This is a genomic window from Rhizobium sp. BR 315, assembly GCF_050577975.1.
Lineage (GTDB): Bacteria > Pseudomonadota > Alphaproteobacteria > Rhizobiales > Rhizobiaceae > Rhizobium > Rhizobium miluonense.
In genome coordinates this window covers 113,830-208,613 of sequence record NZ_JARWKZ010000006.1, presented here as the reverse complement: position 1 = coordinate 208,613, position 94,784 = coordinate 113,830, and the positions used below count along the sequence as shown (strand labels likewise).

Genomic DNA, 94,784 nt, shown 5'->3' with positions numbered 1-94,784 from the left:
TCTCCAATGAAAGAACACAAGGGGTAAAACACCTTCAAGTGGCGGCTTTTCCTTGGGTTCGGTTATGGTTTGATCGGCATTGGCGCCGATCGGCTAACTCTCTTCCTTCCGCTGGACAGCGTGTTGCCGTCCTGCGGTTCTCGAACCAATCTCCAATACGTGACCTAATGCGTTAGCTTCGGTCACAGAGTGACGTTCGGCTCCCGGCTTCCCATTCTCCTTGATGAGCGCAGCCCAGTCCTGCCGGGCTCGCTAGACGACAGTCAGGACAGCCGGGATATCGTCGACGCGCCTTCCATGGTGCTGGTGTCGCGCGGCTCATAGGCGCGCTGGTCACGCAGGATCTGGAAGGCGATCGTCAAAAGTTTGCGTGCAATGGCCACGCGCGCCTTGTTTACTCCTCTGATCTTCAGGTGTTCGTATTGGGTGCGCAGCTGCGCATCGCTGGCGATAGCCGGGGCGACCGCTTCCACGAAGGCCCAGCGCAGCCACTTGTTGCCCTGCTTGATGATCTTGCCGTGATAGGTCTTACCGCCACTCGAATAGGTCGAGGGCACAAGCCCGGTATAGGCGGCGAGCTTCTTGGCATTGCGAAACCGCGATATGTCATCGATTTCCGCGTCGATCAGCCGGGCGAAGAACTCGCCGATGCCGGGGATCGTCTTCAACAGCTTCACATTGCCATTGGTTTTAGTCATCGCCCGGATCGTTGCTTCCGACTGCTTGATGCGCACGTCGATGTCGGCGATGAAGTCGAGGCCACGGTCGATCTGGATGCGGTCGATCTCTGAGACCTTCACCTGAGCCAATTGGACGCGGCCGGCCTTTCCGAACAGATCACTGAGCTTCTTCAACTGTGCCGTCTGCTCCGGATAGCGATCAAACACCGTGACGATCCGGTTTTTCGTCATCGTGCGCAGCCGCACGTAAAACATCCGCTCGCGCAGCGCGACACGCAGCTCGCGGGCCTTGTCGCTGGGTGCCCAGGCCTCCGGCACCAGGTCGGCTCGCAGCAGATGCGCCAGCACCGTCGCATCGATCTTGTCGGTCTTGATCTTGGCGTCGGCAATCGCCTTCACCTTCAAAGGATGGGCGAGAACGACATCGTCACAAATGTCGTCGAGCCAGTCATACATCACCATCCAGTTGCGCGTGGCCTCGACAACCGCGTGGCTGTTCTCGCGGTAGCGTTCGAGAAACCCGCCGAGCGACTGGCGATCGTTCATTACCCGGCCAGAGCGCAACGTCTTGCCGCTACTGTCCTGCACCACCAGATGGCTGTAGGATTTGTGGTAGTCGACACCGATATGGTAATCATAAGAGGCAGTCATGCTTCCAACTCCCTTGTTGAGATCTTCAAAACCCCAATAAGGTAAGCCGAAAGGCTGGAGGTGTGACTGTCCCTCGATCATCATCTGCATCTCAGTGATCCGTTCTATCCGTGGAGGCCGCCTCTTTCATGTCACCTCCCTTGCGAAGCGTCTTAGGCGGCCAGCATCGGATCGAGCTTGCCGGCCCGATCGAGCGCATGGATATCGTCGCAACCGCCGACATGCTCGTCATTGATGAAGATCTGCGGGAAGGTCGAGGCGCCGTTCGCCTTTGCAATCATCTGCTGCCGCATTTCGGGCGCATAGGTCGCATTGTGCTCGACATAGTCGACGCCCTTGGATTCGAGCAGGGACTTCGCGCGAGCGCAATAGCCGCAGAACTCACGCGTATAGATAACGACGGATGCCATAATCCACTCCAAAAAAACTCAGATTTATTGTCATATAAGATGGCCGACGACCCTTGCAAAGGTCAAAACAGTCACATCTGCCGCGCCGGCTTTCTTCAATGCGCGCGTCGCCGCGGCCACCGTCGCGCCCGTGGTATAGACGTCATCGACCAGCACGATACGCCGGCCGAACACATCGGCGGCCCGATGTTCGGAGACGGCGAATGCGCCCCGCACATTGTCCTGCCGCGCCTTGGCGCCGAGACCGACCTGCTGGCTCGTGCGCTTGACGCGCAACAGCGTCGCGGCAAGCAACGGCTTTCCAGAGAGGCGGGCAACATGGCGCGCCAGTTCGGCCGCCTGATTGTACTTGCGCGAAAACAAGCGGGCGCGATGCAAGGGCACCGGGACGATCGCGTCGCAGGCGGCGACCATGCCATCGCTGGCGCGCAGCATCCAGCCGGCCATCATCGGCGCCAGATCGGTGCGATCGCGATATTTCAGGCTGAGAATGAGATCACGCACGATGCCGTCGTGAACGGCGGCGGAGCGCAACCGGTCGAAGACAGGCGGATCGGCGATCGCCTCAGCACTGAGAATGCCTGCGCCGAGATCATGGGAAAACGGGCTGCCCAGAATTTCGCAATAGGGGCGCTCGATGAAACGGATGCCGGACCAGCAGGCAGGGCAAAGACCGCGATGCGCTCCGACCGCAACACCGCAACCGGAGCAAGCAGGCGGATAGAGCAGATCCGCCAGCACCTGCCAGGGCCTCGCCAGCCCGACCCGCAGCGTTGATAACGTGATTTCTCGCCCCATCATCCCCATATGATTGACACTAGCTTTTTCCCGCAGGCTTTGCGAAGGAAAACGCTAGTGCCCGGCACGCCCCGCCGAAATGACCATATTGCAGGAAAACGCCATGGAAATCGTGTTCGACCAAGCGCTGCTCGCGGCCCGCAAACAACGGGCGCTGAGACAAGGCGACCCGAAGGCGGCATTTCTACTCGATATTGCAGCAAGCGAACTGGCGGAACGGCTTTCCGTCATCGAACGGCGCTTCGATGAAGCAGTGGAGCTTCACGGAACGACCGGCGTCGCGGCACGCCTGGCATTGGCAACCGGCAAGATCGGCCATTTGCGCAGGATCGAAAACGTGGCAGATTTTGCGGCACCCGGCGAGGATGTCACCGAGGCGCCCCTTGAGGAATTGCCGCTGGAGGCCGATTCAGTCAACCTCGTCCTCTCCCCGCTCAACCTGCATGTCACCAACGACACGCCCGGCGTTTTCATCCAGATCCGCCGCGCTTTGAAGGCCGACGGCCTTTTCCTGGCGGCAATCCCGGGCTTGGGCACCCTGCAGGAGCTGCGCGAGGTACTGCTCGCGACCGAAATCGAACTCACGAGCGGCGCCAGCCCGCGCGTCATCCCTTTTGCCGATGTCCGCGATGTTGGCGGTCTGCTACAGCGAGCCGGCTTTACTCTTCCCGTGATAGACGCCGAAACCTACACGGTGCGTTACGACAATCTCTTTGCCTTGATGCGCGACCTGCGCGCCATGGGAATGACCAATCCGCTTGCCGAACGCAGCCGCGCGCCGCTGACACGCGCCTTTTTCCTGCGCGCGGCCGAACTCTATGCCGAACGCTATTCCGATGCCGATGGCAGGATCAGGGCGACTTTCTCGATCATCTATGTATCCGGATGGACCCCGCATGAGAGCCAGCAGAAGCCGTTGAAGCCGGGCTCGGCCAAGGCGCGGCTCGCCGATGCGCTCAAGGTCGAAGAGCACAAGCTGAAGCAATAAGGCGGGTCGCGCAAGAGCCGGAAACCCAAAGCGCAACCCCACGCCCCTGAAAGTTCGCGAGGCGCTTCAGGCAAACGCGATCGCCTCAATTCGAGGCGGTGGACGAGTCCTGAACCGTATTGGACAATAGGCTGAACGTGTTCGAAAGGCTGCCGCCAAAGGCGCCGACGCCGCTGATGATCGCAGCCGACATGAGGGCAGCGATGAGGCCGTACTCAATGACCGTGGCACCGGTCTTGTCATTGAAAAAACGCCGTACGGAACGCATAGGCTCAAAGCTCCCCAGCCGCAGCATTGGACATCAACATCTCGTGAATCCGATGCTCGTCATGGCATCTGGCAAGCTATGCTCATGCAACCGTCAGCAGCCGCTATCGGCTCCGTAACCTTGAACGATGCAGACCGAACCGGGCTCTTGCTGCAGCACGCTGCGGCGGATCGTGTAACGCTTGCCGTTTTCAGTCTGAGGAATTGAACCCGTCGTAATATTGTCGAGATCCGGCGCACTTGCAAGCACGCGCGACTTGGATTTGTCGGAGAGCATCGGCGTCAGGATAAGCGAAAGCGCGACCGCCGCCGTACCGAACAGCAGAGCGATATTCAACGCGCCCGTCTTGCGCGACGTGGAATAGGACTGCTCTTTTTCCTGAACAGCTTTCCAGAAATCGTCGTCCATTATGTCAAGCCTTCTTTAACGCACCCAACAATCGCTTGATTGAGAGAATTGAATGCCAGAAGGTCATAAACGATCCCTTAATATCCACATGCAAATTAATGAGACGTAAAATTCCGGGACAGTGCCTGATTCGAGTTATGGGCCTGATTTCAAATGGCTAATTTTTGTTAACCATACTTGCTATGAGCCGTCCTCGAATGCGCCAAATGTACGTGCCGCTAACTCATAAAAGATCCAGCGCATCATCAGGCGCCAGACCTTCCCTATAACGGCACGCATAAGAATAATCCCAGCTTCAATGCACCAATAAATTGATATTGACATTTACTCGCTCTGATGTGCGTTATGAGGTACATATCATTATCATAAGTTGTGTCTGAGCTAATATATGGCGGGGKTGTTTAAAGCCGTCGGCGGCCTCGTTGTCGCCCTCGCGATCGTGTTGGCCGTCTCGATGCTTTTCATCGGGGCATCGGCGGCCTTGTCGCGGGGCTGGTCGCGGCGCTCTTATATGCATTGTGTGGCGCCGTGATTTTTACCTTTGGATTGATGCTCGAGCATCTGGAGGCAATCCGCCGGGATTCAACCAGACAGTCGGAAATGCTGACGGAGTTGCTCCGGAGAACATCGAAGACAGAGCCTTCCCATCGAGAGGCTATGGCGAACAATCTCGACCAGCTCACCAAGTCGAACTTCCGCTTCAAAGAAATCTAACCCCAGGGCAATTCCAGCAGGGCAAATAGCGGAAGCACCTGAATTAGCTCTTAGAGCAGATCCTGTAGGAACGGGATCAGCGGCTCGTCGGCCGGCGGCATCGGGTAGTCGCGCAGGGCCTGCGGCCGCACCCATTTGAGCGCCTGCCCTTCCCGGCCATGCGGGATGCCTTCGTAACGCCGGCAGATATAAAGCGGCATCAGCAGATGGAAGGTTTCGTAGGTGTGGCTGGCAAAGGTCAGCGGCGCCAGGCAGGCAATTTTCGTCTGGATGCCGAGCTCTTCCTGCAGCTCGCGCACCAACGTCTCCTCAGGCGTCTCGCCGACCTCGACCTTGCCGCCGGGGAACTCCCAGAGGCCGGCCAGCGACTTGCCCTCAGGGCGTTGCGCCAGAAGAATGCGGCCATCCGTATCGATGAGCGCGCAGGCGGCAACGAGGACGATCTTGCGGCCAGTCTCGCTCATACGTCCTCCGGGGGGCGCCAATAGCAGTAGCGATAAGCCTCGCGGAACCCGAAACGGGTATAAAGCGCCAGTGCCGGCTCGTTGGTGGCGCCCACCTGCAGCCAGGCGGTCTTGGCGCTGCGCATCCGCGCCCAGCGCAGTGCGGACGTCAGGATCTCCGCGCCCAGGCCCTTGCGCCGATGCTGCGGCGAAACCGCAACCGACATCACGCCGGCAAGATCATTGTCCTGCACGCAAAGCGTCGTGGCCACAGGCCCGGCGTCGTCATTCTCGATGACGAAAAGACCCGAGGGCGGCTTGATGCTGCTCACCACCTCCGCCAGCGCAGGCTTCATGGCCGGATCGACCCCGTCAACCATCAGGCTGGCATCGACATAACGGCCGACATCATGGCTCGGCAGGTGATCCAGCATGTCAGGCAGCTCGAGATCAACGAGGTCGGCGATCATGACTATCGTCTCCTCAAACCGCGTCCAGCCGCGATCCCGCAGAAGATCGATGAGCTGCGGTGAGGCCAGCGGCGTCTCGCGCACCACCATCAGCCTGCCATAGGCTTCAAACTTTCGCTGCGCCTTCGCCAGCCGAATTTCGAGATCGCGATGATCAGAAGGATCGAGCGGCACGACCGAGTTGAGCCGCTTCGAGGGATGACCAGCTGTCAGCCGAACCTGCCAGCTGCCATCATACTGCACGGAAGAGGCAGGCCAGGCCCGGAAGCCGACGGCTTCGAGCCTGCGCACCAAGGGCAGTTTGTTTATCGTGGACTGCGCATGCATCAGCGAGGTATCAGCTCCGGTAGTCGCCATTGATGGCAACATATTCCTTGGTGAGGTCGCAGGTCCAGACCGTCGCGCGACCATTACCGAGGCCGAGATCGACCTTCACGGGAATATCCTGCTGCTTCATGACATTCGAGGCCGCTTCCTCGGAATAGGAAGCATCGCGCTCGCCGTTGACGGCAACGCGAACGTCGCCGAACCAGATGGCGAGCTTGTCGCGATCCGCCATCTCGCCGGCCTTGCCGACCGCCATGACGACGCGGCCCCAATTGGCGTCCTCGCCGGCAGCCGCGGTCTTGACCAGCGGCGAATTGGCGATTGAAAGCGCGATACGCTTGGCGGCAGCATCGTTTTCGGCGCCTGTTACAGTGATTTCGAGCATCTTGGTCGCGCCTTCGCCGTCGCGAACGACCTGAATGGCGAGATCCTTGAGCAGCTCGTTGAGTGCCGTGCGGAAGCCGGCAAGCTGCGGATCGTCCGCGCGATCTATATGCGCCTGCCCATCAGCTGCGGCAGCACCGGTGGCAAACAGCATCAGCGTATCGGAGGTCGAGGTATCGCTATCAACGGTCATGGAGTTGAAGCTCGGGCCAACACCATCGGAAAGCAGCACCTGCAGCGCGGAAGAGGAAATATCGGCATCCGTAACGACGAAAGAAAGCATCGTCGCCATGTCGGGCGCGATCATGCCGGCGCCCTTGGCAATGCCGTTGATGGTGACCTTGACGCCGCCGATGTCGGCGCTGCGCGTCGCGACCTTCGGATAGGTATCCGTGGTCATGATCGCCTTGGCGGCCTCGAACCAGAAATCGTTGACGGCATCCTTGGCCATGGTGTCGAGCACGCCGGCAAACTTGGTGGCATCAAGTGGCTCGCCGATGACGCCGGTGGAGGCGAGATAGACTTCGTTTTCACCGCAGCCAACGGCAGCAGCCGCAGACTTGGCGGTCAGCTCGGTCGCTTGGCGACCCTTGAGGCCGGTAAAGGCATTGGCATTGCCGGAATTGACGACGACGGCGCGCGCGCTGCCAAGGGCTAGGTTCTGCCGGCAGAAATCTACCGGAGCCGAAGGGCACTTCGATCGGGTGAAAACGCCGGCGACGGCTGCGGGCTTGTCGAAGACCATCAGCAGAACGTCGGTGCGGTTCTTGTACTTGATGCCGGCGGATGCGGTGGTCATCCGCACGCCGCGAAGCGCGGGCATGGAAACGAAAGATTTGGGAGCGAGCGGGGAAACGGAACCGGACATGAGAGCCACCTAATAGTGAAGAGCCCGGAAAATCCGGGCCCTGATGATCCTGTTTGCGATTGCTTACTGCTGCGGCTGAACGCCAGGCGCAACGGCGTCGTCCGCCGGAGCCGCGTCCTGCTGCTTCTGCGCATCCTCATAGGCCTTGCTGAGCGCCGGGTCGCTGATGGCGACCTTGCTGTCCTGCTTGGCCTTATTCAGAAGCTCAAGATACTTGTCGCGCATGACGAGCTGACGAACCTGGTCCTTGACCTGCTCGAACGGCGGAGGAGGAGCATTGCGCTTGTCCTCGACCTTGATGACGTGCCAGCCGAAATCGGTCTTGACCGGCGTCTTGGTGTAGGTACCAACAGGCAGAGCGAATGCGGCGTCTTCGAATTCCTTGACCATGCGGCCGTGGCCGAAATAGCCGAGATCACCGCCATCAGCCTTGTTCGGATCCGTGGACTTTTCCTTGGCGAGCGCTGCGAAATCCTTGCCGCCATCGAGTTCCTTGATGATTGCCTTGGCTTCGTCCTCGGTCTTCACCAGGATGTGGCGGGCATGCACTTCTTCCTGCTTCGGCAGGGCAGCGACTTCCTTGTCGTAGCGAGCCTTGACTTCGTCATCCTTGATGGCGTCGGCAACATGCGCCTTGAAATAGGAGTTGTGCAGCTCGCGATCACGCAGATAGGCCATGTGCGCCTGGAAATCCGGCGTCTGGTCGAGCTTTTCGGCAGCAGCCTTCTGGGACAGCAGCTTCACGTCGATCGAAGCGGAAAGCGCGGCGACCTTCTTCTGGTCGTCCGGAAGCTGGCCGAGCTGCGGATCGAGGTTGGCAATCGCCAGATCGAGCTCGGACTGGTGGATTTCGACATCGCCGACCTTGGCGACAACGGGATCCTTGGCGTCAGCAGCAAAAGCCGGCGCCTGGAAGGTAATGATCGTTGCGAAAGCAACCGCGGCAAGTTTGTTGTACTTCAACATAAGATAACCCTTCGGTGGTCTCGACCGGCTCGACAGATGGGAATCCGGCGTGAAAAAGCCTTCAGCAGGAGAATGTGGCCTTTGTGTATCGGCCAAATCCCGTTGACATCAATCGACCCCCCTCTTATCTGTCACGCAACCTCGCGTCCAGAACAGTTTCCGGCCGTTTTGTGCTATACTCCCGTTTTTTTGGGAGTGGATAAAGCAGAGAACGGCCGGATGAAATCTCAGAAAGGACCAGTCACATGGTCAGCCTAGGTGGAATTGCCCGCAAGTTGTTCGGCTCGTCCAACGACCGCCGGGTTAAGTCGTTCCAGCCGAATGTCGTTGCCATCAATGCACTCGAACAGCAGATGCGTGCGCTGTCCGATGAGGCTTTGGCCGCCAAGACGGTTGAGTTCCGCCAGCAGCTTGCCGACGGCAAGACGCTCGACGACCTCCTCGTCCCCGCCTTTGCGGTGGCACGCGAGGCGTCGCGCCGCGTTCTCGGCATGCGACCTTTTGACGTACAGCTCGTCGGCGGCATGATCCTTCATTCCAACGCCATCGCCGAAATGAAGACCGGCGAAGGCAAGACGCTCGTGGCGACCCTGCCGGTCTATTTGAACGCGCTCGCCGGCAAGGGCGTGCATGTAGTCACGGTCAACGACTACCTGGCACAGCGCGACAGCGCCACCATGGGCCGCCTCTACAGCTTCCTCGGGCTGACCACGGGCGTCATCATCCATGGCCTGTCCGACGAAGAGCGGCGCGACGCCTATGCCTGCGACATCACCTACGGCACCAACAACGAGCTCGGCTTCGACTATCTGCGCGACAATATGAAGTATGATCGCGGACAGATGGTCCAGCGCGGCCACAGCTTCGCCATCGTCGACGAAGTGGACTCCATTCTGGTCGACGAAGCACGCACGCCGCTGATCATTTCAGGCCCGCTTGACGACCGCTCCGATCTTTACACGACGATCGACGCCTTTATCCCGCGCCTTTCGAAGGAAGATTACGAAATCGACGAAAAGCAGCGCTCGGCCAATTTCTCGGAAGAAGGCACCGAGAAGCTGGAAAATATGCTGAACGCAGCCGGTCTGCTGAAGGGTGAATCGCTGTACGACGTCGAGAATGTCGCGATCGTCCACCACATCAACAATGCGCTCAAGGCCCACAAGCTCTTCCAGCGCGACAAGGACTATATCGTTCGCAACGACGAAGTCGTCATCATCGACGAATTCACCGGCCGAATGATGCCGGGCCGCCGCTATTCGGACGGCCAGCACCAGGCCCTGGAAGCCAAGGAACGGGTGCAGATCCAGCCGGAAAACCAGACGCTGGCGCAGATCACCTTCCAGAACTACTTCCGCATGTACGGCAAGCTCGCCGGCATGACCGGTACGGCGTCGACGGAAGCGGAAGAATTCGGCAACATCTACGGCCTCGACGTGATCGAGGTGCCGACCAACCTGCCGATCCAGCGTATCGACGAGGATGACGAAGTCTATCGGACGCATGAAGAGAAATACAAGGCGATCATCGCGGAAATTCTGGACGCGCATAAGCGTGGCCAGCCGGTGCTCGTCGGCACCACATCGATCGAAAAGTCGGAACTTCTCGCCGACCTCATGCGCAAGCAGGGCTTCAACAATTTTCAGGTTCTGAACGCCCGCTACCATGAACAGGAAGCCTATATCGTTGCCCAGGCCGGCGTTCCCGGCGCAGTGACGATCGCTACCAACATGGCTGGCCGCGGTACCGACATCCAGCTCGGCGGCAACCTCGAAATGCGTGTCGAGCGCGACCTGCACGAAGTCGAGCCCGGTCCGGAGCGCGACGCCGCGATCGCCAGGATCGCCGAGGAGATCAAGGAGCTCAAGCAGAAGTCGCTTGCCGCCGGCGGTCTCTACGTCATCGCCAGCGAACGCCATGAAAGCCGCCGTATCGACAACCAGCTCCGCGGCCGTTCCGGCCGTCAGGGCGACCCCGGCCGCTCGAAGTTCTATCTGTCGCTTCAGGACGACCTGATGCGCATCTTCGGCTCCGACCGCATGGATGGCATGCTGCAGAAGCTCGGTCTCAAGGAAGGCGAGGCCATCGTCCATCCCTGGATCAACAAGGCTCTGGAACGCGCCCAGAAGAAGGTCGAAGCCCGCAACTTCGATATCCGCAAGAACGTCCTGAAGTACGACGACGTGCTGAACGACCAGCGCAAGGTCATCTTCGAACAGCGCGTCGAACTGATGGATGCCACCGATCTCTCCGAAACCGTCGGCGACATGCGCCACGAGGTCATCGAGGATCTGGTTTCCAAGCATATCCCCGAACGCGCCTATGCCGAACAGTGGGACGCCGACGGCCTGAAGGCTGGCGTTGCCAACTTCTTCGACCTCGACATGCCGGTCCACGACTGGGTCAAGGAAGAAGGCATCGCCGAAGACGATATCCGCACCCGCCTGACCGAAGCAGCCGACAAGGCCGCAAATGAGAAGGCCGAGCGCTTCGGCCCCGAGATCATGACCTATGTCGAGCGCTCTATCGTGCTGCAGACCCTGGACAATCTCTGGCGCGAGCACATCGTCAACCTCGACCATCTGCGTTCGGTCATCGGCTTCCGTGGCTATGCGCAGCGCGACCCGCTGCAGGAATACAAGGCTGAAGCTTTCGAGCTGTTCCAGTCCCTGTTGAACAATCTGCGCCAGGCCGTCACCGGCCAGCTTTCGCGCGTCGAACTCGTGCAGCAGCCGGCCGAGCCGGAAACCCCGCCGATGCAGGGCCGTCACATCGACGCATCTACCGGCGAAGACGAATTCGCCCCGTTCAACCTGGCGAGCGAAAGCTTCGTGCCTCCGGAAAGCCGCGACCCGCGCAACCCAGCAACCTGGGGTCGCATCGGCCGCAATGAGGCCTGCCCCTGCGGCTCCGGCAAGAAATACAAGCATTGCCACGGCGCCTTCGAAAGCACCGAAGTCGTCTGACGTTTCGCAAGCCGGTAGCAATGACCAGAATGCCGCCCGTTGGGCGGCATTTTAGTTTGCAGTGAACTATGATCCGACATGGCGACTGACGAACGTCGTGCTCAGACGGCGGAATGCGGATCGTCGCCGTATAGGTAGACCGGATAGCCAGGGCCGATAACCTCCGAAACGCGATCGAACCAAGCGATGAGCGTCGGATAGCCGGAGAGGATAAAGCCGCAGTCCGCCGCTCTATGTGCGTAGGCGTAGACCGCTATATCCGCGATCGAAAACTCCTTACCGGCGAGAAACGGCGCACTCTTCAGCCCACGCTCGAGCGCGGCAAGAGCACGCAAGGCGCCCGCGCGTTTGACTTCAACTAGAGCTGAATTGAGTTCCAGCCGCTCCGTCAGCGTCCAGAAGCGCAGCGTGCCGATAACCGGTTCGACGTGATACTGCTCGAAAAACAACCACTGCATGACCTTGGCGCGCTGATATTGGTCCGCCGGAAGAAACTGCGTGCCTTCGGCGACATAGCTGAGGATAGCGTTCGATTCAGCGATTGTGCGCCCATCCTCCAGTTCGAGAACGGGGATGCCGCCTGCCGGATTGAGATCGAGAAAAGCATCTGTGCGCCCCTCACCTTCGAAAATCGATACCAAACGGGTGCGGTATGGAATATCCAGCAATCCGAACAGAACCCTGGCCTTCCAGCCGTTCTGCGACGGCAAATAGTCGTAAAGCGTGAGCATGCGACTCTCCTCTGGTGGTCCATCGATTCTGCATGACGACTTGGTCTCCGCCACCCGTTTCCTGCGTCGGCTTCCTGCTCAGATCGGCGGTAAGCCCATGGCATCCAACGGTTGCTTTTTGGCCGGTCGACAGACAACCGGCCCCATCGGCAAACGTCGCTTTTAGGTATAGAACGAACCTATTCTTAACCCTCCTCTGCCAAGACTAGGGCGAGTTCGGGATCATATTTAAAGTATTGCGTGTTGATTATGGCGGTCTTTCAAACAGCGGAGAGAATGCTGCCGCCCGCAGTGCGGGCTGTGCTGGCACCGTATCTGCGCAAGCTCGCCACTCTCCTTGTCAGCCGTGACGAAAAGGCCGTTTCACAGCGGATGGCGCTGATTGCCTTCGCCATTCGGATCGTCGGTGCAGCCCTCGCCTTCCTGTCGCAGATCATCCTCGCCCGCCTGATGGGTACGTTTGAATACGGCGTCTTCGTCTTCGTCTGGGTGCTGATGATCCTGTTCGGCAACCTTGCCTGTCTCGGCTTCCCGACCGCCATCATCCGCTTCCTGCCGCAATATGACGCGAGCGGCGATCATAGTGCCCTTCGCGGCCTCAATGCCACGGCCCGGCTGTTCGTCGTCGCGCTTTCCGGCACGCTTGCCTTGCTCGCGGCCATCCTGGTCTATGCCTTGCGTGGCGCCATCGAGCATTATTACGTCATGCCGATCCTGCTCGGCCTGATCGCTGTGCCGATGATCGCGCTGGGTGACGTTCTCGACGGCACGGCCCGCGCCAAGCACTGGCCGATCATGGCATTGAGCCCAACTTTCCTGATCCGCCCGACGCTGATCCTTCTCTTCATGGTCGCTGCCGTTCTTGCCGGCGCGCCGCGCGATGCGATCACAGCCATGTCAGCGGCGCTGGCTGGCGCGTTTACGAGCGTCCTGCTCCAGTATCTGGTCGTGTCGCTCCGTCTGCGCCGCCACTATCCAAGCGGCGCGAAAACCATCGAGTTCAAAACCTGGCTGACCGTCGCCTTTCCGATTTTTCTGGTGGAGGGCGTCGGATATCTCTTCACCAATTCCGACGTCATCGTGGTCGGGATCTTCCTCGATCCGGAGGAAGTTGCCGTCTATTTCGCCGCCGCCAAGACCATGGCTCTGGTTCATTTCATCTATTTCGCCGTCAAAGCGGCCATCGGCCCCCGCTTCGCAACCATCATCGCCGAAAACGACCAAGCCAAGCTCGCAGCCTTCGCCATCGAAGCGACCCGCTGGACCTTCTTTCCCGCGCTCGCCCTCGGCCTTGCCGTTCTGGCCGCCGGGCAGCTTCTGCTGTCACTCTTCGGCTCTGCTTTCATCGAAGGCCAGATCGTGATGGCGATCCTTTTCTGCGGCATCCTCGCCAAGGCATTGGTCGGTCCGGCCGAAGTACTGCTGACCATGGCGGATAAACAAACGATCTGCGTCTATCTCTATGCCGTCGCGCTTGTTGCCAATATCGGCCTGAACATCATCTTCATCCCGCGTTTCGGTATCGAGGGTGCGGCCATGGCTGGTGCCGCCGCCATGGCGCTCGAAGCCTTGCTCCTGCACATTGCCGTGCGCAAATCGCTCGGCATCACACTTTTCGCCCTCATCCGCCGCCCAACGGCGTCAACGACAACAAGCGGGCTCTCTAGACCATGACGCGCCCTCCCTATACCCAAACCACCGACAGCCAGGTCAATGCCCTGACGCATACGCTCGCAGCGCTGCACTTCGAAACGCCGAAGGCGGAAGCTCGGGTCGAGGTCGGCAGGTCCGGTCGCGAGCTCTGCCTTTATCCCGGCAAGCTCGGCTATGAGCTGCAGGACGAGTTGGATTTTCTGTCCAATCGCGCCATGGAGCCCAACGTCTTCTTTTCCGGCCGCTTCCTGGCGCCCGCCATGCCGCGCCTTGAAGATCGGCAAGTCCGTCTTGCATTGATGCGCGATAATAACAGCACGCGCAGCCGCATACGTCTGCTGATGCCCTTCACGGTTGACAAGCCGGGCTTTGCGATCGGCCCCTCGATCATCCGCGTCTGGTCGAACTCCTTCGGCCCGCTCGGCACACCGCTGGTCGATGCCGAGGATGCTGGCGAAACGCTCGACAACCTCTTCGAAGCACTTGCGCGACCTGAGCTGCGCCTGCCGACGGCGCTCGTGCTGCCGGACCTGCGCCTCAACGGCCGTTTCGCCCAGATGGCCAAGGTCGTCGCCATAGGCCGCAATCTGCCCATCACCGTGGCAAACGCCTTCCAGCGCCCCATGCTCGACAGCAATGAGGATGCTATCGCCTATCTCAAGCGAACGATTTCCAACGCCCATCTGCGCGAGATGCGCCGCCAATGGCGGCTGCTGGAGAGCCAGGGCGAGGTCGCCTATCACGTCGCGCGTCAACCCCGCGACATTCACCTGCGCATGGAAGAATTCCTGGCGCTGGAGGCAAGCGGCTGGAAAGGCAAGAAGCGCACTGCGCTGGTCACCGACCGCCATCATGCCGCCTTCGCCCGCGAAGCGATCTCCAACCTCGCAGCCATCGACGCCGTCCGTATTCACACCATCGATCTCAACGGCAAGGCCATCGCCTCGATGATCGTGCTGATCATGGGCGGTGAGGCCTATACCTGGAAAACGGCCTATGACGAGGCCTATGCTCGCTATTCGCCTGGCAAGCTGCTGATGGGCGAGCTGACGGAGTGGCATCTCGACGACGCCAACGTCGTTCGCTCCGATTCCTGCGCCATCTCTGATCATCCGATCATGAGCCGCTTCTGGCACGAGCGCGAGGACATGGGCACGCTGATCATCGGTCTGACACCGAATGGTGACCGCGACGTCCGGCAGATCGCCACCCAACTGCATATGTATCGCAGCACCCGTAACATGGCGAAGCTGCTGCGCGAAAAGATCCTGTCGCTTACCAAGCGCTAAAGCAATTCCTGCAGAAGTGCGCGGCGGCTCTGCGTCCCGAACTGCGTGAAAACAAAGAGATAGAGCATTTCCGTGACTCCGTTTAAGACGGAAATACTCTATCTTCGGCGACTGCCCGCTCGCGCAGCAAGCGGCGGATCACCTTGCCCGAAGTGGTCAATGGCAGCGCATCGACGAATTCGATCTCGCGCGGATATTCGTGCATGGAAAGCCGGGTCTTCACCCATTCGCGGATTTCGGCCGCCAATGCCTCGCTCGGCTCGCGACCGGGCACGAGAACGACATAAGCCTTGACGATTTCCGTTCGCACCGCATCCGGCTTGCCCACTGCCGCGGCGAGCTGCACGGCGGGATGGCCGCCGAGACAATCCTCGATTTCGCTCGGACCGATGCGATAGCCCGACGAGGTGATGACGTCGTCGTCGCGGCCGATGAAGGAAATATAGCCATCCGCATCCTGTCGGCCGATATCGCCGGTTAACAGCCAGTCGTTGGCGAATTTCGCCTCCGTCGCCTTCTCGTTTTGCCAATAGCCGAGGAACATCACCGGATCGGGCCGCTTGATCGCGATCTGCCCGCTCTCTCCCACAGGAACCTCGACGCCATCGGCATCGACGATCGCGACCTGATGGCCCGGCACTGATTTGCCCGTCGCCCCGCCGCGGCTAACACCGAAGGCGGCGCTGGAGGCGAGTACGAAATTGCACTCGGTCTGGCCGAAGAATTCATTGACGCTGACATCGAGTGCCGACCGCGCCCATTCGAAGGTTTCGCGACCGAGCGCCTCGCCTGCCGAACCGATCGTGCGGAGCTTGAGGTTATAACGCGCCCGCGGATTATCGACAGCCTTCAGCAATCGCAGTGCCGTCGGCGGAATGAAGGCATTGCGCACCTCCATCTCGGCCATGATACGGAAGGCCATGTGCGGATCGAACTTCTGCGCAGGAGACGAGACGACGGGAACGCCGAGCATCAGGCTCGGCAAAAGCGCATTCAGAAGGCCGCCTGCCCAGGCCCAGTCCGACGGCGTCCAGAGCCGATCGCCGACTTGCGGAAAGCCTTCATGGGCGAACTGCATGCCCGGAATATGCCCCGGCAGGACGCGATGTCCATGGAGCGCACCTTTCGGCGGCCCGGTCGTGCCCGAGGTGAAGATCATCAATGCGGGATCGTCCGGACCGGTATCCGCCACTTCGAACAAGGACGGATGCGCCGCCACCAGATCGGCAAAGCTGAAGACGCCATTTTCCGCGCCGTCGATGCAGATCACCTGTGTCAGTTCGGGTAGCCGGTCCCTGATGGGACGCAGCCGCTCGAGGCCGAACCGGTTGGTCACGATTGCCGACGCCCCGGAAGTCTTCAAACGGTATTCCAGCGCCTCCGCACCGAAGAGCAATGCCAGCGGCAGGGCGATCGCCCCCATCTTATAGATCGCCATATGCGCCACGACCGTCTCGAAACTCTGCGGCAGCAACAGCGCCACGCGATCTCCGCGATGCACGCCGAGTGCGACAAGCGCATTGGCGAAAGAAGCGGAGCGATCTCGCAACTCGCCATAGGTCATGGAAGAGTGATTGCCGTCCGGATTGAAATGTTGGAGGCAGACCCGATCGGGCTCGCGCTCGGCCCAGGCATCGCAAACAGCATGTCCTATGTTGAATTTCGCCGGAATCTCCCAGCGAAAGTCGCGATAGAGGGCTTCATAAGTATCACGCGGGGGCAATTTCATGCGAAATTCCAAAAATGGTGCGGTGCAGCTAACACCTGTCGCCCCTGGGGTTCAAGGAAACATTTGAGATTGCCGTCTTCCCCGGCGGACGAATCGTCTTATTTATTGAAGAATACTTCGAAGCTCTTCACGAACTGACGCACCAACCGGCGGCAAGCTTGGCCCGCCGATTTACTTTAGAGCAATTCCTGGAAAAGTGCGCAGCGGTTTTCCGTCCGGAGTTGCGTAACAATAAAGAGATAGAGCGGTTCAGAGATTCCATGAAGAGCTGAACCGCTCGAGGTGACGCACGCATTCCGCCCGCCCCTCGACGGCGGGCCTCATTGCGCCGGATAATCGAATGGACGGAGAATATCGATGGAACACGTAAAGCTTGGCAGAACCGGTCTTGAAGTTTCGCGCATCTGCCTGGGTTGCATGACCTATGGCGACCCAGACAAGGGCACGCATGCCTGGTCATTGAAGGAGGAGGAAAGCCGCCCGCTGCTGCGTCAGGCGATCGAGGCCGGCATCAATTTTCTCGACACGGCCAACACCTATTCCAACGGCTCCTCGGAGGAAATCGTTGGCCGCGCCATCAAGGATTTCGCGCGCCGCGATGATATCGTGCTCGCCACCAAGGTCTTCAACCGCATGCGCCCCGGCCCGAACGGTGCCGGCCTGTCGCGCAAGGCGATCTTCGATGAGATCGACAACAGCCTGCGTCGCCTCGGCACCGACTATGTCGATCTCTACCAGATCCATCGCTGGGACTATACGACGCCGATCGAGGAAACGCTGGAAGCGCTGCATGATGTGGTCAAGGCCGGCAAGGCCCGCTACATCGGCGCCTCTTCCATGTACGCCTGGCAATTCGCTAAGGCGATCTACACCTCGCGCCTGAACGGCTGGACGGAGTTCGTCAGCATGCAGGATCACTTGAACCTGCTCTATCGCGAAGAGGAGCGCGAGATGCTGCCCTTCTGCGAGGACCAGAAGATTGCTGTCATTCCCTGGAGCCCGCTCGCCCGCGGCCGGCTCACCCGCGATTGGGACGAGGCCACGGCCCGCACGCAATCCGACGAATTCGGCAAGACGCTCTACACCCAGGCGCTCGAAGCGGACCGCAAGATCGTCGATGCCGTCGGCACTGTGGCCAAGGCGCGCGGCATCCCGCGGGCGCAGGTGGCGACCGCCTGGATCCTGCAAAAGAGCGCCGTAACCGCACCGATCGTCGGCGCCTCCAAGCCCGGCCACATCACGGATGCCGTCGCCTCCCTGGAAGTCAAATTGACGCCGGAGGAAATCGAGGCGCTGGAATCGCCCTATGTCCCGCATGGGGTTGCGGGGTTCAAGTGAGCTGGGGTTTGGAGCGGGTCAGGCAAGGACAATGATGCCGCATCTGTTTGCCTGGCCCCTCACCCCAGCCCTCTCCCCGCAAGCGGGGAGAGGGCTGGGGTGAGGGGCACTCCCAACCTCTAAAGCCGCTTGAACCGTTGCAAATCGCGCAAAAGTGACTTCACGAGCAGGTTACAGTTGAGGCTTAACTGGTCAAGGTTCCTTACCCCCGAGGATGATGATCCATGATCACAGTTCCATTCGACGCGCGGCGCTTTCAGTCGACCGCGGCCTATTACCTGCGTTATCGCATCCCCTATCCGGACAAGCTGATTACGCGCGTTGCCGAGCGCAGCGGCCTGAAGCCCGGCGATCATATTCTGGATCTCGGCTGCGGTCCCGGGCAGCTCGGGATTGCTTTCGCGCGGCTGCAGGGCGCCGCCGTCACGGCCATGGATCCGGAGCCAGAAATGCTCGCCGAAGTCGAGGCCGGCGCGAAAGCGACCGGCGCGGACGTCACTATCCGGCAGGGCTCCTCCTACGATCTCGGCCCCGATATCGGCCGTCTGCACCTTTGCATCATGGGCCGCTCCTTCCACTGGATGGACAGGCCGGCAACGCTTGAGGCCTTGGACAGGCTAATCGAGCCGGGCGGCGCCGTCGTTCTCTTCCACGACAAGAGCATCCTGGCGGAGCCGGATTGGCGCGGGATCCTCGAACCGCTGGCGGAAATCTATTCGCCCGAACGCCATGCGGATCGGCTGCTGCGCAAGAGCAATGCATGGGCACCGCATGAGGCCATGCTGCTGGCTTCGCCCTTCCGCAATCTCGAGCGCATTGGCATCGTCTCGGAATATACAAGAGGTATCGAGGACATCGTCGGCCGCATCTTCTCGATGTCGTCAACCTCGCCTCAGGCGCTCGGGGAAAAGGCGGCTGATTTCGAAGCTGCCTTGCGCGCCAGGCTTCTGGAAGCCGCACCTGACGGCAAGTTCAGGGAAATTGTCGAGGCGAACGGGCTGCTCGCCTTCCGCGATTGAATTCGTGGACATCAAGCCGGCGGGCAAAGCACCCGGCCGCCTTGGGCTCAGGCCTCATCCTTATCCGGCTGGGGCGTCAGCTCCTGCCGGGTCGCCGACAGGAATTCCTGCGACAGCTCGGGACTATCCATCGCCCGCGCCAGAATGACGGCGCCGACCATGGCCGAGAGGCTGGCGAAAGCCTTGCGGCGGCGATCCTCCGGCGTCTCGCCAGGAACGATCTCCGCGAGAACCTCCACCAATCCTACGAGGCCGCCGGTAAAGGTGGACTGCATTTCAGGGCCGTGGCGGCTGACCTCCTGCGTCAGCGCCGCGAAAACGCAGCCGGTCGCATGCTCGACTACATTGCGATGCGAGAGATAGTGAGCCAGCAGCGCTTCCAGCGGCTGATCGGGCGAGCTTGCCGCCACCTGTTTCCAGCGCTCCAGCGAGCGGGCCACCAGCGCCTTGCTCGCCTCGCAGGCTAGCTCGTCCTTCGAATCGAAATGGCCGTAGAAGCCGCCATGCGTCAGTCCGGCAGCCTTCATGATGTCGGCAACGCCGATGCCGTCGAAACCCTTCTCGCGAAAGAGCTCCCCTGCCACGGCAAGGATCTTCTCGCGGTTCTCAGCGAATTTTTCCCGGCTCACTCTCATCAAAAAACTCCATCAGAGCATCAATAAATCTGTATTGACAATTTACATGATGACCATCATCAATACAAAACAAATATGATAACAATCATGTAAATGCCTTTGCACAAACGTTCAAGCCGGGAGAACGGCAAGACGCTAGAAGCGGATACGGTACCCCCTGGCCGTCCGCGATCGAGCGCTCTCGCAACTCTCTCGTTTCAGACGTCAAGCCACGCAACTTTATCGGAACGCACCCCATGGTTTCCACTGCCCTTGCTTCGACGCTCGCCCGGCGCAACATCCACTATGGATGGGTCGTCGTCGCCGCCACCTTTCTCACCATGCTCGTCACGGCCGGCGCCATGGGCGCGCCCGGCGTGCTCATCAAGCCGCTGGAAGATGAGTTCGGCTGGAGCACCTCCTCCATCTCCTCGGCGCTTGCCGTCCGATTGTTGCTGTTCGGCCTGATGGGTCCGTTTGCCGCTGCCTTTATGAACCATTTCGGCGTGCGCAAGGTCATCGTCTTCGCGCTGGGCACCATCTGCGTCGGCTTCATCGGCTCGCTCTTCATGACCCAAGTCTGGCAGCTGCTACTATGCTGGGGCATCATCATCGGCTTCGGCACTGGCCTCACCGCCATGGTGCTGGCGGCGACCGTCTCGACGCGCTGGTTCACCAAGCATCGCGGCCTCGTCATCGGCATGCTCTCGGCAAGCTCGGCCACGGGACAGCTCGTCTTCCTGCCGCTGATGGCCGAGCTGACAACGCGCTACGGCTGGCGCGCAACCGTGATCTTCGTCTGCGGCATGATCGTCGTTGCCGCCTTCGTCGTGCTGCTTTTGATGCGTGACCGCCCCTCGGACGTCAATCTGCCGCTGGTCGGCGAAGTGCACATCACGCCTCCGCCGCCGGCCACCAGAAACCTGAAGGCCGCGCTCGCCTCGCCGATCGCAATTCTGCGGGAGGCCTCCACGACCTCTACCTTCTGGATCCTGTTTGCCACCTTCTTCATCTGCGGCCTGTCGACCAACGGCCTGATCCAGACGCACTTCGTCACCCTCTGCGGCGATTTCGGCATCGTGCCGGTGGCGGCCGCCAGCGTGCTCGCCGTTATGGGCATCTTCGATTTCTTCGGCACGATCGGCTCCGGCTGGCTCTCGGACCGCTTCGACAATCGCTGGCTGCTTTTCTGGTATTACGGCCTGCGCGGCCTGTCGCTGGTCTATCTGCCCTTCAGCAACTTCACCTTCTACGGCCTGTCGATTTTCGCCGTCTTCTATGGACTCGATTGGATCGCCACCGTGCCGCCGACCGTCAAGATCGCCGCCGACCGTTTTGGCCGCGAAAGGGCCGGACTCGTCTTCGGCTGGGTCTTTGCCGGCCACCAGCTCGGCGCCGCCACCGCCGCCTATGGCGCCGGCCTCACCCGCACGGAACTCAACACCTACCTGCCCGCCTTCTTCGTCGCCGGCGCCTTCTGCCTGCTCGCCGCGATCCTCGCGATCACGCTGCAAAAGTCCGGCTCCACCACCAAGGGCCCGGCCATGGCTCATTGAGCTCCAAACGGCAAAAAGCCCATGGCGTCCACCCACGCCATGGGCCAAACCGCAACCCTGCGGAAACACTCGCAATATCTGCCGCACCCGGCTTGCGCGCCGAGCCGATCACATGCTAGACAGCCGCCTCGTCATGATCCGTTGCCCCATTGGCGGAATTGGTAGACGCGCTCGACTCAAAATCGAGTTTCGAAAGAAGTGCTGGTTCGACTCCGGCATGGGGCACCATTTTTCTCAAGCAACCGCATAGAAAACACGCGAAATTAGCTTCGCCTAATTGTTTATATACCCTCGTAATCTATCTTTGCTTGATGCGGGGCTAAATCTTCTTGCCCATGCCGGCAGCCGATCTACCTCGACCTCCTATTGCCCAAGTCGACTTGACGGGCCTCGCCTTAGCCACCACATCAAAAAAGTTGCCCGTAATGGCCTGCGCAAGCTTCCATAAACAAATTCTGCTATGTATCACAGAACCTGTCGCGGCCTTGGACGTTCCATCGGCATGAGTGAAGCGCTGATCAATGAAAAGATACTGGCTTGGGCCGTAAATCGCGCCGATATGCCACTCGACGCCGTTGCCAAAAAGGTGCCGGTGAAGCCTGAGCGATTGGCCGAATGGCTTGAGGGCATTGAACGACCTACATTTCGCCAGGCTAAGTCGCTTTCCTCCGTGTTGCACATCCCGTTTGGCTACCTTTTTCTGAAGGAGCCACCAGAGGAAGAATTGCCGATTCCCGATCTTAGAACGGTCGGAAGCGACCCTTCCAAGCGCCTGGATGCGAATTTCAAGGATCTGCTCAATGACATCCTCTTCAAGCGGGATTGGTTCAAAGACTATTTGATAGCCTATGATGATCCCAAGCTCGCCTTCGTGAGCAGGTTCTCCAAGGACGCTGATCCGGAAATGGTTGCCGCTGACATTCGCAAAACGCTGTATGGAACCTCTGGAGAGCCGACAACAGCCAATTGGGAGACACACCTTCGAATGCTAATCGGCAAGGCCGAGGATGCTGGCATATGGGTTATCCGGAACGGTATTGTTGGAAGTAACACCCATAGGCCTTTGTCCGTTAGCCAGTTCCGCGGATTTGCTATAAGTGATCCGTTGGTGCCGCTGATCTTTATCAACGGTAGAGACGCCAAAGCTGCGCAAATTTTTACGCTTGCGCACGAGCTTGCGCACATATGGATCGGCACCAGCGGAGTTTCGAACGTCTTCATAGGTGAGTCCGACTATGGCGTTAGCCGAGCAATAGAGCAGAAGTGCAATCAGATCGCCGCCGAGTTTCTGGTTCCGAAAGACGGCTTTGCAAGCCGTTGGGATCACGAATCCTCTGTCATCAGCAATACCGATCGATTGGCGAGGATCTACAAGGTGAGCCGTATCGTTATCGCTCGCCGTGCATTCGATTTGGGGCTTATCGACGAGAGCCATTACAAAAGCTTCTATGCGTTCGAAAGCGCTGGCTGGGAGGAAGCAAAAGCAGATAGTGAAAGCGGCGGCAGCTTTTACAACAACCTCCCGCTGCGCAACGGAATAAGATTCACCAACGCGGTGATGACGCAAGCGATGAGCGGGCGCCTGTTACTGAAACATGCCGCAACCCTTCTAAACACCCAACCGGCCACGCTTATGGCCTTCCACAATAAAACACGAGCTGCGCAATGAATTTCCTGCTCGATACGAATGTCTTTATCGAAGCAAAAAATCGCTATTATGCATTCGACATTTGCCCCGGCTTTTGGGACTGGATGGATACTGCCTGCGGTGAAAAAGTTGCCTCTATCGTGAACCTCAGGGATGAGCTGACTCGCGGAGATGACGAGCTGTCGGCGTGGGCGCATGATCGAAAAGATGCTGATTGGTTCTTGAAGGTCGACGACGGTGAAACTCAGGTCAATTTCGGAGAAATCGCTAGCCACATCTCGTCTGGACAATATACAACGCAGGCTGTTGCAAAATTTCTTGACGATGCTGATCCATGGCTGATCGCGAAAGCAAGGAGCATGGGCGCTACGGTGGTCACTCATGAGTTGCCCAGCCCAAATTCGAAAAGGAGGGTTCTGATCCCCGATGTCTGCAACGCCTTTGATGTGAAATACATCAACATGTTTGATGCGTTGCGGGGGTTCTCCACCCAGTTTACCTGGTCCGCCTAATCATTGTTTGCCCCCGATGGCCCGCATTTCACAACGGGAGCCCCCATCGAGGCTAGACATATCCAGGTGCATGGCGCATTGGTCACGAAACGCTCATGATCGGTATAGCCTCGCCAGCTTCCTGTATGTCTATCGCGTCGTCCGTGTTGTTCTAAACGAAATACGTGCCGAGTATTACTGAGAACGACGGCTGAAAGCGTGAGATCGCTACCTCTCCATAGCCCCCACCATCACGAAAAATTTTGATTTTCTGCGGCTTCCGTCAGCCCCCGACCATTTACAGCCATAATCCTGCCCCCTAAAGGTTTGCAACGCAGCAAAAAGGGGCCCTCATGCTTCGTAAACTTTACGATTGGACCATGTCGCTCGCCGGCCGCAAATCGGCGGAAATCTGGTTGGCCGTTATCGCCTTCGTCGAGAGTTCCATCTTTCTCGTTCCGGCTGACGTCCTGTTCCTGCCGATGTCGCTCGCCAAGCCCGAGCGCGCCTGGCGCTATGCACTGACGGCGACGGTCGCCTCCGTGCTTGGCGGCATTGCCGGCTGGGCGCTCGGCTATTACGCCTTCGAGACCATCGCCAAGCCGATCCTCGAATTCTACGGCAAGCTCGACGCCTTCAACCAGATGAGCGCTGGCGTCACCTACGGATGGGTTCTGCTGCTGCTGGTCACATCGGGCCTGGCACATCTGCCGCCGATCAAGGTGGTGACGATCCTGTCCGGCGTCGCCCATATCGATCTCGGCCTGTTCATCGTCTCGGCCATCGTCGCCCGCGGCGCGCGCTTCTTCTTCCTGGCGTTCCTGCTGCGCCGCTATGGCGAATCCATCCGCCATTTCATCGAGAAGCGCCTCGGCCAGATCGTCATGGCAGCCGCCGCCGTTCTCATCGCCCTTTACGGCATCTTCCATTTTGCCCTGGCAAGTTGACCAAGGAGCCACCTAGCATGTCCACGACTTCGCCTTTCTCCCGCGCCGGCCTCGGCTATAGTGCATTGCTGACGATCGGCATGGTCGTCGTCATCGGCTCGGCGCTCGGCTTCGAGCACATCGGCGGCTATATCCCTTGCGCGCTCTGCCTGGAGCAGCGCCAGCCCTATTATTACGGCATTCCAGTCGCGATCGTCGCGGCCCTGACGGCCGTTGCCGGCCTGCCCTCCTGGATCACCCGCGGCCTGCTGATCATTGCCGGCCTGATGATGGTTGTCGGCGGCGGCATCGGCGTCTATCACTCAGGCGTCGAATGGCACTTCTGGGAAGGCCCGACCACCTGCTCGACATCCGCCAGCAGCGTCACGCAGAATGCCGGCGACCTGCTCGGCCAGCTGAACAGCATCAAGGGCCCATCCTGCACAGAAGCAGCCCTTCGCGTCCTCGGCCTGTCGATGGCCGGCTGGAATGTGATCGCCAGCGTGATTCTGGCAGCGATCGCATTTGTTGGGGCGAAGAAGGCGGCGTGATCTTTGGCCAGACGGCCGCGATCCATCGTATGCCGTGGCTCTGATACCCCCTCTCTGTCGCTGTCGCGACATCTCCTCCACAAGGCAGGGCAATCGCACATGAGGTCGCTCGTCGGTGCAATCTCCTTCTCCCCTCGGGGAGAAGGTGGCCCGAGGGGTCGGATGAGGGGGCCAAGCCTCCTTGAAATCAGGCACTTTCCCGCGCGCGGCTTCCCCCTCATCCGCCTGTCGGCACCTTCTCCCCGCTGGGGAGAACGGGGCTGCGGCAACCACCTCACTCCATATGCGATTCCCCTGCCCCACAAGGGGGAGATTGGTTGGAGTTTGTTGCTGACCATCCCCATAAAACGGCAAGCGGTAATTGCAGCTGACTCAATGCTTGTTTGAGGCGAGGGAGAGCAGGGAATTACCGATCTCCCCCCTTGTGGGGGAGATGTCCCGAAAGGGACAGAGGGGGGTACCGCGCCCTCCTCGCGCCCAGTCGCCAACGCGACCTTACGGCTGCAGTTCCGAATCCCAGTAGAGATAGTCGAGCCAGCTGTCGTGCAGATAGTTCGGCGGGAACAGGCGGCCGTTGTTGTGCAGGTCCTGCACGCTCGGCTGATATGGCTTCTGCGCCGGGAACATGCCGGCCTGTTTCGGCAGCTTGCTGCCCTTGCGCAGATTGCACGGCGAGCAGGCTGCAACCACATTCTCCCAGGTCGTCTCGCCGCCATGAGCACGCGGGATGACATGGTCGAAGGTCAGGTCGTCGTGCGATCCGCAATACTGGCATTCGAAACGGTCGCGCAGGAAGACGTTGAACCGGGTGAAGGCAGGATTGCGGGATGGCTGCACATATGTCTTCAGGCAGACGACGCTCGGCAGCCGCATGGAGAAGCTCGGCGACGAAACGCTATGATCGTATTCTGCAATGATATTCACACGGTCAAGGAAGACCGCCTTGATCGCGTCCTGCCAGGACCAGAGCGACAAGGGATAATAACTCAGCGGTCTGTAGTCAGCGTTCAGCACGAGCGCCGGCAAGGACTGCGGGGAGACTGCAATCGTCAAGGAACCCTCCTGATCGATTCGGCATCTACACCTGTATATTAGGCCGGTTGTTACAGGATTGTGAAGTCCAATAAATTCAGTGCAAAGCAGCGATCCGGAGAGGCGGCCGATTAAACTATGGGCAGCGCATCCCGCCGCGTCTTCACGGCGTAATAGGCCCAGAAAAGCCGGGCCGCGACCGAGCGCCAGGGCGCCCAAACCGCCGCTTCCCGGGCGACAGCCTTGGCCAAGGGCCTGACTTCATGACCGAAAGCCATGCCGACAGCCGCCTGCAGTGCCACGTCGCCCGCCGGAAACACATCTGCGTGACCGCCGCAAAACATCAGGTAGACCTCGGCCGTCCAGGGGCCGATTCCCTTGATGGACGTCAGCTCGGAAAGCGCCCTTTCCGGTGATTCAGCGCTGAGCGCATGCAGATCGAGGCCGCCGCCGGCAACCGCATCGGCCACGCGGGCCAGCGTATCATGCTTGATTCGCGAGAGGCCGAAGGTTCGCCATGTCTCAGGCTCCAGGCCCTCATAGCCCTCGGCGGTTACTTGACCCATCCCGGCGATCATCTTCCCCCAGATCGCATCGGCGCTGGCCCGGGAGACGACCTGCGAAACGATGATGTGGGCGAGCCCTTCGAAGCCCGGTTCGCGCAGACGCAGCGGCAAAGCGCCCGCCTCTGCGGCAACTGGCCGCAGGCGCGGATCAATCTCCAATAAGGCGGCGAGTCCCTGTTCGATATCGCGCTCGTCGCGAATGATCTGCATGACGTCTCGTAGTCCCCGGTTAAAATTCGTGGCAGAAGAAAGCATGATCGAGATTTCCCGTCAAAAGCCGAAATTCCGCTTTGCTCCGAGCCCTAACGGCCCATTGCATCTCGGCCATGCGCTGTCGGCCATCCTCAACCACGATATGGCGGCAAAAGCTGGCGGCGATTTCCTGCTGCGCATCGAAGACATAGACCAGACGCGCTGCACACCCGATTTCGAAACGGGCATCTATTCAGATCTTTCCTGGCTCGGTCTTCGCTGGCAGGAGCCGGTGCGTCGGCAGTCCGCACATTTTCCGGCCTATCAGGAAGCGTTGCAGACGCTTATCGAGCGCGGCCTCGTCTATCCGGCCTTCCTGACCCGCGGCGAAGTCAAGGCACGCGTCGCCGCCCTCGAGTCGGATGGCCGGCCATGGCCGCGCGACCCGGATGGCACGCCGCTCTATCCCTCCGACGACCGCGAGCGCAGCGATGCAGAGCGGCAACGGCTGCTGGCATCGGGCATGAAACATGCGTGGCGTCTCGACATGGAAAAGGCGCTGGCGGCTGCGCGCGGACCGCTCCACTGGCAGGAAAGCGGCGACGGCGAGACAGGTGCCATCCCGGCCGACCCCGCTGCCTGGGGCGACGTCGTGCTGTCGCGCTCCGATGCACCCTCAAGCTATCATCTTTCTGTCGTCGTCGATGACGCGGTGCAAGGCATCACCCATGTGGTGCGCGGGCTCGACCTCTTTCACGCCACCTCGATCCATCGCCTGCTGCAGACGCTGCTTGGCCTGCCGGAACCGCTCTACCATCATCACCGCCTGCTCCTCGGCAGCGACGGCAAGAAGCTGTCCAAGAGCATGGGCGACACCGGCATTGCCGAATGGCACCGGCAGGGCCTTTCACCGGTGGAGCTTCGCCGCCGCATCGGCGTCTGATTCGGATGACGCTTTTTCAGATGGGGCTTCAGCCGCACGGCTCGCTGCCTTGCCGAAGAGCAGCCGCCGCACGCGGAATTTCATCAGCGCCGCGTTGATCTCCGCCCCCATGATGAAGATCACGGCCAGCATATAGAGGAAGATCAGCACGATCATCACCGACGCCAGGCCGGCATAGGTCGCGGTATAATTGGCGAAGGTCGAGAGATAATAGGCAAAGAGCAGCGCCCCGACCGACCAGAAGATCAAGGTCAGCAACACGCCGGGGATCACGTCGAGCAGCCGTCTGCGCCCAGCCGCGAGCCACAAATGCAGGATCATCAGCCCCGCCAGAAGCAGGAAGATCGTGCCGTAGATCCGCCAGCTGAAGACGATGTCGAGAATATCCGCGAGCTTCGGCAGCCATTGCCGGGTGTAGTTGAGCGCCAGCGGCACAGCAACGAGCAGGATGCTGAGGATGGCAAAGATCAGCACCGCGATCAGCACGTAGCCGAGGCTCGCAAGGCGATTGAAATACCAGGGCCGGGTTTCCAGCACGCGATAGGCGCGGTTAAGCGAGATGCGCAGCGCCTCGACACCGTTCGAGGCGAAATAGGCGGCCGCAAGCACGGAGATCGTCAAAAGGCCGCCGCGCGGAATGGTCAGCACCTGCACGACCTGATCGGCCACGGGCTTGGCGATGGCCTCCGGCCAGGTGTCGAAGATCAGATGCACCGCCGTCGACGAAAACTGGCTGGCGCCGAGAAAGCTTGCCAGCGCCGTGCCGAAGATCAGGAAGGGGAAAACCGCGAGCAATGTCGAAAGCGCCACATGGCTTGCCATGGCGAACCCGTCATCCTCGACGAAATGGAACACTGCGTCGTAAATCACCTTGTAGATCGTCCGCAGGGCTGTCGGCATTCCATCTCCGCCTGACATCGGCATTCACCTGCCGGTTGTCGATTGTGTCGGGTCCCTGAATATGGGAAACGAGACCTGATTTGTACAGGAATCATCCTATGACGGAACAACGCATTATCCTGTTGACTGGTTGCTCCTCCGGAATCGGCGCCCATTGCGCGCGGGCGCTGAAGACTGACGGATGGCGCGTGTTTGCAACCGTGCGCAGGCAAGAGGATCTGGCCCCGCTCGAAGCCGACGGCATCGAAGCGCTTCTCCTCGATTACACCCGGCCCGAAACGATTTCCGCCACCGTGGCAACGGTGCGGGAGCGCACCGGCGACCGCATCGACGCCCTCTTCAACAATGGCGCCTACGGCCAGACCGGCGCCGTCGAAGACCTGGCGACCGATGTATTGCGCGAACAGTTCGAGACGAATTTCTTCGGCTGGCACGAGCTCACGCGCCAGATCATTCCGCTGATGCGCAAGCAAGGCCATGGCCGTATCGTCAATTGCTCGTCCATCCTCGGGCTGATCCCCTATCGCTTCCGTGGCGCCTATACCGCCTCGAAATTCGCGCTTGAGGGGCTGACGATCACGCTCAGGATGGAGCTGCAGGATAGCGGCATCCATGTCAGCCTCATCGAGCCTGGTCCGATTGCGACGCGCTTCACCACCAATGCGCTCGTCAAGCTTCACGAGCATATCGACCTCGAGGGCTCCGCCCACGCTGTCGAATACCGGCGGCAGTTGCGGCGGCTGGATGGCTCCGGACCGATCAGCAAACACAAATTAGGCCCCGAAGCGGTCTATGATGTGCTAAAATCAGCTTTGAATGTGAGAAGCCCGCGCCCACATTATCTGGTAACGACGCCCGCCAAGCAGGGCGTGCTCTTGAAAAGGCTATTGCCGGCTAGCCTTTTCTATCGTCTGATGCGCCGGCTGGACTAGAGCAATCTCGGGAAAAGCGCGCTGCGGTTTTCCGTCCGGGATTGCGCGGAAGCCGTGATATGGGGCAGCTTCGAGCTTCCGTGAAAAGCTTGGCTGCTCTGAAGACAAGGGTGGAGGAACCATGTCGACCGTTACTTATGTTGCCGCCATCATTGTCATGGGTCTCGTCGCGATCGTACTCGTTCGCGGCCTGCTGAACATGATGAAAGGCGACAATCCCAACCTTTCGAACCGGCTGATGCAGCTGCGCGTTCTGCTACAGGCAGTCGCGGTCATCCTGATCATGCTGACGCTGTGGCTGACGGGCGGCGGCCGCCCGGCCTAGAGCCGGATGATTTTAGGTCGAATCGACCTGAAATCTGAATCCGCTCTAGAATCAAAGAAGTAGAGCCGGATGTCGTCCGAAAACCGCTCACAGTTTTCTGCATCATGCTCGAAGGCAATTCCAGGAAAAGTGCGTAGCGGTTTTCCATCCAGAATTGCGTAAAACAAAGGGATAGAGCGTTTCGCGATCCGAAGAAAAGCGAAAGGCTCTAACCACAGGAAGACGATGGTCAAGCTCAACAAGATCTATACCAAGACCGGCGATGACGGCACCACAGGCCTCGTCGCCGGCCCGAGACGGCTGAAGCACGACTTGCGCGTCGAAAGCTACGGCACCGTCGACGAAACCAATTCCGCCATCGGCGTCGCCCGGCTGCATATGGCCGATATGCCCGCTCTCGATGCCATGCTGATGCGGATCCAGAACGATCTCTTCGATCTCGGCGCCGATCTTTCGACGCCTGAGACGGACGAGCCGCCGGCCTATGAGCCGTTGCGCATCATCGACCATCAGGTTGAACGTCTCGAACGCCATATAGACGCGCTCAATGCCGATCTCGAGCCCTTGAGATCTTTTGTTCTCCCGGCCGGCGGCCCGGCTTCCGCCCATCTGCACCTTGCCCGCACGATTGCGCGGCGCGCAGAGCGCCTCATGGTGGCGCTGTCGCGCAGTAAAGGCGAACGCGTGAGCCCGGCGGCACTGAAATACATCAACCGGCTGTCCGATTTTCTCTTCGTTGCCGCACGGCATGCCAATGATCGTGGCCGCGCCGATGTGTTGTGGGTCCCGGGTAAGAATCGATAGGGACTAACGCCAGTCAGCAGAAGCAGTCATATTGACGTTGACGTAAACGTTATTTATGCGTTTAAAGCAATTCGTCTCTCCGCGGCCTCGAAGCGTTGTATTTGGGGAAAAAACGCGTATCCATGTCGCCATTCGACAAATGGAATGGCGCTGGGCAGCGCATGTTCTTGGGCAGTCATGTTGAAGGAAGGATTCCATGAAGATACTGGTTCCCGTTAAGCGGGTCGTTGACTACAACGTAAAGATCCGCGTGAAGCCGGATGGTTCTGGCGTTGAGCTTTCGAACGTGAAGATGTCGATGAACCCGTTCGACGAGATCTCGGTCGAAGAGGCGCTGCGTCTGAAGGAAGCCGGCAAGGCCGAGGAAGTGGTGGTCGTGTCGATCGGGCCTGCCAAGGCCGAGGAAACGCTGCGCACGGCGCTCGCCATGGGCGCGGACCGCGCCATCTTGGTCGAGACCGACGATGCGGTTGAGCCGCTCGCCGTCGCCAAGATCCTCAAGGGCGTCGCCGAGGCCGAACAGCCGGGCCTGATCATCGTCGGCAAGCAGGCGATCGATGATGATTCGAACCAGACCGGCCAGATGCTGGCGGCATTGCTGGGCACGGCCCAAGCCACCTTCGCCTCGAAGATCGAGATCGGCGATGGCAAAGCACAGGTCACCCGCGAAGTCGACGGCGGCCTGCAGACCATCGAGGTCAAGCTGCCGGCGGTCGTGACCACGGACCTGCGCCTCAACGAGCCACGCTACGCCTCGCTGCCGAACATCATGAAGGCCAAGAAGAAGCCGCTCGACAAGAAGACACCAGCCGATTTCGGCGTGTCGACCGAGCCGCGGCTGAAGGTGCTGAAGACGGAAGAGCCCGGCGGCCGCAAGGCTGGCGTCAAGGTCAAGTCGGTCGCAGAGCTCATCGAGAAGCTCAAGACCGAAGCCGGCGTGCTTTAAACCAGTCCGAACGAGGAGTTAGACATCATGGCCATTCTTCTTCTGGCTGATCACGACAATGCCCACCTCTCCGACCAGACCGCCAAGGCGCTGACGGCGGCTGCCAAGATCGCCAGCACGTCAGGAGCCGATGTGCATGTGCTTGTGGCCGGCGCTGGCGCTCAGGCTGCGGCCGGTCAGGCGGCAAAACTATCAGGCGTTTCCAAGGTTCTGGTCGCCGAGGACGCAAGCCTTGCCAACAATCTCGCCGAACCGCTGGCGGCGCTGATCGTTTCGCTTGCCGGCGCCTATGACACCATCATCGGTGCTGCCACTTCGGTCGGCAAGAACGTGCTGCCGCGCGTTGCTGCCCTGCTCGACGTCGCCCAGGTCTCGGAAATCATCGAAGTGGTCTCGGCCGATACCTTCAAGCGGCCGATCTATGCCGGCAATGCCATCCAGACCGTACAGTCGACCGATGCCAAGAAGGTCATCACCGTGCGCACGGCTTCGTTCGCCTCCGCTGCCGAAGGCGGTTCGGCTGCGATCGAGACGGTGCCGGCTGCCGCAAACCCCGGTCTCTCGACCTTCGTCGGCGATGCACTGTCGTCGTCGGATCGTCCGGAGCTGACCTCCGCCAAGATCATCATCTCCGGCGGGCGCGCGCTCGGCTCGGCGGAAAAGTTCCGCGAAGTCATCCTTCCCGTTGCCGACAAGCTCGGTGCTGCCGTCGGTGCATCGCGCGCTGCTGTCGATGCCGGCTATGCGCCGAACGACTGGCAGGTGGGCCAGACCGGCAAGGTGGTCGCACCGCAGCTCTATATCGCCTGCGGCATTTCCGGCGCCATTCAGCATCTGGCCGGCATGAAAGACTCGAAGGTCATCGTCGCCATCAACAAGGACGAGGAAGCCCCGATCTTCCAGATCGCCGACTACGGCCTCGTCGCTGACCTCTTCGAAGCACTGCCGGAATTGCAAAAGGCGCTTTGATCGCGCCGATTATTTTTCTCGCAGTTGCGAGAGACTGGAAAATCGTCTCTTATAGGTCTATCAATCTGGGCCGGGCTAGAAATGGCCCGGCAAATTTGTGGTTAAGAGCATAGCGCACCGCCAAGAGCGCGCCGCCGGGGAGTTGGCAATGAGTTCGCTGAAGACGATCGGTATTATCGGCGCGGGCCAGATGGGCTGCGGGATCGCCCACGTATCCGCCATGGCCGGCTACAAGGTCCACATCTACGATCTGTCGCAGGATCGTATCGAAAGCGGGCTTGCCACCATCAACGGCAACCTCGCGCGCCAGGTCACCTCCGGCAAGACCAGCGACGAGGACCGCAAGGCAGCGCTTGCCCGTATCACCGGGTCGAACGATCTCAACGATCTCGCCCAGGTCGATCTCGCTATCGAAGCTGCGACCGAGGATGAAAGCGTCAAGCGCAAGATCTATTCCCAGGTGTGCCCGGTTCTGAAGCCCGAGGCGCTGCTTGCCACCAACACCTCGTCGCTGTCGATCACCCGCCTGGCTTCCGCCACCGACCGGCCGGAACGTTTCATGGGCATTCACTTCATGAATCCGGTTCCGGTGATGAAGCTGGTGGAACTGGTGCGCGGCATCGCAACCGACGAATCCACCTTCTCCGCCGCCAAGGAATATGTCAGCTCGCTGGAAAAGACGATCACCGTCGCCGAGGACTTCCCGGCGTTCATCGTCAACCGCATCCTGCTGCCGATGATCAATGAGGCGATCTATACGCTCTATGAAGGTGTCGGCACAGTCGACGCAATCGACACCGCCATGCGGCTCGGCGCCAATCATCCGATGGGGCCGCTGCAGCTCGCCGACTTCATCGGCCTCGATACCTGTCTCTCGATCATGCAGGTGCTGCATGACGGGCTCGCCGATTCGAAGTACCGCCCCTGCCCGCTGCTGGTTAAGTATGTCGAAGCCGGCTGGCTCGGCCGTAAATCCGGACGTGGCTTCTACGATTATCGCGGCGAAGTACCGGTTCCGACACGGTAATCTTATCGACGCCCTTGAGGCCGACCCTAATCCTTCGAGGCTCCGGCCTTTGGCCTGCGCACATCTGGATGAGGGCAGAGCAGCTTTTCACGCGCGGATGATGAGCCAGAAAGGCCGCTTAGAGCATTTCCAGGAAAAGTGCGCAGCGGTTTTCCGTCCGGAATGCGTAAAAAAACAAGAAGATAGAGCGTTTTCGCGATTCGAAGAAAAGCGGAAATGCTCTAGATCCCCGCCGCCGCCTTCACCAGGTTCTTCGCATCCTCGCTGTCCCAGGCAGCCGGGCCGTTCATCGCTGAAATCAGGCAGCCCTTGTCGTCGATGAGCAGCGTCACCGGCAGGCCGAACGCCAGCCCCTGCTTCTTCAGCACATTGAACACGCCCATGGTGTTGTCGCGATAGTAGCCAAGCTTGTCGATGGCATATTCCGTGCGGAAGGCTTTCGTCTTTTCCTCGTCGCCCGTGTCGATATTGACGGCAACCACTTCGAATTTGTCGCTGCCGACGCTCTTTTCGAGCGCGTTCAACGCCGGCATTTCCTCGCGGCACGGCACGCACCACGTCGCCCACACGTTCAGCAGCAGCGTCTTGCCGGCAAAGCTGCCGATTGATAGCGGTTGCCCCTCGGCACCCTTGAACGAAACATCCTTAAGCGATATCGGCACCGGCGCCGCGCTCATGGCTGCGACCTGTCCCTTGGTGAAAGGCGTCAGGGCCGCAGCGCGATCCTTTGCCGTCTTGCATTGATCGGCCGATGCCGTTTCACCAACGCCATTGCCATACCCCGCCTCCTTCACGTATACCGCTGCCGCACCGGCAATAATCCCAGCGACGGCAGCAAGTACAACGAGTTTCATGGACGGCAGACCGAACGGCTTCTTTGCTGTCATTTCATTCTCCAGGTGGGCATCTCATGACTGACGGCACGGACACCAAATCCTCCAACCAGATGTGGGGCGGGCGTTTCGCTTCCGGCCCCGCGGCGATCATGGAGGAGATAAATGCCTCGATCGGTTTCGACAAGAAGCTGTTTGCACAGGATATCCGCGGCTCAATCGCGCATGCGAGCATGCTCGCCCATCAAGGCATCATTTCAACCGAGGATAAAGACAAGATCGTTCACGGCCTGAACACGATCTTGTCAGAGATCGAGAGCGGCAATTTCGAATTCTCCCGCCGCCTCGAGGACATCCACATGAACGTCGAGGCGCGGCTGGCGACGCTGATCGGCCCCGCCGCCGGACGCCTGCACACCGCCCGCTCGCGCAACGACCAGGTGGCCCTCGATTTCCGCCTCTGGGTGAAGGAAGAGCTGCAGAAGTGCGAACAGGCACTGACCGAGCTGATCGCGGCCTTCCTCGACCGCGCCGAAGAACATGCCGAAACCGTCATGCCCGGCTTCACCCATCTGCAGACGGCGCAGCCCGTCACCTTCGGCCATCATTGCATGGCCTATGTCGAGATGTTCGGCCGCGACCGCTCGCGCGTTCGCCACGCCATCGAGCATATGGACGAATCGCCGATCGGCGCCGCCGCACTCGCCGGCACCGGTTTCCCGATCGACCGCCACATGACGGCCAAGTCGCTCGGCTTCCGTGAGCCCACCCGCAATTCGATCGACACGGTCTCCGACCGCGATTTCGCCCTTGAATTCCTGTCGATCGCTGCCATCGCGGGCATGCATCTGTCACGGCTTGCCGAGGAGATCGTCATCTGGTCGACGCCGCAATTCGGCTTCGTGCGCCTGTCCGATGCCTTCTCCACCGGCTCCTCGATCATGCCGCAGAAGAAAAACCCGGATGCAGCCGAGCTCGTGCGCGCCAAGACCGGCCGCATCAACGGCTCTCTGGTGGCGCTCCTGACCATCATGAAGGGCCTGCCGCTCGCCTATTCCAAGGACATGCAGGAAGACAAGGAGCAGGTCTTCGACGCTGCCGAAAGCCTCGAGCTGGCAATTGCCGCCATGACCGGCATGATGCGCGACATGACGATCAACACAGAGCGCATGAAGGCCGCCGCCGGCTCCGGTTATTCGACCGCAACCGATCTCGCCGACTGGCTGGTGCGCGAGGCAGGCCTGCCCTTCCGCGACGCGCACCATGTCACGGGCCGCGCCGTGGCGCTTGCCGAAAGCAAGTCCTGCGAGCTCGCCCAGCTGTCTCTCGAGGAGCTGCAGGCGATCCACCCCGCCATCACCGACAAGATCTTCGATGTTCTGACGGTCGAAGCCTCCGTCGCCAGCCGCAAGAGCTTCGGCGGCACGGCACCGTCAGAAGTGCGCAAGCAGATCGCCTTCTGGCGCGCCCGCAACTGAGACGACGACGCAAACGCACTCAAACAATCGGGGTGCACAAGCGCGGGAAATTTCGCTAAGAAGAGTGACTTTCGCGTTTGTCGCCCAAGAGGATTTCGATGCAGATCAACATGCCGCACATCATCCGCCTGGCCGTCGTGCTTTCGGTCGTCGGCCTTGCCGTCGTCGGATGTGGCCGCAAAGGCCCTCTCGACCCGCCGAGTGCGCACGCGACCAAGGGCGGTGACGTCTCCAAGCCGACCAAGGAGCCGAATCCGGACAAGAAGTTCTTCCTCGATCCGCTTCTCTAAATAGGCATCGTCCGTGAACCATTTTCAGTATCGAGACGGCATCCTCTACGCTGAGGATGTTCCGGTTTCAGAGATCGCCAAGACGGTCGGCACCCCGTTCTATGTCTATTCGACCGCGACGCTGGAGCGACATTACCGGGTCTTCTCCGACGCTTTCGACGATGTCGACGCCATGGTGTGCTACGCCATGAAGGCCAATTCCAACCAGGCGGTGCTGAAGACGCTCGGCCGCCTCGGCGCCGGTGTCGACGTGGTTTCCGTGGGCGAACTGCGCCGTGCATTGGCTGCTGGAATTCCGGCAAGCCGCATCATGTTCTCCGGCGTCGGCAAGACGGCGCAGGAAATGGATGTCGCGCTCGAAGCCGGCATCTACTGCTTCAACGTCGAATCCGAGCCCGAGCTCGAGGTGCTGAACCAGCGCGCCGTCCGCGCCGCCAAGGTCGCGCCCGTTTCCTTCCGTATCAACCCTGATGTCGATGCCCGCACGCATGCGAAAATCTCGACCGGCAAGAAGGAAAACAAGTTCGGCATTTCCTGGGAGCGCGCCCGCGCCGTCTACAGTCGCGCCGCCAGCCTGCCGGGCATCAAGGTCACTGGTATCGACATGCATATCGGCAGCCAGATCACCGAGCTGCAGCCGTTCGACGATGCATTCAAGCTGCTGCGCGATCTCGTGGAAACCCTGCGCGGCGACGGTCACGACATCCATCACGTCGATATCGGCGGCGGCCTCGGCATCCCCTATCGCGACGACAACAATCCGCCGCCCTTGCCTGAAGCCTATGCGCAGATCGTCAAGAACCAGCTGCGCGGCCTCAATTGCAGGATCGTCACCGAGCCGGGCCGATTGATCGTCGGCAATGCCGGCATTCTGGTAACCGAAGTCATCTACGTGAAGGATGCCGGCAACAAGAGCTTCGTCATCGTCGACGGCGCCATGAACGACTTGATCCGCCCGACGCTCTACGAGGCCTATCACGAGATCCGTCCGGTCGCAGTCAGCGATGCCAACGCGCCGCGCATCAAGGCCGATGTCGTCGGCCCGGTCTGCGAGACGGGCGACTATCTGGCGCTCGATCGCGACATGGCGATGCCGAAGCCCGGAGATCTTCTGGCCGTCAGCTCCGGCGGCGCTTATGGCGCCGTGCAGGCTGGCACCTACAACAGCCGGCTGCTGGTTCCGGAAGTGCTGGTCAAGGGCAACGAATTCCATGTCATCCGCCCGCGCGGCACCTATGAGGAGCTGATCGCGCTGGATTCGATTCCCGCCTGGCTCAAGGGATAATCGTCTTCGCCCATGCACGCGGGCGAAGACGGGCAATCCCGTCCGGCCCTGCGCAAGCGATCACGTTTCAGCGAAGTTTGATGAAAAAACAGCCTTTGGCGCCGCTTGCCCTCGTCTTCGCCACAAAGAATGTTATCTTCTTTCGAATGGTGTCTCGCCGGGCGCCCCGAGCATGGACGTGTGGGACGTCCGGCCAAAACACCCAACGGACAGCCAAAGCATGTCGCGCAAGAGTGTTTCGCGGTTTTGCGATAACGACATGCAAAAGATCAAAGACATAAAGCGCAAGAAGCGAATCTGAAGGATCGCAACGCGCGTTAGCCATCAACGTCAGATCGGGAGAAGACCGGACCGATGACCAGCCCCAGCAACCCTAAAAAGGGTGCTTTCGCTACCCGTCCGGCGCTGGCGCGCATGGTTGCGGTCAAGCGCTTCCTTGCCCGGATCGTGCTGGTCTCGGAGCAGCTTCTGCCGCGGCTGCTGCTGCCGGCGTCCATTCTTGCCCTGTTTCTGTCTGCCGCCTGGTTCGGCATTTTCCGCATCGCGCCGGATATTCTGCACTATTTGCTGATTGCCGCCTTCGCCATCGGTTTCGCCTTCTCCCTCCATCCGCTGCGCCGCCTGCGCTGGCCGAGCATCGGCGAGGCCGACCGCCTGCTGGAGGAGCGCAATGGCCTCGCGCATCAGCCGGTCACCGTGCAGGAGGATGAGCCCGCGCTCGACACCCCCTTTGCCCGCGCGCTTTGGCGCGAGCATCAGACCCGCATGGCGGAACGCATCGCCGCTTTGGATGCCGGCCTCCCCCGCCCGGATATCGCGCGCTACGACCGCTTTGCCCTACGCGCCGTTCCGGCACTGCTGCTGGTCACGGCCTTCAGCTTTTCCATGTCGAACAACGGCGGCTCTTTGAGCGACGTCTTCGCTGCGCCGGTCTCCATGACGAGCAATCCGGATGTCCGCGTCGATGCCTGGGTCACCCCGCCCTATTACACGGGCGAAGCACCGATCTACCTGACCGGGAATGTCGCCAACGCCAGCGACAACCTCAACGTACCGCAATTCTCGGAACTCACCGTGCGTGTCACCGGCACGTCGGCGGACGAAAAGGTCCTGTTCCAGGCAGCCGGCACCGGCAAGGGCGTCGAGGTTCCGGAACAGGTCGGCGATGCCGTCAAACAAGCAGCGCCAGTCGGCAGCGGCCCCATCACAGGACAACCGGCGACAGCCGGCAATGCCAATTCGCCGGCCGCCGATGGCATGATTGCCCGCACTCATGTCCTGAAACTTGAAAAGGGCGGCGCGCTCACCGTCAACGGCAGGTCCTGGTCCTTCAATGTGATCGCCGACAAACCGCCGGAGATCGCCTTTGATGGCATTCCGCATGCGACCGCCAGCAGCGCACTGGAACTCGGCTTCAGGGTCAAGGACGATTACGGCGTCGAGGAAGCGCATGCCGAAATCGTGCCTGTCGTTCCGGATGTGGCCGCGACCCCGCTCTATGGATTGCCGGAATACAAGCTGGACATTCCCCGCCGCGACCGTCGCAACGGCAAGGGCCTGGCGAGCCGCGACCTGACGCAAGATCCGCTTGCCGGCAGGCGCGTCCGCATTACCTTGGTTGCCAAGGACGGCGCGGGCCAGACCGGCCGCAGCGCACCCTACGAAATGGTGCTGCCGTCGCGCAATTTCAGCCAGCCGCTGGCTGCCGCCGTCGCTGAAGAGCGCCAAGTCTTTGCGCTTGATACCCGCAAGATGCCGGAGGCGATCGAGCTCAACAAGTCGCTGACCATCCGCCCGGAAGAGGCCATTCCCGATCTCGGCAACTTTCTGGCTATTAAATCGGCGCTGACGCGCATGAAGCTCGCAAACACCCAGGCTTCGCTGAAGGATACGGCCGATTATCTCTGGCAGATCGCGCTCGGCATGGAAGATGCGCAGCTGACCGATGCGGAAAAAGCCCTGCGCGACGCCCAGCAGAAGCTTTCCGACGCTCTGCAGCGCAACGCTTCTGATGCCGAGATCAAGAAGCTGACCGATGAGCTCCGCAAGGCGATGAACGCCTATATGAAGGAACTGGCGGAGCGCATGCGCAATATGCCGGCTCAGCCCAACCAGCGCTCGGCCAACATCCTGCGGCAGCAGGATCTGCAGCGGATGATGGACCAGATCGAGAACTTGGCCCGCTCCGGCGATCGCCAGGCGGCTCAGCAGATGCTCTCCGAGCTGCAGCAGTTGATGAACAGCCTCCAGGCCGGCAAGCCACAACCCGGGCAGCAGCAGAGCCAGGCAAATGACAAGATGCGCGAGCAGATGGATAAGCTCGGCCGCATCATGCGCGATCAGCAGAAGCTGATGGATCAGACCTTCAAGCTCGATCAGGCCATGCGCGACCGCATGCAGCGCGGCGATTCCAACGAGGACGGCGATGGCCTGATGGACCAGCCGCTACCCAATCTCGGCGATCCGATGCGCCCGGATATGGGCCAGCGCAATCAGGGCCAGCAGGATCAGCAGCAAGGTCAGAACCAGCAGGGCCAAAAGGGCAAGGATCCCACCGATGGCATGACGGCAGACCAGCTGCGCGACGCGCTGAAGCAACTGCGCCAGCAGCAGGACGATCTTGGCAAGCAGCTCGGCGAACTCCAGAAAAACCTGGGCTCACTCGGCATGAAGCCGAACCAGAATTACGGCAAGGCTCAGCAGGAAATGAAGGGCGCATCAGGCCAGCTCGCCGAGGGTAACGGCGAAGGCGCCGTACAGGGCCAGGGTCGCGCACTGGACGCTCTGCGCAAGGGCACACGCGACATGATGAACCAGCTCATGGCGCAGATGCAGCAGCAGGGACAAGGTCAAGGCCAGGGGCAAATACCGGGACAAACGGGCCCAAGCGGCCGCGATCCGCTTGGCCGGCTACGGGATGGCCCCTTGGATAGTCCTGATAAGGAAATGGTGCCGAAGGTCATCGAAGCTCAACGCGCCCGCGAAATCCTCGACGCCATTCGCGAGCGGTTGAGTAACAATCCCTCGCTTAGCGAAGAGCGAAGCTACCTGGAACGATTGCTGAATCTGGGGCAGTAGGACGAGCGGGAACGGATCACGCGGCCAAGGCGCGAGCGACGGCCTTGCGGATATCGGGCAGCGCAAACGGCTTGGCGACGACATCGACGATCTTTTCCATGAGATCGTCGGCACGTTCGCGCTGTTCGGCATAGCCGGTCATCAGCAGGATCTTCATGCCAGGGCAGGTCAAATGCGCCTGATGCGCAAGCTCGATGCCGTCCATGACGGGCATACGGATATCCGACAGCAGCAGGTCGTAGCCGCCCGCCTTCAGCTTTTCCAAACCTTCGGCGCCATCGGCTGCCTCTTCAGTCTCGTGGCCGTCCAGGCGCAATGCGCGCGCGACGAAGGTGCGAAGCGAGTCTTCGTCTTCCGTGATCAGAATTTTTGCCATAGCCCGTGCTCCTGGTCCGTCATGTTCCGCGACCGAAATCACCAGAATTCCGTTTGCGATAGGTAAACGACGGGAGGGCGATAGGCTCCGTGGTTAATGAGTGGTGATCACTGGAGCAGAATGGGACAGCCAGTTCGGCTGTCCGCGTTAACGCAAATTCACGAGGCAGCGTCGCCCGTGACGACGCCCACGAAGGGCAGCTCGCGGAAAGCATAAGCAACGTCCATGCCGTAGCCGACGACGAAATAATCGGGACATTCGAAGCCGACATAATCGGCCTCCAGCTCCTCCTGGCGCTTGACGCTCTTGTCGAGCAAGACGGCCAGACTGACATGGCGGGCACCGCGCTCATAGAGCAGCTCCTTGGCAAAACGCAGCGTGCGGCCCGATTCCAAGATATCGTCGATCAGCAGAACGTCGCGATCCTTCACGTCGCTGTCGATGTCCTTGACGATGCGCACGCCCTGCGAAACCGTGCCGGCGCCATAGCTCGAAAGGGTGATGAACTCGACCTCCGGAGCAAGCCCGGTCTCATGCAAGGCGCGCAACAAGTCGGCCGCGAAAATGAAGGAGCCCTTGAGGACTGCGATGACGAGGAGGTCCTTCGTCGGTCCGCTGGCGATTTCCTTCGCCATGGCGTGATTGCGCTCGGCAATCTGCTCGGCAGTGAAAAGCGGCTCGATATTCTTCCCGCGTACGACAGGCATTGATTGGCATGCTCCATGGCTGCGCGGCCCTTGGCCGCCGATCAAGCTGTAGCCCGTAGCACAATCAGCAAGCCCGACACACCCCCTAAGGCATGAAGGAGAGCCGAACATCCGGCGTTTTTCCACCGGGATGCTGCAATCGCGTCGAAAACCCGCGGCTTTCATGCGGTCCGAGGCGATCGATCGGCGTGTCCACAACGATGCTTCTGACCAGCTGATCGCCAGCGAAAAGATTGGCGCGCACCTGCGGGACAGACAGCGTAGCACCGCTGACATTCTCGATGATGCCATTCAGCCGCAATACGCGCAGGCCATTCTCGTCCCGTGGCGTCAGCGTCACATGCGAGAATTGCAGCGGCTCGGCCGCCGTCGCGACCGGTGCGCCGGAAAGGCCGGAAAACCCGCCCGAAAGACCGAAGATCAATATGGCAAGGGAAACGATGAGCGCCACGAAGCTGCGCCGCGACGCCTGCTGCAAAACCTGTTCGACGCCGCGCAGGACGGAGAGGATACGCGAGAAGGCATTCCTGCGCGTCGCCGGCTGCGAACGTGATGCGGCACGGCCGCCATAGCGCATGTTGACGCCGGAGGCGGCCCTTCCGCGCGCGCCGGAAACGGTCACGAATTCGGCATCGACGATATCGGGCTTCGGCACGAAGCGATGCGGCTGGCCAGCCCCCGATCCGCGTTCGGGCGGAATGAGGTCATATACCAGCCCCGCCTGCTGTTGACGGTGGCGAAAAGCGCCCATGATGGCCTTCCTTTGCGGTTGATCCACATGGTTTCGACGCCCATAGCCAATCTGGGCATTGAAACGAATCCTGCCCAGTCGTAAATTTTATTGGTTAATGCTTCGCAAAGATCGCCATGAATCGGGCGCCTTTCCAGAAAAATTTACCGGCTGTTAATGCCATTGGTTAACAAGTCGCCTGATTGAACACTGCGGAAGACTGGACAGCCCGTTGATTCATTTTGAGAACGTCGGTTTGCGCTACGGCATGGGTCCGGAAATCCTCCGCGATCTGAGCTTCGACATTCCGCGAAAATCGTTCCAGTTCCTGACCGGTCCGTCCGGCGCCGGCAAGACGACGCTGCTGCGGTTGCTCTTCATGTCGCTTCAGCCGACCCGCGGGCTGATCCGCATGTTCGACCGGGAGATCTCCTCGATCCCGCGCAGCGAACTGCCGCTGCTGCGCCGCCGCGTCGGCATCGTCTTTCAGGATTTCCGCCTCCTCGAGCATCTGACGACTTATGAAAACGTCGCATTGCCCCTGCGCGTGCGCGGCAAGGAGGAAAGCTCCTATCGCACCGACGTGTTGGAGCTGCTGAAATGGGTCGGCCTCGGCGAGCGCATCAATGTGCTGCCACCGGTGCTCTCGGGCGGTGAGAAGCAGCGAGCCGCCATCGCCCGCGCCCTCATCGACCGCCCGGAAATCCTGCTCGCCGACGAACCGACAGGTAACGTCGATCCGCCGATGGCGCGCCGCCTCCTCAACCTGTTTCTGGAACTCAATCGCCTCGGCACGGCCGTCGTCATCGCCACGCACGACCTCGCTTTGATGGATCAGATCGAGGCGAGGCGCATGATTCTATCGGGGGGGCATCTCGATATCTATGACTGAGCCCGGCCCCCGCAGGAATACCCCGAACGCCAAGGCGCCGCAGGCACGGCAAGCGCCCGCAGCATCGGCGGAGCGCAAGCGCCCGGAGATGCGCGTGCGCCCGACAGGGCCGATCGTGCCCTCCTCCAATATTCAGGGCAATGCACTCATCGTCGTCATCGCCATCATGGCCTTTCTCGCCTGCCTCACGCTCGGCGCAGTCAGCATGGTGCGCGCGACGGCGGCGAGCTGGGAGAGCCAGATTTCCCGCGAGATCACCATCCAGATCAAGCCTGACGACAATCTCGACATGGACAGGGCGCTCGCCAGCGCCCGCGATATCGCACTCAGCTTCGTCGGCACCAAGTCGGGCCAGATCGTCGACGAGGCGGCAACCGCACGCCTTCTCGAGCCTTGGCTCGGCGCCGGCCTCGACATCAAGGAACTGCCCGTCCCGCGCCTCGTCATCATCACCATCGACGAGACGCATCCGCCGGATTTCGAGGCGATGCGCAGCCTGCTCAAGGCACAGATCCCGCAAGCGACCTTGGATGACCATCGCACCTGGGTCGACCGGCTCGTATCAATGGCGCACACCACCGTTCTCATCGGCACCGGCATCCTGCTGCTGGTCTTCACCGCCATGGTCCTGACCGTCGTCTTCGCCACGCGCGGCGCACTGTCAGGCAATCGCCATATCGTCGAGGTACTGCATTTCGTCGGGGCCGAAAGCACCTTCGTCGCCAATGAATTCCAGAAGCATTTCCTGAAGATCAGTCTGAAGGGATCGGCAGCCGGCAGCGCGCTGGCCGCCCTGTTCTTCGCCAGTGCCGGCTTCCTGCAGAGCCGCACGCTCGCGACGCCCCAGACGGACCAGGCAACCGCCCTCTTCGGCACATTTTCCGTCGGCGCGCTTGGCTATATCGGCATCCTCGCGACCATGATCGTCATCGCCCTGCTCACGACGCTCACGGCGCGCTTTACCGTGATGCGCACGATTTACGAGATCGATTTGATCCGTTCCGACCCCGGCAGATCCGACAGTGTGCAGAATTGATGCCCCGGTGATAATTTTTTGCCGATTGGCAGCCCGTTCCTTGCCGCAATTGTCGTATAATGACGAATCATGAGCATGGATCTGACGACTCGCAAGACCGTGAGTTCGCAGCCGTTGCGGGAGCAATCCAGCAGCGATAAACCCGTACGCCGCAGCCTATTCCGGCGTCTTCTGCGCTGGGGCGGCTTCGCCTTCATCTTCCTCGTCGCCATCATTTTCGGCGGTTTCCTGCATTTTGCCGATTCGATCACGACGCTGAAGCCGCCGCTCGAGCCCAAGGCGGATGCCATCGTCGTGCTGACGGGCGGCTATCAACGCATCGATCAGGCCGTGGAACTGCTGCGCTCCGGCGCCGGCAACCGCCTGCTGATATCGGGCGTGCACCCGACCACCACGCCATCGCAAATCCGCAGGCTGACGCAGAGCTCCGTCAATCTGTTCAGCTGCTGTGTCGACATCGGTTATGACGCGCTCGATACCATCGGCAATGCCCGCGAAGCGGCAAAGTGGATCCATGCCAAGGGCTATAAGAGCGTCCTGGTGGTCACCAACAACTACCACATGCCCCGCAGCCTGGCGGAACTGAAATATGTCGATCCAACGACCGATTTCATCCCTTATCCGGTCGTCAGTTCCGACCTGAAGGCCAAGAACTGGTTCACGGATCCGAACGCATTGCGCACGATGATCTCTGAATATGCCAAGGTGCTTCTCGCCGGCGCCCGCAACATCACCGGCCTTGGACGTCCGACCGGCTTGAGGTCGCGCCAACCGACCGATGACGACGACTGAAGCATGTCGCGCAAACTGTGCAGCGGTTTTGCGATAACGACGCGCCTGAAGACGCGAAAACCACGCAGGCACCGACTTTTTATTGACGTTGTAATCGTGTAGGCAAACCCTTGGATGCCGGCGCAAGCCGGCGCGTTGGGAAAGCCTCGATGATTATCTTGCGTTCGGTCCTGTTCAATACACTCTTCTATGCCAATCTGATCATTCGCATGATCGCGTTGACGCCGATCTATTTCCTCATGCCGCGCAAGGCCGCCTACGCGATCCCCAAGGCATGGGCGAAATCCAGCACCTGGCTGATGGAAAAGATCGTCGGCACGACCTTCGAGGTCGAAGGCCTGGAGAATATCCCCAAGGGCAGCTTCATCTTCGCGCCCAAGCATCAATCCTTCTGGGATACGTTTGCGCTGCTGCCCTATCTCGACGATCCGGTCTACATTCTGAAGCGTGAGTTAATGTGGATTCCGTTGTTCGGCTGGTATGCCGGGAAGCAGCGCATGATCCCCGTGGACCGTAGCGCGCGCGGCAAGGTGATGTTCGACGTCCTGAAGCGCACGCGCGAAGAGCTCGCCACCGGCCGGCAGCTGATCATTTACCCCGAGGGCACGCGCCGCCCGCCGGGCGCCGAGCCCGTCTACAAATACGGCATCGCGCGCATGTACCGCGACCTTGGGATTCCCGTCGTCTCGGTCGCCATGCATCCTGGCCTGTTCTGGCCACGCCGCACCTTCCGCAAATATCCCGGTCACCTCAAGGTGCGCGTCCTGCCGCCGATCGAGCCGGGCCTGGACCCTGATGTCTTCTTTGCGCGCCTGATCGAAGAAACGGAAAAGGCAAGCGACCAGCTGCTGGTAGAGACGATCGCTGAAAACCCGCATCTGCCAATTCCGCCGACGGCGGCTCAGCGTCTGGCTGAAATCAGCAAGACGAAACCGGTGACCGCCGCGGTTTGAAGCTGCGCGAAGGCTCGCAACCGGACTAAATGGAATCAGGATGCCTTTCGCATCCGCTCCACTTCGCCGGCGACCTGCTCGAGCCAGTGATCGCGGATGCCCATATCGCGCAGATGCGTCAGCGTATTGAAGAGATAGGCATCGTTCGGGCCGGAACGCCCGCTGGCGGCTTCCACCACATGGGCTGCCTCGACCGCATCCAGAGAGCCGGCATATTGCCTGTGAGCGCGATCGACGACATAGGCGACGGCGATAACACGCCGCCCATCGGCAAGCCGGATCGGCACCGTCTTTTCCAGATAGACGTTGGTGACCAGCTCCCGCTCGCGCAGATAGATCAGCACCTCGTCCCAAGTGGAGGCCGGCACGCGAAAAGCCATGCCGCGGCAGGAGCCGCCATGATCGAGGCCGAGCACCAGGCCGGGACTTTCCTCCGTACCGCGATGAACCCAGGAACGGACGCAGAGCGAGCGACGATAACCGAAAATAAGGGCCTCGGCCCGTTCGTCATAACCAAAGCCCGGATTCCACATGAGGGATCCGTAGCCAAATACCCAAAATTCGTCCATATCCAACGCCAAATCACTATGAAGCTTCGGTTCAACCATTGGAGAACAACATGGCAGCGTCAAGCCAGAGCGTAGCAACCAGTCGAGGCAAACGCCTTTGGCTCGTCCTGCTCGGTCTGTTGGTGGTTCTCGCCGCGCTCTATACCGGCGGATGGTATTACGCGACAGGCTTTGTCAGGGCCAATATTTTGAAGGCGCTCGGCCAGCAGAACAGCGCCGGCATTGCCGGAAAATGCGAGAACATGGCCTTCAGCGGCTTCCCCTTCTCCATCGGGCTGACCTGCGACAGGGTGATGGTCGACAACCAGAACCAGGGCGTATCGGCCAATTTCGATACGCTGAGCGCATCCGCGCCGGTCTTCCAGCCCAACCACGTTAGCTGGAGCCTCAAATCGCCGGCAGAATTGCGCACCACCCAGGGCCTGACCGTATCGGCCGAGTGGACGGACCTGCAATCAAACCTCGTCGCCAAGGGCCGTGGCGTCGCGCGGACCCAGACCGTTATCGACGGGTTGAAGGCAGGCATCGTCTCCTCCTTCACTGGTCAGAGCGCCAATGTGACCGCCGCCCACACCGAGATGCACGCCAGCCAGAACGGCAACGATTTGGATTTTGCCATCGGCGTCGAGAATGCCAATGCCGTGATCAAGGATTTCCCGCAGACGCTGCCGACCGCATCGACAAGCGCCAGCGTCACGCTGACGGGCAAGGCCGGCCTGCTCGACGGCAGCGACCGCGAGGGGTTGCATGGAGCGGCGGGCGTGTTGCATCGAGCCGTCATCGATATCGGCGACGGCCGCATCATGACGCTTTCCGGCCCCTTCAATTTCGACGGGGACGGATTTTTGTCCGGTCAGTTCAAGCTGGAGATCAATCAGATCGGCCCTTGGGGCGATAGCCTGACCACCACGCTTCCCGCCGCCAAGAATCTGATCAAGACGGCCACGAAGATGCTGAAGGCGCTTGCCAGCGGCGCCGACAAGGTCTCCGTCGACCTTACCGCCGATCGTGGCCGCCTCTCGCTCAGCGGCTTTATCCCGCTCGGCAAGATCCCGCCGATCTGAAGCCCTATCCTCTACGTGCGCCGGAGATATCCTTCAGGAAGAATATCTCCGGGCTCGGCTGGACAATCCGAAAGTCGATGCTGCCCGCAGCCTGAAAGCCATTGCGGCGATGCCAGGCCTGGGGCTCGGCTTGCGCCCATTCGCTTGACGTCATCAGATGCTGCTCGCCCTCTTCGATCATGGCGTCTTCCCAAGCACGGAACAGGGCCGTCCCGACGCCGGCGCGCTGATGCGACGACAGCACGCGGATCATGTCCATATAGGGTATTTTGCCCCAGAAGCGGCTGAATCGCAGGAAGCCCGTCAGTTCGCCATCCTGCTCGGCCACGAAATATTCTTCGAATTGGATGCAGCGCCTGATCCAATCCTCACTCGCATCGTCGTAACCGACGAGCCAGGGCAAATCTTCGGAGCGCCCGCGTCTGACGATCATGACCGCCCCTCCCTCGCGTGAGGATTTCTATTCCTTCACATCCAGGGCATGACGGCCGAAATCCGGTGCATCGACGTCCTGGCCGGCCTCGACGATCGAGCGGCGGATAGCACGGGTGCGGGTGAAAAGTTCGAAGATCTTGTCGCCCTCGCCCCAACGGATGGCGCGCTGCAGCGACGCAAGATCTTCCGAGAAACGCGACAGCATCTCCAGAATGGCATCGCGATTGTGCAGGCAGACATCGCGCCACATGGTCGGATCGGACGCGGCAAGACGGGTGAAGTCGCGGAAACCCGAGGCCGAATATTTGATGACTTCCGACTCGGTCACCGTTTCCAGATCGTCGGCCGTGCCGACAATGTTGTAGGCGATGAGATGCGGCAGATGCGAAACGATCGCCAGCACCTTGTCGTGATGCTCGGGGTCCATCTCATCGACGCGAGAGCCCAGGGTTTCCCAGAAATCGCGCAGCTTCTTGATCGCGGCCGCATCGGTGCCAGGAACCGGCGTGAAGATGCACCAGCGTCCCTTGAACAGCCCCGGAAAGCCGGCATCCGGGCCGGATTTCTCCGTGCCCGCCAGCGGATGGCCCGGAATGAAATGCACGTTGGGGGGCATATGCGGCTGCATCTGCGCGATGACGGACGCCTTGGTCGACCCAACGTCGGTGACGATGGCACCCGGCTTCAGCTGCGCCGAAATTTCCTTGGCGACGCTCTCCGAGGCGCCAACCGGCACGGAGACGATGACCAGATCGGCACCCTTGACGGCTTCAGCCGAGGACGGCGTATAGCGATCGCCGAGTTTCAGCTCCTCGGCGCGCTTCAGCGTTTCGGCGCTGCGCGTCGAGATCACCACTTCCTTGGCAAGGCCCAGCCGCTTGATGTCATAGGCGATGGAAGAGCCGATCAGGCCGATGCCGATCAGCGCAATGCGATCGAACTGGGTCGTGCTCATGCCTTACGTCCCATAAACTCCGTCAGCGTGTCGATGACGCCGAGATTGGCCTCTTCGGTGCCGATGCTCATGCGCAGCGAATTCGGGAAACCATAGGCGCGAACCGCCCGCACGATATAGCCGCGGCTGGTGAGGAAATCGTCAGCCTCGACGGCGCGCTTGCCATCGATTTCGGGGAAATGGATGAGAACGAAGTTCGCGACCGACGGCGTTACCTTGAGGCCGATGGCCTCCAACGCAGCCGTGACCTTCTCGATCCATTGCAAATTGAATGCAACGGTCTCGGCGATAAAGGCCTGATCGCGAACGGCAGCGGCACCGGCAGCGATGGCGGCGCTGTTCATGTTGAACGGGCCGCGCACGCGATTGACGGCATCGATGATATCGACCGGCGCATACATCCAGCCGACGCGGAGCGCCGCCAGGCCATAGACCTTCGAGAAGGTGCGGGTCATCACGACATTCTGGTTGGCCGAGACGAGCTCGAGGCCAGCCTCGTAGTCGTTGCGGCGAACATATTCGGCATAGGCTGCGTCAAGCACGAGGATGACATGCTTCGGCAGGCCCGCCTGCAGGCGGCGGATTTCGCTCACCGGAACATAGGTGCCGGTCGGATTGCCCGGATTGGCGATGAAGACCATCTTGGTCTTCTTTGTAACGGCGGCAAGGATGGCATCGACATCGACCGTGCAATCCTTTTCCTTGACCGTCACCGGCGTCGCGCCGGCAGCCATGATCTGGATCTTGTAGACCAGGAATCCATGCTCGGTGATGATGCCTTCGTCGCCGGCACCGAGATAGGTGTGGCAGAGCAGGCCGAGCAGCTCGTCGGAGCCGTTGCCGCAAAGGATGTTGGCGATGTTCAGCCCATGCACGTCGGCAAGCGCCTGACGCAGCTCCTTCGCCTGTCCGTCAGGGTAGCGTTCCAGTTGGTCGGCAGCCGCACGGAAGGCTTCGATGGCCTTGGGGCTCGCGCCAAGCGGTGTCTCGTTGGAGGAGAGCTTGAACACGCGCTCGACGCCCGGCGCATGCTCCTTGCCCGGCACATAAGCGGCGATGTCGAGAATACCGGAACGCGGGACGGGCTTGCTCATTTCCATGCTCATGGGATCGACCTTGCGAAGGACCGGGAAATTCCGGCTTGAAACACCTCGTCGCATTAAAGCGGAAACGCGGTTTTGTCGAGTGTCAGCGCCTCATCGATCGCATCAGGCGCCGTCGCGTGTCGTCGGAATGCCGCGCGGCGCCAACACAGGCACGAAGACGCGACGCGACGCGCGCACGGCGACCGGCAGGCCCTGATAGAGCCGCTTCTGCGCCTCGACGATGATGACCCCGGAAAAAGCCGGCCAAAGAGCGCGGCCAATCCGTTCGAAAGCGCGGCGCAGCCGCAGCACGGTGCGCAGCTTGGAGGGCGGGAAAAACAGCGCTTCGGCCGTCGCACCCGGCGTGAAATTGGTTTCCCGCAATAGCGAAGTCAGCTGGCCGCGCGAATAGGGCCGGCCGGAACCGAACGGCGTGTGCTCCATGCGCGCCCAGACGCCGCGGCGGTTCGGTACGGCGATGACAAGCCGCCCGCCGGGCGCCAGCACGCGCCAAAGCTCCTTCAGCGTCTCGCGCGGGCTCTCGGCAAATTCCAGCGAATGCACCATCAGCACACGGTCGATCGAGCTGTCCGGCAAGGGCAGCTCTTCATCGAAGATCAGCGCCGTCGACGATGCCGAGCCCATCGGCCAGTTCACTGCGCCCTGCCCCGCCGGCATGAAGGCGAAAGTGCGCTCGGTATCGGCACGGAAACGATCGAGATAGGGAACGGCATAGCCGAGGCCGACAAGCCGCTCTTCCGGCATGCGCGCCCAAATGGAGGAAAGCGCCATGGCAATCGACTGCTCCGCCAAGCGACCAAGCTCGGAATGATAAAACTGGCGGAGATCGACAATATCAGCGTGCATCGAAACAAATGTTATCAGCCGAGCGTTGGACTTCAAGACCGAACGACTTACATTCTCTACCAACGTAAAAGACGAGGACGATTTCAATCATGAAGCCATTGGAATTAGAGATATTTATCTGCCGTTCCGACAATTTCGGCGTCTTGGTCCATGATCCGGAAACCGGATTGACGGCATCGATCGACGCTCCGGAGGCGGATGCGATCCTGAAGGCGTCCAAGCGTCGCGGCTGGACCATCAGCCATATCCTGACGACCCACCACCACACCGATCACGTCGAGGGCAATCTCGCGCTGAAAGAGCAATTCGGCTGTCAGATCATCGGCCCGATCAATGAAGCCGTCGCCATTCCCGGCCTCGATCGCGCCGTCGGCGATGGCGACAGCTTCGAGTTCGCCGGCCATACGGTCAACGTCATAGAAACCCCCGGCCATACTGCCGGTCATGTCTGCTATCATTTCGCCGATGACAAGCTGCTCTTTGCCGCCGACACGCTGTTTGCGCTAGGCTGCGGCCGCCTGTTCGAGCGAACGCCGGCTGATATGTGGGCCTCGCTGCAAAAGCTCGCTGTCTTGCCGGACGAAACGGCCGTTTATTTCGGCCACGAATACACGCTCTCCAACGCCCGCTTTGCGGTGACGATCGATCCCGACAATGAGCGGCTGAAAGCGCGCGCTGCCGATATCGAGGCACTAAGGGCGCAAGGCAAATTCACCATCCCGACGACGCTGGCGCTGGAGAAGGAGACAAACCCGTTCCTGCGCGCCGCAGATCCCGCAATCCGCCGCCACCTGCTGATGGAAAGCCGTGGCAACGACGAGGTCTTCGCTGAAATCCGCAAGCGCAAGGACAATTTCTGATGCAGGTGAAAGAGATCATCGAAACGCTTTCCATGCAGCGGCATCCGGAGGGTGGCTGGTACGTGCAGACGTTCCGCGACGAGAATGGCGGTGCACGCGGCCACTCCACGGCGATCTACTATCTGCTTGAGGCCGGCGAGCGCTCGCACTGGCACCGGGTCCACGATGCCGCAGAGGTCTGGCACTACTATGCCGGCGCGCCGCTCGCCTTGCACCGCTCGGCGGACGGCAAGGCGAGTGAAAGGCTCGTTCTCGGCACCGATCTGGCAAAGGGCGAGCGCCCGCAGGCCATCATTCCAGCCAACTGGTGGCAATCCGCCGAAAGCCTCGGCGAATTCACGCTCGTCGGCTGCACGGTCTCCCCCGGCTTCGAGTTTTCGAGCTTCGAAATGGCCCCGCCGGACTGGAAGCCCGCCTCAGACTGAACCTCACCTGCCTTTCGTTGACATCACGCGGGATGCGGCCACACAACGCAGACCGGCAGCCTTGAAAAAACGTCGCACCGTCTCAGCTTCACACGGGGAGAGAGAAAATTGATCTATCTGGAGGAGGTTTTTTCGTGCGATTGTTGTTTTCTTTGCTCGTCGCGGGAGGCTGTGTCATGAGCGCCCCTGTCTTTGCCCTTGATGCGCCGGCGTCGCCGCCGGCCGAAAAGCCTCTGAAAAACTTCGTCACCTCGGTCGAAAAAGACGGCTCGATCACTTTTCGGCTCTATGCCCCTGGCGCAAAGGCCGTCTCCGTCGGCCTCGGCTCGCGCGATCCGATCGCCATGCAACGCGGCGATGATGGCACCTGGGACGCGAAGACCGAGGCATTGAGGCCCGACCTTTACGAATATTATTTCAACATCGACGGCTTCCGCAGCATCGACACGGGAACCAACGCGCAAAAGCCGCAGCGGCAGGTCAACACCAGCCTGATCCTCGTGCCCGGCAGCATTCTCGATATCCGCAACGTGCCGCATGGCGATCTACGGCTGGTGACCCTGCATTCCAACGCACTCGAATCGGAGCGGCAGATGTATGTCTACACTCCGCCCGGCTACACCGATGCCTCCGAGCCGCTGCCCGTGCTCTACCTCTATCACGGCTTCGGCGATACGGTCGGCTCCTGGGTTGCGCAGGGACGCGCACCGCAGATGCTCGACAATCTCCTCGCCGAGAAGAAGATCGAGCCGATGATCGTCGTTATACCGGATACGGAAACCGACGTGCCGATCGCGATTGCCGAAAACTTCCCAGCCGCCGATCGTCGTGCGAATTTCTATCCGGCCAATGCCGAGGCAGCCGATCGCGAGCTGATCGACGATCTCATCCCATACATGAAGACGCACTATCGGGTGCAAAACGAGGCTGACGGCCGTGCCGTTGCCGGGCTCTCGCAGGGCGGATACCAGGCCCTCGTCTCAGGCCTCACGCATCTGGACGCCTTCGGCTGGGTCGCGACCTTCAGCGGCGTCAGCACCACGACCGTTCCAAACAAGGCGGTAGACGCCGTGCTGAACGAGCCGGAAAAGATCAACAAGGCGTTGCGCAATTTCACGGTATCCGTTGGCAGCAAGGATCAGGTCGTCGGCAAGGACGTTGCCGGCCTGAAGGCGACGCTCGACGAGAAAAAGATCAATCACGAGTACCACGAATATCCGGACCTCCAGCACGAGATGGACGTCTGGCGGCCGTCGCTCGCGGCTTTCCTCGAAAAAGTCTTCAAGAAATAACTGGCAATGATCGCGGCGGAGCTATTCCGCCGCTTCCGCCTGCACCTGCTCCGCACGGCCACGACGCAGGATCATGCGATGCGCGGCGAGCACCGCGCCACCGGTCACCAGCAGGCAGGCAAGCGCAATGCCCCAACTTGGCTCGGCAAAGCCGAAAAGCGTCAGGATCAGCGTCGACAGCAACGGTGCGGCATAGCTTGCTGCGCCGAGAATCTGGATATCCCCATTCTTGACGCCGTAATCCCAGGCGTAGAAGGCGGCTCCGACTGGAAAGAGGCCGAGGCCGAGCACGGCGACCCATTGGGCCGCGCTCTCCGGCCAGATGGTCTCCTCCAGACCGAGATGGCAGAAGAAGGAGAGGATAGCCGTGACGAGGCAGAATATGGTGACGACATCGGTGGAAACGGCCTCGAAACGGCGCGTGATCAGCGAGTAGCCGGACCAGGTGAAGGCGCAAAGGAAAGCCGCGCCGTAGCCGACCGCATAGGCGCCTTCGAAATGAAAGCCGTTGCGCCCGACGATCAGAACCGTACCCGCGAGCCCCATCAAGGCGCCGACGATATGATACCAGCGCAGCCGCTCGCCCGGCAGCAACGCCGAACCGACGACGATCAAAAGCGGCCAGAGATAGGCGATCAGCCCCGCCTCCACCGCCGGCGCATGGCGCAGCGCCGTGAAATAGAGGAAATGATAGCCGAACAGGCCGGCAATGCCCGTTATCCAGACCTTGGCGGGTTGACGCAGAAGCTGGAGGCGCTCCGGCCGCAACAGTAGCACGACGATGCCGGGAATGCTGCCGATGGCAAAGCAGATGGCAAGCAGCTGAAACGGCTGCATCTTGCCGGATGCCACCGTCAAAAGCGCCAGAAACGACCACATCAGAATGGCCGAAAAGCCCGTCAATGTCGCACGAAACTTCAACTCTGCCCCCAGCTCGTTGCTGCGGGCATCCCTCTGCCCGCTGAAACAATTCCAGGAAAAGTGCTCGGCGGCTTTCCGTCCGGAATTGCGGAGAAATTAAACGCTAGGGGCGTAAAGCGCTTCTGCGAAGCGTTTGTCGGTCTAGCTGCCGTATTTCACGGCGGTAATCGTCACGGTCCCGTATTGCGTCGGTATGCGCACGTAGACCGGAGCATATACATTCATGGTATCGGCCTTGGCAAACCAGATCTCCATATTGTCGCTCTTGGCAAGATAGAGATAATCCTTGCGCGTGCTTTTATAGCCGCTCTTCGGCGTGAAGCGCACGCCGCAGGCAACCGTTTTGCCCTTGAAGCCGTCGGTCGAGAAGGGATGAGACCCCTTCGGCGACAGCTTCAGATCCAGGCGCATCTCGCCATCGAAGACGGCCAGCGTCTGATTGCAGAGATTGAGGCTGGGCGTGATCGGAAAGATCATGCCGGAAATCGGATCGAGCACGGACTTAAGATCCCCCTCCGTAACAGGGATCCAGCTGTCCGGCCGCTTCGGCTCCGGCGTGATCGTGTTCGACGTCACGTTGCCGTTGGTATAGCCGACATCGTAGGTGCGCTCTTTCTTGCCGCTCTTGTAGTACAGCGTGTAATGCGTCGCCTGCAGCTTGCTATCGTTGACCACACCGCTCACATCCGTCCTGGCATCGATAGAAGTGACGAGGTCAGCAAGACCGGCGGAAGTAATGTTGCCGCGGATCGTAAACTGCTTGCCGGTGACTTCGGTCTTGAAATCCGCTCTGGCGATCGGCAGGCCGGCCAGCGAAACGCGATAGCGCGTTTCATGCCGCAGCACGTCGGCCAATGCCAGCGATGGCATCGACGCAACGATAGCTGAAATGAGAAGCCACTTCCGAATTTGAACCATGATTCAGGGCCTTCAACGAGGGTCAGGCGAGATATATAGACACTATGTTCGTCTGCTGCGAGCACCAGAGAACAGCAGCTTTTTGACGGAATTGCGGGAAAACACAAGGTTTAGCTTGACGCAGCCGGCCGCTCTGACTATAGAACCGCAACTTTCCAATTATGGCCTGTTGGATTGCGCGCCGGGCTTTGCCCGGGATGTTTATCCGATGGCCTAGAAAAACAAAAGTAGGTGTACCATGTCCCGCATGTGCGAATTGACCGGCAAGGCCGTCCTCGTGGGCAACAATGTCAGCCACGCCAACAACAGAACCAAGCGTCGGTTCCTGCCGAACCTCTGCCAGGTCACGCTGATCTCCGACGTTCTCGGCCAGCGCTATCGTCTGCGCGTTTCCGCAGCAGCGCTTCGCTCGGTCGAACATCGCGGCGGTCTGGACGCTTTCCTCATTAAGGCAAGCGAAAACGAACTCAGCATGCGCGCTCGCCTGCTGCGTCGTCAGATCGTCAAGAAGTCCGCTGAAGCTGCAGTCGCTGCTTAAGCTTTAGCACTTCGCGATAGCATACGGCTAAAAGGCTTGCACGGATCATCTCCGGACAAGCCTTTTTCCATGTCCGGTTTCCTTCAACTGGTGGCATCTCCCAGGATAAAAAAATGCTCACGGCACGTCGCACCCTTATCTACGTTCTGCTGATGACGCTGGTCGTCGTCGCTTCCAATATCCTCGTGCAGTATCCGCTACAGGCGACGCTCGCCGGTATCAATCTTGCGGATATCCTCACCTGGGGCGCCTTCACCTATCCGGTCGCCTTCCTCATCACCGATCTGACCAACCGCCAGTTCGGCCCGAAGGCCGCGCGCAAGGTGGTGTTTGCCGGCTTCGTCGTCGGCGTCGCGCTGTCGTTCTATACCGCACAGCCGCGCATCGCGATCGCCTCCGGTTCGGCCTATCTCGCCGGCCAGCTGCTCGACATCTCGGTTTTCAACCGCCTTCGCCGTCTGGCCTGGTGGCGCGCACCGCTGTTCGGCTCGCTCATCGGCTCGATGCTCGATACGCTAATCTTCTTCTCCTTCGCCTTCGCGCCCTTCTTCGTCCTCTTCGGACCGAACGATCCCTTCGCGATCGAATGGGCGCCGATCCTCGGCGTTTTCCCCACCTCGGCACCGCGCTGGATTTCCTGGGCGATCGGCGATTTCTCGGTCAAGATGACCGTCGGCCTCGTCATGCTGCTGCCCTATGGCGCACTCATGAACACGCTGAAGCCGATGTCGCGGGCCCCGGCCGCCTGAGCGGTTAATTGTTCGGCGCGGATCGCTATCGGTACGCGCCGAAACACTCTTCAGCGATAAGACAGGCAGGTCAGAACGGCGGCTGCGAATGCGGCCGGATTTTCTGCCATCATCAAATGGCCGGTATCGGCGATATTGAGCCGCGCCGTGCAGAGATCATTGACCCAATCGGGAACATCCCAACCCTCCGCGGAACGGCGCCCGGCAATCAGATAGACGGGAACGTCGGACTGCAAAATGCCGCGGATCGCGTCGAGATAAGCCGCTTCTCCCGTCGCTGCTACCACCGCCTTGGCCTGCGCCTTGATCGTTGAGGGCGGCTGATTCGCAAGCCAACTTCTGGCAAGCGATGACGTCCATTCGTTGATCTGCACGCCTGCACCGGCGATCCACGCGTCCGGATCGGTCCCATAGCCGGAGATGATGCTAGCCACCTCCTCGTTCGGCTTCACGGCAATCTGCGCCGACCAGAACGCATCCTTCAACGTGAAATTGCCTTCGACGCTCGTCAGCGATTCGATGAGCTCGGGAAAATGCTGGGCGACGAGCACCGAAACCGCACCACCGACCGAATGTCCGACCAGATGCACCTTGCCTGCACCGAGGCCGGATATGAAATCTGCGATGTGGCGGGCTTGATCGAGAAGGACCAGGCTGCTGGTGTCCGCCTCGCGGTTGCGGCCATAGCCAATAAGGTCCGGCGCATGAACATCGGCACTGCCGAAAGCTGCCAGGATCTCGGGGTCATTCAGGCTGCCAAATAGCCCATGCACCAGCACTATAGGTTTGTCAGGAGCAGACATGTCGAAGAATCCCATTGTTGGAGCAATGGGGTCGCTTAGCTCACAACGAAAATTTCCTCAATGCAGCAAGATCGGCGCAGAGAATAAAATTGGCGCCGCGTCACTTCTAGTTCCGGCTGACGACGCTTTCGTCGCTCAGGCGGAACTCCAGCATCAGGCTGCGCTGCAAAATCGAGTGATTGTCGTCCGAGATAAGAATGAGATGGAGGGATCCGTCAGCCGCGCGGAAGACGTCGATCCCTTCCATATTGTCGATCTGCTCCCTGGAATCGGCCTGGAAGATCACCTTGCCGTCCACCACCGCGTCCGGCTTGATATCCGCGCCGGCAATGCGGCGGATGCGCACGCCAAGACCATGCGCCAGCCCGAAGCGGCGCTCCAGCAACAGCAGATCGCCATCGGGCAGGAAGACACCGTCGCTGACGTCGAAACCATCATAGTGCCGGACGGTGAAACGACCATGCAGCGGGCCGTCGAGAATGGCTGCCACCATATTGCCCTGCTCATCCAGGCTATCTTCCGTAATGATGACGGCGGCTCCGGCAAGCGGACTGGACTGCGGCGCGATCATCAGCGCTTCGAGGCTGCGGTTGGAACGAAGCTGCAGCCTTGGAATGGGGATCGGCAGGCTATTGTCCGGCGGCGAAATCTCGAAGCCCGGATCGGGATAGATATCGACGCGATGATACTGCTCGTAACTCACGAGGACATGATCGTCGCGCAATGCCAGACCCTCGGCATCCATCGCCCCCGTCCCGGCGTCGATGCTGCCGTGGCGGTCCATCATCGGCATGATGCGTGCCTCGGCAATACCTTTCAACCGCCCCTTCTCGTCGCGCTCTGTGGCACCCGTCAGCCAGTGGCCGGTATCCAGCACGGAAACGAAATGCCGCTGATCGGGACGAAAACGGATGGCGGAAATGGCACCCAGAAGCGCATTGTCGGAACTGAGCTCAAGACCGCCAATAAATTCCAGAGCTCCGAACTGCGTTTGCTGCGAGCCCGGCCTGAAGGTCGAGATGACATTGGCGCGAATATTGGCCGGGCCGCCATCGTCGGCTCGGTCTGCGGCATCGCACCCGGCTAGCGGCAGTGCCAGTATCGCCATCAGGCTGATGCAGCGCACCGTGCCAGGCCAGCCCTTACAGCGTAGATTGCCAAAAAGAAAAGGCATCGGCCTCAAGGCCGATGCGAAAGGAAGCCGAAGCGGGCTCAGCTTGCACGGCGCATGCGCGAACGCGGCATGCTTGCCTGGTCCTCGAACAGCGAGGCGAGCTGCTCCGTCATGGCGCCTGCAAGTTCGTCGGCATCGACGATCGTGACGGCGCGGCGATAGTAGCGCGTCACATCGTGACCGATGCCGATCGCCAGCAGCTCCACAGGGGAACGCGTCTCGATCTGATCGATGACGGCCCGCAGGTGCCGTTCCAGATAATTGCCCGGATTGACCGATAGCGTCGAATCGTCGACCGGCGCGCCGTCCGAAATCATCATCAGGATGCGGCGCTGCTCGCGGCGACCGAGCAGGCGGTTATGCGCCCAGATCAGCGCCTCGCCGTCGATATTCTCCTTAAGCAGGCCTTCCCGCATCATCAGGCCAAGATTGCTGCGCGACCGGCGATAAGGCTCATCCGCAGATTTGTAGATGATGTGACGCAGGTCATTCAGGCGACCCGGTGTCTGCGGCTTGCCGCTGGCAAGCCACTTCTCGCGCGCCTGCCCACCCTTCCAGGCCTTGGTGGTGAAGCCGAGGATCTCGACCTTCACGCCGCAGCGCTCGAGTGTGCGGGCAAGGATGTCGGCGCAGGAGGCAGCAACCGTGATCGGCCGTCCGCGCATCGAGCCGGAATTGTCGATCAGCAGCGTCACGACCGTATCGCGAAACTGCGTGTCGCGCTCCATCTTGAAGGACAGCGCCTGCATCGGGTCGATGATCAGGCGCGTCAGACGTGCCGGATCGAGATAACCCTCTTCCAGATCGAAGTCCCAGGAGCGGTTCTGCTGCGCCATCAGGCGACGCTGCAAACGGTTGGCCAGCCGTCCGACAGCCCCCTGCAGATGGGCAAGCTGCTTGTCGAGGAAGGCGCGCAGGCGCTCGAGCTCGGCCACGTCGCACAGTTCCTGCGCCGTCGTGGTCTCGTCGAACTCCTCCGTATAGACGTGATAGTCGACCTTCTCGTTGAAGTCGGCGAAAGGCGTATTCGGACGGCGGGTCTCGCCCGGCGTTTCCGAGTCTTCCTCGCCCTCTTCGCTCATATCGTCGTCGGAGATCTCGCCACCGTCCTCGGTTGCGCCATCTTCCATCTGCTCGTCGGAAGCTTCGCTATCCTCGGCGGGTGCCGCGTCAGAGCCTTCGTCTTCCTTGGCGTCGTCGTTGTCCTGGTCTTCGCCGTTCGGCTTGTCTTCTTCGCTCGGCTGCTCCTCGCTGTCGGGTTCCGACTGCTCGTCGCCATATTCCTCGGCCATTTCCATGGCGGTCAGAATATTGCGGACGACACGGGCAAAGCTCTGCTGGTCGTTGATTGCCGAAAGCAGGTTCTCGAGTTGACCGCCGGTCTTTTCCTCAATGAAGGGCCGCCAGAGGTCGAGCACCTTGCCAGCACTTTCCGGTGGCTTCTGGCCGGTCAGCTTCTCGCGCACGATCATCGCCATGGCCTCGCCGATCGGCGCATCCTCGCGCCGCTCGATGCCGGAGAAATTCGCCTTGGCGTATTTCTCTGCATTCATCGACTTGATGTTGGCGGCAACGCCGCTCATGCGCAGCGAACCGATCGATTCGACACGTGCCTGCTCGACGGCATCGAAGATGCCGCGCGCATCGGCGCCCTGCGGCGCCATGACCGCATGGACGCGAGCGTCGTGGCAGGCAAGACGCAGGGCCATCGAATCGCCAAGCCCGCGGGTCACCGCGAGCTCATGCATCGTCGGCCGCTTCGAAAGCTCCGGCAAGCGGATGCGCTCGCCGGTCATCCCCGGACGTTCGTTGGCGAATGCAACCTCGACCTCGGCATCGCCGGCGATCGAGCGCACACAGCCAGTGATCGCCCGGCGCAACGGCTCCATGTCCACCGGAGCACCCGGCTTCGCTCTGGAATTATCTCCGCGACCTGACATGATGTGTCGGCTCTTCCCTATGCTTCAAGCACGATGTTGGCAGCACTTTCCTTCAGCTCGACGCCGAAGGCGCGCTGATAGTGCTCGGCGACCAGCGGCCGCTCCAGCTCATCGCACTTGTTGAGGAAGGTGACGCGGAAGGCAAAGGCGACATCGCCGAAGATCTCCGCATTCTCAGCCCAGGTGATGACGGTACGCGGGCTCATGACGGTCGACAGGTCGCCGTTCATGAAGGCCGCGCGCGTCAGGTCGGCGACGCGCACCATCTTGGAGACGGTGTCGCGACCCTTGTCGGTGCGGAAGGACTTCACCTTCGCCAGCACGATGTCGACTTCGTTGTTGTGCGGCAGATAGTTCAGCGTCGTCACGATCGACCAACGGTCCATCTGAGCCTGGTTGATCTGCTGCGTGCCGTGATAGAGGCCGGTCGTGTCGCCGAGACCGATGGTGTTGGCGGTTGCGAACAGGCGGAAGGCCGGGTGAGGACGGATAACGCGGCTCTGGTCGAGCAGCGTCAGGCGGCCCGACGATTCCAGCACGCGCTGAATGACGAACATCACGTCCGGACGGCCGGCATCGTATTCGTCGAAGACGAGCGCGACGTTGTGCTGGTAGGCCCAGGGCAGGATGCCGTCCTTGAATTCGGTGACCTGCAGCCCGTCCTTGACGACGATGGCGTCCTTGCCGACGAGATCGATACGGCTAACGTGGCTGTCGAGGTTGATACGCACGCACGGCCAGTTGAGGCGCGCAGCAACCTGCTCGATGTGAGAAGACTTGCCCGTGCCGTGATAGCCCGAGATCATCACGCGGCGGTTGTGGGCAAAGCCGGCGAGGATGGCGAGCGTGGTCTCGCGGTCGAACAGGTAGTCCGCATCCAGATCGGGCACGTAGGCACTGCCCTGGCTATAGGCGGGAACGCGAATGTCGGAATCAATGCCGAAGACTTCACGAACCGAAACGGTGGTGTCGGGAATCTCGGAAATATCAAGGTCGATCTTGCTCATCATGTCTCCAGGGCGGGTGGCTTTCACCCTGCCATATCAATCTCAGCCATTTTGTCCGAATCGCCGCAGCTTTCTTGCCCGCATCCGTTCGGTCGGAACAACGGCGATACTTCTCCGGGACTAAAGCAAAATCTCGGCGCGATTGCATGATCGCTTGCGAGCATCCTTGAACAGAGTCCCGGACAAGAAACGCCGCGTCCGGAAAGTCGGCCGAGGTGCAGCCAGCCAAAAGCACACCCTGCCGCGGTTGCCCGCGGCTTCAGCCGATTTGGACCATACCTGATTGAAGGCGGAGAGCAAGGACAGGAATTAACAAAAACCGTTCTGTTTCAATAATTGATAGGCCTGTATGACCGCGCGAAAGCGCTCCTCGGAACCGCGGTCGCCGCCATTGGCATCCGGATGGTGCATTTTCACCAATTCCTTGTAGCGGCGCTTGATTTCCGGCGCCGTTGCCGTGGCGCCAAGCCCCATCGTGTCGAACGCCTTCGCCTCGAGCGTTTTCAGCTTGCGCTGCTGCGGGAAGCGCGGTCCGCGCCCCTGCCCCTCTCCTTCCTTGACGAAGCCGAAAGGATCCCGCACGCGGGAATAGGAGCCGGAACGAATATCCGATTGCAGCGGGCTGTTCTTGGCAGCCTTGTTGACACCAACCGTCCAGGTCGGGCGATGGCCGGTGATGGCTTCCTTCTGGTAGCGTGCGATCTCGCCGTCCGAGAGGCCAGAGAAATAGTTGTAGCCCTTGTTGTATTCCTTGACGTGTTCGAAGCAGAACAAAAAGAACTGCCCTTCCGCATTGCGCCCGACAGGGGCGCGATGCGTACCGTGCTTGTCACAGCCGTCCCACTGGCATGTCGGCGGGCCTTGCTCGGGCTCCTGCGCGCGTTTGCGGCGGGTACGGATGCGATCGAAATATTTTGAATCAAGTCTCATGGCGTCCTAATTATGGGGCCTTGGATACCCCACAACAAGAATTGACAAACAGGAATGTTATAGGCTTTGTGGGAGCTTTTTTTCGCAGCGGAGGTCGACGCGGGAATATGGAAACGACACTGCAATCTCGCATTGAGGCGAAGCTCAACGTTGCTTTCGCGCCAGAGCGCCTCGCCGTCATCAATGAGAGCCACCTGCATGCCGGCCATCAGCCCGACATGACCGGCACCGGCGAGACCCATATAAGAATTCGCATCGTTTCTGCCAAGTTCGCCGGCATGCCGCGCCTGGCACGCCATAGGGCGATCAATGAGTTACTGAAGCCGGAGCTGGATGCCGGGCTGCATGCGCTGGCCGTGGAACCCGCGGCGCCGGGTGAGCCTGTTCGCTGGTAGCCGCGAACGGACAGCCCCTATTGCGGCTTCGTCTCTTCCGTCTCGGCGGGGCGAATGCGCAGCTTGGTGATGCGGTTCTTCTCCCGCTTCATGACGATGAAGCGCTTGCCGTAGAAAGTGAAGGCCTGCCGCTCTTCCGGGATGGTCATCGATTCGTGGATCACGAGACCGGCAATCGTCGTTGCCTCCTCGTCCGGCAGGTTCCAGTCGAGCGCGCGGTTCAGGTCGCGGATAGGCACGACGCCATCGACGACGATCGAGCCGTCGGCCTCCTGCCGCACGCCCTGGATGTCGAGATCGTGCTCATCGGCAATATCGCCGACGATCTCCTCGAGAATGTCCTCCAGCGTCACGATGCCCTGCACCTCGCCATATTCGTCGACGACGACGGCAAAATGCTGCTTGCGGCGCAGGAAGGCGTTGAGCTGGTCTTCGAGATTGGTGCTGTCGGGCACGAACCAGGGCTTCTGCGCGATCTTGACGATGTCGAGATTTTCCGGCTCGACATTCGGCTCTGCCAGCGCCCTCAGCAGGTCCTTGGCATGCACGACGCCGATGATGTTGTCGATCGAACCGCGCCAGAGCGGCATGCGCGTATAGGGGCTGTCGAGAATGGCGCGCACGACCACCTCGGGCTGGTCGTCGGCATTGATGGCGCGCATCGCCGTGCGATGCACCATGATGTCGGAAAGCTCCAGCTCGCCGAGGTCGAGCACGCCGCCCAGACGGTCACGGTCGGCCTTGACCACCGAGCCTTCCCGGTGCAGCAGATCGACCGCACCGCGCAGCTCCTCATGCGCCGATAGCATCGACACCTCTTTCGAGAGGTTGATGCCGAAAATGCCGAGAATCCAGCGGACGATGGCGTTGACGAAGCTCGACACCGGGCCGACGATGGCAACGAAGAGCCGCACCGTGCCGGCCACATTGAGCGCAAAGCGATCAGGCGTGGAAATGGCCCAGCTCTTCGGCAGCACCTCGGCGAAGATGACGAGGATGACGGTCATCGCCGCCGTTGCCAGCGCCACGCCGGAATTACCAAAGAGACCGAGAAATACGCTGGTCGCCAGCGACGAGGCCAGAATGTTCGCAAGGTTGTTGCCGATGAGCAGGGCGCCGATCAACCGGTCCCGGCGCTCGATCAGACGACGCACGATCCCAGCACTTTCGTCGCCATTGGCCTCCAGCGTATGGATGCGGCTGCGCGAAACAGCGGTAAGCGCCGTTTCCGAACCGGAAAAGAAGGCCGACAACAACACGAGCGCGACGATCGAGAGGATCTCGGGCCAATATTCGAACAAGACAGCCAGCGTGCCCTCGATCGTCATCAGGGATGTTTTTCCTTCAGGAAACTCAGGACTTCGGAAGAAGGCACATCGTCCGCAACGAAGGACTGGCCGATACCGCGAGTGAGGATGAAGGTGAGCTTGCCGCTCTTGACCTTCTTGTCCTGCGCGATCGCGTCCATCAGCGTTTCGGCCGGCGGCAGCTCACCGGGAATGTCGCCCATCCGCGTCGGCAGGCCGACAGCCTTCAGGTGCGCCTCTACTCGCTTGGCATCATCGGGACTTGCCAGATTGAGGCGGGCGGAAAATTCATGCGCGAGCACCATGCCGATGGCAACGCCCTCGCCATGCACCAGCCTGCGGCTGTCATAGGCGGTGGCGGCTTCCAGCGCGTGGCCGAAAGTATGGCCGAGATTGAGCAGGGCACGCGGACCGTTTTCACGTTCGTCGGCGACGACGACATCGGATTTCGCCTGGCAGCTCGCAGCGATCGCCTCGATGCGGGCAGCTCCGCCGGCAAAGACATCCCTCCAGTTCGTCTCGAGCCAGGCGAAGAAATCCGGCTTATCGATCAGGCCATACTTGGCGACCTCGGCATAACCGGCACGGAATTCGCGCTCGCTCAGCGTATTCAGCACATCGATATCGGCCAGCACGAGATCGGGCTGATGGAAGACGCCGACGAGGTTCTTGCCGTGACGGGTGTTGATGCCGGTCTTGCCGCCAACGGAAGAATCCACCTGCGACAGCAGCGACGTCGGAATCTGCACGAAGCGAACGCCGCGACGCACGATGCCGGCGGCAAAGCCTGAGAGATCGCCGATGACGCCGCCACCGAGTGCGATTACGGCATCGTTACGCTCGACGCGCGCGGTCAGCACCGCGTCGCAGACCGTCATGAGATGCTCGAAGCTCTTGGTCTTTTCTCCGGCCGGCAAAACGAGGCTGGCTGCCTGAATGCCCGCAGCCTCGAGGCTGGCGACCAAGGCATCCAGGTAACGCGGCGCGACGTTTTCGTCGGTGATCACAGCGGCCTTGCGGCCTTTCAACCGTGCGGCGATCTCGCGCCCGGCTCTGGCGATCAGGCCGGGGCCGATCAGGATGTCGTAGGCGCGCTCGCCGAGAGGCACACGCACGAGACGTTCTGCGGCAGCCGGTGTGATCGCATTCATGGGGCTTTGCTTTCTGCTTTCTTTCCCTCGACGATGGCAGCAAGGACTTCCTTGACCATGACTTCCTTGCTGACATCGCGGGACAGAACCGTGAGATCGGCTTCCGCATAGATCGGATAGCGCGCATTCATCAGGCTCTCGAGGGTCTGTTTCGGATTTTCTGTCTTAAGCAGCGGACGCGTGTCGCGCTTGTTGACCCGCTCCCAGAGCACGTCGATATCGGCCTTCAGCCAGACGGAAAGACCGCCGCGCTTGACATGCTGCCGCGTATTCTCGTTAATGAAAGCGCCGCCGCCGGTCGAAACCACGCGCGGACCGCCGCGCAACAGCCGCTTGATGACGCGCGTTTCCAGCGCCCGAAACTCCTGCTCGCCATAGGCAGCAAAAAGTTCCGCAATCGTCATGCGCGATACGCGCTCGATCTCGGCGTCAGTGTCGACAAAGGGGATGCTAAGCTGCTGCGCGACCAAACGGCCGACCGAGGATTTGCCCGCTCCCATCAACCCCACTAGGACAAGATTGCGCCGACCCAGGGCGGCGCGCGCCTTGTCTCTGAGGTTCTCTGCAAGGGTCAGGACTTGTTCACTCATAGGCCCATTCACAATTTCTTTGGAAACGGTATCGTCAAATGCGCCGGTAGCGTCAAGACGCCGCCGCGTAAACATGTCTGCAATATCCTTCAGCTAACGCTTGGTGGATATGATTATTGCGTCGCCAGGGCTGTGACTGGCACGAGGAGAGTGTTCGAATGCCAACCCTGTTTCGCTTCCTTGTCATCTGCGCGGTGATCGGCGGATCGATATATGGGGCAATGTGGGCGCTCGCTCTCTTCGTCGATCCGCAGCCGCGCGAGATCACCATCCGCATCCCGCCGGAGCGCATCAATCCGCCAGTCACGGGCAATCCACCAGTCACCGGCTCGTTGAAGCAATGAACGCAAGGGCTGGCGTGAGAGATCTGAGCCGGGCGCACCTTGAAGCCTTCCTCGAGATGATGAGTGCCGAGCGTGGTGCTGCGGTCAACACCCTGCAATCCTATGAACGCGATCTCGACGATCTCCATTCCTTCCTGTCCGGGCGGAGCGTCCGCCTGACCGAGGCGGGCTCGAACGATCTCGGCGCCTACCTTTCCTCCCTCTCGGCTCAGGGTTTCAAACCCTCGTCCCAGGCGCGGCGGCTCTCCGCCATGCGGCAATTCTACAAATTCCTTTATGCGGAAGGCTTGCGCACGGACGATCCCACGGGAATCCTCGACGCACCGAAAAAAGGCCGCCCCCTTCCGAAGACCATGGGCGTCGACGAAGTGACGCGTCTTCTGACACAGGCGGAAAACGAAGCCGCCGCCGCAGGCCCCGACCAGCTGCAGCGCCAGCGGATGCTCGTGCTGCTGGAATTGCTCTATGCCACCGGCATGCGCGTCAGCGAACTCGTTACCCTGCCCGCCAAGGTGCTCGATCATGAAGGGCGCTTTCTGATCATCCGCGGCAAGGGAAACAAGGAAAGGCTGGTGCCGCTGTCGCAATCGGCCATCGCCGCCTTGAAGGCCTATGGACGCATACAGGCCGAACTGGCTGCAAACGCCAAGCAGCCGGCACCGGAAAGCCCATGGCTCTTTCCCGCAGCCTCACAGCAGGGTTATCTGCCGCGCCAGGTCTTCGCCCGCGATCTCAAGGATCTTGCCATCCGCGCCGGGCTAACGCCTTCGATGATCTCGCCGCACGTCATGCGCCATGCCTTCGCGAGCCACCTTCTGGCGAACGGCGCGGACCTGCGCGTGGTGCAGGAACTACTCGGCCATTCGGACATTTCGACCACGCAAATCTATACACATGTGCTGGAAGAACGCCTTCATCAGCTCGTGCAAACGCATCACCCCCTTGCCAAACAGGCAAAAAAACAGGATTAGGACCGGCATACTGGCTAAAGCCGCCTTCTCTCGTCCCGCGCAAAAGGATCGGAAACGCACCTCATGCACAATTATCTCGACTTCGAAAAGCCCATCTCGGATCTCGAAGGCAAGATTCACGAGCTCAAGAAACTGGCGAGCGAAGATGAGAGCATCGACACTTCCGACGAAGTGACGCGGCTCGAAATCCGCGTCCGCGAGGCGACGGCCGACATCTATTCCAAGCTCAATGCCTGGCAGAAGACGCAGGTCGCCCGCCATCCGCAGCGGCCGCATTTCGTCGACTACGCCAGTGCGCTGCTGACGGAGTTCACCCCGCTGGCCGGCGACCGCAAGTTCTCCGAGGACGCCGCCATCCAGGCGGGCTTTGCCCGCTTCCGTGGCCAGCCCGTCGCCATTATCGGCCAGGAGAAGGGCAACGACACCAAGAGCCGCTTGAAGCATAATTTCGGCAGCGCCCGGCCGGAAGGCTACCGCAAGGCAATCCGCATCATGGAAATGGCTGACCGTTTCCAGCTTCCGGTGATCACGCTGGTCGATACCGCAGGCGCCTATCCCGGCGTCGGAGCCGAAGAGCGCGGTCAGGCAGAAGCGATTGCCCGCTCGACCGAAATCAGCCTTGCCCTCAAGGTTCCGATCGTCTCCGTCATCATCGGCGAAGGCGGCTCCGGCGGCGCCATCGCGATCGCCACCGGCAACCGCGTCTATATGCTCGAACATTCGATCTACAGCGTGATTTCGCCCGAAGGCGCGGCCTCGATCCTGTGGCGCGATTCAACCCGCGCCAAGGAAGCCGCGACGAATATGAAGATCACCGCCGACGACCTGAAGAGCCTCGGCGTCATCGATGGTATCATTCCGGAACCGCTCGGCGGCGCACATCGCGATCCGCAGACCGTGATCGCTGCAACCGGCGACATTATTGCGAACGCGCTCAGCGAGCTTTCTAGCCGTTCGGGCGAACAACTGCGCACTGACCGCCGCCAGAAGTTCCTCAATATCGGCCGCAATCTCTAGACTGCAGCTTGAAAATATCATTGCAAAAATGGGAATGAGGCCAAATCTTGGCCACATTCCTGTTATCGAAGCGTTATGGCAAAGAAAAACTTGCCGGCGTGCCTCAGGCGCGTCATAGGCTGGTAAGGAATTTTCAAGTATAAGCCGTCTATGATTCCGTTTCATGCTTCGAGGGGAGTGGCGAAACAGATCGAGCTGCCGCTCTTCGCATTTATGGGCTAAGTCAGAATGCGCATCCGTCACCTTGCTTATGTTTCCCTGATGGCGCTGGCACTTGCCGGCTGCAATGACGCGTTGGACACTGCGTCGGTTGATCTGTCGAAGGTCAAGAACAAGGTCGAGCAACCTCTCCCCAGCCATATCCTCGCCGACATGGCGAAGAAGGGCATGGATCGCAATTCACCGATCATGATCCGCATCTTCAAGGAAGAAGGCGCGATGGAGGTCCTGAAGGCGAACCAGAACAACCGTTTCGAAGTCATCGCGAGTTATAGCATCTGCGCCTGGTCCGGCCGTCTCGGCCCGAAGGTCAAGGAAGGCGACCGGCAAGCGCCGGAAGGCTTCTACATGCTGACGCCGGCCAACCTGAACCCGAATTCGAAATACTATCTCGCCATCAATACCGGTTTCCCGAACCGCTACGACGCCGCCAACGGCCGTACCGGCAACAATCTGATGATCCACGGCGCCTGCTCGTCGTCGGGCTGCTATTCGATGACTGATCAGCAAGTGCTGGAAATCTATGCCTTCGCGCGCGACGCCTTCAAGGGCGGCCAGAAGGCAGTTCAGCTGGAGGCCTTCCCCTTCCGCATGACCGCGGAAAACATGTGGAAGCACCGTCTCAGCCCCAATATCGAATTCTGGAAGATGCTGAAGGTCGGCTACGACAATTTCGAAGTCACCAAGCGGCCGCCCGAAGTCGAGGTCTGCGAGAAGAAATACGTATTCAACCAGCAGGCCAGCGGCCCGTTCAACGCCAGCGGCAAATGCCCTGTCATGACGACCCCGCCCGCCCTGCAGACAGCGCTTGCAACTTACGATAAGCAGTATCAGGCAGACTATGCCACGGCCACGAAGAAGTTTGACGGCATGGCCTGGTACGATCCGAGCGAGGCCGAGCGCAAGGCCGTCGTCGCCAAGCAGCGCAAGGGCCACGATATTGCCTATGCGCCGACCGGCACCGCGCTTGCTGCCGGCAAGATGATGAAGGTCGCCGATCTCGAGTCGATGATGTCCAACCAGTTGGCACAGCAGGTCGCTCGCGGCGGCACCGTGGCCAGCCCGACGACGACGGCAAGCATCCGCCTGGCGAATGCCGCCCCCAGTGCCGCTGCACAGCAAGCCGGCGGCCCGCTGGTCGCGGCCAACGTTCCGGCAAATGTCCCGATCCCGATGGCGAACCCGATGAATTCCGGCCCCGTCGTCAATCCGCTCGCTTATGCGCAGAACCCGGCTGTCGAGACAGCACAGACCGAGCCGCCGAAGAAGCCGCCATTCTGGAAGTTCTGGGCCAAGAGTGAATAATCCCGACGCCGAGATCTACGATCTGCGCGGACTGAAGTGCCCCTATCCGGCGATCAAGACGGAAAAGCGCCTGCGCGGCATGCCGAGCGGCGCGACTTTGGCCGTGGAAACGACCGACCCTCTCGCGGTGATCGACATCCCGCATCTCTGCAATGAAAAGGGCCACACGCTTCTCGCCAGCGAGAAGACGGACAGCGGCCATCGCTTCGTGATCCGGAGAGGGTGACGATCGGGGCCATCCTCGTGGTTCGAGGGTTGCTTGGCCTCATCAGAGCGAAGCAATTTCAGGAAAAGTGCGCAGCGGTTTTCCGTCCGGAATGCGTAAAGAAACAAGGAGGTAGGGCATTTTCACGATTCGAAGAAAAGTGGAAATGCTCTAAAACCTCATCCCCGGCACGGCGAGCGGATTGTCCTGCAGTGCCGCTCTATCAGGCGTATCGACGCGCGGCTTGCTGAGGAAGGCATCGAACAAGCCCTTCACGAAATCCTCTGGCAGATCCTTGGTGATGATCACCATGCGCGTGCGCCGGTCTTCGGGGTCTGGCCATGCCGGCAGCCGCACCGGCGGATGGAAGATGTTCTGCACGCCATGAAGCACGACGGGACGCTCCGGCCGATCCGACACGGCAACGATCGCCTTCATGCGCAGGAGCTTTTCGCCATGCGCCGAACGGAGGAGATCGATGAACATTTCCAGCGCCACCGGATCGATGGGCTGCGTCTCGACGATCGAGAAGGACCGGATCGATCCGTCATGGCGAGTGACGTCGTGGGCGTGCTGATGCCGATGGCCGTGGTGGTTCCCATGATGGTGATGATGATGGCCGTGATCGCCGTGATGGTGATCATGATCGTGGTCATCATGGTGATGGTGATGATCGTCGTCCGCCTCCAGCTCGTCCCGCAGCCAGCGGCCGACATCGGCGATCTTGGAAGCCGGATCATAGAGGCCGTTGATGAGAATGGCCGCCCGGCCCGCCTCGTCGCTGTCGGCGTTCATGATCTGCGCGCGCGGATTGAGCGCCCTCAACCGGCTCTCGAGCTGCGCTTCCGGCACCGCGCCGGCAATTGCCGTCTTGGAAACGATCAGGCGATCGGCGACGGCCACCTGCTTGCGCGCCTCTTCATGATTGTCGAGCGTCTGCAAGCCATTGACCGCATCGACCACCGTGATGACGCCATCCAGATCGAAATTGGTGGCGATGATCGGGTTGCCCATGATCGACTGCATGACGGGAGCCGGATCGGCAAGACCTGTCGTTTCGATGACGACGCGTTTCAGCGGCCGGATACGGCCGGTCTGCATGGCATCCATGAGGTTTGCCAGCGTATCCACCAGCTCGCCGCGCACCGTGCAGCACAGGCAGCCGTCGGAAAGCTCGATGATGGAATCGCCGGAGCTTTCCACCAGCAGATGATCGATGCCGACATCGCCGAATTCGTTGATGATGACGGCCGCATCGCGCATCGCCTCATCCTTGAGGATGCGATTGAGCAGGGTCGATTTACCCGCACCGAGGAAACCGGTCAGGATGGCAACCGGCACTCTTTGCTGCGAAACGCTCATGATTCCAATCCGATATTAGAAAGTGGGACGCGGGATCGGGATCGGCACATTGGCCGCCCGGCCGGAGACGGCGATCTTGTCGCCCTTGCTGGCCTTATCGCCATTGGCCGTGGCGTCGTCCTTATCGCCCTTGACGGCGGTCGCGACGTCCTGGCCGCCGATCAGGCCGGCATAGATGAAATTGGGCTCATGATCCATTTCGTGAATATAGGGCGACTGCACCTTTGTGCGGCCGAAGGGATCGCGGGTTTCGCTGCGCGCATGCGCACCCTTGGCGCTGCAGATGTCGGCGGTGACATCGGCGACCTCATTCGACAACGGCGCACCGGGCCGCAGGGTCGCCAGCGTTTCGCTGCCGGAAAGCTGGTTCTGGAAGCCCTTTTCCAGGAAATTGGCGGAATCGTCGGCGCGGGCCGCCAGGCTGTCGGTTCCAAGAACGACCGAGATCAGCGTACGGCCGTTGCGGGTCGCCGATGCGATCTGGTTGAAACCGGACGCGCAGATGAAGCCGGTCTTCATGCCGTCGGCGCCGTCGAAGCGCCCAATGAGCATATTGATGTTCGGCACCTGCTTCACGCCGTTGGTGAAGCCCTCCATCGAGAAATAGCCGGCATATTGCGGGAACTCGCGGCGCAGCGCCACGCTGAGGATCGCAAGGTCGCGCGCCGTCGTATATTGCCCCTTGCCGGGAAGGCCGTTCGGGTTGATGAAATGCGAGTCGCGCATGCCGAGGCGGGCCGCTTCCGCGTTCATCCGCGCCACGAAGCCCTGTTGCGAGCCGCCCACGGTCTCGGCGACGGCCATGGCAAGATCGTTTGCCGATTTGACCAGCATCATCTTCAACGCATTGTCGAGCGTCAGCTTCTGACCGGGCTTGAAGTACATCTTCGCCGGCGGCTGCCCAGCGGAGAGCTTCGTCATCACGACGGGCGTATCGAGCTTGATCTGGCCGGACTGGAGTGCACGGAAGGTGACGTAGGTCGTCATCAGCTTGGTCAGCGAGGCGGGATACCAGCGGCGAAACGCCTCCTGCTGGTCGAGCACGCGCCCGGTGCTGACATCGACGAGAATATGCGGATTGGCTCCGGCCGTCTGCGCGGTCGACAGAAAAAGCATGGATGCTGCTGCGGCCACAGGGACAAGCCGCATGGCGGCATACAAACGATTCTGCTTCGTCGGCACGATCTATCCTTCAGAGGTCCGGAATTTTCTCGAAAGCTTCGTCTATTTAACCTATATGGCTAGGAGAAGGCAAAGGCGATTGACGACTTTATTTGCCGGTGGCACGCCGCAAAGGCCGCGACAAACGGGCCGAGGCTGTGCGACCGACCTGAAAGTTGAACCAGAACGAATATTGAGCAGCAGGAAAATCAGCATGCCGATCTTGAACAGAGCCGCAGAACTCCAGGGCGAAGTGACCGAGTGGCGCCGCCATATCCATGCCCATCCGGAGCTCCTCTATGCGGTTGACAATACTGCCGCCTTCGTGGCCGAGAAGCTGCGCTCCTTCGGGGTCGACGAGGTGGTGACCGGCATCGGCCGCACCGGCGTCGTCGGCCTGATCCGCGGCAAGGGCGAAGGGCGCACGGTCGGCCTGCGCGCCGATATGGACGCCCTGCCGCTGACCGAGATCACCGGCAAGCCCTATGCTTCCGAAACCCCCGGCAAGATGCATGCCTGCGGCCATGACGGCCACACCGCCATGCTCTTGGGCGCGGCGAAATATCTCGCTGAAAACCGCAATTTCAACGGCAATATCGCCGTCATCTTCCAGCCGGCCGAGGAAGGCGGTGCCGGCGGCGACGCCATGGTCAAGGACGGCATGATGGAGCGCTTCGAAATCGCGGAAGTCTACGGCATGCACAATATGCCAGGCCTTCCCGTCGGCCACTTCGCCATCCGCAAGGGTCCGATCATGGCGGCGACGGACGAATTCACCATCTCCATCAAGGGTGTCGGCGGCCACGCCGCCATGCCGCACAATACGATCGACCCGATCGCGATCGGCGCGCAGATCATCTCCAACCTGCAGCTCATCGCCTCGCGCAGCGCCAATCCGCTGAAATCCGTCGTCGTCTCCGTCACCACGTTCAATGCCGGCAACGCGCATAACGTCATCCCGAACGATGCGCGCTTCACCGGCACCATACGCACGCTCGATCCCGAGATGCGCGATCTCGCCGAACAGCGCTTCAAGCAGATCGTCTCCGGCATCGCCGCAAGCCACGGCGCCGGGGTGGAGATCGAGTTCCAGCGCAACTACCCGGTCACCTTCAACCATGCCGACGAGACCGACCATGCGATCGCGGTCGCCGAGGAGATCGCCGGCGCCGGCAACGTCATAGCTGATATCGACCCGATGATGGGCGGCGAGGATTTCTCCTACATGTTGAACGCCCGCCCCGGCGCCTTCATCTTCGTCGGCAACGGCGACACCGCCGGCCTGCACAACCCGGCCTACGACTTCAACGACGAAGCCATCGCCCACGGCATTTCCTACTGGGTGCGGCTCGCCGAACAGCGCCTCAACGCCTGAACGCCGCCGCCCATACCCGTGCGCCACATAAGGGCGCACGGCACAGCAAAAGCGAATTGTCCCGAGGACGTAAAAGGGCTTGGCTTCCTGGCTTTGCTTTTGTATGGATCATCCCGAGTGGTCTCGTAGCTCAGCAGGATAGAGCACCAGATTCCTAATCTGGGGGTCACGCGTTCGAATCGCGTCGAGATCACCATTCGCCATGATCAAACTGGCTTTCTCTCCATCAGCTTATTTATAATCAAACCCATCCGGAGGGTTCCCCAGGCTGCCGGTCAGTGCCGCGTAGAGAATGGTCCTGCCATCGATCGATACATTGCCGGCGCCGAGGTTCATCCATGTCAGCCTTTCCGCTCTGGTCTCGGGATCGGCAAGCAGCAGCAGGCCATATATGATCTTTTTGCCGGGATCGTACATGACGGCGATCTGCTCGGCGCCGCAATCATGCTGCTTGCAGACGCTCATCACATAGACTTTCTCTCCCCCGAACATGACCTCATGGCCCAGGGATTCGACGGTCTTTCCATGAATCCAAACCGGCAGCCGGTGCCCTTGCGCCATTGCCTTGAAGGCTGAAGCGGCAGCGGGCCGGCGGCGATTTCGCGGAATGTGGCGAGATGATTTTGCGCGGACGCGCCCGTTGCGGCCGAAACGATGCCCAGCAGGGCGACGGCCATCATGAACGTTCTCATGCGCTTACCTCAAAACTGCGATGCTACGCAAATCCGTATCGGTCGCAGGATGACTATGGGCTGAAAGCCCTCAGATCAGCCCACCGCGATCCTGTTCCTGACCAGCCGGACACCGGGAATGGATTCGGCGACCGCCGTTGCCCGCTTAACCTCCTGCAGTGTCGCCACCGAGCCATCCAGGCGGATTTCCTGGCCCGCGGCAGTCACCATGACATCGGAAGCATCGATACCGCCGGCCACGGCGAGCGCATTGGCAACGGCGGACTCCAGGGCGGAGCGCCTTGCCTGTTCGCTTTCCAAAGAGAGTTCCGTGCCGTGAAACGTCGCTACCTTAAAAACCATTCATCACTCTCCGCATCCGAGTGGTCGGAAAACGCAGCACTTCGCATTTGGTTCAACAGGGAGCGAAAATATCGTCAAATCAGTGAGTTCAGCCTCGCTGCACCGCGGCGCCTGGGCGCGCCCGCGCAACGGCGGACTTGCCGCTCCAGGCAATCCCCTGTAGAGCCTTGGAGAACAGCAGCAAATGCGGATACCTGAATGAACACCGGCAGCAAGGCGCGTCGTCGCCTGACGATATTGGGTTCGACCGGCTCTATCGGCCAGAATACACTTGACGTCATTGCCCAGCTGGGCGGACGTGACGCCTTCGACATCGCGGCGATCACCGGGCATGACAATATCGGCCTGCTGGCCGAGCAGGCCAAGGCCTGCGGCGCCACTTTCGCCGTCACCGCCAATGAAGAGCGCTATCAGGATTTGAAGGATTCCTTGGCCGGGTCAGGCATTGCGGCCGGCGCGGGCAAGAGCGCCTTGATCGAAGCCGCCTCGATGCCCGCGGATTGGGTGATGGCGGCGATCGTTGGCACGGCCGGCCTTGCGCCGACGCTGGCGGCCGCCCGTCGCGGCGCCGATATTGCGCTCGCCAACAAGGAATGCCTCGTTTCCGCCGGCGATCTCTTCGTGCGCGCCGTTGCCGAAGGCGGCGGCCGGTTGATCCCGGTCGATAGCGAACACAGCGCCATTTTTCAGGCGTTGGAAGAGGACCAGCAGCACGCGGTGGAGCGCATTATCCTGACTGCTTCCGGCGGCCCTTTCCGCACCTGGACGCGCGAGCAGATGGCCAATGTCACGCCCGCCATCGCCCGCGCCCATCCCAACTGGTCGATGGGCTTCAAGATCTCCATCGGCAGCGCCTCGATGTTCAACAAGGCGCTGGAAATGATCGAGGCCAAGCACCTGTTCAATGTGCGGCCGGATCAGATCGAAGTTGTGGTGCACCCGCAATCCGTCATTCACTCGATGGTCGGCTATACGGACGGCTCGGTGCTGGCGCAGCTCGGCTGTCCCGACATGCGCACCGCCATCGGCTATGCGCTCACCTACCCCGCCCGCACCAAGCTCAGCGTCGACCGGCTGGATTTCGCCAAGCTCGCCCGACTTGACTTCGAAGCACCGGACGAGATTCGTTTCCCGGCATTGCGCCTTGCCCGCACCGCGCTGGAGCGCGGCGGCCTGCAGGGGGCGATCATGAATGCCGCCGAAGAAATCGCCTTCCACGCCTTCGTGGATGGCCGCATCGGCTTTCTGGAGATGGCCGATATCGCCGAAGCTGTGATGGACGAGATGATTGCGACCGGCCGCGCCGAAACCATGGAAGCCGTCTTTGCTGCGGATGCAGAAGCACGCAGTCGTGCCGCCGTACTAGTCGCCCAGCGGGAAAAAGCGGCCTAAACCCCATCGCCGACAACACCCTCCGGATAGATCATTCCATGCCGCTGCATCTCGAAACGCCGCTTCTCGAATCCCGACCGCTAAGTCAGGCGTCAGGACGCTCCATCTGGCTAAAAATGGATGCGCTTCAGCCGCCCGGCTCCTTCAAGATCCGGGGCATCGGTGCGGCATGCGAACATCATGCCAGAAACGGAAAGCGGCGCTTCGTATCCTCTTCCGGCGGCAATGCCGGCATTGCGGTGGCCTACGCCGGACGTCGCCTTTCGATCCCCGTATCCGTCTTCGTTCCCGAGACGACGTCGGACCGGGCGAAATCGCTGATCCGCCAGGAAGGTGCCGAGGTTTTCGTGCATGGTGCATCCTGGCAGGAGGCAAACGAACGCGCGCTGCAGGCTGTCGATGCGGAAACGGCATTCATCCACCCCTTCGATGATCCGCTCCTCTGGACAGGCCACGCGACGATGATCGACGAGGTCGTCAGGGCCGGTGTGCCGTTCGACGCGGTCGTTCTTTCAGTCGGCGGCGGCGGGCTTCTGGCCGGCGTCTCGGAAGGGCTCGACCGCAACGGCCTTCAAAATGTTCCGATCATCGCCGCCGAAACGGAAGGCGCTGCCTCGCTTGGGGCTGCCGTAAAGGCCGGCAAACCTGTGGAACTGCCCGCCATCACCAGCATTGCGACATCGCTAGGCGCTCGAAAGGTCGCAGAACGCGCCTTCCAGATCACCCAAAACAGACCGGTCGATTGCGTTGTCGTCGATGACCGCGCTGCCGTCGATGCTTGCATGCGCTTCCTCGACGATCATCGTGTCCTGGTGGAACCGGCTTGCGGCGCCGCATTGGCCGTCGCCTACGCCCATGCCGATCGGCTGACACGTTTCGAGCGCGTGCTGATGATCGCCTGCGGTGGAGCAACCGCTACCCTCACCCAGCTGCAGGCCCGACAAGCATCGTGACCGTTGAGCCTCTTCGGCGAAGACGCCGTTCACTGGCATCGTCATCAGCGTTCTCTGAGATTAGTCGGTAAGTATATACTTACCGACTAATCTCAGATGTTGCCATTCCCGGCAATGATGCTAGAGAGGAATTCCGGCCTCACTTTCAAGGGAATCAAGATGCCGGACTTCTCCACCATCATTCTATTTGCCGCCGCTGCATTGGTGCTCACCGCCACCCCCGGCCCCGACATGCTCCTCATCGCCTCGCGCAGCGTCAGCCAGGGCCGCTCCGCCGGCTTCCTCACCTATGCCGGCATAGCGCTCGGAACCTATTGTCACGCCATGGCCGCAGCGCTTGGTCTGTCGCGGCTGTTTCTGACCGTGCCAATTGCCTATGAAATCGTGCGTTGGGCCGGCTGCGCCTATCTGCTCTATCTGGCCGTCAAGACGCTCCGCTCCCAGGGATCCGCCTTCGCGCCCTCGGCCGGGCTCAAGCGGCTTTCGGGCAGGCGCATCTTCACCGAGGGCCTCGCAACCAATATCCTCAACCCGAAGATGGCCTTGTTCGTGCTCGCCCTCCTCCCGCAGTTCGTCGATCCCAACGGCTCGATGATCGCGCAAATGGCTCTGCTGGCCACCATTTTGAATGGGATCGGCTTTCTCGTGAACGGCTCCGTCATCCTGCTCGGCAGCCATATTCGAGGACGGCTCTCGGCGGTCAAGCGCATTCCGAAGCTGCCGCAATATCTGCTTGCGACGGTCTTTGCGTGCCTCGCATGCCGCCTGGCCTTGGGAAGCCGCGGCTAACATTGACACAAAAAATCATTGCGGAAATCGGCTGCTTGCCGATATTCCGCAATGAAGAGCATTTCAATTTTTCGACAGACTCGCCTCTTACGCGACCGCGCGAGCCAGCGCACAGCGCGACCAGAGGGCGTGCAGCGCGCCGACCAGCTGTTCGATATCGCCGTCCGAATGCAGCGGCGTCGGCGTGATGCGCAGGCGCTCGGTCTTCTTCGGCACAGTGGGATAGTTGATCGGCTGAACATAGACGCCGGCGTCGAGCAACAGATCCGAAATCCACTTGCACTTGGCCGCATCGCCGACCATCACAGGTACGACGTGGCTCGGGTTCGGCATATGCGGAATGCCAGCCGCATCGAGCTGGGCGCGCAGCTTGCGCACGCGATCCTGATGGCGCATGCGTTCGAACTGGCTGACCTTCAGATGCTGGATGGAGGCGACCGCGCCCGCAGCCAAAGCCGGCGGCAGCGATGTCGTGAAGATGAAGCCGGACGCAAACGACCGGACGAAATCGCAGAGCGCAGTCGAAGCAGCGATGTAGCCGCCCATGACGCCGAATGCCTTGCCGAGCGTGCCTTCGATAACCGTCAGGCGATCCATCAAGCCTTCGCGCTCGGCGATGCCGCCGCCGCGCGGCCCGTACATGCCGACGGCATGCACTTCGTCGAGATAGGTCATCGCGCCATACTTGTCGGCGAGATCACAGATTTCCTTGATAGGGGCGATGTCGCCATCCATGGAATAGACGGATTCGAAAGCGATCAGCTTCGGCGCCTTGGGATCAGCCGCCTTCAGCTTGGCTTCGAGATCATGCAGGTCGTTGTGCTTCCAGATGACCTTGTCGCACTTCGCATAGCGAATGCCTTCGATCATCGACGCATGGTTGAGCGCATCCGAGAAGATGATAAGGCCGGGAATGCGCGCGCCGAGCGTGCCGAGCGTCGCCCAGTTGGAGATATAGCCCGACGTGAAGATCAGCGCGGATTCCTTGCCGTGCAGATCGGCGAGTTCTTGCTCGAGCAGAACATGGTAGTGGTTGGTGCCAGAAATATTCCGGGTGCCTCCCGCACCCGCGCCACAGTGATCGATCGCTTGCTTCATCGCCTCGATCACGTTCGGATGCTGGCCCATGCCGAGATAGTCGTTGGAGCACCAGACGGTCACTTCCTGAGGACCATTGGGCGTATGCCGGATTGCGCGGGGGAAATTGCCACGGCGGCGTTCGAGATCTGCGAAGATCCGGTAACGGCCCTCATTGTGAAGACCTTCCAGCTCGCCCTTAAAAAATGCTTCGAAATCCATCATCTGCTCCAGTACCGTACGACCGTTTTCGAGAATGCCGGTTCGCACGTCAACCCCTCTGCATTGCTTTCGCGCCCGCTGCGGCAAATGGCCCCTAACTTTGAACAATTCCAGACAAGAATACGCATTCACGCCAAATTGACAATCGAAACCGTGCTGGAAACACTCTCTCCGGAGCGGCCGGTAAACCCCGCCGCTCCGGACTCATTCGTGGCGAATCTATGCTGCAGCCACGGCGCGTTTCGCCATGACCTTGATCAAATTGGCGCGATATTCCGCCGTGGCATGCAGGTCGGACAGCAGCGTCGATGAATCCACAGCCACGGCCGCAATGGCATCCGGCGACCAGTTCGCCGCAAGCGCCTGCTCCATATCCGCCTGGCAGAATACGCCGTCGGCACCCGCACCGGTGACGGCTACACGCACGCCACCCGCACCCTTGGCCACGAAGACCCCCGTCATCGCATAGCGCGAGGCCGGATTGGGAAACTTCGCATAACCAGCCCTTTCCGGTGCGTCGAAGGCGATGGAGGTGATCAGCTCGGCCACTTCCAGCGCCGTCTCGAACAGGCCCCTGAAGAAGTCGTCGGCCGCGATCTGGCGCCGGTCGGTGACGATGATGGCATTCAGCGCCAGCATCGCCGACGGGTAATCCGCCGCCGGGTCATTATTGGCGACGGAACCGCCGATTGTGCCCATGTGCCGCACATGCGGATCACCGATCATGCCGGCAAGGTCGCAAAGCGCCGGACAGACCGCGCGGATGGCCGCCGAAGAGGCGACCTCCGCATGGGTGGTCGCTGCCCCGATGGTGACCCTGCGGCCATCGACGCGAATCCCCTTGAGCGAGGGGATATGCCGGAGATCAACGAGATCGCTCGGCGATGCCAGGCGCTGCTTCATGGTGGCGATCAGCGTCATGCCGCCGGAGATATACTTGCTTTCCTCCGCGCTCGATTGAAGCTTGACGGCTTCGTCGACCGAGGAGGCACGATGGTAATTCGTTGCGTACATTGTCCTATCCTCCTCTCAGCCAGCCGCCCGCGCCGCTTCCCACACCTTGAGCGGGGTGGCCGGCATGGTTAGCGTGTTGTTACCGATCGCATCGGTGATGGCGTTCATCAGCGCCGGCGGCGAGCCGATGGCACCCGCCTCGCCGCATCCCTTGATGCCGAGAGGATTGCTCGGGCAAGGCGTGTTCTGATGCGAAAGCTGGAAGGACGGCAGATCGTCGGCGCGCGGCATGGTGTAATCCATGAAGCTTGCCGTCAGCAGCTGTCCGCTCTCATCGTAGTGCACGCCTTCCAGCAGCGCCTGACCGATGCCTTGCGCGATGCCGCCATGCACCTGCCCCTCGACGATCATCGGATTGATGATGTTACCGAAGTCGTCGGCGGCAACGAACTGCACGATCTCGGTCTTGCCCGTTTCCGGATCCACCTCGACTTCGCAGATGTAGCAGCCAGCCGGGAAGGTGAAGTTCGCCGGATCGTAGAAGGCAGTTTCCTTCAGGCCCGGTTCCATACCGGCGGGCAGATTGTGCGCCGTGTAGGAAGCCAGCGCCACCTGGAACCACGGCAGCGCCTTGTCGGTGCCCACCACCTTCACTTCGCCATTCTCGATGACGATATCACTTTCGTCGGCCTCCATCAGGTGAGCGGCGATCTTCTTCGCCTTCGCCTCGACCTTGTCGAGCGCCTTGACGACGGCGGACATGCCGACGGCGCCCGAGCGGGACCCATAGGTGCCCATGCCCATCTGCACCTTGTCGGTATCGCCATGGACAATGGACACGCTGTCGATCGAGACGCCGAGCCGGTCGGCCACGAGCTGCGCGAAGGTCGTCTCATGCCCCTGCCCGTGGCTGTGCGAGCCGGTGAGCACTTCGATGGTTCCGACCGCATTCACCCGCACCTCGGCCGATTCCCACAGGCCAACGCCGGCACCGAGCGAACCCACCGCTTGGGACGGCGCGATGCCGCAAGCTTCGATATAGCAGCTCATGCCGATGCCGCGCTTCATGCCGCGAGCGGCAGCCTCCGCCTTGCGGGCAGAAAAACCGCTCCAGTCCGCCTGCTGCATGGCGGCATTGAGCGAAGCTTCGTAGTCGCCGGCATCGTAATTCATGATGACAGGCGTCTGGTGGGGGAAGGAACGGATGAAATTGATCCTTCTCAGCTCCGCCGGCGAGACGCCGAGTTCGCGTGCGGCCGTCTCCACCGTGCGCTCCAGAAGATAGGTCGCTTCCGGACGCCCTGCCCCGCGATAGGCATCAACAGGCACGGTATTGGTATAGACCGTGCGGACATTGGCGTGGATCGCCGGAATGTCATATTGGCCCGACAGCAGCGTCGCATAGAGATAGGTCGGCACGGCCGAGGAAAAGAGCGACATATAAGCGCCGAGATTGGCGATCGTGTCGACCTTCAGCGCCGTGATGCGGTTCTGCGCATCGAAGGCCATCTTGACCTTGGAGAGATGGTCGCGGCCATGCGCATCGGTCAGGAAGGCTTCGGTGCGGTCGGCCGTCCATTTGACCGGGACGCCAGTTTTCTTCGACGCCCACAAGCAGACGATTTCTTCCGGGTAGATGTAGATCTTCGAGCCGAAGCCGCCGCCGACATCGGGCGCAATGACGCGCAGTTTGTTTTCCGGCGCGACATTGTAGAAGGCACTCATGACCAGCCGGGCCACATGTGGGTTCTGGCTGGTCGTGTAGCAGGTATAGTGGTCTTCGGCCGCATCATAGATGCCGAGCGTGGCGCGCGGCTCCATGGCATTCGGCGAAAGCCTGTTATTGTGGATCTCGATCTCAGTGACATGCGCGGCCTCGGCGATCGCCTTGTCGGTCGCGGCCGCATCGCCAAGCTCCCAGTCGAAGATCAGATTGTTTACCGCTTCCGGATGGATCTGCGGCGCACCCGCTTTCAGCGCATCCACCGCCTCGACGACGGCAGGTAGTTCCTCATAATCGACCGCTACGGCCTCGGCGGCATCTCGTGCCTCGCCGAGACTATCGGCAACGACGATAGCGACGGCATCGCCGACATAGCGAACGGTGTCGACCGCCAACGGCCGCCACGCGCCCATATTCATCGGCGACCCATCCTTGGAATGGATCATCCAGCCGCAGATCAAATTGCCGATACCATCGGCCAGCAACTGCTTGCCTTCAAGCACGCCGATCACGCCCGGCATGGAGAGTGCCGCCGCCGTATCGATGCTCTTGATCTTCGCATGCGCATGCGGGCTGCGAACGAAATAGGCGTATTTCATTCCCGGCGTCACCATGTCGTCGGTGTAGCGCCCCTTGCCTGTTAGAAATCGCTTGTCTTCCTTGCGCGCCACGCGCGCGCCAATGCCTTCCACGCCCATCACATCCTCCCATCGGGGTTGCGGGCCTGACACCACGCCAAGACGACGATCATTGGCGTTTCGCCAGACGGTCTCGGTGAAACTCTATTCGGCCGCCTGCTTGGCGGCGTTCATCACGGCATTGGCCGACAGCACCGCCTTGACGATGTTGTGATAGCCGGTGCACCGACAGATATTGCCTTCGAGCTCGCTGCGCACCGTTTTTTCGTCCAGCGCTCCGCCGTGACGATTGATCATGTCGACGGATGTCATCACCATGCCCGGCGTGCAGAAGCCGCATTGCAGGCCATGATGCTCCTTGAAGGCGGCCTGAACGGGGTGAAGCTCGCCGGTGGCAGCCAGACCCTCGATGGTTGTGATCTTGGAGCCGGAAGCCTGAACGGCCAGGATGGAGCAGCTCTTCACTGACTTGCCATCCATGTGAATGACGCAAGCGCCACACTGACTGGTGTCGCAGCCCACATGCGTTCCTGTGAGGCCGAGTTTTTCCCTGATGAAATGGACAAGCAGCGTGCGATCCTCGCACTCGCCGCTGACCGGACGGCCATTCACCGTCAAAGTCACTTTTGCCATATTTTCCTCCTCGCCTCTCCTCCAGAGGCAGAAGGCATCATTTGACTTTTTTGTAGTCCAATCAACCTCTACTTTAGCAGGGCGGCAGATTTTCTACGTGGCATCGATTGTTTTATTGTCCGAATACGAGGCCAGCTTTGCTCGCCAATAAAAAAACTGTTCAAGCCCAATGGACAATCATATTTTGCACGATATTTTTTCGTAGTTGCAGGACTGAAAAGACAGCCCATCGTGGTGGAGCTGAAGAATAGGGACGACGTTGGCCGGGGTTCGGCTTAACTAACGTTGGAGAGAGTAAATGAAAAAAGTTCTTATGCTCGCATTGGTCGGCTTGTCTATCGCAAGCTGCACGCCGACCGAACAGGGCGCAGGCATCGGCGCAGCATCCGGCGCCATCATCGGCGGCGCTGTCACCGGTAACGTGCGCGGCGCCGCAGTCGGCGCAGCGATCGGCGGTGTTTCCGGCGCCGTTATCGGCAGCGTCCAGGAACAGCCCGGCCAGTGCTACTACCGCGACCGCTACGGCCGTCGCTACATCGACGATTGCCCGCGCGGCGGCTATCGTGGTGGCTACGGCGGCGGATACGGCGGCTACTGATCCATCCCTGTTTCGGATATCGAAGTCCCGGACCGCAAGTCCGGGGCTTTTTGATTCCGGCCGAGCGAAAAAACGTCGCGGCTGCAATGCGACAGCGTCAAATGCCGGCATGGCGGCGGCGCCCTTTGTGCACGCCTGACACCTGAGCGAACAAGCCGGAAACCCGCGGGAAACCTATCAATTTCCACTCATAGTGGTCATATTTTCCAGGTTTTGACTCCAAAACGGTACACCTGAGGCACTTTTGCCTCTATGGTGACCGCGCGTTAACCTGGGGGAAACGTCAAGCTGAGTAAGTTCTCATGTAACCGTAAAGCGGCGTATGCATAAAAGAACTGAACCGAAGAAGAGTATTGCGTATCGGCAGGCAGGAACCGTGGCAGCGGTTGCGGCAACGATTGCGCTCGGTCCGGTGTGCGCCGGAAATGCCTTTGCTTTCAAGCTCTTCGGAATAAAGCTTTGGGGTGAAGACGAAGCGACGGATCAGGTTTCCGATCCCGTTCGTTATGCGGTCGATTTCAAGGCGGATAATCTCGATAAGGACCTGAAGGAAGCCCTGGAGCGCAGCTCCATGCTGGTTTCCGACAAGGACAAGCCCGTATCCGGCGACCTCGGCGTTGTCGTGAAAGCGCGCGACGATCGCGACCGGCTGATCGCCGCCCTCTATGAAAAGGCACGCTACGGCGGTGTAGTGACCATCACCGTCAATGGCACGCCTCTCGATGCATTGCCGCCGACGCCCACCTTCGGCCGCTCCAAACCTGTTGCCGTTGCCATCAGCGTCGAACCGGGCCCTCTCTTCAAGCTCGGCAGGGTCACCTTGCTTGGCGATGCCAGCAGGCTGGATCCTACCCGTTATGGATTAGCGCATGGTGGCGATGCCGGTTCCCTGAACATTCTCAAGGCGGCTGACAAGATGGTTGCCGACTTCAAGAATGAAGGGCATCCCCTTGCCAAGCTCGACAAGCGCGACGTCGTTGCCGACCACGCGACGAACACGGTTGATGTCTCGCTCAAAGTCGAAAGCGGCCCGGTGGCGCCTTTCGGCAATGTCGGCGTTACCGGCCAGAAATCGGTCGATCCGGATTTCATCAAGCGCTATGCCCGCATCAATGAAGGCAAGCCCTATTCGCCCGACGAATTGAAAAAAGCGTCGGACCGCTTGAGAAAACTCGGCGTCTTCTCCAGCGTCACCATCCGCGAGGCGGACAAGCTGGCCCCGGACGGCAGCATCCCGACAACCATCGAGGTATCCGAGGGCAAACAGCGCTTCCTCGGCGTCGGAGCGCAATATTCCACCATCGACGGCTTCGGCCTGCAGGGTTATTGGGGGCATCGCAATCTGACGGGGCGCGCGGATACGCTGCGCATCGAAGGATCGGTATCGCGCATCGGCGAAACCACCGATGTCGGCCAGCTCGATTATACCGCCGGCATTACCTACGTCCGGCCGGCAACCTTCTACCCGTCGGCGACCTTCACCGCCGGCCTGAAGATGCAGAGCCTGCACCCGGACGCCTATGACGCCAATACTGTGACTGCGAGCGCCGGCCTTGCCTATGAAATCAACGATCAGGACACGGTCTCTGGCGGCGGCGAAGTCTCCTATGAGGCCGACACGACCGACGCCTTCGGAAAGCAGAAATATCTGACGGTCGCGATCCCGCTCGAATATGTCCGCGACACGCGCGACAACAAGCTGGATCCCACCGAAGGTTTTCGCGCCTCCATTAGCGCCAAGCCGAGCTACGAGTCGATGGGCGGCACGGTGTTCAGCTCCTTCGAGGGTTCGATCACCGGCTATAAGGGCATAGGCGCCAACAACAATGTCGTCTTCGCCGGCAAGCTTGCCGCCGGCTCGCTGCTGGGTGCAAACAGCATCCAGGACATTCCCGCCACCCGGCGCTTCTATGCCGGCGGCGGTGGTTCGGTGCGCGGCTATGGCTATCAGGAAATCACGCCCTATAATTCCAAAGGGGATGCGCTCGGCGGACGTTCCTATGTGACGGCTTCGTTGGAAGCACGTGTGAAGATCACCGATACGATCGGCGTCGTGCCCTTCATCGATGTGGGTAGCGTCACCGACGGCGCCTTGCCCGACGCCTCAGATCTGCGCATGGGCGCCGGCGTCGGTCTGCGCTACGCCACTCCGTTCGGCCCGATCAGGCTGGACGTCGCCGTTCCGTTGAACAAGTACAACAACGGCACGGCCTATGGTATCTATGCCGGTATCGGCCAGGCCTTCTGACAAACCGCAGAGTTGTCGCGGGCATTTCAGCGCACGGCTACAAAATTGAGGCTACTGTTGCTTTCATGAGCGTATTGATTCGAATTCTCGGGAAGCTGGTGCGCTGGATAGCCTATGCGGCGGTAGCGATCCTTTTGCTCGTGATTGCGGCGGTGCTCGTCGTCGGCATGGTACCCTCTGCAACAAGCTATGCCGTCGACCAGGTGGCCAAGCTCGCCTCGACGCCGGACCGCACCATCGTCATCGCCGCGCCCTCCGGCCTGCTGAACGGCAATCTGAGAGCCGGTTCGATCACCGTCTCCGATACGAAAGGTATCTACGCCAAGGTACAGAACCTCGCCGTCGACTGGTCTCCGCTTTCTCTGCTGACGGGTACCTTCCATGCGGAGCGCGTTGCAGCCGATGTGATCGACTTCCAGCGCCTGCCGGTTTCGACGGCAGCACCCAAGCAGGAAACGCAGACAACAAGCAGCGGCGGCTTTTCGCTACCCATCGCCATCAATATCGACGCTATCGCCTTGCCCGATCTGCGCGTCGGGCAAGCTGTGGCAGGCCAGGATTTAGCTCTGACCGCCAACGGTAGCGTCAAGGCAAACAGCAGCAGCATGGGCCTCACGCTCGATGCCAGCCGCCATGATGTGCCCGATGCCAAGCTTTCCGCCGATGTCGCCTTCGCGCCGGCCGAAAACCAGCTGAAGCTGAAGACCCGGATCTCCGAGCCGCGCGACGGCATGCTGGCCAGCCTTCTGCACCTGCCGGGCGGCCCGGCCATCAATATAGACCTTTCGGGCGAGGGACCTCTCTCCAATTGGGCCGGCAAGCTGCAGGCAACACTCGACAGCAAGCCGACGGTTGCGATCAGCGGCCATCACAGTCTCTCGGCCGATGGCCTGCACCATATAGACGTCAAGGGCGGCGGCAACGTCGACTCGCTGCTGCCCCCGACCATGCGCCCTCTCTTTGCCGGCCAGACGACCATCGATGTCTCGGCAACTTTCGACGGCAAGGGCAAGATCGACATTCAGACCGGCAATCTTGCCACCGGCAGCGCCGTTCTTGCCGCATCGGGCACGCTCGATCCTGCCGGCAATAACAGCCTCAATGCCAATCTGCTCGGCACATCGGGCCCTGTCGACTTCCGCTGGCCGATGGAGAATGGCGAGGTCCGCGCCCTGATTTCGCGGGTCGATATCGCGCTGACCGGCGCGGCCCAATCGGTGAAAATCGACGCAAAGGCCGGGCTCGACAGCGTCAGCACACCGCAGGGCCAGATTGGCCAGGTCAATCTCAGCGCCAGAAGCGATGCCTTCAATCTCGCTGGCATGTCCGGCCCGTTGCAGCTCCGCCTCGTCGTCGGTCAAACAGCTTTCATCAGCGCCGATCTCAATCGCCTGATCCGGGCACCCATTGCCTTGACGGCGCCGTTGCAGCTCTCGCCCGATACTATCGGCTTCAACAACACGACGCTGGAAAGCGCCAGCATCGGCGGCACCGTCAACGGCAAATACACGCTGTCGTCGAAGGCACTGACGGGCAATTTCAAGCTGTTCGCCCTGCCCGGGGTGCTGCCCGACGGCATATCGAACAAGTTCGAGGGAACCATCTCGCTGGAGGGCCAGGTCGCCGGCACCGTGCCGACCAAGATAACGCTCTCCAAGCTCGCCGTGAAATCCAACGTCGCCGAGATCAGCGGCAATGTCGCGCTCAACGGTCAGACGCTGACTTCAGATCTCTCAGGCAAGCTGCTCGATCTTTCCAAGCTCATCCCCAATGCGCAGGGGCAGGCCGATATCGGTCTCAAGACCAAGGGTCAACTTACCGCGCTCGGCATCGACGCGACGGCCAAGGCCGTCAACGTCAAGCTGGCGGGACGGCTCCTGGATACGCTTGATATCGGCGTGACCGGAACGGCCGACCCCAAGGCACCGCAAGCGAATATCCAGGCAACCGGCGCGATCGACGCCAAGCCGATCCGCATCACCGCCGATGCCGTTTCCAAGGACGGCCGCACGAGCATTCCGTCGCTATCAGCCGAAATCGGTACCAACAAGCTGCAAGGCAAGCTGGACCTTTCGCCGAGCTTCGAGCCCACCGGTGCGATGACCTTCAACCTGCCCGATCTCAGCCTGCTCGCGGCTCTTGCAGGCCAGAAGGCCGAGGGAGACCTCAAAGGCTCGCTCGATATCTCCAGCGTCGGCGGCAAGATCGGGCTCAAGGTGAATGCCGATGGCAACGGCATCCGTCGTGACGATCTGGTCATCAGCAAGCCGGCCGTGGCACTCACTGTGGACGATCTTAAGGCCTTCTCGGCGAATGGCAGCATCCGCGCCGACACCATCGCCTCCGGCGCCAACCGCATCGCCGATCTGGCATTGACCTTCACCCAACAAGGCAGCCGCACGAACTTCGATCTGAAATCGGCCTATGACAATGCACCGCTGACGACGCGCGGCAGCGTTGAGACGGCTGGCGGCCAGACCACCGTCAGCCTCGACGCCTTCGCCGGCGCACCGCGGACGATACCGGTGAAGCTCGCAGCTCCCACAAAGATCGTCATCAAGGACGGTGCCGCGGTGCTGAACGGCTTGACCCTTCAGACGGGCGGCGGCTCCGTCACCGTCGATGGCTCTGCCGGTCAGGCCCTGAACATCAATGCCAAGATTGCCAACCTGCCGGCAAGCCTTGCCAATGTCTTCGCGCCGACGCTATCAGCCGAGGGCGTCATCTCCGGCACGGTGACGGTCACCGGCAAGGCCACCTCCCCTGTCGTGGCATTCCAGACCAACTGGTCGGGCGCCGCCACCAGCCAGACGAAATCCGCCGGCCTTGCGCCGCTCGGCATCAAGGCAGACGGCAAGTTCGCCGACAACGTCGTCACCATCAATACGAACCTGACCGGCCAGAGCGGCTTGGCGCTCAATGGCGGCGGCACGGTCGCGATCGCCGGCAACAAGGCCATGGCGCTGAAGTTCGCTGGCAATCTGCCGTTCGACGCCCTTGCCGGCCAGCTCGCCGCACAGGGCCTTGTCATGACGGGTACCGCCAGGATCGACATGCAGATCGGCGGCACCACCGCAGCACCGGCCATTACCGGCTCGATTTCCACCGACGGCGCCAAGCTTGTCGATGTTCGCCGCAACCTGACGCTCAACGGCCTCGCCGTGACCGTAACGCTCGATGGCAAGCAGGCCGTCATTTCACGGCTGAGCGGCAATCTGACCAGCGGCGGCAGCATATCGGGCAGCGGCACGGTCGGTATTGCGCCGGATAGCGGCTTCCCGGCGGATATCCAGGTGAAGTTCAACAATGCAACCTATATCGACGGGACCTTGGTGACCGCGACCGTCAACGGCACGCTCGGCGTCAAGGGGCCGCTGATGACCGCGCCAATGCTGACAGGCAATCTCAGGATCAACAAGGCATCGATCACCGTGCCTGAAAAGCTGCCGGCATCGCTTTCCGAGATCAATATCAAGCATAAGAATGCGTCCGCCGCGGTCAATGCCCAGTTCAAGGATCAGAAGCCGGAGGGGCCGCGAAGCAAATCGACGACCCTTGGCATCGACCTGCAACTTGACGCTCCCTCGCAGATTTTCGTGCGCGGTCGCGGCATCGACGCCGAGCTCGGTGGCAGCGTCACGGTACGCGGCACGGCCGCTGAGCCGATCGTGTCCGGCGGCTTCACCATGCGGCGCGGGCGCCTCAGCATCTTGAGCCGTCGGCTGGATTTCACCAATACCAGCAAGATCTCCTTCGGGGGCGACCTGACACCGGCGCTTAACATGGAGGCGACATCCTCGGCGGGCTCCACCACGATCACCGTCGATGTCACCGGTCTCGCCACCGATCCGCAGATCGGCTTCTCTTCCTCGCCCGCCCTGCCGCAGGACGAAGTCCTGGCGCAGTTGATCTTCGGCCAGTCCATGTCGAAACTATCCGCCATGCAGATCGCCCAGCTCGCCGATGCCGCAAGCCAGCTGGCTGGCGGCCGCTCCACCTCGCTGTTCGAGGGCCTGCGCAGCCATCTCGGCGTCGACGATCTGGATATTTCGACTGACTCGAACGGTCAGGCGCAGGTCGGCGCCGGCAAGTATATCAACAAGCGTACGTACATCGAGCTGCAGCAAGGCGCCTCCAACAACACCAAGGCGATCATCAATCTCGACGTCGGGCGCGGCGTGAAGCTGCGCGGTGCGGCCGGATCGGACGGCGCAGGCGAAGCCGGCATCGTCTATGAACACGAGTATTGAGTTGCAACATCCATTCTGCTGACCTGCAGCAATATTGGACTCAGCCGTGTTGATGGCAGCCGATCATCCTGCGCAGGCGGAGCGTTTCGTCGAATGGCAGGGTCATCCATATGCTTGCCATTCTGGCAATTCGGATTGAACAATCTGTCGAAAGACAATCAAAATTCGACAAATTTCCATCTTTTTGCTGTCATGCGAAAAATGAATAATGCCGACCCGACAGCCTCTAACCTTCGGAGCAATGCCGATGAATACGCAATCCACCCCCATCACATTGATCGGCGTTCCCCTTGAAGAAGGTTCGGGCCGACGCGGCGCCGGCATGGGTCCGACGGCGCTTCGCATCGCCGGCATCGAGACGACGCTGATCGAACTCGGCCATCGTGTGACGGACAGTGGCGACCTTCGCCCCGCTCCAGCAGCCGATCTGCCTGACGATCCGCGCGCCCATAATCTGAAGATCGTTGGCGCCTTCACGCGCGCGCTGGAAGCGAAAGTCTACGATGTCGCATCGTCCGGCGGCTTCCCGCTGATCCTCGGCGGCGATCACAGCCTGTCCATGGGCAGCGTTTCCGGCATGGCGCGCCATGCGGCGGAGGTTGGCCGGCCGCTCTTCGTCCTCTGGCTGGACGCGCATTCCGATTTCAATTCGCCGGCGACCTCGCCGTCGGGCAATATCCACGGCATGCCTGTCGCCTTCTTTTGCGGCGAGGCGGAAATAGCCAATGTTCTGCAGGCCGGCCGGCCGCTGGTGGACCCGACGAAGGTCTTCCAGGTCGGCATCCGCTCGGTCGATCCGCGCGAGCGCGAGGAAATCCGCGAGCACGGCGTCAACGTCTTCGACATGCGCTCCCTCGACGAGCAGGGCGTCGCCGCCATCATGCGCAAGGTGCTGGACACCGTCAGCGCTGCCAATGGCCTGTTGCATGTCAGCTTCGACGTCGACTTCCTCGATCCGGATATCGCACCGGGCGTCGGTACGACGGTGCCAGGCGGCGCCACCTACCGCGAGGCGCATCTCATCATGGAAATGCTTTCCGACAGCAGCCTTGTCTCGTCGCTCGATCTCGTCGAGCTCAACCCCTTCCTCGACGATCGCGGCAAGAGCGCGCGCGTTCTCGTGGAGATGGCAGCAAGCCTCTTCGGCCGCCGCATCTTCGATCGCCCGACGCGAGCCGCCTAAGCGCTTTTCTTGGTGATCCAGAGCCCATTGGGCCGGGATCACACCTCAGCACCCTCAAAACCTTGTCGGCAGATTTAGGTTTAAGCAATGTTCTTGCTCTATCTTGACCTGAACGCGCCGGATTTGGCGCCAAGGTTCAATGGGAAGAACGTTCATGGCCACGATCAATTCCACCAGCTTCAGCGGCGAAACTCTGGAGATCATTGCCTTCCGGCTGCATGATCAGGAATTCTGCGTCAAGACCACCACGATCCGCGAAATCCGCGGCTGGGCGCCGTCCACGCCGATTCCGCATGCCCCGGCCGATGTCATCGGCGTCATGAACCTGCGCGGCTCGGTGATCCCGATCATCGACCTTGCCTACAAGCTCGGCATGCAGAGCACGGTCGCCAATGAGCGCAGCGCCATTGTCGTCGCCGAAGTGCACAACATGGTCATCGGTATGTTGGTCGACCGCGTCTCCGACATCCTCACGATCGCCTCCAGCCAGGTGCAGCCGGTTCCGGAAGTTACCGCCTCCTTCGACCGCGCCTATTGCGAAGGTATTATCGCCACCGAGAACGGAATGATCTGCTTCCTGAACCTTGCCAAAATGTTCAAGGAAAATGAAACGGAAGAACTGGCGGCATAACTCTTTCCGCACCGCCCGTCTTTGAAAGCCGTCACCTTTCGGGTGGCGGCTTTTTTATTCCCTACTAATTTTAGATAGTTATATTTTATTTAAATTGTAATTTCTAATAAGCTTAATTTCATTCAAAATTAAGGGACCCTCTCCATCATCGATTGTGAAGCGAGGAGAGAAAATACAATCTCCACATTCCGACCATTCCCATGCGGAGCGCCGTATGCGGTGCGCCGACGTGTACGGCCGCCCGCTTCGATGCCATGAAGTGGACGCCCGGCAAGCGTGAGCTCTCTGAGAGGGAAAAGGAATGTTCAGCCTATCATCGGATGCCAGCCGCATTCTGTCCGCCGTTTCCAAATCGCAGGCCATCATCGAATTCGATCTTCAGGGTAAGGTTCTGACGGCAAACGAAAATTTCTGCCGTGCGCTGGGTTATGAGCTGAAGGAGATTGTTGGCAACCATCATCGGATATTCTGCGATCCGGCCTATACCGCGACCCCAGCCTATCAAGATTTCTGGGCGCGTCTCGGCCGCGGCGAATATGATGCCGGCACCTACAAGCGGCTTGCGAAAGGCAATCGCGAAATCTGGATCCAAGCCTCCTACAACCCGGTTTTCCGCAACGGCAAGCCGGTGAAGGTTGTAAAATTCGCCGCCGATGTCACCGAGGCCAAGAAAAAGGCGATCGACGATGTCGGCAAGCTAGCAGCGATCTCCCACTCGCAGGCCGTCATCGAATTCCTGCCTACCGGCGAAATTCTGACGGCGAACGAAAACTTCTGCAATGCCATGGGCTATCAGCTGAGCGAGATCATCGGCAAGCATCACAGCATCTTCTGCGAGCCGGCCTATACCCGCACCGACGAGTACAAGCACTTCTGGCAACGCCTCGCACAAGGTGAGTTCATCGCCAATGAATTCGTCCGCTACGGCAAGGGCGGCAAGGAAATCTGGATCCAGGCGGCCTATAACCCCATCGTCGACGCCGACGGCAGGGTCTACAAGGTCGTGAAATTCGCGACCGACGTTACCTCGCGCATGAGCGCCATCAGCGAGCTTGCAGGCGCCCTGCGCAGTCTGTCGGAAGGCGATCTGACGAAGACCCTCGACCGGTCTTTCGTGCCGTCGATGGAACAACTCCGCCACGACTTCAACACCACGATCCACAGGCTCTCCGAGACGCTGACCACCGTCGGCGACAATGCCAGCGCCATCGCCGCCGGCTCCCGCGAGCTGGGCGATTCGGCGGAAGCCTTCTCGAGACGCACCGAACAGCAAGCTGCCTCCGTGGAAGAGACCGCGGCCGCACTGGAGGAGATCACCACAACGGTCGCCGATTCCAGCCAGCGCGCCGAGGAAGCCGGGCGTCTAGTCGCCGAAACCAAGCGCGGCGCAGAACAATCCGGCACGGTGGTACGCAGCGCTGTCGCCGCCATGGATCAGATCGAAAAATCCTCGCGCGAAATCACCAACATCATCGGCGTCATCGACGACATCGCCTTCCAGACCAATCTTCTGGCTCTGAATGCCGGTGTCGAAGCCGCTCGCGCCGGTGAAGCCGGCAAGGGCTTCGCCGTCGTGGCCCAGGAGGTGCGTGAGCTGGCGCAGCGTTCGGCGAGCGCCGCCAAGGAAATCAAGGCGCTGATCACGACATCGAGCGAACATGTCAAAAACGGCGTCGGCCTTGTCGGCCAGACGGGCAAGGCGCTGGAGCAGATCGTCACCCAGGTTGGCGACATCAATTCCAACGTCGCCGCTATCGTCAAAGCCTCGAAGGAACAGACGATCGGCCTCAGGGAAATCAACGCGGCGATCAACTCGCTGGACCAGACGACCCAGCAGAATGCCGCGATGGTCGAAGAGAGCACCGCGGCCAGCCTCAGGCTCGCCAACGAAGCGGACGCGCTGCACACGCTGCTCGCGCAATTCCGCCTCGCCGATGCGATGATCAGAGAGATGATGATGCGCCGCGCGGCATGATGGCCATCGCCCTTACCCTCTCAACACGAAGCCGCCCTGAAAACTCGGGGCGGCTCTGTCGTTTTGAGGCGAGGCTATCAGTCAAACGCCGCGCGGATGCTTTTCATAGGCAACCGGCCGCCCATGTGCTTGAGGGAGCCGCGACGCAGCCGCAGCCGCTTTTGAATACTAAGCCGACTTAACTTCCTCGACCGGTGCCGGCTTGTGGATCAGCGCAGCCGCTTCGAGCACCAAAGGGCTCAGCCCACTATCCCCTTGGTCGATGATCGCGAACAACTGACGCCGCATGCGCGGCTCCCAGAATTTGTTGATATGCGTGGCGACGCCTTCCACCGCTTCGCTGGCCGGCTGGGTCTTGAAGAAGGTAGCGATCTGGTTCGCCATATAGATAAGCCTTGTTTCGGTCTTGCCATGCGGCGTTTCGTTAGGCGACATCGGCGATGCTCCCCGGAATGATGCGATGAGGATGAGTGAAAATCTCGAAATCGTCGCCGCGCACCAGCGCCACCAGCGTCATGCCGGCCTCTTCGGCCGTGCGGATGGCAAGCGCCGTCGGCGCGGAGATGGCGACCAGTACC

Annotated in this window: 92 protein-coding genes and 2 tRNA genes (1 of these 94 running past the window's edge); 50 read left to right on the top strand and 44 right to left on the bottom strand. The window is 60.7% G+C overall.

Going from position 1 to position 94,784, the window contains the following annotated elements:
- Positions 1 to 263 precede the first annotated feature (263 nt).
- The 3 genes from QD409_RS10080 to QD409_RS10070 form a co-directional block, all read right to left on the bottom strand.
- The gene (locus QD409_RS10080) at positions 264 to 1,331 is read right to left on the bottom strand and encodes an IS110 family transposase (protein WP_430762592.1); all 1,068 of its coding nucleotides are present in this window, start codon (positions 1,329 to 1,331) and stop codon (positions 264 to 266) included.
- A gap of 152 nt (positions 1,332 to 1,483) precedes the next feature.
- Complete coding sequence (gene grxC / locus QD409_RS10075; RefSeq protein ID WP_430762591.1) at positions 1,484 to 1,741, bottom strand: glutaredoxin 3; 258 nt, start codon at positions 1,739 to 1,741, stop codon at positions 1,484 to 1,486.
- A gap of 30 nt (positions 1,742 to 1,771) precedes the next feature.
- Positions 1,772 to 2,548 carry a ComF family protein gene (locus QD409_RS10070; protein WP_430762590.1) on the bottom strand — a complete coding sequence of 259 codons (777 nt, stop codon included), beginning with the start codon at positions 2,546 to 2,548 and terminating at the stop codon, positions 1,772 to 1,774.
- Positions 2,549 to 2,642: 94 nt separating this feature from the next.
- Between QD409_RS10070 and QD409_RS10065 the strand changes: the two genes are divergently transcribed.
- Positions 2,643 to 3,527, top strand: coding sequence for a methyltransferase domain-containing protein (locus QD409_RS10065; RefSeq protein ID WP_430762589.1), 885 nt, complete (start codon positions 2,643 to 2,645; stop codon positions 3,525 to 3,527).
- A gap of 85 nt (positions 3,528 to 3,612) precedes the next feature.
- Here QD409_RS10065 and QD409_RS10060 read toward each other — a convergent pair whose 3' ends face one another.
- The 6 genes from QD409_RS10060 to QD409_RS10035 form a co-directional block, all read right to left on the bottom strand.
- Positions 3,613 to 3,795: a Flp family type IVb pilin gene (locus QD409_RS10060; RefSeq protein WP_092855919.1), complete on the bottom strand. Its 183-nt coding sequence runs from the start codon at positions 3,793 to 3,795 to the stop codon at positions 3,613 to 3,615.
- 93 nt (positions 3,796 to 3,888) lie between these two features.
- The gene (locus QD409_RS10055; protein ID WP_004118019.1) at positions 3,889 to 4,203 is read right to left on the bottom strand and encodes a hypothetical protein; all 315 of its coding nucleotides are present in this window, start codon (positions 4,201 to 4,203) and stop codon (positions 3,889 to 3,891) included.
- 764 nt (positions 4,204 to 4,967) lie between these two features.
- A complete protein-coding gene (gene mutT / locus QD409_RS10050; RefSeq protein WP_092855921.1) occupies positions 4,968 to 5,381 on the bottom strand; it encodes an 8-oxo-dGTP diphosphatase MutT in 414 nt (137 codons plus the stop codon).
- Positions 5,378 to 6,187: a GNAT family N-acetyltransferase gene (locus tag QD409_RS10045; protein WP_092855923.1), complete on the bottom strand. Its 810-nt coding sequence runs from the start codon at positions 6,185 to 6,187 to the stop codon at positions 5,378 to 5,380. Before QD409_RS10045 ends, mutT begins: the two co-directional genes overlap by 4 nt.
- Complete coding sequence (gene argJ / locus QD409_RS10040) at positions 6,168 to 7,409, bottom strand: bifunctional glutamate N-acetyltransferase/amino-acid acetyltransferase ArgJ (protein ID WP_092855925.1); 1,242 nt, start codon at positions 7,407 to 7,409, stop codon at positions 6,168 to 6,170. Before argJ ends, QD409_RS10045 begins: the two co-directional genes overlap by 20 nt.
- Positions 7,410 to 7,472: 63 nt before the next feature.
- Positions 7,473 to 8,375 carry a peptidylprolyl isomerase gene (locus QD409_RS10035; RefSeq protein ID WP_092855927.1) on the bottom strand — a complete coding sequence of 301 codons (903 nt, stop codon included), beginning with the start codon at positions 8,373 to 8,375 and terminating at the stop codon, positions 7,473 to 7,475.
- Between the two features lie 245 nt (positions 8,376 to 8,620).
- Here QD409_RS10035 and secA point away from each other — a divergent pair, with 245 nt between their 5' ends.
- Positions 8,621 to 11,341 carry a preprotein translocase subunit SecA gene (secA, locus tag QD409_RS10030; protein WP_092855928.1) on the top strand — a complete coding sequence of 907 codons (2,721 nt, stop codon included), beginning with the start codon at positions 8,621 to 8,623 and terminating at the stop codon, positions 11,339 to 11,341.
- Between the two features lie 101 nt (positions 11,342 to 11,442).
- Here the strand turns inward: secA and QD409_RS10025 are convergent, their stop codons facing one another.
- On the bottom strand, positions 11,443 to 12,072 hold the full coding sequence (locus QD409_RS10025; protein WP_430762588.1) for a glutathione S-transferase family protein: 630 nt from the start codon (positions 12,070 to 12,072) through the stop codon (positions 11,443 to 11,445).
- Between the two features lie 240 nt (positions 12,073 to 12,312).
- Between QD409_RS10025 and QD409_RS10020 the strand changes: the two genes are divergently transcribed.
- Complete coding sequence (locus QD409_RS10020) at positions 12,313 to 13,746, top strand: oligosaccharide flippase family protein (RefSeq protein WP_430762587.1); 1,434 nt, start codon at positions 12,313 to 12,315, stop codon at positions 13,744 to 13,746.
- Positions 13,743 to 15,014 carry a GNAT family N-acetyltransferase gene (locus QD409_RS10015; protein ID WP_430762586.1) on the top strand — a complete coding sequence of 424 codons (1,272 nt, stop codon included), beginning with the start codon at positions 13,743 to 13,745 and terminating at the stop codon, positions 15,012 to 15,014. The genes QD409_RS10020 and QD409_RS10015 overlap by 4 nt, the downstream gene beginning before the upstream one ends.
- 82 nt (positions 15,015 to 15,096) lie before the next feature.
- On the opposite strand, the gene QD409_RS10010 is transcribed toward QD409_RS10015, so the two are convergent.
- Positions 15,097 to 16,743: an AMP-binding protein gene (locus tag QD409_RS10010; protein WP_430762585.1), complete on the bottom strand. Its 1,647-nt coding sequence runs from the start codon at positions 16,741 to 16,743 to the stop codon at positions 15,097 to 15,099.
- A gap of 357 nt (positions 16,744 to 17,100) precedes the next feature.
- Here QD409_RS10010 and QD409_RS10005 point away from each other — a divergent pair, with 357 nt between their 5' ends.
- Positions 17,101 to 18,081: an aldo/keto reductase gene (locus QD409_RS10005; RefSeq protein ID WP_430762584.1), complete on the top strand. Its 981-nt coding sequence runs from the start codon at positions 17,101 to 17,103 to the stop codon at positions 18,079 to 18,081.
- A 224-nt stretch (positions 18,082 to 18,305) separates the two neighbouring features.
- Positions 18,306 to 19,100 (top strand): class I SAM-dependent methyltransferase, encoded by a 795-nt coding sequence (locus QD409_RS10000; RefSeq protein WP_430762583.1) that lies wholly within the window; start codon positions 18,306 to 18,308, stop codon positions 19,098 to 19,100.
- Between the two features lie 47 nt (positions 19,101 to 19,147).
- Here QD409_RS10000 and QD409_RS09995 read toward each other — a convergent pair whose 3' ends face one another.
- Positions 19,148 to 19,735: a TetR/AcrR family transcriptional regulator gene (locus QD409_RS09995; RefSeq protein WP_430762582.1), complete on the bottom strand. Its 588-nt coding sequence runs from the start codon at positions 19,733 to 19,735 to the stop codon at positions 19,148 to 19,150.
- Between the two features lie 236 nt (positions 19,736 to 19,971).
- Here QD409_RS09995 and QD409_RS09990 point away from each other — a divergent pair, with 236 nt between their 5' ends.
- From QD409_RS09990 to QD409_RS09965, 6 genes are all read left to right on the top strand, one after another.
- A complete protein-coding gene (locus QD409_RS09990) occupies positions 19,972 to 21,270 on the top strand; it encodes an MFS transporter (RefSeq protein WP_430762581.1) in 1,299 nt (432 codons plus the stop codon).
- A 143-nt stretch (positions 21,271 to 21,413) separates the two neighbouring features.
- Positions 21,414 to 21,498 (top strand) — tRNA-Leu (locus QD409_RS09985).
- Positions 21,499 to 21,772: 274 nt separating this feature from the next.
- Complete coding sequence (locus tag QD409_RS09980) at positions 21,773 to 22,939, top strand: ImmA/IrrE family metallo-endopeptidase (protein WP_430762580.1); 1,167 nt, start codon at positions 21,773 to 21,775, stop codon at positions 22,937 to 22,939.
- On the top strand, positions 22,936 to 23,430 hold the full coding sequence (locus QD409_RS09975) for a DUF4411 family protein (protein WP_430762579.1): 495 nt from the start codon (positions 22,936 to 22,938) through the stop codon (positions 23,428 to 23,430). Before QD409_RS09980 ends, QD409_RS09975 begins: the two co-directional genes overlap by 4 nt.
- A 332-nt stretch (positions 23,431 to 23,762) precedes the next feature.
- Positions 23,763 to 24,356, top strand: coding sequence for a YqaA family protein (locus QD409_RS09970; protein WP_430762578.1), 594 nt, complete (start codon positions 23,763 to 23,765; stop codon positions 24,354 to 24,356).
- A gap of 17 nt (positions 24,357 to 24,373) precedes the next feature.
- Positions 24,374 to 24,886, top strand: coding sequence for a disulfide bond formation protein B (locus QD409_RS09965; protein WP_430762577.1), 513 nt, complete (start codon positions 24,374 to 24,376; stop codon positions 24,884 to 24,886).
- Positions 24,887 to 25,381: 495 nt separating this feature from the next.
- On the opposite strand, the gene QD409_RS09960 is transcribed toward QD409_RS09965, so the two are convergent.
- Both QD409_RS09960 and QD409_RS09955 read right to left on the bottom strand, forming a co-directional pair.
- Entirely contained in the window at positions 25,382 to 25,939 is a 558-nt protein-coding gene (locus tag QD409_RS09960; protein ID WP_004118063.1) for an HNH endonuclease, read from the bottom strand.
- 110 nt (positions 25,940 to 26,049) lie between these two features.
- On the bottom strand, positions 26,050 to 26,739 hold the full coding sequence (locus tag QD409_RS09955) for a DNA-3-methyladenine glycosylase family protein (protein ID WP_430762576.1): 690 nt from the start codon (positions 26,737 to 26,739) through the stop codon (positions 26,050 to 26,052).
- Between QD409_RS09955 and gluQRS the strand changes: the two genes are divergently transcribed.
- Entirely contained in the window at positions 26,738 to 27,619 is an 882-nt protein-coding gene (gene gluQRS / locus QD409_RS09950) for a tRNA glutamyl-Q(34) synthetase GluQRS (RefSeq protein WP_430762575.1), read from the top strand. The genes QD409_RS09955 and gluQRS overlap by 2 nt on opposite strands.
- Here gluQRS and QD409_RS09945 read toward each other — a convergent pair.
- Positions 27,584 to 28,519 carry a YihY/virulence factor BrkB family protein gene (locus QD409_RS09945; protein WP_430762574.1) on the bottom strand — a complete coding sequence of 312 codons (936 nt, stop codon included), beginning with the start codon at positions 28,517 to 28,519 and terminating at the stop codon, positions 27,584 to 27,586. The two genes, gluQRS and QD409_RS09945, sit on opposite strands and share 36 nt — an antisense overlap.
- Before the next feature lie 98 nt (positions 28,520 to 28,617).
- Between QD409_RS09945 and QD409_RS09940 the strand changes: the two genes are divergently transcribed.
- The 6 genes from QD409_RS09940 to QD409_RS09915 all read left to right on the top strand — a co-directional run bounded on the left by QD409_RS09940 (position 28,618) and on the right by QD409_RS09915 (position 33,522).
- Complete coding sequence (locus QD409_RS09940) at positions 28,618 to 29,451, top strand: SDR family oxidoreductase (protein ID WP_430762573.1); 834 nt, start codon at positions 28,618 to 28,620, stop codon at positions 29,449 to 29,451.
- 121 nt (positions 29,452 to 29,572) lie between these two features.
- A complete protein-coding gene (locus QD409_RS09935) occupies positions 29,573 to 29,776 on the top strand; it encodes a twin transmembrane helix small protein (RefSeq protein WP_047630776.1) in 204 nt (67 codons plus the stop codon).
- 225 nt (positions 29,777 to 30,001) lie between these two features.
- The gene (locus QD409_RS09930) at positions 30,002 to 30,580 is read left to right on the top strand and encodes a cob(I)yrinic acid a,c-diamide adenosyltransferase (protein ID WP_430762572.1); all 579 of its coding nucleotides are present in this window, start codon (positions 30,002 to 30,004) and stop codon (positions 30,578 to 30,580) included.
- 196 nt (positions 30,581 to 30,776) lie between these two features.
- A complete protein-coding gene (locus QD409_RS09925; protein ID WP_430762571.1) occupies positions 30,777 to 31,526 on the top strand; it encodes an electron transfer flavoprotein subunit beta/FixA family protein in 750 nt (249 codons plus the stop codon).
- A gap of 27 nt (positions 31,527 to 31,553) precedes the next feature.
- Entirely contained in the window at positions 31,554 to 32,495 is a 942-nt protein-coding gene (locus QD409_RS09920) for an electron transfer flavoprotein subunit alpha/FixB family protein (RefSeq protein WP_430762570.1), read from the top strand.
- Between the two features lie 148 nt (positions 32,496 to 32,643).
- A complete protein-coding gene (locus QD409_RS09915) occupies positions 32,644 to 33,522 on the top strand; it encodes a 3-hydroxybutyryl-CoA dehydrogenase (RefSeq protein ID WP_092853739.1) in 879 nt (292 codons plus the stop codon).
- A gap of 221 nt (positions 33,523 to 33,743) precedes the next feature.
- On the opposite strand, the gene tlpA is transcribed toward QD409_RS09915, so the two are convergent.
- Positions 33,744 to 34,409: a thiol:disulfide interchange protein TlpA gene (gene tlpA / locus QD409_RS09910; RefSeq protein ID WP_092853737.1), complete on the bottom strand. Its 666-nt coding sequence runs from the start codon at positions 34,407 to 34,409 to the stop codon at positions 33,744 to 33,746.
- A gap of 23 nt (positions 34,410 to 34,432) precedes the next feature.
- Between tlpA and argH the strand changes: the two genes are divergently transcribed.
- From argH to QD409_RS09890, 4 genes are all read left to right on the top strand, one after another.
- Positions 34,433 to 35,833, top strand: coding sequence for an argininosuccinate lyase (argH, locus tag QD409_RS09905; RefSeq protein WP_092853735.1), 1,401 nt, complete (start codon positions 34,433 to 34,435; stop codon positions 35,831 to 35,833).
- Between the two features lie 98 nt (positions 35,834 to 35,931).
- Positions 35,932 to 36,123 (top strand): LPS translocon maturation chaperone LptM, encoded by a 192-nt coding sequence (gene lptM / locus QD409_RS09900; RefSeq protein ID WP_092853781.1) that lies wholly within the window; start codon positions 35,932 to 35,934, stop codon positions 36,121 to 36,123.
- Between the two features lie 13 nt (positions 36,124 to 36,136).
- Positions 36,137 to 37,408 carry a diaminopimelate decarboxylase gene (gene lysA, locus QD409_RS09895; protein ID WP_092853733.1) on the top strand — a complete coding sequence of 424 codons (1,272 nt, stop codon included), beginning with the start codon at positions 36,137 to 36,139 and terminating at the stop codon, positions 37,406 to 37,408.
- Between the two features lie 354 nt (positions 37,409 to 37,762).
- A complete protein-coding gene (locus QD409_RS09890; RefSeq protein ID WP_430762569.1) occupies positions 37,763 to 40,486 on the top strand; it encodes a TIGR02302 family protein in 2,724 nt (907 codons plus the stop codon).
- A 16-nt stretch (positions 40,487 to 40,502) separates the two neighbouring features.
- Here QD409_RS09890 and QD409_RS09885 read toward each other — a convergent pair whose 3' ends face one another.
- From QD409_RS09885 to QD409_RS09875, 3 genes are all read right to left on the bottom strand, one after another.
- Positions 40,503 to 40,862, bottom strand: coding sequence for a response regulator (locus QD409_RS09885; protein ID WP_092853729.1), 360 nt, complete (start codon positions 40,860 to 40,862; stop codon positions 40,503 to 40,505).
- A 158-nt stretch (positions 40,863 to 41,020) separates the two neighbouring features.
- Positions 41,021 to 41,569 carry a hypoxanthine phosphoribosyltransferase gene (gene hpt / locus QD409_RS09880; protein WP_092853727.1) on the bottom strand — a complete coding sequence of 183 codons (549 nt, stop codon included), beginning with the start codon at positions 41,567 to 41,569 and terminating at the stop codon, positions 41,021 to 41,023.
- Positions 41,570 to 41,654: 85 nt separating this feature from the next.
- Positions 41,655 to 42,320 (bottom strand): hypothetical protein, encoded by a 666-nt coding sequence (locus QD409_RS09875; RefSeq protein WP_092853725.1) that lies wholly within the window; start codon positions 42,318 to 42,320, stop codon positions 41,655 to 41,657.
- A gap of 211 nt (positions 42,321 to 42,531) precedes the next feature.
- On the opposite strand from QD409_RS09875, the gene ftsE reads away from it, so the two are divergent.
- The 4 genes from ftsE (at position 42,532) to QD409_RS09855 (ending at position 45,972) form a co-directional block, all read left to right on the top strand.
- Positions 42,532 to 43,191: a cell division ATP-binding protein FtsE gene (ftsE, locus tag QD409_RS09870; protein ID WP_092853723.1), complete on the top strand. Its 660-nt coding sequence runs from the start codon at positions 42,532 to 42,534 to the stop codon at positions 43,189 to 43,191.
- Positions 43,184 to 44,227, top strand: coding sequence for a cell division protein FtsX (locus tag QD409_RS09865; protein ID WP_425348561.1), 1,044 nt, complete (start codon positions 43,184 to 43,186; stop codon positions 44,225 to 44,227). The genes ftsE and QD409_RS09865 overlap by 8 nt, the downstream gene beginning before the upstream one ends.
- A gap of 69 nt (positions 44,228 to 44,296) precedes the next feature.
- Positions 44,297 to 45,019, top strand: coding sequence for a YdcF family protein (locus QD409_RS09860; RefSeq protein ID WP_092853721.1), 723 nt, complete (start codon positions 44,297 to 44,299; stop codon positions 45,017 to 45,019).
- A 149-nt stretch (positions 45,020 to 45,168) separates the two neighbouring features.
- On the top strand, positions 45,169 to 45,972 hold the full coding sequence (locus QD409_RS09855; RefSeq protein ID WP_430762568.1) for a lysophospholipid acyltransferase family protein: 804 nt from the start codon (positions 45,169 to 45,171) through the stop codon (positions 45,970 to 45,972).
- A gap of 35 nt (positions 45,973 to 46,007) precedes the next feature.
- Here the strand turns inward: QD409_RS09855 and QD409_RS09850 are convergent, their stop codons facing one another.
- Positions 46,008 to 46,580, bottom strand: coding sequence for a gamma-glutamylcyclotransferase (locus tag QD409_RS09850; protein ID WP_092853717.1), 573 nt, complete (start codon positions 46,578 to 46,580; stop codon positions 46,008 to 46,010).
- 11 nt (positions 46,581 to 46,591) lie between these two features.
- On the opposite strand from QD409_RS09850, the gene QD409_RS09845 reads away from it, so the two are divergent.
- Entirely contained in the window at positions 46,592 to 47,605 is a 1,014-nt protein-coding gene (locus QD409_RS09845; RefSeq protein ID WP_092853715.1) for a DUF2125 domain-containing protein, read from the top strand.
- A gap of 4 nt (positions 47,606 to 47,609) precedes the next feature.
- Here the strand turns inward: QD409_RS09845 and QD409_RS09840 are convergent, their stop codons facing one another.
- The 4 genes from QD409_RS09840 to QD409_RS09825 form a co-directional block, all read right to left on the bottom strand.
- Positions 47,610 to 48,038, bottom strand: coding sequence for a GNAT family N-acetyltransferase (locus QD409_RS09840; protein WP_430762567.1), 429 nt, complete (start codon positions 48,036 to 48,038; stop codon positions 47,610 to 47,612).
- 27 nt (positions 48,039 to 48,065) lie between these two features.
- Entirely contained in the window at positions 48,066 to 48,995 is a 930-nt protein-coding gene (locus QD409_RS09835) for a prephenate/arogenate dehydrogenase family protein (protein ID WP_430762566.1), read from the bottom strand.
- The gene (gene hisC / locus QD409_RS09830; RefSeq protein ID WP_430762565.1) at positions 48,992 to 50,101 is read right to left on the bottom strand and encodes a histidinol-phosphate transaminase; all 1,110 of its coding nucleotides are present in this window, start codon (positions 50,099 to 50,101) and stop codon (positions 48,992 to 48,994) included. Before hisC ends, QD409_RS09835 begins: the two co-directional genes overlap by 4 nt.
- 102 nt (positions 50,102 to 50,203) lie before the next feature.
- The gene (locus tag QD409_RS09825; protein WP_430762564.1) at positions 50,204 to 50,983 is read right to left on the bottom strand and encodes a class I SAM-dependent methyltransferase; all 780 of its coding nucleotides are present in this window, start codon (positions 50,981 to 50,983) and stop codon (positions 50,204 to 50,206) included.
- Between the two features lie 53 nt (positions 50,984 to 51,036).
- Between QD409_RS09825 and gloB the strand changes: the two genes are divergently transcribed.
- From gloB to QD409_RS09810, 3 genes are all read left to right on the top strand, one after another.
- Positions 51,037 to 51,807 (top strand): hydroxyacylglutathione hydrolase, encoded by a 771-nt coding sequence (gene gloB / locus QD409_RS09820; protein ID WP_430762563.1) that lies wholly within the window; start codon positions 51,037 to 51,039, stop codon positions 51,805 to 51,807.
- Complete coding sequence (locus tag QD409_RS09815; RefSeq protein WP_430762562.1) at positions 51,807 to 52,232, top strand: cupin domain-containing protein; 426 nt, start codon at positions 51,807 to 51,809, stop codon at positions 52,230 to 52,232. Before gloB ends, QD409_RS09815 begins: the two co-directional genes overlap by 1 nt.
- 176 nt (positions 52,233 to 52,408) lie before the next feature.
- Positions 52,409 to 53,524 (top strand): esterase, encoded by a 1,116-nt coding sequence (locus QD409_RS09810; protein WP_430762561.1) that lies wholly within the window; start codon positions 52,409 to 52,411, stop codon positions 53,522 to 53,524.
- Positions 53,525 to 53,545: 21 nt separating this feature from the next.
- Here QD409_RS09810 and yddG read toward each other — a convergent pair whose 3' ends face one another.
- Together yddG and QD409_RS09800 are read right to left on the bottom strand one after the other, a co-directional pair.
- The gene (gene yddG / locus QD409_RS09805; RefSeq protein WP_430762560.1) at positions 53,546 to 54,445 is read right to left on the bottom strand and encodes an aromatic amino acid exporter YddG; all 900 of its coding nucleotides are present in this window, start codon (positions 54,443 to 54,445) and stop codon (positions 53,546 to 53,548) included.
- A 141-nt stretch (positions 54,446 to 54,586) separates the two neighbouring features.
- Positions 54,587 to 55,363 carry a DUF3108 domain-containing protein gene (locus QD409_RS09800; RefSeq protein WP_430762559.1) on the bottom strand — a complete coding sequence of 259 codons (777 nt, stop codon included), beginning with the start codon at positions 55,361 to 55,363 and terminating at the stop codon, positions 54,587 to 54,589.
- A gap of 238 nt (positions 55,364 to 55,601) precedes the next feature.
- Between QD409_RS09800 and rpmB the strand changes: the two genes are divergently transcribed.
- Together rpmB and QD409_RS09790 are read left to right on the top strand one after the other, a co-directional pair.
- Positions 55,602 to 55,901, top strand: a complete 300-nt coding sequence (rpmB, locus tag QD409_RS09795; RefSeq protein ID WP_092853696.1) for a 50S ribosomal protein L28 — start codon at positions 55,602 to 55,604, stop codon at positions 55,899 to 55,901.
- Positions 55,902 to 56,014: 113 nt separating this feature from the next.
- The gene (locus QD409_RS09790; protein ID WP_430762558.1) at positions 56,015 to 56,650 is read left to right on the top strand and encodes a queuosine precursor transporter; all 636 of its coding nucleotides are present in this window, start codon (positions 56,015 to 56,017) and stop codon (positions 56,648 to 56,650) included.
- Positions 56,651 to 56,700: 50 nt separating this feature from the next.
- Here QD409_RS09790 and QD409_RS09785 read toward each other — a convergent pair whose 3' ends face one another.
- From QD409_RS09785 to QD409_RS09765, 5 genes are all read right to left on the bottom strand, one after another.
- The gene (locus QD409_RS09785) at positions 56,701 to 57,453 is read right to left on the bottom strand and encodes an alpha/beta fold hydrolase (protein WP_430762557.1); all 753 of its coding nucleotides are present in this window, start codon (positions 57,451 to 57,453) and stop codon (positions 56,701 to 56,703) included.
- A 106-nt stretch (positions 57,454 to 57,559) separates the two neighbouring features.
- On the bottom strand, positions 57,560 to 58,627 hold the full coding sequence (locus QD409_RS09780) for an esterase-like activity of phytase family protein (RefSeq protein ID WP_430762556.1): 1,068 nt from the start codon (positions 58,625 to 58,627) through the stop codon (positions 57,560 to 57,562).
- A 38-nt stretch (positions 58,628 to 58,665) separates the two neighbouring features.
- Complete coding sequence (cobT, locus tag QD409_RS09775) at positions 58,666 to 60,567, bottom strand: cobaltochelatase subunit CobT (protein WP_430762555.1); 1,902 nt, start codon at positions 60,565 to 60,567, stop codon at positions 58,666 to 58,668.
- Between the two features lie 17 nt (positions 60,568 to 60,584).
- A complete protein-coding gene (gene cobS, locus QD409_RS09770) occupies positions 60,585 to 61,574 on the bottom strand; it encodes a cobaltochelatase subunit CobS (RefSeq protein ID WP_037148877.1) in 990 nt (329 codons plus the stop codon).
- A 309-nt stretch (positions 61,575 to 61,883) separates the two neighbouring features.
- Complete coding sequence (locus QD409_RS09765) at positions 61,884 to 62,504, bottom strand: J domain-containing protein (protein WP_004107729.1); 621 nt, start codon at positions 62,502 to 62,504, stop codon at positions 61,884 to 61,886.
- A 107-nt stretch (positions 62,505 to 62,611) separates the two neighbouring features.
- On the opposite strand from QD409_RS09765, the gene QD409_RS09760 reads away from it, so the two are divergent.
- Positions 62,612 to 62,899, top strand: coding sequence for a BolA family protein (locus QD409_RS09760; protein ID WP_092853686.1), 288 nt, complete (start codon positions 62,612 to 62,614; stop codon positions 62,897 to 62,899).
- Positions 62,900 to 62,916: 17 nt separating this feature from the next.
- Here the strand turns inward: QD409_RS09760 and QD409_RS09755 are convergent, their stop codons facing one another.
- Genes QD409_RS09755 through QD409_RS09745 form a run of 3 tightly spaced genes read right to left on the bottom strand, consistent with a single transcriptional unit; the run spans position 62,917 to position 65,947 of the window.
- Positions 62,917 to 64,227 carry an HlyC/CorC family transporter gene (locus QD409_RS09755; RefSeq protein ID WP_092853684.1) on the bottom strand — a complete coding sequence of 437 codons (1,311 nt, stop codon included), beginning with the start codon at positions 64,225 to 64,227 and terminating at the stop codon, positions 62,917 to 62,919.
- Entirely contained in the window at positions 64,227 to 65,357 is a 1,131-nt protein-coding gene (aroB, locus tag QD409_RS09750; protein ID WP_092853682.1) for a 3-dehydroquinate synthase, read from the bottom strand. Before aroB ends, QD409_RS09755 begins: the two co-directional genes overlap by 1 nt.
- Positions 65,354 to 65,947 carry a shikimate kinase gene (locus QD409_RS09745; RefSeq protein WP_092853775.1) on the bottom strand — a complete coding sequence of 198 codons (594 nt, stop codon included), beginning with the start codon at positions 65,945 to 65,947 and terminating at the stop codon, positions 65,354 to 65,356. Before QD409_RS09745 ends, aroB begins: the two co-directional genes overlap by 4 nt.
- A gap of 158 nt (positions 65,948 to 66,105) precedes the next feature.
- On the opposite strand from QD409_RS09745, the gene QD409_RS09740 reads away from it, so the two are divergent.
- From QD409_RS09740 to QD409_RS09720, 5 genes are all read left to right on the top strand, one after another.
- Positions 66,106 to 66,291, top strand: a complete 186-nt coding sequence (locus QD409_RS09740; protein ID WP_092853680.1) for a hypothetical protein — start codon at positions 66,106 to 66,108, stop codon at positions 66,289 to 66,291.
- 14 nt (positions 66,292 to 66,305) lie between these two features.
- Positions 66,306 to 67,262, top strand: coding sequence for a site-specific tyrosine recombinase XerD (gene xerD, locus QD409_RS09735; protein WP_092853773.1), 957 nt, complete (start codon positions 66,306 to 66,308; stop codon positions 67,260 to 67,262).
- Between the two features lie 63 nt (positions 67,263 to 67,325).
- Positions 67,326 to 68,279 carry an acetyl-CoA carboxylase carboxyltransferase subunit alpha gene (locus tag QD409_RS09730; protein WP_092853678.1) on the top strand — a complete coding sequence of 318 codons (954 nt, stop codon included), beginning with the start codon at positions 67,326 to 67,328 and terminating at the stop codon, positions 68,277 to 68,279.
- A gap of 228 nt (positions 68,280 to 68,507) precedes the next feature.
- Positions 68,508 to 69,803: a L,D-transpeptidase family protein gene (locus tag QD409_RS09725; RefSeq protein WP_430762554.1), complete on the top strand. Its 1,296-nt coding sequence runs from the start codon at positions 68,508 to 68,510 to the stop codon at positions 69,801 to 69,803.
- On the top strand, positions 69,796 to 70,029 hold the full coding sequence (locus tag QD409_RS09720) for a sulfurtransferase TusA family protein (protein ID WP_092853674.1): 234 nt from the start codon (positions 69,796 to 69,798) through the stop codon (positions 70,027 to 70,029). The genes QD409_RS09725 and QD409_RS09720 overlap by 8 nt, the downstream gene beginning before the upstream one ends.
- A 150-nt stretch (positions 70,030 to 70,179) precedes the next feature.
- Here the strand turns inward: QD409_RS09720 and QD409_RS09715 are convergent, their stop codons facing one another.
- Complete coding sequence (locus tag QD409_RS09715; RefSeq protein WP_430762553.1) at positions 70,180 to 71,370, bottom strand: CobW family GTP-binding protein; 1,191 nt, start codon at positions 71,368 to 71,370, stop codon at positions 70,180 to 70,182.
- A 15-nt stretch (positions 71,371 to 71,385) separates the two neighbouring features.
- Positions 71,386 to 72,552: a D-alanyl-D-alanine carboxypeptidase family protein gene (locus QD409_RS09710; RefSeq protein ID WP_430762552.1), complete on the bottom strand. Its 1,167-nt coding sequence runs from the start codon at positions 72,550 to 72,552 to the stop codon at positions 71,386 to 71,388.
- 193 nt (positions 72,553 to 72,745) lie between these two features.
- On the opposite strand from QD409_RS09710, the gene QD409_RS09705 reads away from it, so the two are divergent.
- Entirely contained in the window at positions 72,746 to 73,906 is a 1,161-nt protein-coding gene (locus QD409_RS09705; protein WP_092853669.1) for a M20 aminoacylase family protein, read from the top strand.
- A 119-nt stretch (positions 73,907 to 74,025) separates the two neighbouring features.
- Positions 74,026 to 74,102 (top strand) — tRNA-Arg (locus QD409_RS09700).
- Between the two features lie 35 nt (positions 74,103 to 74,137).
- Here the strand turns inward: QD409_RS09700 and QD409_RS09695 are convergent.
- Positions 74,138 to 74,515, bottom strand: coding sequence for an Ivy family c-type lysozyme inhibitor (locus QD409_RS09695; protein WP_430762597.1), 378 nt, complete (start codon positions 74,513 to 74,515; stop codon positions 74,138 to 74,140).
- Positions 74,516 to 74,673: 158 nt separating this feature from the next.
- Entirely contained in the window at positions 74,674 to 74,940 is a 267-nt protein-coding gene (locus QD409_RS09690; protein ID WP_430762551.1) for a BON domain-containing protein, read from the bottom strand.
- Positions 74,941 to 75,138: 198 nt separating this feature from the next.
- On the opposite strand from QD409_RS09690, the gene dxr reads away from it, so the two are divergent.
- The 3 genes from dxr to QD409_RS09675 all read left to right on the top strand — a co-directional run bounded on the left by dxr (position 75,139) and on the right by QD409_RS09675 (position 78,074).
- Entirely contained in the window at positions 75,139 to 76,332 is a 1,194-nt protein-coding gene (gene dxr / locus QD409_RS09685; RefSeq protein WP_430762550.1) for a 1-deoxy-D-xylulose-5-phosphate reductoisomerase, read from the top strand.
- 38 nt (positions 76,333 to 76,370) lie between these two features.
- A complete protein-coding gene (locus QD409_RS09680; protein WP_430762549.1) occupies positions 76,371 to 77,285 on the top strand; it encodes a pyridoxal-phosphate dependent enzyme in 915 nt (304 codons plus the stop codon).
- A 159-nt stretch (positions 77,286 to 77,444) separates the two neighbouring features.
- On the top strand, positions 77,445 to 78,074 hold the full coding sequence (locus QD409_RS09675) for a LysE family translocator (RefSeq protein WP_430762548.1): 630 nt from the start codon (positions 77,445 to 77,447) through the stop codon (positions 78,072 to 78,074).
- 87 nt (positions 78,075 to 78,161) lie between these two features.
- On the opposite strand, the gene hemA is transcribed toward QD409_RS09675, so the two are convergent.
- The 4 genes from hemA to QD409_RS09655 all read right to left on the bottom strand — a co-directional run bounded on the left by hemA (position 78,162) and on the right by QD409_RS09655 (position 83,321).
- Entirely contained in the window at positions 78,162 to 79,373 is a 1,212-nt protein-coding gene (gene hemA, locus QD409_RS09670) for a 5-aminolevulinate synthase (protein ID WP_430762596.1), read from the bottom strand.
- Positions 79,374 to 79,592: 219 nt separating this feature from the next.
- Positions 79,593 to 80,387, bottom strand: a complete 795-nt coding sequence (locus QD409_RS09665; RefSeq protein WP_430762547.1) for an FAD binding domain-containing protein — start codon at positions 80,385 to 80,387, stop codon at positions 79,593 to 79,595.
- A gap of 15 nt (positions 80,388 to 80,402) precedes the next feature.
- Entirely contained in the window at positions 80,403 to 82,748 is a 2,346-nt protein-coding gene (locus tag QD409_RS09660) for a xanthine dehydrogenase family protein molybdopterin-binding subunit (protein ID WP_430762546.1), read from the bottom strand.
- 84 nt (positions 82,749 to 82,832) lie between these two features.
- Positions 82,833 to 83,321: a (2Fe-2S)-binding protein gene (locus QD409_RS09655; RefSeq protein ID WP_430762545.1), complete on the bottom strand. Its 489-nt coding sequence runs from the start codon at positions 83,319 to 83,321 to the stop codon at positions 82,833 to 82,835.
- A 298-nt stretch (positions 83,322 to 83,619) separates the two neighbouring features.
- Between QD409_RS09655 and QD409_RS09650 the strand changes: the two genes are divergently transcribed.
- From QD409_RS09650 to QD409_RS09625, 6 genes are all read left to right on the top strand, one after another.
- Positions 83,620 to 83,919, top strand: coding sequence for a glycine zipper domain-containing protein (locus tag QD409_RS09650; RefSeq protein WP_069612891.1), 300 nt, complete (start codon positions 83,620 to 83,622; stop codon positions 83,917 to 83,919).
- Between the two features lie 322 nt (positions 83,920 to 84,241).
- Positions 84,242 to 86,167, top strand: coding sequence for an autotransporter assembly complex protein TamA (locus QD409_RS09645; protein WP_430762544.1), 1,926 nt, complete (start codon positions 84,242 to 84,244; stop codon positions 86,165 to 86,167).
- A gap of 65 nt (positions 86,168 to 86,232) precedes the next feature.
- Positions 86,233 to 90,417, top strand: a complete 4,185-nt coding sequence (locus QD409_RS09640; protein WP_430762543.1) for a translocation/assembly module TamB domain-containing protein — start codon at positions 86,233 to 86,235, stop codon at positions 90,415 to 90,417.
- Between the two features lie 247 nt (positions 90,418 to 90,664).
- A complete protein-coding gene (rocF, locus tag QD409_RS09635; RefSeq protein WP_430762542.1) occupies positions 90,665 to 91,600 on the top strand; it encodes an arginase in 936 nt (311 codons plus the stop codon).
- 154 nt (positions 91,601 to 91,754) lie between these two features.
- Positions 91,755 to 92,231, top strand: a complete 477-nt coding sequence (locus tag QD409_RS09630; RefSeq protein WP_092853645.1) for a chemotaxis protein CheW — start codon at positions 91,755 to 91,757, stop codon at positions 92,229 to 92,231.
- 301 nt (positions 92,232 to 92,532) lie between these two features.
- Positions 92,533 to 94,206, top strand: coding sequence for a methyl-accepting chemotaxis protein (locus QD409_RS09625; protein ID WP_430762541.1), 1,674 nt, complete (start codon positions 92,533 to 92,535; stop codon positions 94,204 to 94,206).
- A 168-nt stretch (positions 94,207 to 94,374) separates the two neighbouring features.
- Here QD409_RS09625 and QD409_RS09620 read toward each other — a convergent pair whose 3' ends face one another.
- Both QD409_RS09620 and fdhD read right to left on the bottom strand, forming a co-directional pair.
- Positions 94,375 to 94,641, bottom strand: coding sequence for a formate dehydrogenase subunit delta (locus QD409_RS09620; protein WP_092849939.1), 267 nt, complete (start codon positions 94,639 to 94,641; stop codon positions 94,375 to 94,377).
- On the bottom strand, positions 94,631 to 94,784 hold the 3' end of the coding sequence (fdhD, locus tag QD409_RS09615) for a formate dehydrogenase accessory sulfurtransferase FdhD (RefSeq protein WP_092849921.1). Its footprint extends 674 nt past the window's final position; 154 of the gene's 828 nt are visible here — the last part of the coding sequence; the start codon falls outside the window, past its right edge — the gene reads right to left on this strand; it ends in the stop codon at positions 94,631 to 94,633. Before fdhD ends, QD409_RS09620 begins: the two co-directional genes overlap by 11 nt.

Bases quoted from the DNA above. Each gene is read 5' to 3' on its own strand.
- QD409_RS09875 (WP_092853725.1), bottom strand. From the start codon at position 42,320: ATGGGCGCTTTTCGCCACCGTCAACAGCAGGCGGGGCTGGTATATGAC.
- QD409_RS09955 (WP_430762576.1), bottom strand. From the start codon at position 26,739: ATGCTTTCTTCTGCCACGAATTTTAACCGGGGACTACGAGACGTCATG.
- QD409_RS09940 (WP_430762573.1), top strand. From the start codon at position 28,618: ATGACGGAACAACGCATTATCCTGTTGACTGGTTGCTCCTCCGGAATC.
- QD409_RS09785 (WP_430762557.1), bottom strand. From the start codon at position 57,453: ATGTCTGCTCCTGACAAACCTATAGTGCTGGTGCATGGGCTATTTGGC.
- QD409_RS09755 (WP_092853684.1), bottom strand. From the start codon at position 64,227: ATGACGATCGAGGGCACGCTGGCTGTCTTGTTCGAATATTGGCCCGAG.
- hisC (WP_430762565.1), bottom strand. From the start codon at position 50,101: ATGAGCATGGAAATGAGCAAGCCCGTCCCGCGTTCCGGTATTCTCGAC.
- aroB (WP_092853682.1), bottom strand. From the start codon at position 65,357: ATGAATGCGATCACACCGGCTGCCGCAGAACGTCTCGTGCGTGTGCCT.
- QD409_RS10010 (WP_430762585.1), bottom strand. From the start codon at position 16,743: ATGAAATTGCCCCCGCGTGATACTTATGAAGCCCTCTATCGCGACTTT.
- QD409_RS10000 (WP_430762583.1), top strand. From the start codon at position 18,306: ATGATCACAGTTCCATTCGACGCGCGGCGCTTTCAGTCGACCGCGGCC.
- hpt (WP_092853727.1), bottom strand. From the start codon at position 41,569: ATGCCTGTCGTACGCGGGAAGAATATCGAGCCGCTTTTCACTGCCGAG.
- QD409_RS09620 (WP_092849939.1), bottom strand. From the start codon at position 94,641: ATGTCGCCTAACGAAACGCCGCATGGCAAGACCGAAACAAGGCTTATC.
- cobS (WP_037148877.1), bottom strand. From the start codon at position 61,574: ATGAGCAAGATCGACCTTGATATTTCCGAGATTCCCGACACCACCGTT.
- QD409_RS09665 (WP_430762547.1), bottom strand. From the start codon at position 80,387: ATGTACGCAACGAATTACCATCGTGCCTCCTCGGTCGACGAAGCCGTC.
- QD409_RS09835 (WP_430762566.1), bottom strand. From the start codon at position 48,995: ATGAGCACGACCCAGTTCGATCGCATTGCGCTGATCGGCATCGGCCTG.
- gluQRS (WP_430762575.1), top strand. From the start codon at position 26,738: ATGATCGAGATTTCCCGTCAAAAGCCGAAATTCCGCTTTGCTCCGAGC.
- QD409_RS10025 (WP_430762588.1), bottom strand. From the start codon at position 12,072: ATGCTCACGCTTTACGACTATTTGCCGTCGCAGAACGGCTGGAAGGCC.
- QD409_RS10080 (WP_430762592.1), bottom strand. From the start codon at position 1,331: ATGACTGCCTCTTATGATTACCATATCGGTGTCGACTACCACAAATCC.
- QD409_RS09740 (WP_092853680.1), top strand. From the start codon at position 66,106: ATGCCAACCCTGTTTCGCTTCCTTGTCATCTGCGCGGTGATCGGCGGA.
- QD409_RS09925 (WP_430762571.1), top strand. From the start codon at position 30,777: ATGAAGATACTGGTTCCCGTTAAGCGGGTCGTTGACTACAACGTAAAG.
- QD409_RS09995 (WP_430762582.1), bottom strand. From the start codon at position 19,735: ATGAGAGTGAGCCGGGAAAAATTCGCTGAGAACCGCGAGAAGATCCTT.
- argJ (WP_092855925.1), bottom strand. From the start codon at position 7,409: ATGTCCGGTTCCGTTTCCCCGCTCGCTCCCAAATCTTTCGTTTCCATG.
- QD409_RS10065 (WP_430762589.1), top strand. From the start codon at position 2,643: ATGGAAATCGTGTTCGACCAAGCGCTGCTCGCGGCCCGCAAACAACGG.
- QD409_RS09945 (WP_430762574.1), bottom strand. From the start codon at position 28,519: ATGCCGACAGCCCTGCGGACGATCTACAAGGTGATTTACGACGCAGTG.
- dxr (WP_430762550.1), top strand. From the start codon at position 75,139: ATGAACACCGGCAGCAAGGCGCGTCGTCGCCTGACGATATTGGGTTCG.
- cobT (WP_430762555.1), bottom strand. From the start codon at position 60,567: ATGTCAGGTCGCGGAGATAATTCCAGAGCGAAGCCGGGTGCTCCGGTG.
- QD409_RS09840 (WP_430762567.1), bottom strand. From the start codon at position 48,038: ATGATCGTCAGACGCGGGCGCTCCGAAGATTTGCCCTGGCTCGTCGGT.
- QD409_RS10005 (WP_430762584.1), top strand. From the start codon at position 17,101: ATGGAACACGTAAAGCTTGGCAGAACCGGTCTTGAAGTTTCGCGCATC.
- QD409_RS09890 (WP_430762569.1), top strand. From the start codon at position 37,763: ATGACCAGCCCCAGCAACCCTAAAAAGGGTGCTTTCGCTACCCGTCCG.
- QD409_RS09845 (WP_092853715.1), top strand. From the start codon at position 46,592: ATGGCAGCGTCAAGCCAGAGCGTAGCAACCAGTCGAGGCAAACGCCTT.
- QD409_RS09930 (WP_430762572.1), top strand. From the start codon at position 30,002: ATGGTCAAGCTCAACAAGATCTATACCAAGACCGGCGATGACGGCACC.
- QD409_RS09765 (WP_004107729.1), bottom strand. From the start codon at position 62,504: ATGAGACTTGATTCAAAATATTTCGATCGCATCCGTACCCGCCGCAAA.
- QD409_RS09800 (WP_430762559.1), bottom strand. From the start codon at position 55,363: ATGGTTCAAATTCGGAAGTGGCTTCTCATTTCAGCTATCGTTGCGTCG.
- QD409_RS10055 (WP_004118019.1), bottom strand. From the start codon at position 4,203: ATGGACGACGATTTCTGGAAAGCTGTTCAGGAAAAAGAGCAGTCCTAT.
- QD409_RS09965 (WP_430762577.1), top strand. From the start codon at position 24,374: ATGTCCACGACTTCGCCTTTCTCCCGCGCCGGCCTCGGCTATAGTGCA.
- QD409_RS09760 (WP_092853686.1), top strand. From the start codon at position 62,612: ATGGAAACGACACTGCAATCTCGCATTGAGGCGAAGCTCAACGTTGCT.
- QD409_RS09990 (WP_430762581.1), top strand. From the start codon at position 19,972: ATGGTTTCCACTGCCCTTGCTTCGACGCTCGCCCGGCGCAACATCCAC.
- QD409_RS10060 (WP_092855919.1), bottom strand. From the start codon at position 3,795: ATGCGTTCCGTACGGCGTTTTTTCAATGACAAGACCGGTGCCACGGTC.
- QD409_RS09625 (WP_430762541.1), top strand. From the start codon at position 92,533: ATGTTCAGCCTATCATCGGATGCCAGCCGCATTCTGTCCGCCGTTTCC.
- QD409_RS09920 (WP_430762570.1), top strand. From the start codon at position 31,554: ATGGCCATTCTTCTTCTGGCTGATCACGACAATGCCCACCTCTCCGAC.
- QD409_RS09970 (WP_430762578.1), top strand. From the start codon at position 23,763: ATGCTTCGTAAACTTTACGATTGGACCATGTCGCTCGCCGGCCGCAAA.
- QD409_RS09690 (WP_430762551.1), bottom strand. From the start codon at position 74,940: ATGGTTTTTAAGGTAGCGACGTTTCACGGCACGGAACTCTCTTTGGAA.
- QD409_RS09855 (WP_430762568.1), top strand. From the start codon at position 45,169: ATGATTATCTTGCGTTCGGTCCTGTTCAATACACTCTTCTATGCCAAT.
- QD409_RS09780 (WP_430762556.1), bottom strand. From the start codon at position 58,627: ATGCCTTTTCTTTTTGGCAATCTACGCTGTAAGGGCTGGCCTGGCACG.
- QD409_RS10070 (WP_430762590.1), bottom strand. From the start codon at position 2,548: ATGGGGATGATGGGGCGAGAAATCACGTTATCAACGCTGCGGGTCGGG.
- QD409_RS09975 (WP_430762579.1), top strand. From the start codon at position 22,936: ATGAATTTCCTGCTCGATACGAATGTCTTTATCGAAGCAAAAAATCGC.
- QD409_RS09705 (WP_092853669.1), top strand. From the start codon at position 72,746: ATGCCGATCTTGAACAGAGCCGCAGAACTCCAGGGCGAAGTGACCGAG.
- QD409_RS10045 (WP_092855923.1), bottom strand. From the start codon at position 6,187: ATGGCGACTACCGGAGCTGATACCTCGCTGATGCATGCGCAGTCCACG.
- QD409_RS09630 (WP_092853645.1), top strand. From the start codon at position 91,755: ATGGCCACGATCAATTCCACCAGCTTCAGCGGCGAAACTCTGGAGATC.
- QD409_RS09860 (WP_092853721.1), top strand. From the start codon at position 44,297: ATGAGCATGGATCTGACGACTCGCAAGACCGTGAGTTCGCAGCCGTTG.
- grxC (WP_430762591.1), bottom strand. From the start codon at position 1,741: ATGGCATCCGTCGTTATCTATACGCGTGAGTTCTGCGGCTATTGCGCT.
- lptM (WP_092853781.1), top strand. From the start codon at position 35,932: ATGCAGATCAACATGCCGCACATCATCCGCCTGGCCGTCGTGCTTTCG.
- QD409_RS09935 (WP_047630776.1), top strand. From the start codon at position 29,573: ATGTCGACCGTTACTTATGTTGCCGCCATCATTGTCATGGGTCTCGTC.
- QD409_RS09660 (WP_430762546.1), bottom strand. From the start codon at position 82,748: ATGGGCGTGGAAGGCATTGGCGCGCGCGTGGCGCGCAAGGAAGACAAG.
- QD409_RS09680 (WP_430762549.1), top strand. From the start codon at position 76,371: ATGCCGCTGCATCTCGAAACGCCGCTTCTCGAATCCCGACCGCTAAGT.
- QD409_RS09850 (WP_092853717.1), bottom strand. From the start codon at position 46,580: ATGGTTGAACCGAAGCTTCATAGTGATTTGGCGTTGGATATGGACGAA.
- secA (WP_092855928.1), top strand. From the start codon at position 8,621: ATGGTCAGCCTAGGTGGAATTGCCCGCAAGTTGTTCGGCTCGTCCAAC.
- QD409_RS10035 (WP_092855927.1), bottom strand. From the start codon at position 8,375: ATGTTGAAGTACAACAAACTTGCCGCGGTTGCTTTCGCAACGATCATT.
- hemA (WP_430762596.1), bottom strand. From the start codon at position 79,373: ATGGATTTCGAAGCATTTTTTAAGGGCGAGCTGGAAGGTCTTCACAAT.
- QD409_RS09885 (WP_092853729.1), bottom strand. From the start codon at position 40,862: ATGGCAAAAATTCTGATCACGGAAGACGAAGACTCGCTTCGCACCTTC.
- QD409_RS10015 (WP_430762586.1), top strand. From the start codon at position 13,743: ATGACGCGCCCTCCCTATACCCAAACCACCGACAGCCAGGTCAATGCC.
- QD409_RS09715 (WP_430762553.1), bottom strand. From the start codon at position 71,370: ATGAGCGTTTCGCAGCAAAGAGTGCCGGTTGCCATCCTGACCGGTTTC.
- QD409_RS09640 (WP_430762543.1), top strand. From the start codon at position 86,233: ATGAGCGTATTGATTCGAATTCTCGGGAAGCTGGTGCGCTGGATAGCC.
- QD409_RS09730 (WP_092853678.1), top strand. From the start codon at position 67,326: ATGCACAATTATCTCGACTTCGAAAAGCCCATCTCGGATCTCGAAGGC.
- QD409_RS09980 (WP_430762580.1), top strand. From the start codon at position 21,773: ATGAGTGAAGCGCTGATCAATGAAAAGATACTGGCTTGGGCCGTAAAT.
- QD409_RS09655 (WP_430762545.1), bottom strand. From the start codon at position 83,321: ATGGCAAAAGTGACTTTGACGGTGAATGGCCGTCCGGTCAGCGGCGAG.
- gloB (WP_430762563.1), top strand. From the start codon at position 51,037: ATGAAGCCATTGGAATTAGAGATATTTATCTGCCGTTCCGACAATTTC.
- mutT (WP_092855921.1), bottom strand. From the start codon at position 5,381: ATGAGCGAGACTGGCCGCAAGATCGTCCTCGTTGCCGCCTGCGCGCTC.
- rpmB (WP_092853696.1), top strand. From the start codon at position 55,602: ATGTCCCGCATGTGCGAATTGACCGGCAAGGCCGTCCTCGTGGGCAAC.
- QD409_RS09815 (WP_430762562.1), top strand. From the start codon at position 51,807: ATGCAGGTGAAAGAGATCATCGAAACGCTTTCCATGCAGCGGCATCCG.
- QD409_RS09675 (WP_430762548.1), top strand. From the start codon at position 77,445: ATGCCGGACTTCTCCACCATCATTCTATTTGCCGCCGCTGCATTGGTG.
- QD409_RS09650 (WP_069612891.1), top strand. From the start codon at position 83,620: ATGAAAAAAGTTCTTATGCTCGCATTGGTCGGCTTGTCTATCGCAAGC.
- rocF (WP_430762542.1), top strand. From the start codon at position 90,665: ATGAATACGCAATCCACCCCCATCACATTGATCGGCGTTCCCCTTGAA.
- QD409_RS09810 (WP_430762561.1), top strand. From the start codon at position 52,409: ATGAGCGCCCCTGTCTTTGCCCTTGATGCGCCGGCGTCGCCGCCGGCC.
- QD409_RS09865 (WP_425348561.1), top strand. From the start codon at position 43,184: ATGACTGAGCCCGGCCCCCGCAGGAATACCCCGAACGCCAAGGCGCCG.
- argH (WP_092853735.1), top strand. From the start codon at position 34,433: ATGACTGACGGCACGGACACCAAATCCTCCAACCAGATGTGGGGCGGG.
- QD409_RS09645 (WP_430762544.1), top strand. From the start codon at position 84,242: ATGCATAAAAGAACTGAACCGAAGAAGAGTATTGCGTATCGGCAGGCA.
- QD409_RS09725 (WP_430762554.1), top strand. From the start codon at position 68,508: ATGCGCATCCGTCACCTTGCTTATGTTTCCCTGATGGCGCTGGCACTT.
- QD409_RS09790 (WP_430762558.1), top strand. From the start codon at position 56,015: ATGCTCACGGCACGTCGCACCCTTATCTACGTTCTGCTGATGACGCTG.
- QD409_RS09745 (WP_092853775.1), bottom strand. From the start codon at position 65,947: ATGAGTGAACAAGTCCTGACCCTTGCAGAGAACCTCAGAGACAAGGCG.
- tlpA (WP_092853737.1), bottom strand. From the start codon at position 34,409: ATGACAGCAAAGAAGCCGTTCGGTCTGCCGTCCATGAAACTCGTTGTA.
- QD409_RS09915 (WP_092853739.1), top strand. From the start codon at position 32,644: ATGAGTTCGCTGAAGACGATCGGTATTATCGGCGCGGGCCAGATGGGC.